Origin of the sequence: Nocardia niigatensis NBRC 100131 (assembly GCF_000308655.1) — a bacterium.
In the GTDB taxonomy this organism is placed as follows: domain Bacteria; phylum Actinomycetota; class Actinomycetes; order Mycobacteriales; family Mycobacteriaceae; genus Nocardia; species Nocardia niigatensis.
Window position 1 is genome coordinate 1 of sequence record NZ_BAGC01000019.1, and the last position, 113,617, is coordinate 113,617.

The following is a 113,617-nucleotide window of genomic DNA, read 5'->3' on the forward strand; positions in this document are numbered from 1 at the left end:
GGGGTCGACGCGTCGGCCGCCAATTTCACCACCCGATTGTTACTCGTGTCGGTGACGTATATGTTGCCCGCCGTGTCGACCGCGACGCCCTGGGGATTCTTCAGGCCGGTGAACGGCAACGGGCTCGGGGTCGACGCGTCGGCCGCCAATTTCACCACCCGATCGTTACCCATGTCGCTGACGTATACGTTGCCTGCCGCGTCGACCGCCACACCGGTGGGCAGGGTGACACCGGTGAACGGCAGTGAAGTCTGTGACGAGTAGGCCGGGGCGACAGCTGCGGGCGAGTTGCCACCGCCGCCTGATTCTCGTTGGACACTGATGACGACAGCTACGGCGGCCACCACCGTAACCGCGACTGCCGCCGCGAGCAGCCCGGCGGTCTTGGGCGACAATCTGATTCGCCGCCGATGGCGCGCAGCCACGTCCTCGGTGGTGCTGACCGCGGAATCGCCCAACGCGGCGCGGGCCGCTGCGGCCAGCTCGCGCACGGTCTGGTAACGATCGTCGGGATTTTTGGCCATTCCCTTGGCGATGACCGCATCGAACGCAGTCGGTACATCGGGTGTAGTGGTGCTGGGCCGCGGGGGTGGGGTGTGCAGGTGATGGGCGATCACACCCTGCATCCCCAACTCGCTCGCAAACGGCGGTCGGCCGGTCAGGCACTCATACAGCACGCACGTCAACGCGTACACATCCACTCGGGCATCGGCCTTGAGCTCCGCGCTGATCTCCTCCGGCGCCATGTAGGCAATGGTGCCGATGGTCTCGCCGATCGCGGTCAGCGTACGGTCGTCGGTGGCGTGGGCGATCCCGAAGTCGATCAGGGAGGCGAACTCATCGGCCCCTAGCAGGATGTTGGTGGGTTTGACATCGCGGTGGACCAGCCCGGCGTCGTGGGCCGCCTGCAGCGCGCCGGCCACCTGTGTGACGATCGCGACTGCCCGCTGCGGCGACAAGGCCCCTTCTCGCGTGATCACCTTGCGCAGGTCGGTGCCCTCGATCAACCGCATATTCAGATAGAGCCGACCGTCGATGTCGCCGAAGTCGTGGATGGGGATCACATGCGGCTCGGTCAACTGCGCCACCGCCAGGCACTCCCGGCGGAACCGCTCGCGCAGCCGCTCGTCATCGGCGAAGCGCTCGGGCAACACCTTGAGCGCCACGACCCGGTTGGTCAGCGAATCATGCGCCCGCCACACCTGGCCCATTCCGCCCTGACCCAGCAGCGACAGCAGCCTATAGCGTCCGAACGTCTCCTCTGGCCCCCAAGTGGCGTCCACGCCACCCACTGACTTGTCGTTCATTGCGCCGTCCCGTGACCACCCGACTGGCAAACGGTGTACCTGCTTGCACTCCAGCCCCGTCCGAGAGCGGGTAGCCCACACTAGTTGATTTAGCCAGGCCAGACAGTCGAGAGTCGGCGCTATCGTCGGCGCGCGAATTTCCCAGCCATGCTCGTGCCGGCAAGTACGCGGCCGGGCACTGGCCCGGTGCGAGTGCGCGGATCGTGCCCAGAAGTCCGCCAACAAACCTGTCGCAGGTTCAGCGTACCTCTGAGCCTTACAACCAACTTCGTGAATCCGGCAGTCCAGCACCACGTGCTTGCTCGGCTGCTGCCATTGCCGCGGCGAGCGGGGGTTATGGTCATAGCGGGCACGCAGAAAGATTTGGTGCTGAAGGTGCCGGGGGATGTGTCTGCCACCCGCTAGATATGAAGGCAGTGCGCCAGCGACTATCGACGAGCATGACAAACCGCAAGACTGACAGCACCCGGACGTTGTTTGTAGCGCCGTCGGCCACACCCGATGTCATTGCTGCTGCCCTCGCCGGAGGCTTTGATCTGCTCACGGACGATCCCGAACTGGTGATCGTCGGCGGGGAGGTCTTGCTGCAGTCGGCAGAACCGAGACGTCGTTCCGGCAGTGGCAGGCCTGCCTGGAGCCGAATTGCGGTCTTGCGGGTGTTGGCCTTCCGGCCACTGCAGCAGTCCGAACCTGCGGCGGCGATCAGTGTCAGTCAGCAGGCCGTTTCTCTTGCCCTGAGTCGGCTTTCATCCACGGTGGCTCGCAACGAGAATGGCTGGGTCACTCTTGATGGTGCGCTCGAGTCTTGGGTGCGTGACTATTCGGGACCTGGCGGGACTGTCAGCTGTATGGCCTGGACGATCCCGCAACGCAAGTAAGTACCGCTCTGCGGTTGCTGAATGACTTCGGGCTGAATGCTGTTGTGTCCGGCGATCTCGCCGCAGACGCCTACGCGCTGTGGCAGCTGCCTACCACCGTGCACATATATCGGCCCGAGATCATTGATCTCACCGTCGTCGGGTTCTCCCCGGTCGAGCCGACCGACGCGACGATGACCATCGTCGTCCCTGAAGATCCCACGGTCGCGCACGTTGCTTCAGCCTTCGGCGCCCGCCAAGGTAAATGGCGGAGCGCGTTCACCGGCTCCGCGAACTACGCCAGATTCACCGCCATCATTCGGCGTAACGTCGGAATCTGAGTTCACGTCGGTGACGCGATGCGGACGCCTCGCGGCGATCGGGATCGACTGTCGAAGTGGCTGCGCCGACTTCATACCAGATCGGAGAGCAGCTCCTCGAGAATCGACTCCTCATGCACAGCCAGTTCGAACTGTGCCATGTCAGAACGCAACTGGGGTCCCATGGCGTCGCAATCGGGCGTCCTGTGGGCGGGAGCCGCGGTACGCCGGACCGATGGCTCGCGCCTCGACCAGGGAGTCGAGGGCCGGACGATGCTGCTGGGGTGCCGGGGCCGCGATCGTCCGAACTCGGTCAGTTGTGACGGCGGATGATATCCGTTAATTGCGGCCTAGTGGATTCGTCGGATATTAGCCACTAATTGCATCTTCCGATTCTGATCCCGTCGAATCCTCGACTACCGGTACCAGACGCCGGAATCCCAGTCGCCATAGTCCCAGACATTGAAATCGTAGCGGTCGTGGGCGCCTGCGAAAACGTAGCCTGTCCAGCCGGCCGAGGTGTCGCAGATTTGGTCGTCGTGGTTGCAGATGGTGAGGACTGGGGTGTTGCCGAACCAGTCGTCGACGCCGGCGAGTGGGTAGCCTATGAGCCAATTCCAGGGGGTTGCGGAGAGGCCGGCTGAGCCGGGGCCGGGAGCGCGTTTGGGGTCCGATAGGAGGATGGCGTTCGTGTTGCCGGCGTTCTGGTGGGCGGTGATCCAGGCGTGGAGGATGCCTGCCCCCTCGCTGTGGCCGATCAGCCGGATGTGATCGCGCGGACATTCGTTGCGGTGCGACCGGAAGAGCTGGTCGAGTTGGTTGTAGGCCGACATGGGATCGGCGGAGTTGTATCCGACCGATTGGTCGACGTAGGGGGCGAACACCGATGGGGTGTTGTCGCCCGATCCGCCGATTCCGATGGCCCAGTCGGATGTGCAGTAGTCGGCCCGGGCCGCCGGACTCGTCGTGACGGTGAGGGAAAAGAGGGTGGCCGACAATAGTGCGGCGAAGAGCGCCATTGCTCTACGCATGATCGTGCTTTCTTTGTTCTTGACTCCGGGATCGGCCCGGCCCGTGCAGAATGCGACCGGAAACTACTGGCGTTCTCGTCCGCCGGCGAAACAATTACCTGGGCCCGGCTCAGCGGGGCCGTAGCGAAACATCGGAGGCCATGTTTCTTTCACCTCGATGCGAGTAGTTTTCGGTCGCCGCGTGACTATTGCGGCGCGTCCGATTTCAGCTTACGCGTTATCTGGTTTTCGGCCATGCGGCGATCGGCCGCATGGCACCGAAAAGTGCTAGGAGCGGAAATCTGGTGGGATGGCCCTGGAAAACGCTTCTATGCCAAGGATTTTCGTGGTGCAGCCGCACCGTCAATAGTCGAGGGCGTGTTCTGGTTGGCAGACGTCCAGGGGAGAGGGGAGGTAGCGGACGATGGCGTTCAGGAGGGCGGGGGTGCCGGCCGCCGGCGGGGTGGCGCTGCAGAGGATGGGGATGATGTCGCCGATGCGGGTGAGGGAGCGGATCCGGCGATGCAGGTGATCGGATGGGCCGTCGGTCGCCGCGGACGGCGTACGCGGGTGGGATGCGTCCTGCTCTGTCACCGCGGTCGCGAGTGCGTCGTACCACTGTTGCGCGGTTTTCCAATGGCTGCCGTAGGTTTCGGCGGCTATCGGCAGCAGGGACCAGGTCGAGAGCAGGTCGATGATGCCCTCGTATGCGGTGCCCGTGCTGAAGGGGAATTGCAGGGGGAGCGGGGTGGCGCCTCGGGTGGCGGCGATTGCGCGGATGCAGCGGTCGAAGTTCGCGGCGGGGTGGTCGAGGTTGGTGATGAGGCAGAGGCGGGCGACCTGGTGGTCGTCGGCTACCCGGAGCATCGTCTCCAAGCGGGGCGCCAGGGGGCCGGCGGCGTCGATTACCGCGATGACGCCGTTGGCTACCCGGATGTGGCGCTGGAGTTCCGCGATGGGGGTGTCGGTGGACAACTCGGTGAGGCGGATCGTGTGGTCGATGCCGTTGGTTGTCCAGTGCAGGGTGGTGGCCGAAACCGGGCGGGTGGAGTGCTGCAGGAGGCGGTGGGCCACTCGCGTGGTGCCGGCGGGGTCGCCCAGGAGGGTGATGTCGCGGATTGACTGGGGGTCAATGGCTTTGGTGCCCATCGGGTTGCGGTACTCCAGATCGCCTCGGGGTGGCGGTGCGTCCTCGATCTGGGGTCACCGTACCTCCGGGCGGGGATTCGCGGAGCGGAATTCGGCCCCAAAGTAGAACGTGTTCCTATACGGTCGGGGTTGTGCAGAAAGAACAACGCCCCGCTGTGGCTGACTGGTTCACTGCGGAGGACGGTGTGGCGCGGCTCAAGGGGAGCCGCTGCAAGGATTGCGGCACACCGTACTTCCCGAAGAACACGCTGGCCTGTCGAAACCCGCGCTGCGCCGGTCCCAAGGACGGCTCCGAGCTGCAGGACTACCTGTTTTCCACGCGTGGCCGGATCTGGTCGTACGCGGACGCCCGGTACAAGCCGCCCGCCCCGTACGTCTCGGCCGATCCGTTCGAGCCGTATGTCGTTGCGGCGGTGGAGCTCGAGGTCGAGCAGATGGTGATCCTCGGGCAGGTCGTGCGCGGGTTCACCGTGGACGATCTTGCCGTGGGCATGCCGGTCGAACTGGCCGTGGGCACGCTGTACGAGGACGACGAGGCAGAGCACACGGTGTGGATGTGGAGGCCGGTCAATGACTGACGCGAATCGGGACATCGCCGTCCTCGGTGCGGGCATGCACCCGTGGGGCAAGTGGGGGCGGAACTTCGTCGAGTACGGGCTGGTCGCGGCGCGTGCCGCACTCGCCGATGCCGGCGTGGACCACCTCGATGTCGGCTACATCGCCGGCGCGGACACCATCCGCAACGGCTACCCCGGGTTCGTGTCGGGCGCGACGTTCGCGCAGGCACTGGGCTGGTCGGGTGCGCGGATCTCGAGCAGCTACGCCGCGTGCGCCTCGGGCGCGCAGGCCATCGCCAACGCGCGCGCTCAGATCCTCGCCGGGCTGACCGATGTCGCGCTCGTGATCGGCGCGGACACCACGCCGAAGGGCTTCTTCCAGCCGGTCGGTGGTGAACGCCGTGATGACCCGGACTGGCTGCGCTTCCACCTGCTCGGCGCCACCAACCCGATCTACTTCGCGCTGTACGCCCGCCGCCGCATGGCGCTGCACGGCGCCACGCTCGAGGATTTCGCCGCGGTCAAGGTGAAGAACGCCCGGCACGGGCTGAACAACCCGTATGCCCGGTACCGCAAGGAGGTGTCGGCCGAGGAGGTCGCCGCCTCGGCGATCGTGTCGGATCCGTTGCGGCTGCTCGACATCTGCGCGACCAGTGACGGCGGCGCCGCGCTGGTGCTGACGTCGATGGAGTACGCGCGCAAGCACGGCATCGCCGATCCGGTGCGGATCCGGGCGCTGTCGACGGTGACGCCGACCTTCCCGAAGACCGTGATCGATCTGCCGGACTTCGCCACCGATTCCGCCGTGGCGGTGGAGCCGTCCTCGCGCGTATTCCGTTCCGCCATCGCGGATGCCGCGTACGAGGAGGCGGGCATCGGGCCCGCCGACCTGTCCTTCGCGGAGGTCTACGACCTGTCCACCGCGCTGGAGCTGGACTGGTACGAGGACATCGGGCTGTGCGAGACCGGTGGCGCCGAGGAGTTGCTGCGCAGCGGCGCAACCACATTGGGCGGCCGGGTGCCGGTGAACCCCAGTGGCGGTCTGGCCTGCTTCGGTGAGGCCATTCCCGCGCAGGCCATCGCCCAGATCTGCGAGCTCACCTGGCAGTTGCGCGGCCAGGCCGACGGACGTCAGGTGGAGGGCGCGCGGGCGGGTATCGCGGTGAACCAGGGCCTCTTCGGCCACGGCTCCGCGATTATCGCCACCCGCTGAGTCAGCGGCTCCGGCAATACTCCGAGAACCCGGGCAATGCCCGGGTTCTCGTATTTATGCCAGTGGTGAATGCTGTTGCGGCAGAACGGATCTCGACATGGCCGCCCGTCCAAGAGAATGGTTCCATCGGGAAATCTTCCAGGCGATATCAATTCGACGGCCTTGCTCATCTGCTGTTATATCGATCCACTTCCGAACTTACACCGGCGCGCAGACCACCAACCCGTCGGACTCGTTCCCGGGCATGGTCGCGCAGTTCACCGGTGCGACCGCGGGACAGTCGGGCGTCTACTACGACGACACCTTCAACTACGACCTGCTGCCGGCCGGCACCACCGACTGCGCCCACACCCCGAAGGGCGCCGAGGTCGCGATGACCGAGGCGATGGACAAGAACCAGAACTCCATCGACGCAGGTCAGGGCCTGCCGGGTCTGCCGGAGGGCATTCTCGCCATGACCGGTAGGCCGGCGACCCTGCTGAACCCGGCCGCCATGCCGGTCGACCCGGCCACCTGCAAGCCGGTCTACCCGAACCAGTACCTGCAGGTGAACTCGGTCTTCGACATCCTGCACGCCGCGGGCAAGGTGACCGCCTGGTCGGACAAGCACCCCGCCTACTCGATCCTCGAGGGCAAGGCCGGCAACTCCATCGACGACCTGTTCACCCCCGAGATCAACTCGGATTCGCCGGTGGCGGGCAAGGATTGGACCAAGGACGACAAGTACACCCAGCAGTACGACGGCTACAAGGTGCAGGCCGTCATCAACGAGATCGACGGCTTCGACCACAGCCACAGCAAGCAGGTCGGTGAGCCGTCGATCTTCGGCATGAACTTCCAGACGGTCTCGGTCGCGCAGAAGCTGCCGACCTCCGACGGCATGACCGGTGGCTACCAGGCCGACGGCGTGACCCCCGGCGCGCTGCTGTCGAGCGCCCTGGACTACGTCGACGGTCAGCTGGGCCGGATGGTCGGTGAGCTGAAGACCGAGGACGAGGACAAGAACACCACCGTCATCGTCTCCGCCAAGCACGGTCAGTCGCCCACCAAGCCGTGCGATCTGACCCGCATCGACGACGCCCCGATCATGACGGCCCTGAATGCCGCGTGGAAGGCCAAGCACCCCGACGCGAAGCAGGATCTGGTCGCGTTCAGCGTGAACGACGACGCCATGCTGTTGTGGCTGAACGACCGTTCACAGGGCGCCGCCGATTTCGCCGAGCAGTGGCTGCTGAGCAACAACGGCACCGGTAACGACATCAAAGGCGCCGCGAAGCCGTACACCAAGTCGGGCCTGACCGAGGTACACGCGGGCGCCGACGCCGCCTCGTACCTGGGCGCCCCGGCGAACGACCCGCGCCACCCCGACCTGGTCGGTGTCGCGCAGGTCGGCACGGTCTACACCGGTGGGAAGAGCAAGATCGCCGAGCACGGTGGCGCGAACCCGGCCGACCGCAATGTACCGCTGGTCGTCTCCGGTCCGGGCGCCAAGAAGGGTGTCGTCACCGAGGCCGTGCAGACCACCCAGATCGCTCCGACGATCTTGAAGCTGTTGGGTGAGAACCCGCAGAAGCTGGACGCCGCCAAGGGCAATGGCGTGAACGTGCTGCCGAACCTGGACTGATGTAGGACTGCTCGATCACGGACGGCTCGCCGGAGACGGCGGGCCGTTCCGCGTTCAGGGCAGGACGTTCGGGATCAGGCCCGGGGCCTGCTCCGCGACCCAGGAACCCGCGAAAGATCCCGCGTAGTAACCGATGTACGTGCCGGCGACGCCGCCGAGGATGCCCCCGCCGATGACGCCGACCGGCGCTCCGACCCCGGCCGTCAGCGCGGTGGCGAGCGCGCCACCGGCCGCGCCGCCCAGGACGGCTCCGGCGACGCCGCCGATGATCTGGCCCGCGGTCTGGCCGATGTACGTGGCGTTCTCGATGGGGCTGGCGATGGGGGCAGCCGCCGCGATCGGGGCGGCCTGCGAGACAGGTTGCGGCGCAGCGGGTTCGAACGTGTCGAGCACAGGGGCGGCGGTGGCCGCGTCGGGCGCGAAGCTGAGCGGCGCCTCCTGCTCGGTGACCGGCCCGGCGGCCGGATCAGTGACGGTGACCGCGGTCGCCTCGGCAATGGGCGCGGAGAGGGTGGTCGCGACGGGCAGCGCATCGGCGGGCTGGGCGGCGGCCGGTGCTGCGGTGGCCACGCCGAGGGCGGCGGGGACGACCACGGCAGCGGGCAGGCCGCGGAAGAACTTCGTGGGGGTGCTCGGTGCGCGGTGCCGTCCGGCCATGGGGGTTTGCCTCTCCAGGGTGGTGCGTGCTGTCACCCGACCATCGTCGGCGAACTGTGGGGCACAACACGAATGTGACCCGCTTCGCAGAATCGTTCGCCGGGCTATCAGGATTCGGAGAGGTGGGCAGAGTCCTCAGATCCGCGCGGGGGCGCCGCGCCGCCGCGGCCGCATCTGATGCAGGCGATACCAGGCCAGCATGAGGAAGATGGCCGCCAGGCCGGCGACGACTCCCATATCGAGCAGCCACGTGCCGAGGGTGTGCTTCCACAGCGGGTCGGGCCCACCGTCGTGCGGCGAGAGGGTGTCGAGGTCGAGACTGGCCGCTGCGGCGCCGTAGCCCCACCGGGACGGCGACAGGTAAGCCAGCTGTTGCAGCACCGGCGTGCCGGGCAGCCGCACCAGCCCGCCGGTGAGCACCAGTTGCGCCATCGACAGCACGATCAGCAGCGGCAGTGTCTTTTCCGAGCTGTTCACCGAGACCGACACCAGCAAGCCCAAGGCCAGCGACGCGATGCCCAGCAACGCCATCGCCAGGACCACCTCCAGCTGGACCGAGGTGAATATGCCTGTCGGCGGGAACTTTTCGCCGATGGTGCCGATGAAGAACAGCACCGCCGTCTGCAGGATGGTGATCACTCCCAGGACCAGCAGTTTCGACAGCAGATAGACCCCGGCCGACAGTCCTGCCGCGCGCTCTCGGCGGTAGATCGTCTGTTCCTTGACGATCTCGCGAATCGAGTTGCCGGTGCCGACGAAGCAGGCGCCGAAGACCAGGATCATGAGCTTGGTCCCGGCATCGGTGTTGGTTCCCGGCGCCCCGGTGAACCCCGCGCCCGAGGGCACCGCGGCGATCAAACCGCCCAGCAGCAGCGGCATCACGCCGAGCAACGCCAGATAGCTGCGGTCCGAGGCGATCACCGCCAGATACCGCCGGCACAGTGTGCTGAGCTGGCTGAGCTTGGACTGCCGCGGGGGCGGTGGCGCCGGTGTGTGTACTTCTTCCGTCGGTCCGACGTCGCCGGTCAGCCCTGCGGCGACGTAGTTCTCGAAGCGCGGGGAGTCCCGGAACTCGCCGGCCCAGTCGCGGTTCTCCTCCCGGTCGAAGGCCTGGAACACCTCGGCCCAGGTCCGCTGCCCGAACTCCTCCAACCCCTCGGCGGGCGGGCCGTAATAGGCCAGCTTGCCGCCGGGCACCAGCACCAGCAGGCGGTCGCAGAAATCGAGATTCGCCACGCTGTGGGTGACGACGATGACCGTCCGCCCGTCGTGGGCGAGTTCGGACAGCATTTCCATGACCGTCTTGTCCAGGCCGGGGTCCAGGCCGGAGGTCGGTTCGTCGAGGAACAGCAGAGACGGTTTGGTCAGCAGTTCCAATGCGACGCTCACCCGTTTGCGTTGCCCGCCGGAGAGCCGATCGATGCGGGTGTCGGCATGCCGCGTCAAGCCGAGTTCTTCGAGGACCTCATCGACCCGCTGCTCGCGCTCCTCTCTGCGGGTGTCACCGGGGAACCGCAGTTCGGCCGCGTAGAGCAGGGCGCGTCGCGTCGGGAGCTGGTTGTGCAGGATGTCCTCTTGCGGAACCAATCCGATCCGGTGTCTCAGCTCGTCGTAATCGGTGTACAGGTCGCGTCCGTCGTAGCGGACGGTCCCCTCGGTCGCGGGCTGCAGCCCGGTGACCGCGCCGAGCAGCGTCGACTTGCCCGCTCCGCTGGGCCCGATGACCCCGACGAGTGAGCGCTGCCCGATGGGGAAGCTCACCTCGTCGAGCAGTACCTTGCCTTCCGGTGTCCGCACGATGAGGTTCTGTACCGAGACCGAGATGTCACCGGTGTCGACCGACTCGCGCAGTTCGTCGCCGACGAGCCGGTAGGTGGTGTGCCCCATGCCGATCAAGTCGGATTCGGACAGGTCCGCGGCCTCGATCCGGTGGCCGTTGACGTAGGTGCCGTTGTGGCTGTCGAGGTCGACGACTCGATACTTGCCTTCACCGATCACCTGTAGTTCGGCGTGATGGCGAGAGACCATGAGGTCGGGCACAACGATGTCGTTGTCGGCGGCGCGTCCGATCCGGAGCGTGCCCGAGATGATCCGCACTATCGCGCTGGGGTGGGCCGACGGCGGCGACGAGCGCGACACTCGCCGGGGCAGGCCCGGCTCGAACTTGGTGACCGTGGCTTCATCGTCGACGTTGTAGCCGGGATTCGGGACGATCATCGTGTCCCCGCCGAACTCGTCGTCGGGGTCGGGGGCGGGCTTGGCTGATGTCTCCAGCGAGCAGGACAATCGGGCGCCATCTCGGGCATGCCCCAGCTTGAAGGTCTCGTCGTGGTCGATCAGCATCCGCTCGACGCGGCGGCCGTCGAAGAAGGTGCCGTTCAGGCTGTGCGCGTCTTCGATCTCCCAGCCGTTCGATCCCCGCTCGAGCACAGCATGCAAGCTCGAAACACGCGGATCGGTGACCACAATGTCGGCGGTCGGATCACGGCCGATGTTGTATGCACCGCCGGCGCGCAGCCGATAGACGTGTTCTCGCGTCTGCACCACAAGAACCGGCGATTCGGAGAATTCCGTGGATGACTGCTCATCCGCCATAACGAGAGTATACGACCGTGCCTATCTGCCGAGGCGATAATCGGCCACAACCATCCGTTCGTAATGTCCTTCTTGTTCAATTTGCACTGTGGCCTGCGCGGGGCTGACCAGCACGAATCCGACCAACCGTGCGGAGTGGTCATTCCATTCGATAACAATCGGATCCGTGGCCAGGTCGCTCGACGGCCGCTACCTGGTCCTCGCGAAATAATGCCGATGGGATTCGAAATACTAATCCGACTGAACCTGACGCAAGATCGAAGCCGAATATTTCCCAATTCGTTTCGTGGACTGAATTCCGTGACATGCCATATTCCAAATGTGCACACGCCCGCACCGACTCGGCATCGCGTCGGGGATGGTCTGACGGGTCGGTGAACCAGGTCGGACGTCCGGGATCGGTTGCGGGGACTGCTCGGCCACTCGGGATCCTCGCCGGTGGCCGAACCCGCTCCGGCGACGCCGACCGCGGCGGTGAGGGGCGTGGCTACGGAAAGCCCGCGGAGCAATCTGCCGCACCGCGAATATGACCGGCTTCCCGCAATGCGTCTACAGTGACGAGTATTCGCCGAGGGCAACGACCCCGCGTCCGGGGTGTGCCGCCGGAACCACGACCTTCACGGCCTGCGATCGCAGGGTGGGCGATTCGGCGATCTATTCGCAAATCGGTGGTATCCAGGCGGCCCGATCGGGATCGGACGCGGTCGGCGTACCAAACGGTCCAAAACGCTCATCTGAATTAGTTATGTTTCATATGCTCTGGCGCGCGGAGTGGGGGAAGACTGCACCTGCTCCGCCGACTGGATAAGAGGAACAGTTTTATGAAGCGAACCATCCTTGTGGGAGTTGCGGCCTGTGCGCTGCTCACGGCCGGGCTCGGAACGGCTGCGGCAGAGCCGCTGACCCTGTCGGACGTGGACATCACGCCAGGTTCGGCGGCGGATCTGGGGAACGCCGTAGGGAACGGCTCCGTGAACGTCGGCAGCGCGGCGGCCGGGCTCGGCAGCGCGTTCGGCGGCGGGTACGTAGGCGGCGTCCTCAGCGGGCTGTCCTCGCAGTAGCCGCGGACCGGGCGGGCGGTCGTCGTTCGCGCGGCGGCCGTCCGTCGGAGGGCGATCTGGATCTCACATGCGGGTAGCCGCGGCTTGTGATAACGCGGGGCTGGATAGCATCGGTGCACGTACGCATCGAGGCAACCCCGAGGACTTGTGTTGACTACCGACCATCTTGACCGCTGGAACGCTCACGAGGCTGCCGCGGAGGCGATGATTCCGATTATCGGCAGGCTTTATCGCGACAAGGGGGTGACGATCCTCCTGCACAGCCGGTCGCTGGTGAACAAGTCGGTGATCAGCATCCTGCGCACGCACCGCTTCGCCCGGCAGATCGAGGGTGAGGAACTGTCGATCGACGAGACCCTGCCCTTCCTCGAGGTGCTCAGCGGGCTGGATCTGGGTCCGAGCAAGATCGATCTCGGCCGCCTGGTCCACGCCTACCGCGCCGACGACCGCGGGCTGTCGATTCCCGATTTCACCGCGACGGTGCTGGCCGAGGTGCTCGACGGGAACAAGGCCGAGCCGCAGGGTCCGCGCGATGTCGTGCTGTACGGCTTCGGCCGCATCGGCCGCTTGGTCGCGCGCCTGCTCATCGAGAAGGTCGGCTCCGGAAACGGGCTGAACCTGCGGGCCGTGGTGGTGCGCAAGGGCGGCGAAGAAGATCTGGTCAAGCGCGCGTCGCTGCTGCGGCGGGACTCGGTGCACGGGCAGTTCAACGGCACCATCAAGGTCGACGCCGAGAACAACACGATCATCGCCAACGGCAACGTGATCCGGTTCATCTACAGCGACTCCCCGGCGGCGATCGACTACACCGAGTACGGGATCAACGACGCGATCCTGATCGACAACACCGGCAAGTGGCGTGACCGCGCGGGCCTCGAGCAGCATCTGCGTCCCGGCATCGCGAAGGTCGTGCTGACCGCGCCGGGCAAGGGCGATGTGCCGAACATCGTGCACGGCGTCAACCACCGCGACCAGGACGTGACGCAGCAGATCTTCTCCTGCGCGTCCTGCACCACGAACGCGATCGTGCCGCCGCTGAAGGCGATGGACGACGAGTTCGGCATCGTGCGCGGGCACGTGGAGACGGTGCACTCGTTCACCAATGACCAGAACCTGCTGGACAACTTCCACAAGTCCGATCGCCGTGGCCGGTCCGCGCCGTTCAACCTGGTGCTCACCGAGACCGGCGCGCAGTCCGCGGTGAAGAAGGCCATGCCGGACTTCCAGGCCAAGATCACCGGCAGCTCGATTCGCGTTCCCACGCCGGATGTTTCGGTCGCGATCCTGAATCTGCAGCTGAAGCGGGAGACCGATCGCACCGAGGTGCTGGAGTACCTGCGGCAGGTGTCGCTGTCGGGTCCGCTGAGCCGCAATCTCGATTTCACCGCGGCCACCGATGTGGTGTCGAGTGACTTCATCGGGTCGCGGGCGGCGTCGATCGTGGACGCCAATGCCGCCATCGTGGACGGCGACACCGCGATCCTCTACCTCTGGTACGACAACGAATTCGGCTACTCCTGCCAGGTGGTCCGGACCGTGCAGTACATCTCGGGTATCGAGTACCCGACGTACCCGCGGCTGGGGGAGCAGGATCCCGCCGAGGGAGTGCCCGCGGTGGCCGCGGTGGGATAATTCGCGGCAGACGATGTGAACGGGGCCCGGCAGTCACACTGCCGGGCCCCGTTCACATCTCGGGTCTAGCCCTGTTTGACCGGCTGCCAGCAGACCACGCGAGCGGGCTGCGGGGTAACGGTCGCCCCGGCGGGGATGGCGCACTGGTTCGGGTCGGTGGAGCCGTCGAAGCGGCCGCCGATCTGGACGGTGACGCCCGGCCCGGCCTTGCCGGCGCAGTCGATCGGGGTGATCTGGTTGACGTCGGGCTGCATCGAATAGCAGTCGCCCACCTTGACATTGGGGGCGAAGCACAGCGAGTGGTTGCCGTCGGTCAGCACGAAGTAGCCGGCGTCGCGCAGCTTGCCGTCGGGGCAGGTGGCGCCGTTGGTGACCGAGGCGGCGAGTTCGTAGACGGCCGCGTGGTCGTCACACGAGGTGGGGTGGATCTTGCCGATCTGGGCGCCGCGGTAGTCGGTGGCGGACACGCAGTTGCCCACGGCGAGTTCGGGATCGTGGGTGGTGGTCGTGCTGGTGCCCTTGGTGACGGTGGCGAGGATGCCGAGCGCCAGGATCAGGACGCCGGCGACGGCGACGACGGTGCCGGTGTGCTTGGGCATCCCGGTCGAGGCGGCCGCGTCGTCTGCGGGCTGCTTCGACCGATTGCGCAGAACGAGGCCCACCACCAGCAGGACCACACCGGCCGTCGGGATCAGCAGGGTGCCGGCGGAGACGCCGGAGGAGTCGGCCGAGTCTGCGGCCGCAAGGATCGCGGTCGACCCGATTTGCCCAATGAACACTGTCTTTCAATTCCTTCCGGGTCCGGTAACGGACACGGGCAGGAAGGTACCCCGAGACGGGGACCGGTCGGGCTGTTTTGAAATGAACTTGTTCCGGAAATTTGCGGACGCGCCGGTCGGGCGCCGGAACGCGGGCCCTTTCTGCGACGGGCCCGCGCGGTCCTGGTTACGAGTTGCAGCCGTGCTTGAAGGGCAGCCGGTCCGACCAGCGCTGCGAGTTCGGGTCGTAAGCCTGGATGTAGGCGTCGTTGCCGCCGGTGCAGGCGCGTGGAAACCCGAGTTCGGGTCCCACATGGTGGTCTCGTAGCCGAACGAGGCGCCCGCGTAGCCGTTGTGCACGCCGGCGGTCACGGCGTAGACGGCCAGCCGGGTGCCGTTGTCGCGGTTCACGATCAGCGTGATGGTGCCCTTGTCGAAGTGGTCGCCATTGATCTTGTACTGGCTGCCCGCGTCGGAAGTCTGGGTGCAGACGTCGCCGTTGCACTTGTCCCCGGCGGTGTAGGTGGTGAGCCAGATGTTCAGCGACGCCTTGCGCGAGGCCGCCGCGGCATTGTCGTCCTTGGCCTGTTGCCGCACCGCCGTGGTGACACAGACGACGTCCCCGTCGTCGGCCCCCGCGCCAGACGAAGCGGTTGACACAGGTGTTGGGCCCGTAGGCGCCGCCGGCCTTCCGGGACGCGACTGCGGCATTGTCCGCCCGCGCCTGATCCCGGGTGGCCGGGCTGACGCATACGTGGTCGGCCGCGTTGGCCTCCCGCCAGACGTAGCCTTCCTGGCAGGTGTCCGGCCCGTAGTCCCCGCCGGCGTTGGCGACGGTGAGGCTGCCGAACAGTCCGAAACCTACGGTCCCGACGACGGCCGCTGCGAGCGCGGCGCGGGCGGCGGTACGGGCGTAGGTGGCGATCATCGGTGCGAGTTCCTTCATTCAGTGGTGATCGGGTGCACCGAGAATGCGGCCCCCACTAACGAGCGCCAACGGTAACTCATCGTTCGCGCGGCAGTTCGCGTCCGCTCGCGAACAGCAGCAATGCCCGATCGTGGCCTCGACCACGCGGCCCGCGTCCCAGTCGGTGTCGGTAGCGACGAGGGAATGGCCGCCCGGCGTGTCGCGGATGCCGAACTGGCGGAATTGATGTGGCGGCGGGCCGCTGCCGCCCGCGATCTTCGACGAGTTCATCGCCATGAATGTGCCGGACCTGCGCACGGATCGGGATCCGGCGCAGCTCGTGGCGTTCGCCGAGCTGGCCAGGACGATCGCGGATCCGGTTCTGGGCGTAACGATTTCAACTGTGGCGGTCGGGCGGGGCGGGGATCCGGCTCCGGCGCGGGCTGCTGGAAGGTGTTGCCCAGGCTTGTGAAGCGGTGGGGCCGGCGCTGATCGCGCAGGAGCCACCCCGGCCGGGCCGCCCGGGGCTGGATCGATTCTCGGATGCGCGCGCCGCCGCGCGCGGTGCACGTGACACGATCCGGTTCCGTCGGGGATCGCTGTGCGGCGCGAGGGATTCCGATGATCGGGTGCGGCGGTACTGGATGTGCACCGAAGCGGTCCGGGGCACTCAGCACGGGGATCTCGCAGCAGTGGCTGCTCGAGGCGCTCGGCGGGTCGGTGGGTGCCGCGTCACCTCGATGGGGCGAGGTGACGCGGCCCGGCCGCGTGGAAAGTCGCCGGTATCAGGAGATTTCGCGGGCGGTGTCCGCCAGCCAGTTGCGGAGCCAGGTGGTGGCCGTGGTGCCGTTGGCGTCGACGACGTAGCGCGGGTAGGACTGGTGGACGCCGGAGGCCAGGAAGTCCTGGACCTGGCGGACCCACTGCTCGCTCGCCGGGTCGTCGGCCGGGGCGGACAGGATCGCGGCGGTGCCCTGCCACAGGGCCTCGTTCAGGATGGACTGAAAAGTCATGGCGTAACTCGGGATCTGGAGCGGATCCTGAGCGGACATCTGGGTGAGCAGCCCGGCCGAGCGGCCGGCCAGATCGTCGTTGGGGACCGAGCAGTAGAGATCGCCCGCGGCGCAGAAGGTGCGGACCCTCGGGCTGAGCCAGCCGAAGCCGCCCGCGCGCGCCCCGCCCGCGCCGGTGCCGGGCACCGGGGGGCCGATCAGCGCGTCGGTGGGGGAGCGGCGGGGGTCGGAGATCAGCCCGACCGCGGCCACGCGATCGGGTGGGACCACGCCCACGCCGGTGCCGATCTCCGCGGCCAGGTCGCCCGCGGCGTCGGCGCCCTGGCTGTAGCCGATCAGGGCGAAACGCGTTGCGCCGCACCGCGCCGCGGTCCCGGCGATGAGGGCGCGCGCGGCATTCACGGCGTCCCGTTTCGAGGTGCCGTACACCTCGCCGTCCCAGGGGAAGGCGGTGGCCGGATAGCTGACGTAGTCGCTGCGCACCGAGCCGGGCAGCCCGTGGGTGACCTGCCCGAGCATGCCCTGTTTCGGTTCGTCGACGGAGGTCTCCCAGGTGCCGGGGACGGCGATCACATTGAGACTCGGGCAGTCCGCGGGTGCGGCCTGGGCGCTGGGTGCGCCGGTGGCCGTGAGCATTCCGGCCGCGGCCGCCACGACGGCCGTCAGGGCGCCATATGCCACCCGGTAGGTTCGCGCTGTTCGAAAAGACAAGGTACACACCCCTTGTTCGGATCGTTCGGACGACTTCTCCACCGCAGGGTTGATGCTTTGCTCGCGCCCCACGCGGTGTCTCCGGGCAGACCACCGTGTATGCCCGAGAGGGGCGGCATAACGAGGCGAACATACCAAAGGAATTGGCTGGTCCCGCTGCTCATCGCGCGGGAAACGCCGAGAACCAGACAGATCGGATATGTGGGACCTGGGCAGGCGCGCACTCCCGGTTCGCCGATGTCCGGCTCGAATTCCCTTGCGCCGTAACTATTCGGATCGAGACAAATCGCGAATTCCGGAGACCGGCGTCACTTGTATCGACGCGCTGTCGCTGTGGCCCGCCCAATCCCCGGATGCCGCCGGTTCGCCGATTCGGCCCTGCTATCAGCGAATCAGCGGTATCGCCGCAGGGCGCGAGGGCTGGAATTTCGGCAGCATCCTGCCTCGGGAGTTGCCCCGGCCAATTATCGGTGTCGCCGAAGAAGGCGGGGGCTGGAGTTGCGGCGGCATCCCGTCTCGGGAGTTGCCCCGGCCGCGATCTCGGAGAATTGGTCGACGAGACGCGCGGCGGGAAAGGAGCTTACGGCTATGACAATCATCGGGACACGGTCGGACTATTGGCGTGAGACCGCACGGCGATGTCCTGTGCCGCACGATGGCTACTCGGCCGGCCGGAGGATCACGACCGGAATCTCCCGTTCGGTCCAGGCCTGGTAGGTGTCGAAGTCGGCGTATGCCTCGACGAGCCGGGGCCACAGCCGGGCCCGCTGTGCCGGGTCGGCGGTGACGGCGTGTACCGGGAACCGGTGGGCGCGGATCTGGATGTGAGTGTCCGGGTTGGCGCACAGATTGCGGTACCACTGCGGGTGTTTGGGGAGCCCGCCCTGTGAGGCCACCACGATGGTGTCCGGCCCGTCGGTGATGTAGAGCAGCGGCACGGTGTAGACGGTCGCCGTCTTGCGGCCGCGGTGTTCGAGCAGCAGGGTCGGCACCGGTTTGCGGAAACCCGCTCCGATGCGCCACTTTCCGCCGATGCGGCCGCCGGTGCGGCGGTAGATCCAGACCTGGGCCTTGCCGACGCGCTTGAAGATCTTGGGCAGCATCGGGGAGTCGAGCTGGCTGGGCCGGGGCGGGGTGGTGGTCATGGGCGTCCTTTCGCGTCCATCGACCATACAGTGATAGCCATGTGTATGGTCAAGGCCCGGCAGTAGCCTCGGACGGGACAATCGCGAGCGAAGGGATGGCGATCCGGTGCGCACGCATGGATGGTCGGGGTCGGCGCCGGCCGATGACGCCGAGGCCGTCGACCGCATCGTGGCCGCCGCCCGGCGGGCCATCGATCGATCCGGCGACGAGTTCAGCATTGCGGAGGTGGCCCGCGATCTCGGTGTCACGCGCCAGACCGTGTATCGCTACTTCCCCAGTGCCGAAGCGCTTTTGACGGCCACCGCGCTGGCGCAGACGGAACATTTCCTGAATGTGCTGGCGGAACGGCTCGGCGATATCCGCGATCCGGCGACCGCCGTGGTGGAGGGCATCGCCTACACGCTCGAGCGCCTGCCGGAGGAGAAATACCTCGGCCTGCTGTTGCGTTCAGGGCGGGCCGGTGCTTTCTCGGTGGGCGTAACTTCCGATACCGCACGGTCTTTCGGGCGTTCGATTCTGGAACGCTTCTCGGTGGATTGGGCCGCGGCCGGAATCTCCGGCGCCGATCTGGATGAACTCGTCGAGCACATGCTGCGCATCGTGCAGTCGTTCGTCATCGATCCGGGCCGGCCGCCGCGGCGGGGCAGCGAGATTCGCGGCTATCTGTCGAGATGGGTCGCGCCCGCACTGGTTTCGCGTGATATGTCCGTCCGCGAATAGCGGCGCGAACCCTGCCATCGGCGACCACGGGCAGCCGAAGGGGCAGCAGCCGGAGCCGCGGCACCGGCGGACGGGAAACCCCGGGGTCTAGCCTGCCCCGGGGTTTCGGTGTCCGCCCATTTGCGGCACGCCGACACGTTTAAGAACGGTGTGAGTCTGACGTTAACGTGACGCTCTACGATTGAGCTACGGCCCATCGGTGGCTGAGCCGGCGGGAGTTGAACCCGCAACCTTCACGCTGACAATCCGTTCTCTCGATTCGGCGTTCGGCGGAGAATGCTGAAACTGGAGCGATAGTGTGAGTTTGATGAGCGCGGTGCCTCTGCCATTTGGGCTATCCCGCCGTGGATGGCGGGAGGAGGACTCGAACCTCCACTGGGCCGCTGTGCCCGTCACAGGGAACTTCGGTTTCAGCTTGCGCTCCTTGCGCACTGTCGACTCTAGACGGCGCCGCGGCGATCAGCCAAACAAATATCCGAAGATCTCGCCGCCGAGCTTGCGCTGGGTGATCTCGGCATTGTTGGCCTCCTCGCGCGCGAATTTCACTGCGTGCTGGAGCTTTTCGACGCGTTCGGTGAGCTCGTTGACGCGCTTGGCGGGCAGCGCGCCGGAGAACCGGATGGTCCGCCAGTAGCCGACCACCACGTCCTCGTGATACACCTCGACCTGCGCCGGATGCTTCTCCGTCGCTTCGGCTTTCACGTGGTTGCGCGGAATCTTCTTGGTGCGCACCGTCTGTACCGGTTCGGTGGCGTAGCAGTCCGCGGCGGAGTCGTACTCCCAGGACTCGGCGGCGTCCAGCACCGGCAGTTTGCGCACGAAAGTGTGCAGGTCCACCAGCTGCTTCTCCAGGAACAGCAGGTAGGTGATGGGCGCGTCGGCGATCAGGGTGCGGCCGTCGACCACGACGTCGGCGGCGGCGGTGCAGTTGGCCCAATCCTTGGTCGCGACAACGTCGAACAGTTTGGTCAGGATCTCCGCCGTGGTCTGCAGGACCTCCTCGGATTTCACCTGGACGCGCGTCGACTCGGGCGGCAGCTGCTCGCCCTCCTCGTCCTTGGGGCGGTAGGTGCGCGAAATACCGCTCAGCAGCGGGTTTTTGGCCAGTTTGTGGTGGGCCTCGGTGAGGTCGGAGAAGGTCCGGGACTTGATCCCTTTCTCGACGGCGACAATCTGATTCAAACGTGTCATTCGGGCACTGTATCGGTGCTCGCACGGAAGCGACCACCGGTTTTCCGGCGGTCGCCGCCGTGGCTGCCCGGCCTGGCGCCGACCTGTTTCAGCTTGGCGGCCAAGGGGTTTCGGCTCGTTATCGCCGCGCGCTCTCCGGCCACGCCGTCTACCGGACCATGCTCATGCACCTGATGCCGGTGGGCGGCTGGGCTTTACGAGCCATCGTGGCGGCGCTCGGCCTCTAGCTGGTGACGGTCCGGATGGTCCAGAAGTCGGAGGCGTTGACCGAGAGCAGGTAGGCGTAGGGAATGGTGCCGTAGCCGTCGAGGCCCCAGGCGGGGCCCCACGAGTTGCGGATCTTGAAGAGCGATGTGGCGTCGTCGTATCCGACCGCGACCACGCAGTGTCCGCCCTCCACGCGGTCCATGGCGCCGGGCAGCGGGATCGCGCCGGTCTTGTCGACCTCCGGGGTGAAGAGGCTGTCGTAGACGGTGAAGCCGAAGACGAACGGATAGCCGTCGGCCAGGCAGCCGCGCATCTGGGAGAGCGTGCCCGCGACCCGGGAGTACTGGATGGCCCGATGCTTGGTGGCGTCGGTGAAGCACTGCCGGGGCGGTTCGGTCGCGAATTCCGAAATGTCGTAGGGCCATTCGGTTTCCGGGCAGGCGCCCAGGGTGGCGACGCTCTTGATGCCGTCGCGGATCATCGCGCCCGCGTCCTGATCGACGGTGCCCTCCATGACGCGTTCGTTGTAGTAGATGAACAGCCGGGACGGGGTGGACTCGTCGGCGATCCGCTGTTCGATGGCGTCGAACTGCAGCGCCCCGGCAATTCCGTTGCCGGTGCACGAGCTGAGCTTGCCCTGGTCGTAGACGGCGCCGAACTGGGAGGTCAGATCGACCGACGGCGGCAGCTGGGTGAGCACCTCGGCCGGCGCGGCATAGAGGTGGTCGCGCTGGTCGGGCAGGTCGGGAATCCAGCCGAGCTGTTTGTTCTGCTTGACGCTGATTGTTTTCATGACGGGCGGTCCTTCGGATGTCGACGGTGAATCGCCCGGCGGGGCGAGTTCTGATGTCCTCCAGTGCAGCCCGCGCGGCCGTAATCGGAAACGAGCGAAGTTCGAAAACGTCTTCACTCGAACTGATCGAGACGAGCCCCGGAAAATCGGGTAGCCCACCACTCGTTACCCCGGCGCCCGATCGCGGGATATTCGATGTGCACGCGAAGCAGAGAACTGCCGACGGCAGCCGGTCATCGACCACCGGTGTCGAACGGCGCTAGGGGGTCGGTCGTGGAGTTGCGGGCAACTGCGTTATTTCGTGACGCTGGCGGAAGAGCTGCATTTCGGGCGCGCCGCGGCGCGCGAGCACATCGTGCAGTCGGCATTGAGCCAGCAGATTCAACGGCTGGAACGCGAACTGAGCGTCCCGCTGGTGGAGCGCAGCACCCACTATGTGCGTCTCACCGCCGCGGGCACGCTGCTGCTGTCCGAGGCCCGGCTGATCCTCAGCCACGTCGACCGGGCCGCGGCCGCGACCCGCACCATGACCGGACCGGACGCCATCCTCCGGGTTGCGGTGGGGGACGCCAGTTTCGACACCATGCCGGTGGTGCTGGCCGCGGTCCGGCGGCACCATCCGAACCTGGTCGAGGTGCATCAGATCGAGGCCGGGGTGCCCGAGCAGTGCCGGCTGCTGGCCCAGGGCCGGCTCGATGTCGGTATCGGGCGCGCCGCGCAACTGCCGGCCGGGGTGGCGTCGGAGGTGATCCGCCTGGATCGGCTGGGCGTGCTGGTCGCCGCCGAGCACGCCTGGGCGCCCCGGCGCGCCGTACCGCTCGCCGAGCTGGCCGGCGAGACGCTGGTGTTCGCCGACGAATCCCGGGCGCCGGAGTTCAACGAGTACATCCGGGAGCTGTGCCGCACAGCGGGATTCGCGGCCACGCCGTATCCGGGCACCGTGCACAGCGTGCTGGGCGCGGGCCGGCTGGTCCGCGACGGTCACGCGGTGGTGTGCGTGCCCCGGTCCTGTGCGCCGTTGCCGGGCCTGCACTGGATTCCGATCGCCGAGCACTGCTACTACCCGTGGTCGCTGCTGTGGCGCGCGAACGGCGAGACCGAGGCCGTACGGTCCATTCGCTGCTGTGCCCGGGCGCTCGGCGCGCGGCTCGGCTGGACCGCCCGCCGCGAACCCGGCGGGACCGACGTCGCCTTCCGATCGCCCGCCCGGGAGGCCGCGACCGAAGTCGCGTGAGCCGGGGCGACGCCACGAGCGGCCACCGGACGTGTGGCGTGGGCTGCCCGCATCCCGGCTGGGGAGGGAATCCGGCGTGGGGTAGAAAAGGTATGGCGTCGTGGAGCGCATCCGTCGATGCCGCCGCCGAGGAGACTTCGTGCGGCCATCACATCTTCGAACGGAGAGGCTGTTTCATGGCGACCTCGGAAGCGCGCGCTCAGATCGGCGTGACCGGCCTGGCGGTCATGGGTAGCAATATCGCCCGCAACTTCGCACGGCACGGCTACACCGTCGCCCTGCACAACCGCAGCATCGGCAAGACCGACGCCCTGCTCGAGGCGCACGGCGCCGAGGGTGATTTCGTGCGCACCGAAACCGTCGAGGAGTTCGTGGCCGCGCTGGAGAAGCCGCGCCGGGTGCTCATCATGGTCAAGGCCGGTGACGCCACCGACGCGGTGATCGAGGAGCTGGCCGCGGCCATGGAGCCCGGCGACATCATCATCGACGGCGGCAACGCCCTCTACACCGACACTATCCGCCGCGAGGCCGCCATGAAGGCGCGCGGGCTGAACTTCGTCGGCGCGGGCATCTCCGGCGGCGAGGAGGGCGCGCTCAACGGCCCCGCCATCATGCCGGGCGGCCCGAAGGAGTCCTACGAGTCGCTGGGCCCGCTGCTGGAATCCATTGCGGCACAGGTCGACGGCACCCCCTGCTGCACCCACATCGGCCCCGACGGGTCCGGCCACTTCGTGAAGATGGTGCACAACGGCATCGAGTACGCCGACATGCAGCTCATCGGCGAGGCCTACAACCTGTTCCGGGACGCGCTGGGCTTCGACGCCAAGCAGATCGCGGACGTGTTCACCCAGTGGAACTCCGGTGAGCTGGAGAGCTACCTGGTGGAGATCACCGCCGAGGTGCTGAACCAGGTCGACGCCAAGACCGGCAAGCCGCTGGTCGACGTGATCGTGGACGCCGCCGAGCAGAAGGGCACCGGCCGCTGGACCGTCAAGTCCGCGCTCGACCTCGGCATCCCCGTCACCGGCATCGCGGAGGCGGTCTTCGCCCGCGCGCTGTCCGGCTCGCGCGCCCAGCGGGCCGCCGCCAAGGGCCTGGCCTCCGGCGTGCTCGGCGAAAAGCCCACGGACGTCGCGGAATTCACCGAGGCCATTCGCCAGGCCCTCTACGCCTCCAAGATCGTCGCCTACGCGCAGGGCTTCGACCAGATCGCCGCCGGCTCCGCCGAGTACAACTGGGATCTGCACCCGGGCGATCTGGCCACCATCTGGCGCGGCGGCTGCATCATCCGAGCCCGCTTCCTCAACCGCATCAAGGAGGCGTACGAAGCCGATCCGGCCCTGCCCAGCCTGATCCTCGCGCCGTACTTCCGGGAGGCCATCGAGACCGCCATCGACAGTTGGCGGCGCGTGGTCGTGGTGGCCACTCAGCTCGGCATCCCGGTCCCGGCCTTCGCCTCCTCTCTCTCCTACTACGACGGCCTCCGCGCGGAGCGCCTCCCGGCTGCCCTCACCCAGGGCCAGCGCGACTTCTTCGGCGCCCACACTTACGAGCGCGTCGACGCCGACGGCAAGTACCACACCCTGTGGAGCGGCGACCGCAGTGAAGTCCCCGCGTAATTCGCGGTAGGACAAGACGTTCCCCGAGCGGAGTTCGTGCCGATACGGCACGGACTCCGCTGCTGCGTTGTGCGGGGCCGAACCGAATCAGCGGGGCAGGCAGAGGAGAAGGATTATCCGGTTCGGATAGGTGTCGGTTTGGATGGGCCCGGCTTGGACGGTGTACTGGCGGATTTCCCCGGTGTCCGGGGCGCGGAGACTGAGGCTGCGGACGGGTGGAATGAAGTCGGTGGCGCCCTCGTCCCAGAAGCGCCGGAAGTCGGGGTAGTGGGCCAGATCGGCGACGAGAGTGGTGAAGACCGGGTCGTCGGGGGAGAGGCTCACGGTCATCTGGAGCCATTGGACATATTGGCGGGCTTCGGATTCCCAGTCGATCTCGACGGTTTTCGAGATGGGGTTGCCGAATATCCAGCGGAAGACATTGCCGTCCTCGCGGAGGCCGGGGAACGCGGCGTTCCAGGAGTCGTTGGTGTCCAGGATGTTTCCGCACGGGTCCAGGTAGGCGGCCAGGGCCGGTTCGAACAGGGTGAGAGCCTGTTGCTGGTCCGCGGTGATGGCGGCGTGCAGTTCCTCGGGGTCCACGGTTTCGGGCATGCGCAGGCCGGCGAGGTCGAGCAGGTGCCGGCGTTCGGTGGGGGTCAGAGGGGACATCAGGTTCAGGCAGCGCAGCAGCGAATCGACCACCGATCGGGTCGGCTTCTCGCGTTCGCCCTTCTCCAGGGCGGTGATGTAGCTGGCGCTCACGCCCGCCATATAGGCCAGGTGTTCCCGGGAGTAACCGCGTTCGTCACGCAGCCGCCGCAGCGCCTGGCCGAAGGTCGGCACCGCGATATCCTCAGCAAACCAACCGCTTTCCTCGTCTTCGGACACCGAAGACCCGCCTTCCCAACACCCGATCGCCGCCGTTCCCGCTCGCAGTCACCGACGAGCAACCCGATTAGGGATGCTGCCATACGGGCGCGAGGCCGAGGCACCAGTCGGAATATCCCAATTGTGTTGGTTCAAGGCATTGTGACCGCGGTGCGGCCGTGCTATCACCATGCAACGGCCGCCCGCGGGCTCGAAAACCCGGTGGTCCGGGTGTAGACGCCCAGCAACAAACTGGGAACCTCCACCGCGCCATGGTCTCCGATCGCCAGAGCGCGTCGCTTCGGCCCGGGGAAGCGGCCGAAGTAATCGAGCAGCTGATTCTGCGGGAAGATGGTCTCGTGCCATTGTGTGCCAAGCGATTTCGGATAACGCGGGATCGAGCCGGTCGCCGCCGTGCCCGGTGGTCACGCTCCGCCTACCACACCGCCACCGGATGGTGAACTGTGAAGCTCCTGCGCATCGTCATAGAATCCGCCCAGAGTTCGGATCCGGGTCTCGTCGAAAGGCGCTGCACGGCAGTACTTTTCGAGGCATCTTCGCAGTATTCAGTCGAAAGGTCTTGAAATGATCGCTCTGATCCTTGCCGCCGTCGGTCTCATCTCGGGCAGCGCCGTCGCCGCGGGCGCCGCGGGTAGCGCCGGCGCGTTCGCCGGGAATATCTAGGCACGCGGGGATATCCGGGCACGCAGAAACGGGCGGCCGGCCGGATACGGCCGCCGGAACCCCCTGACCCGGGTACGGGGCGGGGGGTTCGTCATCTCCGGGTTACTGATGCGGGTCGGCCGCCATGGCGTCGCGGACCGAGGTCTCCTGCCGGCCGCGGAATTTCGGCTCGGGGTGAAAGAGGATGGAGTAGACGGCCTTGGTGTCGGCGAGTTGATCCCGCAGCCAGATCTTCCGGTAGAGATCGTTGTGCAGCTGGGTGTCGTCGCCGATCGCGGTGGTCTCGATGCCGGCGGCCCGGCACAGCCCGATGGTGCGCGGCAGGCTGAAATCCTGGGTGACCGCGACGGCGGAGGTGACGCCGAAGATGTCGTGGGCGCGCACACAGGACTCGTAGGTGCTGAACCCGGCGTAGTCCAGCGCGATCTTGGCGGCCGGAACCCCGTGTGCGACGAGCCAGGCCCGCATGGCCGTCGGCTCGTCGTAGCTCGGGCGGCCATTATCGCCGGTGAGCAACAGCGCCTTCACCTTTCCCGACTCCAGCAGCCTGCGCCCCAGATCCAGCCGCGCGGCCAGATACGCCGACGGCGATCCGTCTGCCTTGACCTCGGCGCCGAACACGATCGCCACATCGGCGGCAGGCACGGTCTCCGCGCTGTACTGGTACTGCCGATTGGCCAGCCGCATCCACAGATCCGAGCCGACGAGCACGACCAGCACGAGCGCCACCAGCGCGAGAGCGAGCTTCACGACCCGGCGGATCGGAAACCGGGCGGCCACCCGGGCGCGGGTGGAGCGAAGAGCGGCGCGGTACTGCATGATCGCCAGTCTGCCGGAGCGGCCCGAATTGTCCGAACGAGTTTTCGGCGGCCCGCCCGACCGAGTTCCGGCGCCCGGACTTCCGGTCAGACCGGCTGCACGCCGATCATGGGCAGCACCGTGCGCCGGGCGAACTCCCGCGCGGCCGTGGCGTCCGACAGCGGGATCAGACCGTCCGGGGTCAGCACCAGCGACTGGCCCAGGCGAGCAAGCACTTCGGCGACCAGGTCGGCGTCGAAGGCGGGCACGTCCGCGGATGCCTGCAGCACGCGCAGCTTCTCGGCGAGGTAGGTGCGCCCGACCGCGAGAATGGGCCCGGCCTCGGTGGTCAGGCGCGGCAGGATCGTCTCGGGCTCGGTGCGCAGCAGGCGCTGCAGCAGTTTGTTGCTCGCCAGCTGGGTGATGAAGGCGACAAAGATCTCGGCCAGTTGATCGTTCCCGGAATCACCGGTGGCCGTGGCCTCCTGGACGCGCTTGTCGACCTCCGCGATGAACAGCTGCGCCTCGCGCACGCCCACCGCTTCGACCAGATCGTTCTTGGATTCGAAGCGCCGGTACAGGGTGGCCGGGCTGATGCCGGCGCGACGCGCGATCTCCCCCATGCTGGTTCGCTTGATCCCGAAGTCGAGGAAGGCCGACAGCGCGCTCTCCAGTAGCTGTTCGCCTTCGGTCCGTGGCTTCTCCAGGATGCGTTGCAGGATGGTGGGCACGGACGGCATCGAGTCTCCAGTCGGTCGGTTGGCGACCGCGACATTGCGGTGAACGGCCAAGGCGCACAGTGGCGCACGGGTCGAGCCGCATTATCGCATCGCCCGGCGGTTGCGGGTCACAACCCCGTCCGATCAGTGAACGCCGATACCGATCAGCGGACGTCGAGGGCGGCCATTTCGCTCTCTATCGCGTTGGCGGCGAAATCGATGCCGTTGGAACGCAGTTCGTGCACCCGGCGCTGGAGCGCCTCGATTCCCCCTGGCTGCGCGGCGATATCGGCCACGCTGATGCGCCGTCGGTGCATACCGTCGTGCTCGTACGACACCGTTGAAACCTCCTGCTAGCCCCGAACGCGCACCCGGCTCGCGGCGGCACAGCCCGGGCCGCCGGGAACGCTTCGGACGATGCTAACAGCGGCCTTTATGGTCGCTTGTTCAGTGTGGGGATTCTCACACGCCCCCTTCAGTCACTCCTCTTGACCCTGCCGGTGCAGCTCCGTGTTGTGCAGGTAGGCGGTCGCATTCATGCGAATGTGGTCACGCTCGGCCTCGCTCAGCTCCCGGCGCACCTTGCCCGGCACGCCCGCCACCAGCGAGCCCGGCGGAATCTGGGCGCCCTCCGGAACCAGGGCATTGGCCGCGATCAGGCTGCCCGCGCCGATCACCGCACCGTTCAGCACGGTCGCGCCCATCCCGATCAGCACATCGTCGCCGACCGTGCAGCCGTGCAGAATCGCGTTGTGCCCCACCGAGACTCCCTCGCCCACCGTGCAGGGGAAGCCCGGATCGGCGTGCAGCACGCAGCCGTCCTGAATATTGCTGCGCGCGCCCACGGTGATCTGATCCATGTCGCCGCGCAACACCGCCGAATACCAGACGCTCACTTCGGCTTCCAGGCGCACCCGCCCGGCCACGGTGGCATTCGGCGCGATCCACGCCTTGTCGTCGATCTGCGGCGCGTCCTCACCCAGCTTGATCCTCATAGCCCCGAACCTAGCGGCGGAACAGGGCGCGGTGCGCCGCAGGGGTGGTGCCGAGCAGCCGATGGAAATGGTGGCGCAGGTTGACGCCGGTGCCCAGACCGGAGTCGGCGGCGATGCGGTCCATGGTGTCGTCGGTCGACTCCAGCAGCAGCCGGGCATGATCCACACGCTGCTGCAGCAGCCACTGCTGCGGGCTGGTGCCGGTGCGATCGCGGAACCGGCGGGTGAAGGTGCGCCGCGACATGAGCGCCGTGCGGGCCCAGCCGTCCAAGTCCACCGGCTCGTCGAGATGCGTTCTGGCCCACACCATTGCGTGCTCGATCGGATCCCGGTCGGCCGCCTCGGGCACGGCGACCGGAATGTATTGCGCCTGTGAGCCGCTGCGGTGCGGGGCCAGCACCAGGCGGCGGGCCAGCTCCGCCGCGACCCGGCTGCCGTGATCGGTGCGCACCAGGTGCAGGCAGCAGTCCAGAGCTGCCGCGGTGCCGGCGGAGGTGATGAGATCGCCGTCGTCGGACCACAGGGTGTCCGCGCGCACCCGGACCGCCGGATGGGCCCGGGCCAGCTCGGCCGCCGCCGACCAGTGCGTGGTGATCTCGCGGCCGTCCGCCAGGCCGCTCGCCGCCACCGCCCAGGCGCCCAGGCACAGGCCCACGATGCGGGCGCCGCGGGCGTGCGCCCGGCGCAGGGCGTCCCGGAGTGGTTCGGGCAGTGGGCGATCGCGCTCCCAGCTGGGGATGACCACGGTGTCGGCGGTCTCGGTCGCCTCCAGGCCGTGGGCGACGACGATGTCGAAACCCGCTGGGGTGGTGATGGTTCCGGGCCGTTCGGCGCACACCACCACGCGGTAGGGGCTGCCGTCCGGACCGCCGGCGCCGATCCGGCCGAACACCAGGGTCGGGACCGCCAGGTGGAACGGGCTGATGCCGTCGTAGACCAGGACGGCCACGGTATGGCGGTCGTCGGACGCGGGAGAGGGGCCAGCGCTCATGGCCCGATCTTATCGATGCGCGGCCTTCGGGCCACTGTCGTGTACCGCGCTCCGGCGGCGAGACTTGTCGGCATGACGAACACGATCGACACCGCAGCTGCCGCCTCCACCCTCGAACTGCTCCACATCGGCGGCCCGACAGTGCGATTCGGCTATGGCGACCTGGTCTGGCTGACCGATCCGACCTTCGACGAACCCGGCGAATACCCGGGTGGCGTCACCCTCTTCAAGCTCGCCGGGCCCGCCGTGCCCGCCGCCGAGATCGGGCCCGTGGACGTGGTGCTGCTCTCGCACGACCAGCACGCCGACAATCTCGACCGGTCCGGGCGGGAATTCCTGGCCGGCGTCGAGACCGTGCTCTCGACTCCGGACGCGGCCGGGCGCATCGACGGCGTTCGGGGACTGGCCGAATGGGAGTCGGTGCGGGTCGGCGCGGTCACCGTCACCGCCGTGCCCGCACTGCACGGGCCGGAGGGTTGCGAGCCGTTCACCGGAGTGGTCACCGGGTTCGTGCTGCAGGCCGACGGGCTGCCGACCGTGTACGTCTCCGGGGACAACGCCTCGGTCGACCACGTGCGGCGGATCGCGGAACGCTTCGGGCGCATCGACATCGCCGTCCTCAATGTGGGCGCGGCCAATACCGACCGCTTCGGCGACCACGACCTGACCCTCAACGGCCGCACCGCGGTCCACGCCTCGGAGGCGCTGGGCACCGCGGTGATCGTGCCGGTCCACGCCGAGGGCTGGGCGCACTTCTCCGAGCACCTCGACTATCTGATCCACCGCTTCACCGTCGCCGGGCGCGCGGACCGCCTGCGCATCCCGACGGCCGGGGAAATCCTGGCCGTCACCGCGGTCGCCTCCTGATCGGCCGCGCGTCCCGGCTCGAATCCAGGTGGCGGCGGCCGCTTCCCGCGTGGCAGCGCTTCCCGTTCCCGCCCTCGCTGAAGGTTGCCAGTAGGTTGCGTTAGGTGAAATCGGGCCGTGGCGCTGATGGCGGCGCGGCCCCCGCGGGTGAACGATGGCGGTATGAGAATCGGCGTACCGCGGGAGGTCAAGGAGCAGGAGTATCGCGTCGCCCTCACCCCGGCCGGCGCCGGGGAACTGGTGCGGGGCGGGCACGAGGTGCTGGTCGAGGCCACGGCCGGGGTGGGGTCCGGGTTCGACGACGCCGACTACCTCGCGGCGGGCGCGCGGATCCTGCCCGGCCCCGACGAGGTGTGGGACGCCGCGGGCCTGGTGCTCAAGGTGAAAGAGCCCGTCGCCGAGGAGTATTCGCGCATGCGGGAGGGGCAGGTGCTGTTCACCTTCCTGCACCTCGCCGCCTCGCGCGAATGCACGGACGCGATCCTGAGTTCCGGCATCACCGCCATCGCGTACGAGACCGTCCGGGCCGCGGACGGGTCGCTGCCGCTGCTCGCGCCCATGAGCGAGGTGGCGGGCAAGCTCGCCGGCCAGGTCGGGGCGTATCACCTCATGTCGCCGCAGGGCGGGGAGGGCCTGCTGCTCGGCGGGGTGCCGGGGGTCCGGCCCGCGGACGTGGTGGTGCTCGGCGGCGGGGTGGCGGGCCGCAACGCGGCGGCCGTCGCGATCGGCATGGGAGCGCGAGTCACCGTGCTGGACACCAATATCGCGCGGCTGCGGGAGCTCGACGCCCGATTCGACGGGGGCGTCACCACGATCGGCTCCAACGTGGCCGAGGTCGAGCGGGCGGTGCTCGCCGCGGATCTGGTGATCGGCTCGGTGCTGGTGCCGGGCGCGCGGGCGCCGAAACTGGTGCCCGACAGCCTGGTCGCCGTGATGCGCCCGGGCTCGGTCCTCGTCGATATCGCCATCGACCAGGGCGGGTGCTTTCAGAGTTCGCATCCCACCACACACGCGGCGCCGACCTTCCGGGTGGCGGATTCGCTGTTCTACTGCGTGGCCAATATGCCGGGCGCGGTCCCGCACACCTCCACCGTGGCGCTCACCAATGTCACGCTGCCGTATGCCCGCGCCATCGCGGATCTCGGCTGGCCCGGCGCCTGCGCCGCGGATCCCGGTCTGGCACAGGGGCTCACGGCCGACGCCGGCCGGCTCTACTCGCCCGAGGTGGCCGCCGCCCACGGGCTGCGGCCGGTGACGCACGTCGCGTCCTGACCGACAATCGCCGCGGGCCCGCGACCGGGTGAATCCGGTTACGGGCCCGCGGTTTCCGCCGGTCAGGCCTCGGCGGCGCCGAGCGGCCAGTCGGGCTGCGCGCCGTCGGCCGGGATGCCCTGCAACTTGTCCGGGTTGCGGACCACGTCGATCTTGGTGATGCGGCCGTCGTCGATGGTGAACGAGAAGACACCGGTGTACTTGCCGTCGAACACCACCAGTCCCGGGCGGCCGTTGACCAGTACCGAACGACCCCACGCGCCACCGATCTTCGACGCGAAGTCCAGGAAGCCGAGCAGTGTCTTGGCGACCTTGTCCGCGCCGTGCATCGGGTGCAGGAACGCCTGCACCTTGCCGCCGCCGTCGGAGGTGAAGGTGACATTGGAGTCCAGCAGGCCGAGCAGTGCGCTCAGATCACCGGACCGCCAGGCCAGCGCGAATGCCGACACCACCTTCTCGTGCTCATCGGCGCTGGCCGGGAAGCGGGGCGTGCCGTCCTCCACGTGTTTGCGGGCGCGCGAAGCCAATTGGCGCACCGCGGCCGGGGTACGGCCCACCACCTCGGCGACCTCCGGGCCGGACATGCCGAACACGTCCTGCAGGACGAACGCGGTGCGCTCGGCGGGGGAAAGGGATTCCAGCACCACCAGCAGGGCGGTGGTGACGCGCTCGTCCTGGGAGACGCGGTCGGCGGGATCGTCCCAGGTGGTGATCTCCGGCTCCGGAAGCCATTCGCCCACATACTGTTCGCGCCGGGACCGCGCCGAACCCAGATGATCGAGGGCGAGGCGGCCGGTGACGGTGGTCAGCCAGGCGCGCAGGTTCTCGATATCCGCGCCCTCCGGGCTGGTCTCGTAGTAGCGGACCAGCCGCAGCCACGCCTCCTGCACCACATCGTCGGCATCGCTGAGACTGCCGAGCGTGCTGTACGCCACCCGCCGGAGATAGCCGCGATGCTCCTCGAACCGTCGCGCCAGCTCGGCCTGATCGGGACCGTCCGGCCGTCCGTCACCACTCATCGCACCCTCACCCTTCGCTCACGCCCGCCCGGTGGGGCGGACCGTTCACAGGACCGACGACGCAGGCCGGCGGACTGTGACATTCCCTTGCCGAATCTAGCGAAGGCGACCGAACGGTTCGTGAATTCGAGCGGCGGGCTCAGCGCCGGCGCGCGTAGGCGAAGGCCGCGGCGGCGACCGCGGCGGCCACCTGCACCGCCGCCGAGAGCCGCACCGCGCGGCGCAGATCCGGCACTCGGGGCACCGGACCGTCACCGAGCGTGGGACGCAGCTCGGTCCCGTGGCGGTATTCGGTGCGGCCGCCGAGCGTCACACCCAGCGCGCCCGCCATGGACGCCTCGGCCACACCGGCATTCGGGCTCGGATGCTTTCCGGCGTCCCGACGCCAGGCCCGCCACGCCTCGGCGGGGCGGCCACCGATCATTGGGGCGAGGGCGGTCGTCAAGAGGCCGCTCACCCGTGCCGGCGCGAGATTCGCGACATCATCGGTGCGGGCCGCGGCCCACCCGAAATTGCCGTAGCGGTCGTTGCGGTAGCCGACCATGGCGTCGAGGGTGTTGATGGCCCGATACGCCAGCAGTCCGGGCACCCCCGCGACCGCGCCCCAGAACAGCGGCGCCACAGTCGCATCGGAGGTGTTCTCCGCGATCGATTCGAGGGCCGCCCGCGCCAGCCCGTCCGCGTCCAGCGTCTCGGGATCGCGCCCGCACAGCGACGGCAGCAACGCCCGCGCCCCCTCGATATCGCCGGATTCGAGCCGATCCGCCATCTCTCGCCCGGTCTTCGCCAGGGTCGTCCCACCCAGCACGGTCCAGGTCGCGGCCGCGGTGACGGCCACCTCACCGGCCGCGCGGGCCCCGATCACCCTGCGCCGACCCGAGTTTCGCGGTCCTGCGACGGCTCGCCGCAGCCCGATCCCCAACGCGGTCACCACGCCGGCCAGCACGACCTCGTGCGCCACCCCGGCCGCGCGACTGTTCCGATAGGTGATCTGCTCCACCTTCACAGCGGCCGAACCGAACCCGGCCACCGGATGCCCGCGCCGTGGATCGCCGAAGGCCCGGTCCATGCCGAACCCGATCAGCAGTCCCGCGGCAGTCGCAATTCCCGTACGCACCCGGCGAGGTTATCGGAGACCACCGTCGCGATCGGCCCCGGTCGACTCACGGCTGCCGTGCCCGGAGGTCTCGCTATCGCCGGAAGTCGTCCGGTCGGATCGCGCGGCCGACCGATGAGCACGGGTTGCAGGCCGGTTCAGCGGCGGGTGCCGCCGTAGCGGTCGGCGAGGCGGGCTTCGTTCGTGGTGGGTTTCGGCTTCGACGGTGGGTCGTTGGGCTTCGCCGCGGTTGCGGGAGCGGGTGATTCGAGTGTGGTTGCGTCACCGGGCCGGTCGGTATCGGCCGGTGGGCCGGCGGCCTGAGTGGTGGCGGCAGGCTGGGTTGCGGCCTCGAATTTTTCGCGGCGGCGGGCGCGGATCTCGGCCCAGACGAAGTAGCCGAGGCCGAGCGGAGCCATCACCCCGAAGGCCAGCCACTGCAGGCCGTAGGAGAGGTACGGGCCCGAGTCCAGCTGGGGGAGCGGGTCGGGGGTGAAGGCGCCGGGTTGACCGGATTCCAGCTGGAGATAGCCCCCCAGACCGTCGGTCGGGATGGGCGTCAGGGGGATGCCGAGGACGGCGGCCTCCTGCTGGGTGTCGGTCGTATAGACCTGGCGGTAGCCGTCTTCCGTGGTCGGCGGCTTCTTCTCGATCACGCCCTCGGAGGCGCGGATGCGGGCCGCTACCTGCTGGGCGCCGGTGGGCGGCGCGGCCACCACCGGCGGATGGGTGCCGCCCTCGGCGGCCGCCACCTGGCCGCGGTCCACCAGCAGGGTGCGGCCGTCGTCGAGACGGAAGGCGGCCAGCACCGTGTAGGCGGGCTGGCCGTCGAGGTGACGCAACCGCACCAGCACGGTGGAATCCGGCACGTACGCACCGCTCGCGGTGACCCGCCGCCATTCGGTGTTCTTGCCGCTGCCCGACAGCAGGGTGCCGATGTCGACCGGGTCGGCGTGCACCGAGTTCGCGATGCGGTCATTGCGTTCGGAGGTGCGGGTGTTCTTGCCCAGCTGCCAGGGTGCCAGCACGGTGAAGCACAGGTAGGCGAAACCGGCCACCACCACCGCGAGAATCAGCCAGCTGGGCCGGAGCAGGAAGGTGAAGCGCCGCAGCAGCGAGGTCTTCGAATTCATGCCGCCTCACCCAGCTGTTCGCGCACCCACTCCAGCAGCCCCGGCATCGCCGCCTCGATCTGCTCGCGCACCAGCGCGAAATCGGTCTGGTCGCCGTAGTACGGATCCGGCACCGACCGCCCGTTCGCCCCCGCGTCGAAACTCCGCAGCAGCCGCCGCCGATCCGACGGCACCCCCAGCCGAGCCAGCTCCCGCTCGTGCCCGGTATCGAGCGCCACCAGCAGATCCGCCGCCCGATGATCCGGCCCGATCACGGCCGCCCGATGCCCCGTCGGATACCCGTGCCCCTCCAGCTCCCGGTTCGTCCGGTAGTCGGCCTCGTTCCCCACGTGCCAGCTCCCGGTCCCGGCACTGCTCACCCGCACCCGATCCGCCAGCCCCGCGCGCACCAGATGCGCGGCGAAGATCTTCTCGGCCATCGGGGACCGGCAGATGTTGCCGGTGCAGATGAAAGTCACGTGCAGCTCGCCCACGACAGCCATTCTGTCCGGTGGGCATGGGCGGCGGCCACGTAGGGTGGACGGCTGTGCCGGACGACACGGAGTTTCCCGATTTCGACCATGCCAGGCTGCGGCACCACGGGGACGTGGATGCGCGGCCGGGGATGGTCGACTTCGCGGTGAACGTCCAGGGGAGCGCGCCGCCGGACTGGTTGCGGGAACGGCTGGCGGGACGGCTGGGGGAGCTCGGGCGGTATCCGGGGGAGGCGGACGAGCGGGCGGCGCGGGCGGCGGTGGCCGCCCGGCACGGGCGGGCCGTCGACGAGGTGCTGCTGCTGGCCGGAGTGGCCGAGGGGTTCGCCATGCTGCCGCGGCTGGGGTCGCGGCTGGCGGCGGTGATCCATCCGTCGTTCACCGAACCGGAGCTGGCGCTGCGCGAGGCCGGGGTGCCGGTCGCCCGCGTGATGCTCGCGCCGCCGTACGCCCTCGAGAGCGCCGTGGCGCCGGCGGACGCGGATCTGGTGGTGGTGGGCAATCCCACCAATCCGACCTCGGTGCTGCACCCGGCGGACAGTATTCGTGCGCTGCGGCGGCCGGGGCGCGTCGTGGTGGTGGACGAGGCGTTCGCCGACGCGGTGCCGGGGGAGCCGGAATCGCTTGCCGGAGAGAGTCATCCGGATGTGCTGGTATTCCGGAGCCTCACCAAGACCTGGGCGCTGGCGGGGTTGCGCTGCGGCTATGTGCTGGGCGCGCCGCCGGTGCTGGCGCGGTTGAACCACGGCCGCCCGCACTGGCCGCTCGGCACCCTGCAGCTGGAGGCCATTGCCGCGGCGAGCGAACCGGCCGCGGTGGCCGAGGCGCAGCGCCGGGCCGAGACGATCGCGGTCGACCGGGCCGCCATGATTCCGCGCCTGCGGGAACTCGGCATCGAGGTGCACGAGCCCGCGCACGGGCCGTTCCTGCTGCTCCGCGTGCCGGATGCGGAATTGTTGCGAAAGAAGCTCGCGGACAAGGGAATCGCGGTACGTCGCGGTGATACCTTCCCGGGACTGGAAACGGGCTTCCTGCGCGTGGCGGTGCGGCCGGCCGCCGAGGTGGATCGGCTGGTCGCGGCCATCCGCGACGTGGGCCTGTGAGACACGGTGAGCTGGTGAGCGAAAAGGAGGTTCGGTTGTGGTGACGACGGTGCGGCTGGCGGATCTCATGGCGGCGCTGGATGCGGCGTACCCGCCGAGGCTGGCCGAATCCTGGGATTCGGTGGGGCTGGTGGCGGGTGACCCGGACGAGCCGGTGTCGCGCGTGCTGTTCGCGGTCGACGCCACCGGCGCGGTCGTGGACGAGGCCATCGAATGGGGTGCGCAGGCGCTGGTCGTGCACCATCCGCTGCTGCTGCGCGGTGTGGACACCGTCGCGGCCAACACGCCGAAAGGCGCTCTGCTGCACCGGCTCATCCGCTCCGGGTGCGCGCTGTTCACCGCCCACACCAATGCCGATTCCGCCGACCCCGGCGTCTCGGACGCGCTGGCGCACGCCCTCGGGCTCACCATCACCGGGCCGCTGGATCCGAAACCGCTGACCGCCATGGACAAGTGGGTGGTGGCGGTGCCCGTCACGCACCGCGACGAGGTGCTCGACGCCCTGTTCGCCGCGGGCGCGGGCGTCAGCGGAAACTACTCGGACGCGGCCTGGACGGTCGCGGGCACCGGGCAGTTCCGGCCCCTCGACGGCGCGAACCCCGCCCTGGGCGTGGTCGGTGAACTGCACGAGGTCAGCGAGGATCGGCTCGAGGTGGTCGCCCCGCCGTCCCGCCGCGCCGCCGTGCTGGCCGCCCTGCGGGCCGCGCATCCGTACGAGGAGCCCGCCTACCACGTCACCGAGCGCGCCCAGCTGCCCTCCGGCCTGGGCATCGGCCGCGTCGGCGAGCTGCCCGCCCCGGAAACGTTGCGCGAGTTCACCGCTCGCGTCCGCGCCGCCCTGCCCGCCACCACCTGGGGGGTGCGCGCCGCGGGCGACCCGGACCGCGTCATCCGCACCGTCGCGGTGTGCGGCGGCGCGGGAGACTCCTTCCTGGGCAAGGTCTCTCGCCTCGGCGTGGACGCCTACGTGACCTCCGACCTGCGCCACCATCCGGCCGACGAGCACCTGCGCGCGGGCGGTCCGGCCCTGGTCGACGCCGCCCACTGGGCCACCGAGTTCCCGTGGTGCGCCCAGGCGGAAGGGGTGGTGCGCGCTGCCCTGCCCGATCTGGAAACCCGGGTTTCCACCCTCCGCACCGACCCGTGGACAATCGGCGTGTCGGACTGCTGATGCAAGAGTGCTGAAGGTTCGCGGCCCGGCTCGATTCTGGACTGCGCTCCGCCTCCCCGCGCTTGGAGCGGGGGAGCGAAGGAGGGAAGAATCGAGCTTCCGGCTCCATGGACCTGCGCCGTGGCCGCGAACAGCCCGGAGCGGAGCGTAGGGCAAATGGGCACTGTACGGTGGGAGTCTTGAATTCGTCCATAGCGTCCAGGAGACCTTCGCGTTGAATGCCGAACCATCGATCCAGGCCAAGCTGCTCGACCTCGCCGCCGTCGACGCCGAGCTGACGCGGATCGAGCATCGCCGCAAGGTGCTGCCCGAGCAGCAGGAGGTGGCGCGGCTGGAGGGTGAGCGCACCACCCGCAAGGACGCGGCGGTGAAGGTCGAGATCCTCATCGACGACCTGGACCGCGACATCCGCAAGCTGGAGGGCGAGATCGAGGCCGTCCGCAAGCGCGAGGAACGCGATCGCGGCCTGCTCACCGCCGGTTCGGTCGGGGCCAAGCAGCTCTCCGAACTGCAGCACGAGCTGGGCAGCCTGGAACGCCGCCGCAAGGTCCTCGAGGACGACCTCATCGAGGTGATGGAGCGCCGCGAGGCGGCCGCCGCCGACCACGACCACGCCGGCGCCAACCTGGACCAGGCCGAGGCCGATCTGGTCGACGCCGAGCGCCGCCGCGATGAGGCGGTCGCCGACCTGAACGTCGCCCAGCAGCGCTGCGACTCCGACCGCGTCGCCCTCACCAAATCCTTCCCGGCCGAGCTGCTCACCGCCTACGACAAGCAGCGCACCACCTACGGTGTCGGCGCCGCCCTGCTGCAGGCCCGCCGCTGCGGCGCCTGCCGCATCGAACTCGACCGCGGCGAGATCTCCCGCATCACGCAGACCGCTCCCGACGTGGTGGTCCGCTGCCCGGAGTGCGGCGCGATCCTGGTGCGCACCAAGCAGTCCGGGCTCTGATCCGGCGGCCGCGCGCGAAGTGCGGCACGCTGCCCGACGAGCCGTGCTCGGAGCGGTCCGACGCGGAGTATCAGACCGGTACGGAAGGTGAACAGCGTTGGTGGACAAGGTGATCGTCGAAGCTGACGGCGGGTCGCGGGGCAACCCGGGGCCGGCCGGTTACGGCGCGGTGGTGTGGGATGCCGACCATGGGCGCGTGCTGGCCGAACGCAAGGAATTCCTCGGGGTCGCCTCCAACAATGTCGCCGAATACCGCGGGCTCGTCGCGGGTTTGGAGGCGTCGGCCGAGCTCGGTGCACGGGAGGTGGCCGTGCGCATGGACTCCAAGCTGGTCGTCGAGCAGATGTCCGGGCGGTGGAAGGTCAAGCACGAGGCCATGATTCCGCTCGCCGACCGGGCACGCCGGCTGATGGCCGGGTTCGACCGGGTGAGCTTCACCTGGATTCCGCGCAAGGAGAATTCGTACGCCGACCGGCTGGCCAACGAGGCCATGGACGACGCCGGAACCGTGGCCGAGGTCCGGGAGGCGCTCGCCGGCGAACGGGCCGCCGGTGCGGATTCGCGCTTGGCCGCGCCCGCGACGACGGAAACCCGTTCGGCGGTAGGGGAAATCGGTGCGGCCGTCGCGGGCGGCGTGGTGGATTCCCCCGCGGCCGGCCCCGCGCGGACGGCGACCATCGCGCCCGGCTGGACCGGAGCGATCGGGCGGCCCACGCGGCTGCTGCTGCTACGCCACGGGCAGACGGAATTGTCTGTGCAGCGCCGGTATTCGGGCCGGGGCAATCCGCCGCTGACCGAACTGGGCCGGCGGCAGGCGGCCGATGCCGCGGCCATGCTCGCGGGCAAGGGCGGGATCGAGGCCATCGTGTCCTCCCCGCTGGGACGTGCCCGGGAGACCGCCGAGGCCGCGGGAGAGGCGCTCGGACTGCCCGTACGGGTGCTGGACGGCCTGACCGAGACGGATTTCGGTGCGTGGGAAGGGCTGACCTTCCAGGAGGCCCGCGAGCAGGATCCGGAGCTGCACGGCCGCTGGCTCGGCGATCCGTCGTTCCCGGCGCCCGGCGGCGAGAGCTTCGACCAGGTGCGTGAGCGGGTCGAGACGGTGCGGCGGGATCTGGTGGCGCTGTATCCGGGCGCGAATGTGCTCGTGGTCAGCCATGTCACGCCGATCAAGACACTGCTGCAGCTGGCGCTCGGAGTCGGGCCGTCACTGCTGTACCGGCTGCACCTGGATCTGGGGTCGCTGTCCATCGCCGAGTTCTATCCGGACGGCGGCTCCGCGGTGCGCCTGGTCAACGACACCTCGTACCTCTGACACCGTCGCGCCCCACCTGGTTCGGGGACATGCCCCGGGCTCAGGGCCGCAGCGTGGCCATGAGGAATTCGGTCTGGTCGTAGACGGCCTTCTCGAACCAGTCGTCGAAGTAGATCTCGAAATGCCCGATGGGGTAACGCTTCACGGTGGCGTGCTTGGTGCGCTCCGCGGCCTTCAGGGTGGGGCCCACCGGCGCCACCGAGTCGTTGTCGCAGATCGCGTACAGCACCGGCGCTTTGATGTCCTTGACGTGCCGGGTGGGATTGTCGAACAGCGCCGACAGCCCGACCCGCGCGGCCACTTTCGGCCGGTATCGCGTGCTCTCCTCGGCCAGCCGCCCGAAACCGGCGGGCACGTCGGCGGCGCTCATCAGGGCCGCGGAGTGCTTCTTGCCGGCCAGCCGGGCATTGATCGGGCGCCGAATGATCGGTCCCACAACCTGATCCGTGACCGCCAGTGTGCCGATCTTGAGCAGACTGATCGGCCCCTTCGCCAGGGCCGAGGACCAGCCGCTGGTGAACGGGCACTGCGCCACCACGGCGGCGATGTAGTGATCGTCGGGCGCGACCGCCAGCACGTGCCCGCCACCGAAAGAACTGCCCCACAGCGCGATCCGGGTCGCGTCGATGCCCCGGATGGTGCGCGCGAACGCGATCGCCGCGTGCCAGTCCGCACGCTGCCGGGCGATATTGATCACCTGTCGCGGCTCGCCGCCGCTCGTCCCGAAATGCCGATAGTCGAAGGCCAGAACCGCGATTCCCACCGACGCGAAACGCCGGGCATAGCGGTCCAACCCCATTTCCCGGTCCGCCCCCAGCCCGTGACCCATGACCACCAGTGGGCGCGGCTTGGGCGGTCCGTCCGGGAGATACAGCCACCCCGCGCACTGTTCGCCACCCGAAGGGAACCCCACCTCGACACGCTCCATGGCCACCTACCGTACCCTGGTGGCCGCGGACGAGTCGGTCGGGCGGCCGCGGCGAGAGGAACGGGCACAGCGGTGCCGCTGCCCCTCGCCGAGGAAAGTCCGGACTCCGGAGAGCAGGGCGGTTGCTAACGGCAACCCGGGGCAACCCGCGGGACAGTGCCACAGAAAAGAGACCGCCGGTGGGCCGCACTTCGCGAGAAGTGCACCGCCGGTAAGGGTGAAACGGTGCGGTAAGAGCGCACCAGCGCGCCGGGTGACCGGCGCGGCTCGGTAAACCCCGCCCGGAGCAAGGTCGAAGGCCGCACTCGCGAGAGTGCGGCTGCGCAGGTGTTCGAGGGCTGCTCGCCCGAGCCTGCGGGTGGACCGCTCGAGGCACCCGGCAACGGTGTGTCCAGATGGATGGTCGCCACCTGGCGGGAAACCGCCGGGGACAGGATCCGGCTTACAGACCGACTCGTCCGCCTCAGCACCCCTGGCCCCAGGCCGGGGTGCCGTCCCCCCGAAACCCATGCGCTCGCGTGGATGTTGCGGGGTTGTTATCTCGTCACGGGGGCGATCTTCGGGTGCGATGATGGAGGTACCCCATCGGATTTCCGGTGGAGCAGAAATCTTTTCGCGGAGCGAACGATGGATGTTCTGTATCTGTTGGTGGGCTGGCTCGCCGCCTTTGCGGTCATCATCGGCATCGGCCTGGCGGCCGGGGTGCGGGTGGTCACGCAGTATGAAAAAGGCGTGGTTTTCCGGCTGGGACGGGTGCGGTCGGTGCGGGAGCCGGGAATGCGGCTGCTGATTCCGGGCGTGGACAAGATGCAGAAGATCTCCATGCAGGTGATCACCATGCCGGTGCCCGCGCAGGAGGGGATCACGCGTGACAATGTGACCGTCCGGGTGGACGCGGTCGTCTATTTCCGGGTCATCGATCCCTTGCGGGCGCTGATCGAGGTGCAGGACTACCTGTTCGCGGTCGCGCAGGTGGCGCAGACGTCACTGCGCTCCATCATCGGCAAGAGCGAACTCGATGATCTGCTGTCCAACCGCGAGCAGCTCAACAAGGGCCTGGAGATCATGATCGACAGCCCGGCCGTGAACTGGGGCGTGCACATCGACCGCGTCGAGATCAAGGATGTCGCGCTGCCGGATGCCTTGAAGCGCTCCATGTCTCGTCAGGCCGAGGCAGAACGCGAACGCCGCGCCCGCATCATCTCCGCCGAGGGCGAGCTGCAGGCGTCGGAGAAGCTGGCCGCGGCGGCCGCTAATATGGCCCATACCCCGGCCGCCCTGCAACTGCGCTTCCTGGAGACCGTGGTTCAGGTTGCGGCGGAAAAGAATTCGACTCTGGTCCTGCCCTTCCCGGTGGAACTCCTGCGCTTCTTCGAGCGCCGTACCCATCAGCAGGCCGCGGCGGCCGTACCGGGCCAGGAGACCGAGCGCCCGGCCCTGGGTCCCGCCGAACTCGGCGAGCTGATGGCTGCCCTCGCGCAGCCCAGTGTCCGGGAGGCTCTGGCGGCGCTGGAACAGGCCGATGCGCGAGAGAAGACGAACGCGGCCGGGGAGCCCGGCGGCGGAAAGGAGTCGGCGTAGCGCGGGCACCGGGTCCGGGCGCGTCCGGCGGCAAGAGGGTGAGGAAACAATCATGGCGGGTCTGATTCAGCCGGCGGCCGTCGTGGTGCTGTTCGGTATCGCGTACGGATTCAAGTTCTTCAGCGCCAAGTTCCCGAACGGGGTGCGTGGCCGGTAGGCCCCGCGGGCGCGGAAATACTCGACGGGAGGGCGGCGTGCGCGACGCCGCTCTCCCGTTCGCGTGCGCGGACCGACGGGTCGGATGAGAATCGCGACGCGCCACACGGTGTGTAGCGGCGCGGCTCGGCGTGTCGAGCGAGTTATCTGCTCCGAACTGGCACGGAACGTGATCGACGTCATAAAGTGTTGCGCGTTGGAAAGTTCCGTTGCGGTCCGCAACGGGCGAAGGGCTCAACAATCGTCGGAAAGCAGGTCTCGTCTCAATGCGAATTGCTCGCAAACTGGCAGTCGGTGCGCTTATCGCTGCTGCCGCTTCCATTGCGCTGGGTGCCGGTTCCGCCTCCGCGGCCACCGTGACCCCGCTGCCGGGTGGGGTGCAGGTCGACCTCACCCCCGCGGACACCCAGTGGGTGGCTCAGACCCACCTCGGGCAGGCGATAGCGGGCCTGCCGCACCCCTCGGCCGCTTCCTTCGGGGAGGCTCTGGACTCGGCGGCGCTGCTGTCGTCCCAGTACCCGGACGGGCGTGTGGTCTTCACCGTGTACGGTCCGTTCAACGAGCTGAACGGCACCATGCTGGCCCTGCAGTAGGGACAGCCTCCGCAGTGGAACTGCATCAACGGATCGTGTCGGCGCCGGTGGACTTCGGCGCCGTCCGGACCGAATTCGGATTGGCCTCGGACTACCCGTCCGGGGCCGTCTCGGAGGCCCGCGACGCGGTCGACGCGTTCGCGGGTGCCCGAGCCGATCGGCGGGAGATCCCGCTGGTCACCATCGATCCCCCGGGCGCCATGGATCTGGATCAGGCGCTGCATCTGGAACGCACCCCGACCGGCGGATTCCTCCTCCACTACGCCATCGCCGATGTGGCCGCGGTGGTCGTGCCCGGCGGGCAGTTGGCCCGCGAATCCCTGGCCCGCGGCCAGACCTTCTACTTTCCCGACGGCACCGTCCCGCTGCACCCGCCGGTGCTGTCCGAGGATCGCGCCAGCCTGCTGCCCGGCGTGGACCGCCCGGCCGCGCTGTGGACCATCGAATGCGACGCGCACGCCGAGCCCGTGCGCTGGTCCGTGACCCGCGCTCTGGTGCGCTCCCGCGCCCGCCTCGACTATCACGGCGTGCAGGCCGACGCCGACGCCGGCCGCCTGCACCCGTCGATCGCCGCGCTGCCCGCGTTCGGGCGGCTGCGCATCGACGCCGGTATCGCGCGCGGCGCGATCACCCTGCGGTTGCCCTCGCAGACAGTGATCCGCGACGGCGAGCAAACCGGAATCGACCACTGGCAGCTTGCCGTCGAACCGCGCACCGCCGCCGACGATTGGAACGAGCAGGTCTCGCTGCTGACCGGCATGTGCGCCGCCCGAATCATGCTCGATGGCAATAACTCGAACGGCTCCGGCAACCCCGATCACGTGGGTTTGCTGCGCACCATGCCACCGCCCATGCCGACCGCCATCGAGTCCATGCGCCGTACCGCCGCCGCGGTCGGGGTCACCTGGCCGCGGAACGAGTCCGCGGGCCGCATGCTGGCCGCGCTGGACTGCAACACGTCCGCCGCCCTGGTGCTCATGTCCGTGGCCATCAGCCTGCTGCGCGGCGCCTCCTACACCATCATGAACGGCCAGTCCCCGGAAGCCTTGCAGCACAGCGCGATCGGCGCACCCTACGCCCATGTCACCGCCCCGCTGCGCCGTCTGGGTGACCGCTACGCCACCGAGATCTGCCTGGCCCACTGCGCGAGAACCGAAGTCCCGCACTGGGTTCGCGATGACCTTGCCACCGTCGCCGACACCATGCGCCGCACCGACGCCGTCGCCGGCAAGGTGGAACGCGCCTGCGTCGACCTCACCGAGGCCACCGTCCTGTCTCCCCGTCTGGGCACCGACTTCGACGCCGTGGTTCTCCGCGAAGCCAACGGCACCCGCCCCGCCGAAATCTTCATCGCCGACCCACCGGTCCTCGCCAAATGCGCCGGCACACCCCCCGAGGGCGGAACGATCCAGGTCCGCCTCACCGAAGCCGACCCCATCACCCGCACCGTCAAGTTCAGCTACCCGGCCGGACCGGGCACTTCGGTGCCATACCCGAAGCCGTGACCGTCGAACCGTTTCCGCAGTGGTTGCGTCCGTTCGAGATGGACATCGACCTGATCGAGATCGACCTGCTCTGACCGCCGCGGCACGACGGCCGGATCACCCCAGCGGGCGGTCGTGGAGGAATTCGATGGCTTCGGGGTATTCCTCGAGGGCCTTGGCGGCGGCGGCTTCTTCCGCGTCGCAGAGGCGTTGATAGTCGGTTTCGGCGGATTCGGCGGCGTGGGTGCGGAGGACCTGGAGGGCTTCGATGGCGTCTCGGTGGTCGCCCAGGATGGTCTGGAGGCGTTTGGCCTTCTTGCCGAGGTCTTCGGCGTGTTTGCCGAGGACCTCGGTGGCCGCCTCGGCCGAGTAGCGCAATCGCTTGGCGGCCTTGCGGATTTCGTGCAGGTGGTCGACGCGTTCGGCTTCGGACAGGTCGGACTCTGCACGGACCAGGTGGCGTAGTTCGCGGAAGTCGTGGCGCAGGACGGCGGTGAAGACCGGCTCGGCGGGCTCGTCGGCGATCGAAGCGCGTAGTGGTGGGTCGGCGATCAAGCAGTGCAGGCGGTCGAGCAGATGGCGGTAGCGGCGGGTGTCGAAGGCCTCGACCACCGCGCGGTGCGCCCCGGCGTAGAACCCGCGCTCCTCGTCGACCAGTTGCTGACCGAAATCCCTTCGGGGAGTGGATTTCTCGCCCGTCGACTCGGTCTCCACGTCGAGCGGAACCCCGGTGTCGACGAGCAACGCGGCGAACCGTTCGGCCCGCACCTCGGCGTCGCGCGCCACTCCGAGCAGCCCGGCCAGCCAGCGTAGTTCGTCGGTGATCTCGCCGACCCGTTTGCGCCGCAGCATCCGCCGGTAGGACTTGAGGACGCTGCGCAGTCGCCGGGTGGCGACCCGCATCTTGTGGATCGAATCCGGAAGGTCCTGGCGCACATCGGGTTCGGCGGTACACAGCCGGTCCACATCGGCGGCCACGGCGTTGACCAATGCGAGTCCGGCTGTGGTACTCATCTACGTCCTGTACTTGTCCGTGGCCTCCACCAGGTGGTGGGTGATGCCGGGTTCGAGAGCGGCGTGGCCGGCGTCGGGCACCAGGTGCAATTCCGAAGCGGGCCAGGCCTGATGGAGGTCCCAGGCGCTGGTGGCCGGGCACACCACGTCGTAGCGGCCCTGCACGATGACACCGGGAATGTGGGCGATGCGCGCGATATCGCGGAGCAGTTGCCCTTCGTCCAGGAAGCCGTGGTTGATGAAGTAGTGGTTCTCGATGCGCGCGAAGGCCAGCGCGAAGCGCGGATCGGCGGTTTCGGCGACCCGATCCGGTTGGGGCAGCAGGGAACTCGTGGAACCCTCCCAGGTGGACCACGCGACGGGCGCGTCGGTGGCGAGGGTGGCGTCGGGGGAGTGCAGCAGCCGGTGGTAGACCTCTACCAGATCCTGCCCGCGTTCGGCTTCCGGCACCGGCGCCAGGAACTTCTCCCACTCGTCGGGGTACACGTACCCCGCGGAGCCATTGTAGTACCAATCGATTTCCTTGCGCCGCAACAGGAATATCCCGCGCAGCACCAGTTCGGTGACCCGGTCCGGGTGGGCCTGCGCGTAGCTCAGCGCCAGCGTCGAACCCCAGGAGCCGCCGAACACCAGCCACTGCTCGACGCCGAGATGCGTTCGCAGCCTTTCGATATCGGCGACCAGGTGCCAGGTGGTGTTGTGCTCGAGGCTTGCCCCGTCGGCGATATGCGGCGTCGACTGCCCGCAGCCGCGCTGATCGAAGAGCACGATCCGGTAGGCCGCCGGGTCGAAGAACTGCCGGTGATACGGCGAGGTGCCGCCGCCGGGCCCGCCGTGCAGGAAGACCGCGGGCTTGCCGTCCGGATTGCCGCTCACCTCGTAGTACAGCCGCTGGCCGTCGCCGACGTCCAGCATGCCGTGCTCGTGGGGCTCGAGCGGCGGGTACAGGGTGCGCATCACCCGGCTGCCAGACCCGAGGCCAGATCCGGGATTTCGATCGCGGAGAGCGCCTGATCCCGCACATCCGGGCAAGCCTTGGTGGTGACCTGATCGACCAGGCCGCGGTTGCCCGGCAGCTGCAGCAGGAAGCCGTTCTGGGTCGCCCACTGGATCACGGTCGCGTTCAGCGAGATCTTGTCCAGGGTCGGGGTCTGCACCCGCCAGTCCGACAGCTGCGGCCGCATCAGGTCGCACAGCTGCTTGGCCGCGTCGTCGGAGACGGTGATCCCCGAGCCGCCCGCCGAGGTGGTCGGCCCGCCCGAGGTGGTCGGTTTGCCCGGCGTCGAGGAGAGCGGTGAGGAGGAGCCCTGCGGCTGCGTCGATCCCGTCGAGCTGTTGCCCCCGCAGGCCGCGGTCAACGCGACGGCGGCGACCGCCGCGACCAGCAGCGGCGTCCGCCGAACCCAGCGACTCATTCCACGATCCATGAACTTCCCTTTGGTCGATCCAGCTCGTTGGCTTCCGAGTCTGCCACCAAAAGTTCGCTGTGGACGGAGATGGCGGCGGGCGAATATGCGGTAATAGCTGATCGCTATCGCCCCCGGTGTCGTCGTGGGCAAACGAAACGCCCCCGCGAACCTCGCGGGGGCGTCCTCGGTCACCGTGCGACCGGACGGCTCAGTAGCTGTGCTCCGGGCCCGGGAACACCCCGCGCCGCACCTCGTCGGCGTAAGTGGCTGCGGCGGTGCGCAATTGACCGCCCACATCCGCGAACTGCTTGACGAACCTGGCGGTCTTACCGCCGGTATAGCCGACCATGTCCTGCCAGACCAGCACCTGCGCATCGCATTCCACGCCGGCGCCGATGCCGATGGTCGGAATGGTCAGCTTGCGAGTGACCTGCCCGGCCAGCTCGGCGGGCACCATCTCCATGACCACCGAGAAGGCCCCGGCCTCCTGCACGGCGATGGCGTCTGCGATGAGCTGCTCGGCCCCGTCGCCGCGCCCCTGCACCCGGAACCCGCCGAGGGTGTTGACGCTCTGCGGGGTGAATCCGATGTGCGCCATCACCGGGATGCCGGCGGCGGTCAGCTTGTGGATGGTGTCGGCCACCCGCTCGCCGCCCTCCAGCTTCACCGCGTGCGCCCCGCCCTCCTTCATGAAGCGGACGGCCGTCGCGAGGGCCTGCTCGGGCGAGGACTCGTAGCTGCCGAACGGCAGGTCCGCCACCACCAGCGCGTGCGGCGCACCGCGCACCACACCGCGCACCAGCGGGATGAGCTCGTCGACGGTGATGGCGACCGTGGTGTCGTAGCCGTACACCACATTGGCGGCCGAATCACCGACCAGCAGCACCGGAATCTCGGCTTCCTCGAACAGCCGGGCGGTGGAGTAGTCGTACGCGGTGAGCATGGACCAGCGCTCCCCGGCCTGCTTCATCTGCTGCAGGTGCTGCACTCGCGTCTTCCGCCGGCGCTCCGCCTCCCCGCGCTTGGGAGTTGTCGGCGCCGCAGACCCGTACACAGGGGTTTCCGCATCGGATACGGACATCATCGTCCCTTTCGTCGTTCCTCGAGGCCCATGACCGGGTCCCCGGGTTGTTCTGACGATCCTCAGTCTGCCATTTCCCCCGCTCCCACCAGGGATGGAATTCCTCACACCGGGGACCGGGCAGACGCGCACAGAAAAGAGGCGAGGGGTGCGCCCTCGCCTCTTCTGCTCGCTGCTTGTTATCCGACCGGGCCCTTGGCCACCTGGACCCGGGCCGACCGGGACTGGCCGGTCTGGTCGGTCCACTTCAGGGTGACGGTGTCGCCCGGGTGGTGCTGGTCCATGGTGGAGATGAGGTCGTTGGCGGAGGCGATGGCGTGGTCGTCGACGGCGGTGATGACGTCGCGGGCCTCGAGGCCGAGCTGGTCGGCGGGGCCGTTCCGGACGACGCCGCGGATCTGCGCGCCGCCGCCGACCGAGCTGACCGAGACGCCGATGAAGGCGGTGTCGCCGATGTGGACGCGGTCCGAGGCCTGGCCGGCCTGGATCTGCTTGGCCACCGCGAGCGCCTTGTCGATCGGGATGGCGAAGCCCTCGCCGCCGCCGATGCTGAAGCGGAAGCCCTGGGAGGCGGCCGTGTCCATGCCGATGACCTGTCCGGCCGCATCGACCAGCGGCCCGCCCGAATCCCCGGGTTGGATATCGGCGGCGACCTGGATGAGACCGGTCAGTTGTTCCGAGCTGCCGGTGGAATCGTCGCTGGCGGTGATGGCCCGATCCAGGGCGGTCACCTTGCCGGTGGCCGCGGTGGGAGTGCCGCGTCCGCCCGCATTGCCGACGCCGACCACCGCGTCGCCGACCGCGACCTTGTCCGAATCGCCGAGCGGCGCGGTCTGCAGACCGGACGCACCGCTCAGTTTGATGACCGCCATGTCCTCACTACGGTCGAAGCCGAGCACGGTCGCGTCATAGGTCCGATTGTCGCCCAGATCGGTGACCGAGATCTTGGTCGCGCCCTCGACCACGTGATTGTTGGTGAGCACGATGCCGTCCGACCTGAGCACGATGCCGGTGCCCGCGCCCTCCCCGTTCTGCAGCCCGAGCTCGGTGTTCACATCCACGATGCCCGGCACCACGTGCTGCGCCGCGGAATCGAGATCGGCTGGGGGAGTGGTGAAGTCGATCGGCTGACTCTGGGTGACGCCACCCGGCGACTGCGCGATCGGCGCCCCTGGCAGCGTGGCCGGCCCGCAGGCCACCAGCCCCAGGGTGGCGGCCAGGGCCACCGCCGCGCCGGCCGCGGCCCGGATGGTGCGTGAACGCGATGAGCCGGAACCGGCCGCGGCGGACCGATTCGGCGAATGTGGTTGCACGGTCATGACATCCCTCATGAGTAGAGCCCCCCGGTCACCTCCCATTAAGCATGCCCTTTCTGAGAGCGGCCTGGGGACTTACCGTGTGAACGCCCACGTACTCGGTGGTGCCCGCTCCGAACCTCTACCGTTACCCAATCCGTGCCATGCGTGACGTTTCGCACAACGACGGCGGGCGCGATGTAAACGGAGAGATATATGGAGCGGACGAGGGGTGCGAGGGTGATTTCGGCGGGATGGCACGATCGTGGGATGGCGTTGATGCGAACCGGCCGGGTCGTGCTCCTGATGACGGCGTTGGCGATGACCGCGGCTGCGTGCACCAACACGGTGGACGGCAAGCCAACCTCGAGCACACCGGTGGGGATGGATTCCTTCTACAACCAGACCCTGTCCTGGGGCAGCTGTGCCGAGTACAGCGAAGACGACATGCCCAAGAACGCCGAGTGCACCCGGGTGACGGTGCCGGTCGACTACGCCGATCCCAATGGGGCGACCGCCAAGATCGCCATCTCGCGGGTCCGGGCCACCGGCAACAAGATCGGTTCGCTGCTGCTCAACCCCGGCGGACCGGGCGTGACCGGATTGAACATGGTCACCCTCGGTGACAGCACCAAGCTGGCCGACCGCTTCGATCGGATCGGCTTCGACCCGCGCGGTATCGGCGCGTCGCAGCCCGCCATCAAGTGCATGACCGCCGCCGAGGACGACGCCCAGCGCGCCGAACCCAACAAGGACAACTCGCCCGCGGGCATCACGGCCGCGGAAACCGAGAACAAGGACTTCGCGAACAAGTGCGTCCAGCGCACCGGCAAGGACTTTCTCGCCCACGTCGGCACCCGGGAGGTCGTGCAGGACATGGACGTGATCCGGGCGGCGCTCGGTGATGCGAAGCTGACCTACCTGGGCTACTCGTACGGCACCCGCCTCGGCTACGCCTACGCCGAGAAGTTCCCCGACCATGTGCGCGCCCTGGTCCTCGACGGCGCGCTGGATCCTGAGCAGGACCCGGTCAAGGAGTCGGTGGCGCAGGCCGCCAGCTTCCAGAAGGCCTTCGACGCCTACGCCGCGGACTGCGCGGCCAAGGAGAAAACCAACTGCCCGCTCGGCGATGATCCGGGTCAGGCCACCAAGAAGTTCCGCTCGCTGGTGGATCCGCTGTGGGACAAGCCGGTTCCCACCCAGGACCCGCGCGGTCTGCACTACGGCGATGCCATCACCGGTGTGCAGCAGACCCTCTACTCCAACCGCCTGTGGCCCGCGCTGACCAAGGGCCTGCGGGAGCTGGCCCAGGGCAGCGGCGACACGCTGCTCGCCCTGGCCGACATGTACGACGGCCGCCACGACGACGGCAGCTACGACAACAGCTCCGACGCGTTCAACGCCATCCGCTGTGTCGACGACCCCGCCATTACCGATCGGTCCATCGTCGCCCAGCAGGACGCCGACTACCGCCGCGTCGCACCTTTCCTCGACGACGGACACGGCAGCAATGCCGCGCCGCTGGAGCTGTGCGCGATCTGGCCCGTCCCGAATACGAGCGCGCCGCACAAGCTTTCGATCCAGGGCCTGCCCAAGACCGTGGTGATCTCCACGACCGAGGACCCGGCCACCCCGTATCAGGCCGGCGTCAATCTGGCGCAGCAGCTGGGCGCCTCGCTGATCACCTACAAGGGCACCCGGCACACCGTGTCGCTGTCCGGCGTTCAGTGTGTCGATGACCCGGTGATTTCGTATCTGATCGATCTGAAGGCCCCCGCGCCGGGCCTCACATGTTGAGCTGGCGCGACTCGCCGCGCCTGCTGACGTTTATGTAACACGGATTTAACTCCGGTTCCCTACGCTCGCGGTCATGGACCGTCAGAAGGAATTCGTGCTCCGGACGCTCGAAGAACGGGATATCCGATTCGTGCGACTGTGGTTCACCGATGTCCTGGGGTATCTCAAGTCCGTCGCGATCGCGCCCGCCGAACTGGAGGGCGCCTTCGAGGAGGGCATCGGGTTCGACGGTTCGGCCATCGAGGGGTTTGCCCGGGTCTCCGAGGCGGACATGGTGGCCAAGCCGGATCCGTCCACCTTCCAGGTGCTGCCGTGGTCCACGTCCAAGGGGCACCAGCACTCGGCGCGCATGTTCTGCGATATCGCCATGCCGGACGGTTCGCCGTCCTGGGCCGATCCCCGGCACGTGCTGCGCCGCCAGCTGAACAAGGCCGGCGACCTGGGCTTCAGCTGCTACGTGCACCCCGAGATCGAGTTCTTCCTGCTCAAGCCGGGCCCGCACGACGGCTCCTCGCCGGTCCCGGCCGACAATGGCGGCTTCTTCGACCAGGCCGTGCACGACGAGGCGCCGAACTTCCGCCGCCACGCCATCGACTCGCTGGAATCCATGGGCATCTCCGTGGAATTCAGCCACCACGAGGGCGCGCCGGGCCAGCAGGAGATCGACCTGCGCTACGCGGACGCGCTGTCCATGGCCGACAACGTCATGACCTTCCGCTACCTGATCAAGGAAGTGGCCATCGACGAGGGCGTGCGGGCCAGCTTCATGCCCAAGCCGTTCGCCGATCACCCGGGTTCGGCCATGCACACCCACATGTCGCTGTTCGAGGGTGAGCAGAACGCCTTCGCCGACCCGGACGACCCGGACAACCTGTCGGAGACCGCGCGCGCGTTCATCGCCGGCATTCTCGAGCACGCGCACGAGATCTCGGCGGTCACCAACCAGTGGGTGAACTCCTACAAGCGTCTGATCCACGGCGGCGAGGCGCCGACGGCCGCCTCCTGGGGCCGGTCGAATCGCTCTGCGCTGGTGCGGGTTCCGATGTACACGCCGAACAAGTCGGCCTCGCGCCGTGTCGAGATCCGCAGCCCTGACAGCGCCTGCAACCCGTATCTGGCCTTCGCGGTGCTGCTGGCCGCGGGCCTGCGCGGTATCGAGAAGGGCTACACGCTGCCGCCGGAGGCCGAGGACGATGTGTGGTCGCTGACCAGCGCCGAGCGTCGCGCCATGGGCTTCCGGGAGCTGCCGGCGTCGCTGGACGAGGCGCTCAAGGCGATGGAGAAGTCCGAGCTGGTCGCCGAGACGCTGGGCGAGCACGTCTTCGACTTCTTCCTGCGCAACAAGCGCCGTGAGTGGGCCGGCTACCGAGCCCAGGTGACGCCCTACGAGCTCAAGGAATACCTGGGGCTGTGACAATTTGCCTTCCGCTTCGCTCCGGGCGGTTCGCGGCCGAGGCGTAGGTCCTTGGAGCCGGAACCTCGGCCTTCCCTCCTCCGCATCGCTCCCCCCGCTCCAAGCGCGGGGAGGCGGAGCGCAGTCCAGGCCGAGGCGGGCCGCGAACAAAGGGTGAGTGCGTTCGGGAGTCGAAGCGGCTGCAAGCAGGCAACGAAGTCCCGTTTGCGAGGGATGGGCGGCATGTTGGTTTGGCCTGCCATGTAATTTGAAGGGCATGGTTCGGCCATCGACTGCTCGTTCCGCTGTGCCCGGTGTCGGACGGCTCGGTCTGCTCGAGCCGTCGGCCGCCGACTCTCTGCGAGAGTTGGCGTGGGACAACGTGGACAGCGTGCCACTGCTGTGGGCGCTGTCGCGGTCCCCCGACGCCGATCTGGCGCTGCTGACGCTCATCCGGTTGCGTGAGCAACTCGGGAGCGATTGGGCCGCTTTGGATTCCGAACTGCGCCGGGACACCGGGCTGCGCGGGCGGCTGCTGGCCCTCATCGGTTCGTCCAGCGCCTTCGCCGATCACCTGGTGGCGGATCCGGGCTCCTGGCAGCTGTTACAGCGGTCCAAGCTGCCCGATCGTGCGGAGCTGCTCGCGGATCTGCTGGACGCCGTCCACGCCACCCCCGAGACCGGGGAGAACGCCGGGCTCACGATGCACCGGGCGGGCATCGCGGGGCCGGAGGCGATCGCCTTGCTGCGCAAGCGGTATCGCGATCAGCTCATGCTGCTGGCCGCCATCGACCTGGCCGCCACCGTGGAGAACGAACCGGTCCTGCCCTACCAGCAGGTGGGTCAGCATCTCACCGATCTGGCCGACGCGGCCCTCACCGCGGCGCTGTCGGTGGCTGTCGCGCGGGTGTGCCCCGACCGCGAGACACCGGTCCGGCTGGCCGTCATCGCCATGGGTAAATGCGGTGCGCGGGAACTGAACTACGTCTCCGACGTGGATGTCATCTTTGTCGCCGAACCCGCCGATACCACCGCCACCCGGCTCGCCGCCGAGATGATGAGCGTGGGCAGCGCGGCGTTCTTCGAGATCGACGCGGCGCTGCGGCCGGAGGGCAAGGCCGGTGCGCTGGTGCGCACCCTGGAATCGCACATCGCCTACTACAAGCGGTGGGCGCGCACCTGGGAATTCCAGGCGCTGCTCAAGATGCGGCCCGCCACCGGCGATCTCGCGCTCGGCGCCGAATACCGCGACGCGCTCATGCCGATGGTGTGGGCGGCCAGCGAACGTCCCGACTTCGTGACGGACGTGCAGGCCATGCGGCGGCGCGTCGAGGATCTGGTGCCCGCGGACCTGCGCGAACGTGAGCTCAAGCTCGGCCACGGCAGTCTGCGTGATGTCGAATTCGCCGTCCAGCTGCTGCAATTGGTGCACGGCAAGGCCGACGAATCGCTGCACGTGCAGGGCACGGTCGAGGCACTGACCGCGCTCGCCACCGGCGGCTACGTCGGCCGCGACGACGCCGCCAACCTCACCGCCTCCTACGAATTCCTGCGGCTGCTCGAACACCGTTTGCAGCTGCAGAGACTCAAGCGCACGCACACCCTGCCCGCCCCCGAGGACGAGGAGGGCATGCGCTGGCTGGCGCGCGCCGCGCACATGCGGCCCGACGGACGCCAGGACGCGGTCGGGGTCCTCACCAGCGAGATCAAGCGCAATGCGGTGCGGGTGCGGCGGCTGCACGCCAAGCTGTTCTACCGGCCGCTGCTGGAATCGGTGGCGCGCCTGGACGCGGACAACCTGCGACTCAGCCCCGCGGCGGCGGTGCGGCAGCTGGCCGCGCTGGGCTATGTGGCGCCCGAGAACGCGCTCGGGCATCTGAAGGCGCTGACCGGCGAGGTCGGGCGCAAGGGGCGGATCCAGGCGCTGCTGCTGCCGACCCTGCTCGAATGGCTCGGTGAGACACCGAATCCCGACGCGGGCCTGCTGGCCTACCGGCGGGTGTCGGAGGGGCTCGACAACGAGATCTGGTTCCTGCGCGAACTGCGCGACGAGGGGGCCATCGCGCAGCGGCTGATGATTGTGCTCGGGTCCTCGGCGTACCTGCCGGATCTGCTGATCAACGCGCCCGAGACCATCCGCATGTACGCCGACGGGCCGGACGGGCCGCTGCTGCTGGCCACCAAGCCCTCGGATGTGGCGCGCGGAATCCTCTCCGGGGCAAGTCGTTACGACGATCCCAGGCGCGCGGTCGCGACCGCCCGCTCGCTGCGCCGGCATGAGCTGGCCCGCGTCGCCTCGGCGGACGTGCTGGGCATGCTGGACGTCCCGAAGGTGTGCGAGGCGCTGTCCTCGGTGTGGATCGCCACCCTGGAGGCGGCGCTGCAGGCCGTGATCCGGGCCGGCGAGGCCGAACTCGGCAAGCGTGCGCCCGCCGATCTCGCGGTCATCGGCATGGGCCGGCTGGGCGGCATGGAACTCGGGTACGGCTCCGACGCCGACGTGCTGTTCGTGTGCGATCCGCGGCCCGGCGAGGACGAGACCGTCGCGGTGAAGTGGGCGATCAGCGTCGCCGAACAGGTGCAGCGGCTGCTCGGCGCGCCGAGCACCGACCCGCCGCTCCAGGTCGACGCCGGGCTGCGGCCGGAGGGCCGCAACGGCGCGCTGGTCCGCACGCTCGCCGCCTACTCCGCCTACTACACCCAGTGGGCGCAGCCGTGGGAGGTACAGGCCCTGCTGCGCGCCCACCAGGTCGCCGGGGACCGCGAACTCGGAATCCGCTTCCTGCGCACCATGGATCCCATCCGCTACCCCGAGGGCGGCATGTCCCCGGAGGGCGTCCGCGAGATCCGCCGCATCAAGGCCCGCGTCGACTCCGAACGCCTCCCGCGCGGCGCCAACCCCGCCACCCACACCAAACTGGGCCGCGGCGGCCTCGCCGACATCGAATGGACCGTCCAGCTGATCCAGCTCCTGCACGCCCACGAGGTCCCCGAACTCCACAACACCTCCACCCTCGAATCCCTGGACGCCATAGAACGCGCCGAACTCATCGACACCGCCGACGCCGCCCTCCTCCGCGACGCCTGGCTCACCGCCACCAAGGCCCGCAACGCCCTCGTCCTGGTGCGCGGCAAACCCGCCGACCAACTCCCCGGCCCCGGCACCCTGCTCTCCGCCGTGGCCCGCGTGGCCGGCTGGCCCAACGACGACGGCAGCGAATTCCTCGACCACTACATGCGCGTCACCCGCCGCGCCAAGACAGTGGTCGAACGCGTCTTCGGCGGCGAGTAGCAGCTTGTCCGGCGGGGCGAAACCGCTTCTCGCCCTGCCGGTCTGAAACATCGCTGCCGAACGCGGGGACGAACGTGTGGCGTGGGAGGCTGCTGCCGCGGGTACAAGTAGAGCGGGCTCGCTGAAGGAGACCGCGGCGGACACTCGGTCGGAGAGGACCTCAGTCCCGGGAATCGCCGCTGGGCAGCATGAGATCGTTTCGGGCTGCTGGAAACTCGGCGCCGATCGTGGGTGGGACGTGGGGGAGGGGATTGCCGAGTAGTTCGTCCTGGCGGTCTCGGATGAGCCAGGGCGGGGTGCGGTGGCGTGAGTCGGGGTCCGCGGTGGGGCGGGCGCCGGGGGCGAACATGCCCGATGGTGCGGAGGCCGGTGGGCCGGAGCCGTTGGGGGAGTCGGGTTGTCGTGGCTGGGTGAGGGGTTCTGGGTTGACTGGGCCGGGGAAGCTCTGGCCGGGGTCGGGCGTGGCGGGCGATGGGCGGGGTGCGAGAGGGTTGGTCGGATGGCCGATGGGGGCGGGGGTGAGCGGGGAAGTGGGTGGGGTGGTGGCGGGTTCGGTTTCGATGTCGGCCGGCCGAGGGGATTTCGAGCGTTGGCCGTCCTGGGTTCGACTGTCCGAACCTCGGTAGGCCGGGTCATTCAGGTCGGCCTCGGTGCCGGATTCCGGAAAGTGCTGGGTATCGGCCGGATTGGTCGCGGCGGCCATGGTGCCAGGAGAGCCGGGCGCGGGCTCGGGAGTTCCGCCTCGTCCGTCCCAGGGATCCAGGATGGCGGGTTGGGATGAGATGCCCGGGGAGCCTGGGGCCGCTCCGGAACCGGTTGTGCCGCTGGAGTCTTCGGATGCGGAGTCGCCGGGGGAGCCGAGGGCGAAGAAGGCGGGGACGGCTGTGCCGGCGGGTGGGTAGATGGGGACGTAGTTGGCGTCGAGGGCCGCCAGGGCGAGGTGGTACTGCTCGTCCTTGGTGTGGGCGGGGCCATCGGGCACGGGTGGGGGCACGGTTTTCCGGACGGCTTCGGCGCCGTAGGCCGCGGCAATCATGCGATGGCCGGTGCCGTGGGCGATTTCGGCGACATCGGTGGCGTCGCGGACGAATTGGCGGGCGGCCTGCTCGGCGGCGTGGGCGATGTGGCCGGACAGGGCGTCGGCGAGTGTGGCCTGGACGGTGGCGTGCAGGGTGCACAGAGCGCCGAACAGGCTGTCGGCGATGCTCACCCAGACCTGGGCGGCGGTGTGCATGTCGCCAGGGTTCATGGCCTGGACCCGGGAGTAGATCTGCTCGTGCGAGAACCGTGGGAAGTGCTCCAGCTGCCGGATGTAATCCGGGTCGAGTCCGCGCATGGTGATGCGCGACTGCTCGTGCTCGGCCCCCGACTGACTCAATCGGGCCCTGCGCCGCAAGGCTTCCGGTTCCATCGGCGTCCTCCCCTCATCCGGTCTCTTCCACTTCGACGCCGGGGACTGGGCGTCGGTTCCGCCGCGGCGCGATTCGCCGATACGGACGAGGCCGGCCACGCGAACCGAATTCTTTCCTTGCTCCATCGGCTGTTTCGATGGCATGCCCAGTCGCAGATACAGGAATGCCTGAAGATAAGATAATTCGCCGGGTGATGCTGTTTCACGATGTTGCCGGGTGAGCCGTAAATTCGTTCACCTGGCGTCGCCGGCAACTTCGGAGCTGAATAGATGCACCAGCGGCTCGGGCGGCGTTCCGCCGCTGAGTGAACGCACGGCAAAATGCGTTTACCTACGCATAATGAGCTCCTGATGGGAGAAGTCTCGATCGTTCATGCGGTCGGCTTCGGGTCGGGCGAGCCGGTGGGCGCAATTTTCGGGAACCTGTTTCGCAATAGGGAATCGTGGGACTCGATAACCGCATGCAGTGAAGGCGTTGGATATAACACCAGGTCAGAGCTTGTATTTGATCAAATCTAGCCCGCTTTCGATCCTGTGATCGGAACCCTGATGGGCGGCATGGCGTCGGTCGGCTGGTGCCGAAGTCTTAGTGGAATTAACTTTCCAGGCTGAATATTTAATAGCGGATAAGGATTTGCCGGAACCGCCCTCCGGCGAGCCATCGATGCCAAAACGTTATTTTGGATCTCGATCGCGACCGGATGAGAACAGGTTATATTTTAGATCCCTTACGGTTACGGCGCGACATGTGGCTCGTGCTGTTGCTTCACCTTTTGGAGATAGTTATGAGATCGACCGCATCCATGCTGCTTCGCGCCGGAGTTGTTACGCCGGTGGCGCTGGCCACCGCCTTCTGTTTGGCCGCACCCGCAAATGCCGCCCCCGTGAGCGTGAACTGGAGTTGTCAGGGCACGATCTTCGGGATAGGCCAAACCTCGAGCATGACCACATCGGTCGACGGGGCCGCGCCGGGATCGGCGGCATCCGGCTCCGCGGTGGCCATTACCCTCACCCCCGGTGTATCCACGGTTCCCAGCTCGGCCTCGGGCTTCACGGTGACGAGCATCAGCAACCTGAAGATGATCTTCCCGACTCCGGCGAATTCCACGCTGGTCTCGGCCACCGCATCCGGTGGGAGCGTGGCCGGCACCGTCACCACCTCGGGTGGGAATGTCGTTCTCACCGTGCCGGGTCCGATCGCCGGCGGCACGAGCTTCACCCCGCCGGCGGTGACCATCAATGTGACCGCCGGGACTCCCGGAACGCCGATCACCAGCAAGTACGCCGGGACCAGCTATGCCAATCCCGGTATGACCATGACGACCAACGTGCAATGGGTCGGCGGTGTCGCGACCGCGTGCTACCCGAATCCGTCCCCGACCCTCACCACCACGACCGTCAGCTGATCGGAGGGTAGGCGGAGCAGCGTGACGCGCAGTATCCGCTCCGGCGAAATGTGGTGAATGTGCCTGGACTGGGCTGTTACCAGCAGCCCAGTCCAGGTTCCGTCCGATCGGATCGGACACTCGCCGCCCCGGATGGTTTTCGCGCGCTGCGGCTTTCGTGCGGCGAAAACCACTCTGGCCGGGGTGCAATACCGGCTATCGTATCGGCTTCGGTGTCGTCGTGCAGTACATGTCCGGCACGGCCTCGGTGAATTTGGTTGAGAGGTTTCGTGTTTCAAGTGTTCGAGGGTGGGAGCCTGTGCGTCCGATGTCAACCGAACCCGCTCGGATCGCAGTAGAGCTCAGAAAGGCCCTGGAGTTCTATCACGGAACCATCGAGGATCTGGCCCGCGAATCGATCAGATTGCTGGGCGTGAACGAGACCGATCGGCGTGCGCTGGAAATCGTTCTCGGGGAAGGGAAGTCCACGACACCTGGCATGCTCGCCGAACGACTGGGCCTTACTGCCGCAGGCGCGACGGTCATGCTCAACCGGCTGGAGAAGCAGGGCTATATCGCCCGCTCGCTGGATCCCACCGATCGTCGCCGGGTGATCGTGGTGGCCACGGATCTCGCCGCCCGTCGCATGCAGGAACTCATCTCACCATTGGTCGACGAGGGCTACCAGATGATGCTGAGCTGGTTCGATCCCGCGGAACTGGAGATGATCGCGCGCTTTCTCATCCGGGCGGGCGAACTGCAGCGAACCCACCGGCAACAGCTGCGCAATATGGACCCCTACCCGCGGCGCTGAGGGTTTCCGGGGTCGTATCCAGGGCGGAACCGGATGCGTACGAATGTTTTCGGGGTTTCAGAGCTTGCGGGCCTGCAGGGTGAAGCTGAGTGGCAGTCGTTCGGGGTGTTCGATGAGCCGCCATTCGGAGTCCTCGCCGCACACCATGCGGCCGGGCAGCGCCTCCCACGGCACACTGCGGTGCTCGACGAGCTGGGTGAGGGTGAGGTCGGCTTGCAGGACGGCTTCCACGATCTCGCCGAGGCCGTGATTCCATTCGTGGGTGGTGCTGTGCGCGACCGCCAAATCGGTGTCCACGTAGGTGGTTTCGTCGTCGAACACCATCGGGTCCGGCGTCTCGAAGTACGGGTAGCCGAGGGTCAGGGGGCCGGTGCGGGTCTCGTCGACGGCCATGCGGACGGGATGGTCGTCGCGGATGAACAGCCGCCCGCCCGGCCGCAGCAGCCCGGCCACCGTCTCGGCCCACCGGTGAATGTCCGGCAGCCAGCACAGGGCTCCGACACCGGTGTAGACGAGGTCGAATCGTGCCGCGCCGAGCGTGGGGACGGCGTCGTAGAGGTCGGCTTCGACGAAATCGATCGGGGTGGCGGTGGCTTCGGCGAGCTTGCGGGCCTCGGCCAGGGAGGCGGGGGAGAAGTCGAGGCCGGTCATGGTGGCGCCCAGCCGTGCCAGTGAGAGCGTGTCGGTGCCGATGTGGCATTGCAGGTGGACCGCGTCCAGGCCGCGGATGTCGCCGAGGCGCGGCAGGTCGAAGCGGACCACGTGGCTCAGGAAGGAGGGATCGGTGCGGAAATTGTCGAGGGCGTAGTCGCCGGAACCGGCATGCAGTGGAGCGCGATCGTCCCAGTTGGCCCGGTTCAGGCGGCGGTAGTCGCTCATGCTGCTCGACTGTGCCACGGATGCCGCTCGGGAGCGCGGTAATTTCGCCTGCCGCGGCACCGGGATGCGCCTGGTCGGTACCCGGCCGCGGGCCTGCCGATCTTGTTCTGGCCAGTTGTCGATAGTACAGTCCAGACCGATGTCCAACTGGGTGTCGGTGCTGAAGAGGGAGTGGATATGGCCATCGTGCGCGCCGTGTCGCACACAGACGGTGAACGACGTCGACTGGCCCTGGCCAGTCCGGTGACCGGCCTGCCCATCGACGAAATCGACGTTGACGGCGGCGCCGAGGTGCAGCTCGCGGTCGCCCGTGCCCGCGCGGCCCAACCCGGCTGGGCGGCAAGGAGTATCGGCGAGCGTGCGGCTCTGGTCCGGGGTGCGATCGACGTGATCAGTGCGCGCCGGGCCGAGATCGCCGAGACGATCCGGATAGAGACCGGAAAGCCCATGGCCGAGGCGCTCGGGGTGGAGATCGTGCCGGCGTGCGACTTCCTCAACTACTGGTCGGGCCGTGCCCGTCGTGATCTACGGCCGCATCGGCAGCGGCTGCACGGCTACCTGCGCCCGTTCAAGAAGCTGCATATCCAGTATCAGCCGTTGGGCGTGGTCGGGGTGATCACACCGTGGAACGCTCCGTTCGTCCTGACGCTCAATCCCGTCGTGCAGGCGTTGCTGGCCGGCAACACCGTGGTGTTCAAGCCCTCGGAAGTGACGCCGCGCGCGGGGGAGTGGGTGGCGAGAGTGCTGCACGAGGCCGGTGTACCCGAGGACGTGGTGCAGGTCCTGCACGGCGACGGCGAAACCGGTGCGGCTCTGGTCGATTCGGAGCTGGACAAGGTGTGCTTCACCGGCAGCGTCGCCACCGGCCGGAAGATCGCGAGCGCCTGTGCCGCGCGATTCGTGCCCTGCACACTGGAGCTCGGCGGCAAGGACGCCATGATCGTGTGCGCGGACGCCGATCTCGAACGCGCCGCGGCCGGTGCCGTGTACCTGTCGATGTTCAATACCGGTCAGGTGTGCATGAGCGTCGAGCGCATCTACGTTGTCGAGAGTGTGGCCGAGGAGTTCATCGGACTGGTCGCGCGCAAGGCCGCGGAGGTCCGTTACGGGCCGGGGGACACGGATATGGGGCCGCTGTTCTGGGATCGCCAGCTCGATCTGGTCGCCCGGCATGTCACCGAGGCCCGGGCAGCGGGCGCCGAGATCCTGGTCGGCGGATCGGCCGAGGCGGGAGAGGGCCTGTACTTCCAGCCGACCGTCATCGCCGGCGCGGATCACGGTATGCGGATCATGACCGAGGAGACCTTCGGTCCGATCGCGGCCATCGTGCGCGTCGCCGACGAGGACGAGGCGATCCGGCTGGCCAACGACTCTCGTTACGGGCTCAGCGGTTCGGTGTTCACCAAGGATCCGGCGCGCGCCCGGCGCATAGCGGCGCGGTTGACCACGGGCTCGGTGGTTCACAACGACGCCGCCGTCGTCTACGGAGTCCCCGAGGCTCCGTTCGGCGGGCGCAAGGACAGCGGGGTCGGCCAGGTCAACGGCGTGCACGCGTTGCGGGGGTTCACCCACGCCCAGCCCGTACTGATCGATCGCTGGCAGCCGAAGCGCGAAAGCATCTGGTACCCGTACACCGACAAGACAATTCGCGATCTCGACGGATTGATCCGGGCATTCGGCAATCGGCTGGTGCGGCGTCTGCTGTCGTGATGTCACGGCGGCCCGGTGCGGGGCGCCGGCCGGCCCGGGCCCCGCGGTCGCGACGTGATCTACGAGTAGCTGACCTGCCAGTGCTTGATGCCGTTGATCCAGCCGTTGCGCAGCCGCTCGGGTTCGGCCACCTGTGAGAGGTTGGGCATGGCATCGGCGATGGCGTTGAACATCAGGTCGATCTCCAACCGCGCCAGGTTGGCGCCCACGCAGAAATGCGCGCCGGTGCCGCCGAACGCCAAGTGTGGATTGGGATCTCGCACACGTCGAAGGCGAACGGATCGGTGAACGCGTCCTCGTCGAAATTGGCCGAGCTGTAGAACAATCCGACGCGCTGGCCTGCGCGGATCAGTTGTCCGCCGAGCTCGGTATCGGCGGTCGCGGTGCGTTGGAACGCGGTGACGGGAGTGGTCCACCGGATGATCTCATCCGCCGCGGTCCGGGGTCGTTGTTGTTTGAACAGCTCCCACTGGTCCGGATGGTCGATGAAGGCCTTCATGCCATGGGTGATGGCATTTCGGGTGGTCTCATTCCCCGCCACGGCGAGCAGGATGACGAAGAATCCGAATTCGTCGGATCCCAGCGCCTCTCCGCCCATGTCCGCGTTCACGAGCTGGGTCACGATGTCGTCGCCGGGGACGGAACGGCGTTGCTCGGCCATATTCCAGGCGTAGCCGAGGATCTCCGCGGAGGCATTTGTGGAGGTGTCGGTGGTCGCCGTATCGGCGTACTCGGGGTCGTCGTAGTTGAGCATCTGGTTGGACCAGTCGAAGAGTTTGCGCCGATCCTCCTGCGGCACACCGATGAGCTCGGCGATGGCCTGCAGCGGAAGTTCGCAGGCGACCTGCTCGACGAAGTCGCCGCGACCTTCTTGCTTGGCCGCGTGGACGATGCGCTCCGCGCGTTCGGTCAAGGCGGCCCGCAGCGACTCTACCGCCCGGGGGCTGAACCCTCTGGAAATGATGCGCCGGATCTTGGTGTGCTTGGGCGGGTCCATGTTGAGCAGCAGCGCGCTGGTGAGTTCGATCTGATCGATGGTTATCTGCCCGGGCAGCCGAATGACCGCGCCTTTGCGTTGCGATGAGAACAACTCGGACTTTCGGGAGACTTCCTTGATGTCCTCGTGCTTGCTGACCACCCAGTAGCCGCCGTCGCGGAATCCGCCGGAAGCCTCGTCCTGCTGCGCGTTCCACCACACCGGACTGGTGCGGCGCAGCTGCGCGAATTCCGCTACGGGGTTTCGGGTTTCCCACAGGGCGGGGTCGGTGAAGTCGAATCCGGTAGGCAGGGACGGCGCGGGCATGGGTTCCTCCTGATGGGCCGACAGCGCTGTGGTCCGGAAAAGGGGTGAGTTCATCGCCGGCGTCGGCGATAGCGGACGCGGCACGGCTGCTCCAGCTGAACGACCATCTTGGAATGGTCGTTGCGGTAGCTTTCGGAGGGCTGCGCCATCTCGAACTCCCAGTCCCGCAACAGGATCGAGAAGACCGGAAGAAGAACTCATTGGCTTCCGCGCCCGACAGCAGAATGACATCGCGACCAGCGAGTTCGAACGATCCGACAGCTCCGCATTCGGCGCGCACCCGTCGCATCAGCGCGATCGGGTCCGTTCGGAACTCGTCCAGGTGCCCGTGCTCGCCGTGACCGCCGGACACCCGCTGCGGCTTGACCAATGTCATTGGAAATCCTTCCGGAATATCTGTCCAGACAAACGGTGGACATGTGTCCGGACAGTACTACGAAAAGCAGTCTGCAACAAGCAGTGCATCCGACCTTCCAGATCAAGCTCGTGGTTGCAATTGTAGAAGTATCCGAACTATATTCCGAACAGTTGTCCAGACAAGTATCGGGAGTCGTGTAATGAATGGCCTCGTCCCCAGTGCAGGCACCTCCCTGCTGATCGGCGGCAAGCTGGTGCCCGGCCGAGCCGGCGTCTTCGCGACGGTGAATCCGGCCACCGAGGAAGTGCTCGGCCATGCCGCCAACGCCTCGCCCGACGATCTGGCCGCGGCGACGATCGCGGCCCGCACGGCCTTCGACGAGACCGAGTGGTCGCGCGACCACGAGTTTCGAGCGCACTGCATCCGGCAGCTGCGGGACGCTATGCGCGCACATGTGGAGGAACTCCGCGAGATCACCGTCGCCGAGGTGGGCGCCCCGGTCATGCTGACCAGTGGACCGCAGCTGGAAGGACCCATCTCCGACCTCGACTTTGCCGCGGATCTGGCCGAAACCTACGGTTGGACAACCGATCTCGGCGCGGCGACCCAGATGGGCATCGCGAGTCGTCGGGTGATTCGCCGGGAAGCGGTCGGCGTGGTCGGGGCGATCACGCCATGGAACTTCCCGCATCAGATCAATCTCGCGAAGCTCGGACCCGCGCTGGCCGCGGGAAACACCGTGGTGCTCAAGCCCGCCCCGGATACGCCCTGGGTGGCGGCGGTGCTCGGCCGACTCATCACCGAGCACACCGACATCCCCGCCGGCGTGGTGAACATCGTGACCTCGGACAACCATCACATCGGGGCCGCGCTGGTAGAGGATCCGCGGGTGGACATGGTCACGTTCACCGGATCCACCCGCACCGGCCGGTCCGTGATGGTCGGCGCGGCGGGCAATTTGAAGCGCACGTTCCTGGAATTGGGTGGCAAGTCGGCTGCCATCGTGCTCGATGACGCGGATATCGCGGCCGCCGTGAGCTATACGGCCTTCTCGGTGGCCGTGCACGCCGGCCAGGGCTGCGCGCTCACGACCCGGCTGCTGGTCCCGCGTGCAGCCTACGCCGACGCGGTGGCCGCGGCGGCCAAGACGATGACCGGAATGCGGGCGGGTGATCCGACCGATGCCGGAACCATCTGTGGCCCTTTGATTTCCGAGGCGCAACGCGACCGGGTGGAACGGTACATCGACATCGCGCGCGCGGAGGGCGGCCACGTTGTGGCCGGCGGTGGTCGCCCCGAGGGCCGCGACCGCGGCTACTTCATCGAGCCGACCGTCATCGCGAACGTACCCAACACGGCGACCGTCGCCCAGGAGGAGATCTTCGGTCCGGTGCTGGTGGTGATTCCACACGACGGCGACACCGACGCGGTGCGCATCGCCAACGAATCACCCTATGGGCTTTCGGGTTCGGTATGGGGCGCCGACCCGGAGCGGGTGGATCGAGTGGTCGCGAGGGTGCGCACCGGGACCCTGAGTGTCAATGGCGGGCTCTGGTACCACGCGGACGCGCCCTTCGGCGGCTACAAGCAGTCCGGCATCGGCCGTGAGATGGGTGTGGCGGGCTTCGAGGAGTATCTCGAAACCAAGCTCGTCGCGACCCCGGCCTGACCCGGCTTTCACTACGGCACAACCCTCTTCACCACAGCACAGGGAGCTGAACACACCATGGCACGTTTCACCGGGCGCACCGCGATCGTCACCGGCGCCGCACAGGGCATCGGCGCGGCCTATGCCAAGGCGCTGGGCGCCGAGGGCGCCAATGTCGTCGTCGCCGACCTGAACGCCGAGCGCGGCGAAGAAGTGGCCAAGCAGATCACCGCCGACGGCGGCACCGCCGCGTTCCGCCGGGTCGATGTCTCCGATCCCGAATCCGCCACCGCGCTGGCCGATTTCACCGTCGCCGAGTTCGGGGCGATCAATCATCTGGTGAACAACGCCGCCATCTACGGCGACATGAAGCTGGACCTGTTGCTGACCGTCCCGTGGGACTACTACAAGAAGTTCATGAGCGTGAACCTCGACGGTGCGCTCAACGTGACGCGCGCGGTGTGGCAGCCGATGATCACCGCCGGCGGTGGGTCGATCGTCAACCAGTCCTCCACTGCCGCATGGCTGTACTCCGGCTTCTACGGACTGGCCAAGGTCGGGATCAACGGACTCACGCAGCAGTTGGCGACCGAATTGGGCGGTTCGAAGATCCGAGTGAACGCCATCGCGCCCGGCCCGATCGACACCGAGGCCACCCAGACCGTAACCCCCGGCAGCATCGTCAAGGACATGGTCGCGCGAATCCCGATCAAGCGCATGGGCACCCCGGAGGACTTGGTCGGTGCCTGCCTGTACCTGCTCTCGGACGACGCGGGCTGGGTCACCGGCCAGATCCTCAACGTCGACGGCGGGCAGATCATCCGATGAACGACGAATCCGGCTTCGCCCGAGTCGGTTTCATCGGGCTGGGCAACATGGGCGCGCCGATGGCGAAGCGACTGCTGGACTGGCCCGGCGGACTGACCGTCTGCGACGTGCGCGCCGAAGCCGTGCAACCGTTCGTCGACGCGGGTGCCCGCTCGGCATCCACCCCCGCCGAGGTGGCCGAGCATTCGACCGTCATTTGTGTGACCGTGATCGACGACGCGCAGGTGCGTGAGGTCTTGACCGGCGCCGACGGGGTACTCCGCACCGCCGCCGCGGGCACCGTGGTCGCCGTGCATTCGACCATCAGCGACCGCACCGCCGCAGAGCTCGCGGCGGTCTGCGCCGACCACGATGTCGAATTCGTCGATGCGCCGGTGAGCGGCGGAGCCCCGGGCGCCACCCAGGGCGCGCTCGCGGTCATGGTCGGTGGATCGGAAGCCGCCCTGGACCGCATCCGCGCCCCTTCGGCAGCTTCTCGGACCTCATCGTCCATGCCGGCGAGGTCGGAGCGGGAACCCGGATGAAGCTGGCGCGCAACCTGCTTCATTTCGTCGCGTTCACCGCGGCGACCGAAGCGCAACGGCTGGCCGCGGCGGCCGGGCTCGACATCGCCGAACTCGGCAGAGTGGTGCGAGGATGGGATACCAGAAATCAGCGACGTCCACCGGCGCTGTCGTCTTGCGCAGCATGATCGCGCCCGGCCCCCCGGTGATCGCATCGGAGTGGGACGGCCCGGGGCGCCGAGGGTGGTCGCTCTCGACTTCACGCCCGACGCGGCCAAGCTGATGCGGTGGGCCGCCGACGGTGTGACCGACGTGCTGTACGGACTTCCCGATCGGTCCGAGGACGAGGCGCTGGGCTATCTCGACCGTCTCGTGGCGAAACTGTCCGAGCTGCCCGCATTTTGATCGCTGGAGTCGAGCGCGCCGCGACCCCGCGAACCGAGTGGTCGTGGGCCGTGGCGGTTGGGCCGCGGGTGCGTCGTCGTATGTCGGAGACGGATCCTTCTCGCTGCTCAGGCCCTGTCGGATAGCAGTACACGGTTCCTGAACCAGTTCCATTCAGTCATCCGGAATAATGTCTGGAATGTGTTCCAGCTCATATGGTAGTGTCGCCCGCATGGCGGCGGAGCCGGTCGATACGGGGTGGCGCAGGGTGCACTCACCGAACCTGGCCATCGATGTCGCCGAAACCGAATCCGTTCCCTCGGAACGGATTCGGTATTGCTCATTCGATCCGGTCGATGAGTGACTTCCTGAGAAGTGGAACGACGCGAGAATCTCATGACGAAGTGCAATGACGCTCTTTCCCGATTCGGAGTGGTCACCGAGTCGCCTGGTCGATGTCATTCGACCCCGGACCACCCCCGTGCAGGCATGGAATCGGCGGTTCGGTCGAACAGGGGATCTCGATGTCCACGAAAGAAATAGGCCCTCCTGTACCGGATCGGGCGACCGCGGCCGATGCACTGCGCCGGAATTTCGCCGACACCGTTCTGTCGAGCGTCGCAACTCTGGGGCGCGCGCTTCGAATCGGGGCCACCGCCATCCGGGTCGGAGTTGTCGATGTCGTCAATCGGCGTTTTCAACTGCGTGAAACCTTGAGCCAGGCATGGTTTCTCGTCCGGGTGACCGGAGTTCCCAGCATCTTGATGGCGGTACCGTTCGGCGTCATCGTTTCCGCGCAGGTCGGCAATATCGTCTCTCGTCTCGGCGCCGACTCGATGATCGGCGCGGCCGGTGGACTCGGTGTGATCAAGCAGGGTGCGCCCTTGGCCACCGCCATGCTGCTCGGCGGTGCCGGCGCGGCGGCGATCGCTGCCGACCTCGGTGCCCGGACCATCCGTGAGGAAGTCGACGCGATGCGAGTCATGGGCGTCGATCCGATTCAGCGGCTGGTGGTTCCCCGGATCGCCGCGATGATGCTGGTGGCACCGCTGCTCAATATCTTGATCATCTTCGTGGGCATCGCCTCGGGCTTCGCGGTCGCGGTCACCGCGCTCGATGTGACCCCGGGCAGCTACTGGCAATCGTTCGGATCCTTCACCACGCCCGTCGATGTCTGCGTGTCGCTGGTCAAATCCACCCTGTTCGGGTTCCTCGTCGTGGTGATCGCTTGTCAGCGTGGACTGGAAGCAAAGGGTGGACCGCGAGGCGTCGCCGATGGGGTGAACGCCGCGGTGGTGATGTCGATTGCCGCTGTGGTGGTGTTGAATACCGCGATCACCCAGGTGGTAACCATGTTCCTGCCCGTCAGGATGGCCTGATGGCGGCGGCGCCGTACCGCCCGGTCGGGTTGCGGTGGGCCGGCCGGATGCAGCGGCGGGTGCGGCCGTTGCAGGCGGTCGACTCCATGGGATTCGTGCTCGGATTCTGCTGGCAAGTGGTGTCTTCCGTGCCGTACACCGTCCTGCACTACCGGCGTCAGACCATCAACGCCATCACCGATATGACCTGGGGCCGTGGCTCGATCATCATCGGTGGCGGAGTGGTGCCGCTGATGTTGCTGCTCGGCGCGGCGATGGGCGCATCGATCGGAATCGAGGCGTTCAGCGCGTTGAACCTGCTGTCCCTGGGGCAGCTCAGCGGACTCATTTCGGCATTCGGCGTCACCCGGGAACTCGCGCCCATCGCGGCGGGGATCGGGTTCGCCGCGCAGGCGGGTTGCCGAATGACGGCAGAGATCGGGTCGATGCGCATTTCGGAGGAAATCGATGCCCTCGAGTCCTTGGGAATCCGTTCCGTACCGTTCGTCGTCACCACCCGGGTCCTCGCGGGCATCGTAGCCGTCGCGCCGGCATTCGTTGTCGCTCTGATATTGAGCTATTTCTCCTGCGAGGTAATAGTGACCGCAGTACATGGAACGCCATCCGGTACCTACAAGCACTATTTCGACCAATTCATCGTGCCATGGGATGTTTTCGCCGCGACGGCAAAAGTCGTGGTGTTCGCCATTGCTGTAGTGCTTATCCATTGCTATCAAGGGTTCTTCGCAATGGGTGGTCCGGAAGGTGTCGGCATCGGCTCGGGGCGTGCGATTCGCGCGAGTCTGGTTTCGATCATCGGACTCGACATGGTCACCACGATCGTGCTGTGGGGTTTCCAATCTCCGATCGTGTTCACGGGGTAGCCGCATGCCTGCATACGCACTCCCCGGAACCGAAGTCGGACCCCGTAAGGCGCGCATTCTCGGTGTGTGCGCCCTCGTATCGGCGATCGTGCTGGCAATGGTCTGGAGGTTCGTCCCTGATTCCCGCCCCGCGGACCGTATCGATATCGCACTCGTCGTCGGGTACGTCGGCGAAGGAATCGGGCCGGGCACCGAAATTCGGCTCGACGGTGTCCGGGTGGGAACCGTGGACACCATCGACTTCGCCGGCCGAGACCGGCGAAAGCTGAACCTGAGTCTGGACCGATCCCAATTATTCGGCCTCACAACGGGATTGAAGGTCGACTACGTGCCGGGCAACCTGTTCGGAGTAAGTGCGCTCGAGCTGTGTCCCGACACCGGAGGCGCCGCACTCGTCGATGGCGCGACTGTCGACTTGACCGGTGAGAACTCCGACCGCGTCCGCGACGCCACGCTCGCCTCGCTGTTGAACTCGACCGGAGATCTCACCGCGCAGGTGCTGACACCGCAACTCTCGCAACTGTTGAGCACGCTGTCCCGCGATCTGACCGCCTTCACACCGCTGCTGCAGGCCATCGGGACCACCGTCCGCGCCTACACCGAGACCCGGCAGCTACCGCCGTCGCAGTTGTTCGAGCGCTTCGGTGCCACCCTGACCGGTATCCCGCCGATGTTGACCGGCGCCCTGACCCTGCTCTACGCCAGCTACGACAACGGCTATCTGCGGGAAGACGCGCACATCCAGAAGTTCGCGGAAATGTGGCCCGGCGTGCAGAACCAGTTGTTGCCGGTCGTCACCCAACTGTTCGGCACCACCCAGCCGTACTTCTCCGGACTGCTGCCCATCGCGACCGTCGTGTTGGATCGGATCTCCGGATCGGTCAGCGACCCGGCCGGTTCCAACGGCCAGTTGCGCGACCTGCTCGATCGCCTCGACGCCTCGTTCCGCGATGGTCCCGACGGGCCGGTAGTGCAGACACACGTGGAACTCGACCTCGTTCCCGGATTGGCGAGCCCGCTGGCCGCGGTCCTGGGCGCCAATCCTGTTGCGGGAGGCGGCCGATGAAGACGAGGGCGCTGCTTGCGCGCGTCGTCACCGCGGTGGTGTTGATGCTGTTGATCCTGATCGGGATCTTTCGAGTGATCGAACGGCCGGTGACCGGGCCGACCGATACCTACACGGCGATCTTCACCGACGCGAACGGCCTGCGTCCCGGTGATGATGTGCGGCTGTACGGAGTGCAGGTCGGCAAGGTTCGCAGCGTCGAACTCGCAGGCGCGCAGGCGCGCGTGCGTTTCACCGTGCAGAGTGATCGACCGCTGTTCACCGACACCAAGGTCGCGGTGCGCTACCAGAACCTCACCGGGTTCCGGTTTCTCGAGATCCGCCAACCGGATTCACCGGGCCGGCGCCGTTCTGCCACAGCGGTTTTCGGCGTCGACCAGACGGTCTCGGCCTTCGACATCACCACCCTGTTCAATGGACTGCAGCCGGTGCTGCGGGAACTGTCGCCGGATGACCTCAATCAGTTCACCACCAGCTTGCTGGCCGTCATCGACGGCGATGGCACCGGCCTCGGCCCGGCGTTGGGGGCCATCGAGAGGCTGAGCCGCTATGTGTCCGACCGGCAGTCGGTGTTATCGACACTGGTGGGCAATCTGTCACGGATCTCCGACCACATCGGTGGCGATTCCGGGAACGCGATGAAACTTCTGGTCAGTCTGACCGACCTGTTCGTGGTCATCACCGAGAAACTGCCCGGCCTCATCGATTTCTCGAATCAGATTCCACCGGTGCTGCAGCCACTGCGCAGCATGCTGACCGTACTGGGCCTGACCGGTAAGCAGGACAGTGATCTCGACGCACTGCTCAAACAGGCGTTCCCGGACCCCTATGACGCCGTCGCGGTGTTCGGCCGCATGCCCGGCCTCATCCAGGCCGTTACCGCCGCCGTTCCGCAGACCGGATCGCAGGCGCTGCCGGCCTGTTCCCATGGCAACGCGGATGCGCCCGAGCCCCTTCGAATTCTGATCACCGGACAGAGGATCATCCTATGCAAGTCCTGAAGCGGCGGCCCGGTTCGCGGGCGCAAGCAGAGGTGGCACCTGCCCGAAATACCGATCTGCGCTGGGGCCTGGCCGGATTGGGTGCGGTGATCGTGCTGATCGCTGCCATCGGCGTCGTGTACGTGACCGGAACCGACCCTGAACAGCTCTACCGTGCGGAACTCGCGCAGGCCGGGTCGATCCGCCCCGGCGACGATGTTCGAATCGCCGGCATACCGGTCGGCAAGGTGAAATCGCTGACGCTGCTGTCCGATCGCGTGCGGATGGAGTTCACTGCCCAGTCCAGTGCCTTCCTCGGCGACCAGACCGTACTCGACATTCGCATGCTGACCGTGGTCGGCGGTTACTACGTCGCCGTGGAACCGGCCGGAACGAGTCCGCTCGGCAAAGGCGTGATCCCCATGCAGCGAGTGCTGTTGCCCTACAACCTCACTCAGGCGTTCCAGGACGCCGCACAGCCGGTTCGGCAGATCGACGGTGACGTGCTGCGGCAGAACCTGGCGGTGTTGTCCGCCTCGGTGGAGAAGAGCCCGGACTCGATCCGCGCTGTCGTGCGGGCAGCTTCGGATCTGGTCACGATGATGAACAAGCAGAATGCGGATATCTCCCGCACGCTCTCGTTCAGCGACGAATACCTCACGGCGATGCGCCGTAACTCCGATGTGCTGGCCACCTTGCTGGTCAACCTGGGCACTCTGGAGAATCTCATCCAGAACAACAAGGCCCAGGTGGCCCAGACGCTCAACGATCTGGCAGTCGTGCTGCAGGATCTCACGCCGCTGGGCCGCGCATGGGATCACGGGCTGAAAGACCGGGCACAGCCCCTGGCCGACGCGATTCCGCAACTGCAACAGCTGGATTCGCGTCTGGGTGACCTGCTCGATGCACTACGGGGTCTGGGACAGCGGCTGCTGCCGTTGATGCCCGTCGGCGGCGGAATCACCGTCGACCAGTCCGCTGTGACCCTGTCCGCGCCGTCGGTGTGCGTACCCGTACCCGGGGGAGGCTGCTGATGCTGACGAGAATTCTCGGCTCCCGCGCCGTGATGTCGGCCGCGGTGATCCTCACGCTCGTCGCGGGTGCGGCGGTCGGGCTGCGTGTCAGCCGGCCGCACCCGGCGACTCAGGGCTACTGCGCCGACATGCCCGATGCTGTAGGTCTTTTCACCGGCAGCGCGGTGACGATCATGGGTGTTCCGGTGGGCGAGGTGACCGGCATCCAACTCGAGGGCACGGCCACCCGAGTGCGGTTCACCGTGCGCGCCGATCGCAAACTCCCACTCGACGTCGGCGCCACGACCGTCAGTGACACCCTGGTCGCGGACCGGAAGCTCGCACTGATCGGGGCCGAGCCCTCGGGAGCGAGCTGGAATCCGGGCCAGTGCATCACCAAGACGGTGACACCCAAGAGCCTGACCGAAACATTCGACGCCCTGGCGCATCTCGCTGATCAGCTCGACTCCTCCGATGATCCCGCGCAACGCCATGCCCTGGGTGACGGAATGGCCGCGCTCGACAACGCAACCGGTGGCTCCGGTGATCAGATCAACGCCATCATCAATCAGCTCGGCAACGCGCTCGCCGCACCGGACGCGGCCATCGGCCACCTCGGGCAGCTGCTGGACGCGATCGGTGAACTGGCACACCGGGCCCATAGCGGCTGGGGGCAGGTGCACGACACCGTCACCGGACTGCCGCGGACGTTCACCGACATCAATGTCATCGCCTTTCCCCCGATCATCGATCTGGTCGACGCGCTGAGCAAACTGCTGCCCCAGATCAACGACGTGATCATCATGCTGGGCTCACCGGCGCTGCGCTCACTGAACTCGGTTCCGAACCTGTCGAGGCTGCTGACGGCCGGAGTCGGGTCGCTCGCCGAGATCATCGGCATGGTGCCGGCCATCGCGACCGGGTTCAGCAGTGCGATCGACCCCGCGTCGGGCCGGCTGAACATCGGCTACGCGGCGCCGGAAATCGCACTCGCGCAACCGGATACCGATCAGATCTGCGTCGCCGTGCAGGCGGTCACCGGGCAGCAGTGCCGGAAATCGGAGAACGGAGCGGTGGATGTGCCCGTACTACCCGTCCTGCTGTCGGCGGTGAGCGCTCGATGACTCGGTTCACCGCACGATGGCGCCGGGCCGGTGTGCACGCATCGCTGGCCTTGGCGCTGACAGTGGGCGCGGCCGGATGTGACTTCCAGCCCTCCGATCTCACCGTTCCCGGATCCGGGGTCGACGGGCCCACGTACCGCCTGAGAATCGAATTCGCCAATGTCCTCAATCTCCCGCCCGGAGCCAAGGTCTTCGCCGATGGGGTGCGGGTGGGGCAACTGAGTCACCTCACATTGGTCGATCCCGTCTCCGCCACGCAGAGCGGACCAGGACGCCAGGGGTACGTCGTCGCCGATGTCGTCATCCGCTCGTCGGTGCACCTGCCCGCCGAGACCACTGCCGCACTGCGGCAGGAAACGCCGCTGGGCGACGTCCACATCGCCCTGAGCGTGCCCGCCACGACGAGCGGGCGGACGCTCGACGCCGACGCGACCATACCGCTGGCTCAGACCCGGCAGTCCCAGCCGATCGAGGACATCTTCGCCGGCCTGTCCACCTTCGTCGGCAGCGGCGCGGTCAGCAATGTACAGAGCATCGTCGACAAGATGAACGCCATTCTGCCCAAGGATTCGCGTGACACCGCGCGCATCGCCGCCACGCTCGGCGCCGATATCTCCGATCTCGGTGACCACCTCCACTCCGTCGACGCGCTGCTCGACGGCGTCCAGGCCACGTTGGACCAGGGTGTCGGCGACAACCTGCCCAAGCTCGATGAACTGCTGACTCCCTATGGTGCACAGCACACCATCGACACCATCAATGCCGAGATCGGGGTCATCTTCGTGCTGACCGCGCTGGGACCGGTGGCGCCGAGCCTGCAATGGCTGGCGCCGGTGGTGCAGTCGCTCGACGGCACCGCGCGGGCCGTGGTGCCGATGCTGTTCGGCAGCCATCCGCTCGACACCGACTCACCGTCGAATCTGAAGAAGGCTGTGGATCTCATCCAGAACAAGATCATTCCCTTCGTCGACCACGGTCCCAAGGTGAATATCGCCGGAATATCGGCCGGTTCGGGACAGCCTGCGGTGATGTCGCCGGCCGAGCAGACCGCCCGCATTCTCGACACCTTGCGGATGATCGGAGTGGTCCGGTGAATGTGCGTGCGGCCGTGTCGCTTTCGTCGATCGTGGCGGTCCTGGTTTTCGGTGTCTCGTACATGACTTTCGGAGTGCTGCACTTGGATCCGCGGCGCACCTACATCACCGCCGAGATGCGGCTGGACAATTCCGGAGGTCTGGTCGCCCACTCGCCCGTGCTGCTGGCCGGTGTGCAGGTCGGTCGCACCGAGTCGGTTACCCGGCAGGCGACCGGTGTCCTGGTCCGGCTGCGCATCGAAAGCCGTTATCGCATACCGCTGTCCAGCGATATCCGGATCGAACAGCTTTCGGCGCTCGGCGAGCCCTACATACAATTCTCCCCGCAACAAGCCGGTGGACCGTTCCTGGAGGACGGGCAGGTGGTCCCGGCGAACCGGATCCGCAAGCCGATGACCATCACCGAACTGTCGGGCAAGGTGGTGGATCTGCTCGCGCAGATCAAACCCGAAGTCGTCGCCGACCTGGTGGGCACCTTCTCACGCGCGCTGGCGGGCACCGATCCGGCCATGCAGACCCTGCAGCGCTCGACCTCGCTACTGGCCGCCACCCTGCTCAGCCGGACCCAGACGATCCGTCAGCTCTTCAGCGATATGCAGGCCTTGGGCGGCGATATCGAATGGATGGGACCGTCGCTGGCCAGTGCCGGACCGCAGTTCGGCGCCTTCGGCACCACCCTCAACAAGATCGTCGAGTCCGGGTCCGCGCTCGCCGAAAGCCGCCCTGTCGCCAGCTATTTCACCGGCGACGGACTCGTCCCGTTTCTCCGCAACCTGACAGCCTTCTTCGAGCAGATCGGTCCGACGGCCGCGCAGCTGGGGCCGGTCCTGGAGCCGGTGGTGACCGATGCCGTCCGTCGCACACCGGCCATCGATATCAGTGCCCTCATCGCGCAGGGGCTGCAGGACGTCGACGCCGACGGCACCGTGCATCTTCGGATCGGCGTCAGATAGCCGGCCCGCACCGGGCGGCAACTCATCTCGAGGAAGGACAGAGGCATGGCGACGCAAATCGACGAAGCCGTCGAGGAAGTAACCGAGAGCGAGCCGCGGGAGCCCCGTGATTCGCGCGCCCGCACGGTATCGGTGCGGCTGTCGACGGTGCTGACCGCCGCCGCCGTGGCGGTGCCGCTGATCGTGAGTATCGTGCTCGGCGCCCTGTACTGGTCGGCGAAATCGGATCTCGCGGAACGTGATTCGAAGGCTGCCGACGATCGTCACGCGGAGCAGGTGGCGTCGGACTATGCGGTGGGCGCATCGACGATCGACTACAAGGACACCAAGGCGTGGCTGGGCCGCCTGCAGGCCGGCGCTACGCCCCAGCTCGCGGCGAAATTCGAGGCCACCGGACCACAGCTCGAACAGATTCTGCTGCCGCTGCAATGGACCTCGAAGGCGGTACCGCTGTCCTCGTCGGTCACCTCCGAGTCGGGCGGAATCTACAAGGTCAACGCATACGTGAATGTGACGTCCACCAGTGCGCAGTCTCCGGAGGGCGCCCAGACCACGGTCACCTACTCGCTGACCATCGATCGCAATGCGGGGTGGAAGATCACCGACGTCGGTGGGCTGCAAAATGCGCTGCCCACCAAATAGATTCGACCGGGCATGAGTAGGGAGGACCGCCACATGGCAACACTTGACGATCGCCCACAATGAATTGCGCGACACGGGGGGCTGTGAGCAGTTGCGACGGAACGCGGTGAAACGCTCACCACCTCTGTGGTTCTGCGAGCCGTCGGCTATCGGGGGCTGCCGCCGGCCGATGTGCCGTTCGATCCGGTTCTCGGGGTCATCCCGAATGTGCGTGGCCGGGTGGTAGATGCCGGAGGAGACTCCGTGCCGGGTGTGTACACCGCGGGCTGGATCAAGCGGGGGCCGCGGGGTGTCATCGGCACGAACAGGGGCGATGCCGAAGAAACGGTGAACGAGTTGATCGGCGACTTCCTCGACGGTGGCCTGGCGGATCCCCCGCGTGGCCCCGAATCGTTCTCGCGACTGCTGACTCGACGCTGTCCGCGTCGAGTCGATTATGGCGGCTGGATGGCGATAGACGCCGCTGAGCGTGCCGGTGGAGCCGAAATGCGGCGTCCGCGAGTCAAATTCGTCTCGGCTGCCGACATGCTCGCCCTCGCGGGCAATGGCGTGTGAAGGCCGGTCGGCCGTCGCCGGGGTCGCTTCTCGGCGCGGCCATTGTGATGGAAAGCCGTCGATGATACTGTCCAGACAGTTGTCCAGTCTAATGTCCTTCTGCGGCGGCCATCGGACCGCGGCCCGGAAGAGCGTTCAATCGAATTCGAGGTGCGCGTGATGACTTCGGCCTCTCTGGAGCCGTTCACGTTCGATCCGTACGACTACCAGTTCCACGAGGATCCGTATCCGATCTACGAGCGGCTGCGTCGGCACGCCCCGCTCTACCACAACCCGGAACAGGACTTCTGGGCGTTGTCCAGGCACGCCGACGTCATCGCCGGGTTCCGGGACAACGCACGCCTGTCCAGTGCCAATGGCGTCTCCCTCGACCCGGCCGCCTGGGGGCCGCACGCGCACCGGACCATGTCGTTCCTGGCGATGGACGATCCACGCCATATGCGCATGCGGCGCTTGGTGTTCAAGGGGTTCACGCCGCGCCGGGTCACCGAGATGGACCAGCGCATCCACGAGTTGACCCTCGAACACCTCGAGCCGGCTCTGGAACGTGGATCCTTCGACTGGATCGAGGATTTCGCGGGCAAGCTGCCCATGGACGTCATCTCCGAACTGATGGGTGTACCCGTTTCCGATCGCGCCGAGATTCGTCGCCTGGCCGATCTGGTCGTGCATCGCGAAGACGGTGTCCTCGACGTGCCCATGGGTGCCATCGAAGCTTCGCTGCAGTTGATCACGTACTACAGCGAGATGGTCACCGCCCGGCGGGCCGAACCCACCCAAGACCTCACCTCCGCTCTGCTGGACGCCGAGATCGACGGTGACCGGCTCAGCGACGAGGAGATCATCGGGTTCATGTTCCTGATGGTGGTCGCCGGCAATGAGACCACCACCAAACTCCTGGGGAACGCGCTGTATTGGGCTGCACGTACACCCGGTGAGTACGCCAAGGTGGTCGCGGACTCCGACTTGGTGCCCGACTGGGTCGAGGAGACCTTGCGGTTCGACACCTCGAGCCAGATCGTGGCGCGCAGCGCTGCCACGGACATCGAGATGTACGGCCGCACCATTCCGGCGGGTGCCAAGGTGCTGTTGCTCATGGGCTCGGCCAACCGGGACTCCGATGCCTTCCCCGACGGGGACGTATTCCGAATCGATCGTCCGGAGAAGGGCGCCATCGCCAGTTTCGGTGCGGGCGTGCACTTCTGCCTCGGCGCTCACCTGGCCCGTCTGGAAGCCACCATCGCACTGCGCGAATTCGCCTCCCGGGTCCGCGACTACGCGCTCGACGACACCGGAATCGTGCGTGTGCACTCGACCAATGTGCGCGGCTTCGCCGCGCTGCCGATCACGACGGAGATTGCCTGATGCCCCGCTTCGCACCCCATCCTGACCGCAGGCCGGTCCTGATCTCGGGCGCGTCCTCCGGAATCGGCGCCGCCACCGCCGAAGCGCTCGCGGAACTCGGCCATCCGGTGGTGCTGGGAGCGCGCCGCGTGGATCAGTGTGAGGTCTTGGCCGAGAAGATCCGCGCCAACGGCGGGGAGGCGCTCGCCGTTCGTCTCGATGTCACCGAGAGCGCCTCGGTCGATGAGTTCGTCACCGCCGCCGAAGCAGCGTTCGGGCCGACCGAGATTCTGGTTTCCGGTGCCGGCAGTCTGGTGTTCGGCCAGGTCCACCAGCTGACCCCGGAGCAGTTCCTGGGGCAGGTGCAAGTACACCTCCTCGGCGTGCAAAGGCTGGCGCACCGGGTAATTCCCGGCATGACCGAGCGTGCTCGCGGCGACTTCGTCATCATCAGCTCCGACACCGCTCCGGCCCCGCGGCCCCGCTCCGGCGCCTATTCCGCGGCCAAGGCCGGGCTCGAGGCCATGGCCAAACAGATGACCATGGAGCTCGAAGGCACCGGTGTGCGGGTCTCGGTGGTACGGCCCGGCCCGACCAGGACCGAGATCGGGATGGACACCACCGCCGAGATCATCGGCCCGGTGCTGGAGGACTGGACCACGTGGGGATTCATCCGGCACTCGGAAATGCTGCGGGCCGAGAATCTGGCGTCGGCGATCGTCGCGGTCGTCTCGGCCCCGCGGGGTGCGCACATCCAGTTGACCGAAGTTCAACCCGAGGCCCGCGTCCGGGCTGATGTTGTCAGGAGCAACTCATGAAAGTCGTCGCCGACCTGGACCTGTGCCAGGGCCACGCGGTGTGCGCCGCGGAGGCGCCCGGAGTCTTCACGGTGCCGCACCGCGGCAAGGTCGAGATTCTCGATACCGATCCCGGACCCGAAACCCGTGCGGCCGTCACCGCTGCCGTGCGCTACTGCCCCACCCAGGCCCTGTCGATCGTCGACAGCACCGGCCACTGACCACCTGTGTATTCACGAGAGGACAACCACCATGGCTGATTTCGATCGCGCCGAGCTCGACGAGATGGTGCGCCGCTGGCTGCAGGCCAACAAGGACTGCGAGGCCGCCGGCGATTGGCGGCCGCTCGCGGAGTTCTACACCCCGGACGCCACGTACGGCTGGAACTACGGACCGACTCAGGAATTCATGGCCGTCGGCCGCGACGAGATCCGGGATATCGCCATCGGTTTGGAGATGGATGGTCTCGAGGGCTGGACCTACCCCTATCAGGACTGGGTGATCGACGAGCGCAGCGGCAACCTGATCGGGCTGTGGAAGCAGGTCGCCGACACCTCCCGCGCCGACGGCACCCCGTACTCGCCCGCAGGCATCGGCGGCAGTTGGTTCCGCTACGGCGGGAACTACCAGTGGTCGTGGCAGCGTGACTTCTTCGACTTCGGCAATGTCAGCGCGTTGTTCCTGGAGATGATGACGGCCAATGCGTTGTCGCCGGGAATGAACCAGCGGATCGCGCGCGCGACCTCCGGCGAAGCGCTGCCCGGCTGGTACAAGATCGGCGAAGCGCCGGTGCCGCTGTGGTGAACTCCGGAGGCGACTGTCGCAGCGGTTTCGCCGATCTCACCCGCGAACAGCTTGCCGTGCTGGTGCCGGAGCTGTTGTTGAGCGGGCACCTCATCGATCGCTCCGGGATGGCGCACAGCATCGCCGCGTTCGGGCGGGACGGAATGGCGCAGATCGCGATCGAGGAGTGGCAGGTCGCCAGCCCCGTCTACACCCGCCGTATGCAGCGGGCGCTGAACTTCACCGGTGACACCGTCGAGACGATCTTCAAGGGACTGCAGCTCGATATCGGCGCCCCACCCCAGTTCATGGACTTCCGTTACCGTGTCGAGGACGACCGGCACGGCGAATTCTGGCTCGACCACTGCGGCGCCCTGGCCGATGTGGAGCCGATGGGGGAGGACTACGTCCGCGCCATGTGCCATGACATCGAGGATCCGACCTTCGATGCCACCGCTCTGGCGACCAACCCGCACGCCCAGGTGCGGCCGATTCATCGCCCGCCCCGGGTGCCGTCGGACCGCCACCCGGTCTGCGCGTGGACCGTCACCATCGATTCCGCGCATGTACCACCCCCGATTCCGCCGAACTACGAGACCGTCGCCGAGTCGTGGGCGGCCCGAACGATTCTCGATCCGATCGATCCGAGTGATCCGGGTCGTCCGGACTATGCCGGTCCGCTGCTCAGCGATCTGCGCTTCGCCGATTTCTCGCGTTCGGCGCTGATCCGTATGGCCGACGAGGTGTGTCTGCAGCACCATCTGCTCACGCTCGGATTCCTCATCGCGGTCGGTGTGCGCGCGGATTCGGACCTCTCCGCGCAGATCGGGCGCAAACAGTTCGCGGGCATCGCCGGGCTGACCGCCGAGCGGCTGCGTGACGCACTCGGGCTCGGCGCTGACGATGAAGCGCTGGCGCAGGTCCTGCGACTGCATCCAGCATGGAATCCGTTGCCCTACACCGGTGTACGGGTCGACCGCGAGGATATCGGGGTGCGATTGCGCATTCCGAAACGCAGCGGCGCCGTCGCCGATCGGGTCTGGCCGGCGCTGATCGACGGGATGAACCTGGCTCCCGTCGAGGCCATCGCCCGTGGGGTCAACCCGCGCTACGCGGTGTATGTCATCTCCGACACGGAAGAGGAATTGGCGGTCGGGTTCCTGCTGGCCGAGAAGCCGTTCGCCGAAGCCGGCGAGGTGGCCATTACCCGATTCAGCACCGGAGCCGACTTTCGCTTCACCGATCGCGGTATCCCACTGCCGCTCACCGTGATCTGACCGCCTCCTGAAGGATTGAACTGCCCATGGCGTGTAATTTCGCTGACCTGTTCGAGCACGCGGTCGACGCGATGCCAGAGCGCACCGCGCTGATCCAGCACGATCGAAGCCTCACCTACCGTGAGCTCGACACCCGCGCGAACCGTCTTGCCCACCACCTGATCTCGATCGGCGTAGGCCCCGGCACCCACGTCGGATTTCAGATGCACAACAGCATCGAAACCATGGAAACGCTGATCGCGTGCTACAAGGTTCGGGCAGTACCGATCAATATCAACTATCGCTACAGCGCCGAGGAATTGCGCTACCTCTACGACAACGCCGACGTCCATACACTGATCTTCCACCGGAGTTACGCGGCCGCCGTAGCGCAGGCACTCGCGCAAGCACCACATGTACGTCATGCCATCGCCGTCGACGACGATCTGGGCAGCGATCGGTACGACACGGATGCGGCGCCGTACGAATCGATACTGTCCGAGCAGACGACCAGGCCGGAGGCCGAACGCAGTGCCGACGATCTGTTCATGATGTACACCGGCGGCACCACCGGCCTTCCGAAGGGCGTCATGTGGCGGCAGGAGGACATGTGGCGGGTGCTCGGCGGCGGTATCGACTTCTACACCGGGGAGCCGGTAGCCGAGGAATACCAGCAATCCCGCGTCGGTGCCGGGAACGACCCGAGCGTGTGGCTCGTCCTGCCGCCGTTGATCCACGCCGCCGCCATGATGCCGACATTCAACGCGTTGTGGAGTGGCAACACGGTCGCCTACGAGTCCCGGTTCGATGCGACCGCGATCTGGCGAACCGTCGAGCGGATCCGGCCGGCCGTCATGGTGATCACCGGTGATGCGATGGCCCGTCCGCTACTCGACGCATACCGCGCGAAGCCCGCGGACGCCACCTCGCTCGTCGCCATTGCCTCCGGCGCGGCCCTGCTCTCGCAGCCGGTGAAAAACCAACTCCTCGAACAGTTCCCGAATGCCGTCGTCTCCGATTCCATCGGATCCTCCGAAACCGGTTTCGGCGGAATCGGATTCGCGACCAAGGACGACGACCCTGGCCGGGGACCCCGCGTGCAGACCGGCCGCGGTGCCGTGGTCGTCGATGAGAACGGCTGCCCGGTCGAACCGGGTGACGAAGGATGGCTGGCCAAGACGGGCGCCGTGCCGCTGGGGTATTACAAGGATCCGGAGAAGTCCCGGCGATTGTTCAAGTCCGTCGACGGCGCGCGCATGGTGGTCACCGACGATCGTGCACGCGTCGAGAGCGACGGCTCGATCACGCTGATCGGGCGCGGGAACATGGTGATCAATATCGGCGGCGAGAAGGTGTTCGTCGAAGAGGTCGAGAGCGTATTGAAAGCTCACACCACAGTTTTCGACGCGGTGGTGATCGGCCTACCCCATGAACGGTGGGGGCAGCAGGTCGCCGCGGTGATATCGGTGGCCACGGGAGCGGAACTCGATTTCCCGGCGCTCACGAGGCATGTGCGATCCCATCTTGCCGGGTACAAGGTTCCGCGAACGGTGTGGATCGCGGATTCGATAACCCGTTCCCCGAGTGGCAAGCCCGACTATCGGTGGGCGAAGGAGTTCGCCGACGGTCACGAGCCGGCGTTCCGTGCCGAGATGCCCGCACATCGGTGATGTAATCCAAACCAGTTGTTCGCCGTCTCGGTGCGTCAGCCTCGCCGAGACGGCGACCAGGCAGCGCGGGGCCCGGAATGTGGTCGGCGCCGCTGCTCTCACCAGCCCTTGGGTGTATGTCCGGACAATGGCCTGATCGTGCCGAATCCACCAGGCGTCACCTGACCGAGAATCAGGCGGACGCTGTCGAACGTATGACGATATCCGCTGTCGACGTCTTGTTGTCCAGCGGATACGGATCCACGACGATCCGGAGGATCGCCGCGGCGGCCGGAGTGGGAACCGCTACCGCGTATGTCTATTTCTCCTCCAAGGAGCACGTGTTCTCCGAGGTCTTCTGGCGTCGCCTGGTGGTGGCTCCGAGCCCGCGATTCGGTGAGCTCGGTCCCGTCGATCGCGTGGTGCTGACCCTGCGTCAGATCTCGAAGCCGGTCGCCGACGAGCCTGCGCTGGCCATCGCGGTGAGCAGCGCCTTGCTGGGGGACGACCCGGACGTTCGGCATCTTCGTGTCCACATCGCGGCCGAGATCCGCCGGCGGCTTGTGGAAGCGCTGGGCGGTGCGGACCCCCGCTACCTCGCTGTGCTCGAACTTCTGTTCACGGGAGCCATGTTGCAGGCCGGAATCCGGCGCCTGTCGTATACGCAGGTCGCGGATCTGCTCGAGGCCTGCACATTTCGACTGCTCTCCGATGTCGAGCCGCCGAAGTGAGTAGCGGCAGCGGGGGACCGGCGCGGACCATCCGTGCAATGAGCACTGTATCGGACATGAGTCTAGATATTATTCTGGACATAAGTACAGAACAATCGATTCGCGGTTCACGAGGGAGGTTCGATGAGAACTCGGCGGTCAGTGCGGCAGATGGTTCCGGGAATCGGGAGGTCGCCGGTGGCCGGGCGGGGTATCGCCGTCACAGGAGGCGCTCGCGGGATCGGGGGAGCCATTGCCCGCGAACTGGCATCGCGGGGCGCGAAGGTGGTCATCGGCGACATCGACATCGAGGCCGCGCGGAATACCGCCACCGCACTGGGTTTGGCGGGCGCCTGCCTGCTGGACGTGACCGATCCCGGTTCCTTCGAGCGCTTCCTCGGCGATGCCGAGAAGGCGGTCGGCGCTGTCGATGTCCTGGTCAACAATGCCGGCGTCATGCCGCTCGGGCGGTTCACCGAGGAACCTGATGCGATAACCCGTCGCATTCTCGAGACCAACCTTTACGGGGTCATGGTCGGTACGAAACACGCACTGCCCCGGATGCTTTCGCGCGAGCACGGCCATATCGTGAACATCTCGTCGCTCGCGGCCGAGAACCCGACGCCCGGAATGGCCACCTATTGCGCGAGCAAGCAGGCCGTGCTCGGTTTCACCGAAGCGATGCGCAGGGAGTATCGCGGCAGCGGAGTGAGCTTCTCGGTCGTGTTGCCCACCTTCACACGGACCGAGATGCTCGCCGGCACACGTGCCCCGTTCGGGCTGCTGGCCGAGCCCGAGGATGTCGCCCGTGCGGTGGCGGGTCTGGTGGAGCGGCCACGGCGGCGCGTCGCGGTGACACGGCGGGCGGGTTGGCTCGCGGCATCGAACAAACTGACGCCGCGACCGGTCGGCGAGTTCATGATGCGACGCCTGGGTATCGATCATGTCTTTCTCGAGGATGTCGATGGGATTGCGCGTCGTGCCTATGACCAGCGCGTGCGTGAGACCCCGCCGGCCTCTACCTGGCCGGCGCGCGAGCCGGCCGGTGCCGACGGTGAACGTCGCTGAAGAGTGGCCAGATTTGTCTGGACAGCTGTCGGTGCTACTATCTGGTCAAATGTCTACCTCCATGTCGGCCGACGTCGAATCCACGCGCCGTCACTTGTCCAAGAAGCAGGTCGAGACCGTCGAACGGCTGACCGCGGCGGTGATCACCGTGCTGGCCCGAGAGGGCTACGCGGGCACGACGATTCGGCTCATCGCCGCCGAGGCCGGGGTGGGCACGGCGACCGCGTACACCTACTTCTCCTCGAAGGAGCATCTGATCGCCGAGGTGTACTGGCGGCGGCTGGCTGCGGCGACATCGGAGATGCCTGATGACGCCGAGGCGCCGGCTCGCGCTGCCGCCGTGCTGAGACGGACCGCCATGCTGTTGGCCGATGAGCCGGCACTGGCGTCGGCGATCGGCCAGGCTCTGCTCGGCAGTGACCCTGATGTCGCACATCTGCGTGTGCTGATCGGCGCCGAGCTGCACTCGCGGCTGAGCGCCGCGTTGGGTCCGGGAAACGGTGAGGACCTCGAACATCTGGAGTTGCTGTACTACGGAGCCATGCTGCAGGCGGGGATGGGGCACCTGTCCTATGCGGAGGTCGCCGACCGCATGGCGCGCTGCACTCGGCGCATCCTGGCATGACGACCTCCGGCCGGACCACGTTCGGTACGCGATGAAGGGAATCTCGTCGTACGTGTAGTCGTGGTGATGTCAGAGCGTCATCGTCGATCGAGTATGCGTTGCACCAAATTCTCCGGCGACCGAAGTTGTTGGGAGAGGCCGGCGTATCCGACCCCGGCGTCGAACAGGGCCGCGGTGTAGATCGCCTCCAGGCGCTCGGCGATCGCGATGTCGTGCCGGCGACCCAGTGCGGCCCGTATCCTGCGCTGCACCTTGCCGGCTGTCCGGGCGCGCAGTCGCAGCAGGTCGAGTGCGTCGGCGCGCATTTCGTTCCTGTCCCTGGATGCCGTGTCGCCGGAGGCGGCGGGCGTGCCCGAGGGCGAAATGAGCTGGCGCCACAGCACTTCCGAGACGACTTGTGCATTCGACCCGAAGTACGCGTGCGCGTCGGTCATGCTGACACCCGCCTCGGCGGCGACGGCCTGAATGGTCAGTCTCTCGAATCCTTCGCGGGCGCCGATCGTCCGGGCCGCATCGAGCAGCCGTTCGAGCGTCTCAGGTCGATCCGCCCGGGGATTGGGCGGCGACCCCTCGGCGGACATTAGATCGGACATGTGTCCGTATGCTAGTCCGGTTCATTGGACGGGACAAGCCGATCTCGGATGGCCACTACATCCGCACCCGGGAGCGCGAAGCTCCCGGGTGCCGTGGCCAAGGGTAGGTCCAGGGTTGTGCGGATCCCTGGCGTCGCGGCGGTGACGGCTGGAATCGCGTTCACGATGCGGCCCGCGGCGGCGACGATCGCGGCATGGTTGTGGTCGCCCTTTCTGCTGGTCGGGCAGACATCCACGACATAAGACGGTTCACCGGTGATCTCGATGCGGTACGAGCCCCCCTCCTGTGCGGGGCGCGGCCACTCGGGGCACAGATCGTCGCGCAGGCGAGTGACGTGCTCGATGACGATGGCCCGATGTCCGCCGACGATTCCATGCAGTTCGAATCGCAGGGCTGCCACGCCACCCCGGGGCACGTGGCCTGCGGCGATATCGAAAGCCTCGGTGGCGGGTATCCGTTCGTAGTGTTCGGTGATCGAATCCACCGTGATCCCGAGTCCGGTGGCGAGCTGGCGGATGGCAGGTCCCCAGGCGATGCTCAGCACGCCGGGCTGCAGCAGCATGGGAATCTCGCTGAGCGGCTTGCCGAAACCCATGACATCGAACATGACCGTCGCGCCGTCATAGGTTGCGTAGTCGGCGATCTCCATGCACCGGACCTGTTCGACGGTCTGGCAGGTCCCGGTCAGTGCCAAGGGCAGCAGGTCGTTCGCGAATCCGGGGTCGACGCCGGTGATGAAGATGCTCGAATTGCCTGCCTGCGCAGCCTCTTCCACGGGATCGATGTACTTCGGGGGCAGTACTTGCCACGGATACTGCAGCAGCCCTGGAGCCGAACCGACCACGTTGACACCGGCGGCGAGAATGCGCCGGCAGTCCTCGATCGCCTCCAGCAGGCGGGTGTCGCCCATCGTGCAATACACGACGCAGTCGGGGCGGGTCGCCAGTAGCGCGTCGAGGTCGCCGACCGCGGCGATGCCGGTGGTGACATCCAGTCCGGCCAGTTCGCCCGCGTCGCGACCGGCCTTGCTCGGCGTCGACACGCACACGCCGGTCAGCTCGTAACGGGGACTCTCGATGAGGCCGGTCAGCGCCAACCGGCCGACGTTCCCGGTGCCGATATGGGCGACGCGGATGGGCATGGGTTCTCCTTGTGAACTGCGGAATCGGTCCCGCTCTCGACGGGCATACCATATTCCGGTCATATATCCGGACAGTAGTCTGGATTGGCTTCCAGTCGGCATGTTAGCGTGGCCGCCATGGGACGTGTAGACAGCAAGGTTGCACTCATCAGTGGCGGAGCCCGGGGGATGGGCGCCGCGCACGCGGAAATACTGGTCGCCGAAGGCGCCAAGGTCGTGATCGGCGACATACTCGATGACGAGGGCAAGGCGCTCGCCGAATCACTCGGTCCGGCAGCGCGTTACGTGCATCTCGATGTCATCGAACCGGCGCACTGGGAGGCGGCGGTGAACGAGGCCGTGGAGGCGTTCGGCAAGCTCGATGTCCTGGTGAACAACGCCGGCATCGTCAACGGCGGCCCGCTGGGGAAATTCGATCTCGGCAAGTGGCGTCACATCATCGATGTCAATCTGACCGGGACCTTCCTGGGGATGCGTGCGGTCGTCGAACCGATGACCGCAGCCGGCGGCGGGTCGATCATCAATGTCTCCTCGATCGAAGGGCTGCGTGGTGCGCCGTGGGCGCACGGGTATGTGGCCTCGAAGTGGGCCGTGCGTGGATTGGCGAAGTCGGCGGCCCTCGAGCTGGCGCCCCACAACATTCGTGTCAATTCCCTGCACCCCGGACTGATCCGGACGCCGATGACCGAGAACATTCCCGACGATCTGGTCACCATCCCGTTGGGGAGGCCCGCCCAGCCCGCAGAGGTCGCCACGTTCGTCCTCTTCCTGGCCAGTGACGAATCCGCCTACGCCACCGGTTCGGAGTTCGTCGTGGACGGCGGACTGGTGGCAGCCGTTCCGCATAAGACGGGGCGCTGACATGAGCGAGATCGTGCGCGGCGTCATCGCCCGGTCGGCGGGCCTGCCCGTCGAGACCGTGGAGATCACCATTCCGGACCCGGGGCCGCATGACGTCGTGGTGCGGGTGCTGGCGTGCGGGGTCTGCCACACCGACCTCACCTACCGCGAGGGCGCCATCAATGATGAGTTCCCGTTTCTGCTCGGGCACGAGGCCGCCGGGGTGGTCGATCGGATCGGTGAGTCCGTGAGCCATGTAGAGGTCGGCGACGTCGTCGTGCTGAACTGGCGGGCGGTGTGCGGGCGGTGCCGTGCGTGCCGGCGCGGGCGGCCCTGGTACTGCTTCGATACCTGCAACGCCGATCGGAAGATGACCCTCGGCGATGGCACTGTGCTGACGCCGGCGCTCGGCATCGGGGCGTTCGCCGAGAAGACCCTGGTCCACGAAGGCCAGTGCACCATCGTCGATTCCACGATCGACCCGGCGGTAGCCGGCTTGCTCGGTTGTGGCGTCATGGCGGGACTGGGAGCGGCGCTGCATACCGGGCACGTCGAACGCGGGGACAGCGTGGCGGTCATCGGCTGTGGTGGCGTCGGCGCCGCCGCTGTCGCCGGCGCCCGGCTGGCGGGCGCGACCACGATCATCGCCGTCGATCGTGACGCCGCCAAACTTCCGGCGGCCGTCGAGTTCGGGGCCACGCATACCGTCGATGCCTCGCTCGAGGACTCGGTCGCCCGGATTCAGCAGTACACGGGTGGTTTCGGCGCCGACGTCGTCATCGACGCGGTCGGACGACCCGAAACCTGGCTGCAAGCGTTCTACGCTCGGGACCTCGCGGGAACAGTGGTGCTGGTCGGCGTGCCGACTCCCGATATGCGGGTGGACCTGCCGTTGATCGACTTCTTCTCGCACGGTGGCGCTCTGAAATCCTCGTGGTACGGCGACTGCCTGCCCGAGCGGGATTTCCCGACCTTGATCGAGCTCTATCGGCAGGGCCGATTGCCGCTGGACCGTTTCGTCTCGGAGCGGATCGCGCTCGATGACATCGAGAAGTCCTTCCAGACCATGAAGTCGGGAACGGTGTTGCGATCGGTGGTCGTGCTGTGACCAGCGTCGCCGCGCGTACCGGCGAGCTGCTGGCACTGGCCGAGCAAGTGCCGGGTTTCATGCCGGCCGAGGAAGGCCGCGCGCTCTACGAGGCGGCCCGAGCCCACGCGGGCGACGGAACCATCCTCGAAATCGGCACCTACTGCGGCAAGTCGGCGATCTACCTCGGCGCCGCTGCGGTCGAGACCGGGGCAACCGTCTTCACCGTCGACCATCACCGCGGTTCGGAAGAGCATCAGCCCGGCTGGGAATACCACGACGCCACGTTGGTGGACGCGGAGACCGGTGTCTTCGATACTGTCGCCGCGTTCCGCCGCAGCATGGTGCGCGCCGGACTGACCGACACTGTCATCGGAATCGTCGGGTCTTCGGTGGCCGCCGCTCTCGTCTGGCGAGCACCGCTTCGCATGCTGTTCATCGACGGCGGCCACAGCGAGCATGCGGCGCAACGCGATTACGACGGCTGGGCCCGATGGGTGGAGATCGGGGGCCTGCTGGCCATCCACGATGTGTTCCCGAATCCGGCCGACGGTGGTCGAGCCCCGTACCACATCTATCGTCGCGCTCTGGATTCCGGGGAGTTCGTGGAGCTTTCGGTGACGGGCTCACTCCGGGTCCTGCAGCGTGCCGTCGTCGATGGACGGCACGCCACAGCTGGAACGACCTGACCCCCGAACCTGTTTCGATTCAGGTCATTTCGCGTGCGTCGACGAAGTCAGCGGAGCGCAGCGTCGCGAAAGATGCCATTGGCGGGCGTGGTTCGTGAGATCGCGTCCGCCGCCAGCACGACGGCGGCGGTGGTCCATGTGGTCCGCTCCTCGGGCCAGCGTTTGCCATCGGTGAACACGAGTCCGGTCCAATACGATCCGTCTGTTTCGCGCAGATGCTGGACCTCGGCGAACAGCTTCGCGGCAGTCGCGCTGTCGCCGTCCGCCTCCAGCGCCAGCACCAGTTCGCAGGTCTCGGCGCCGGTGACCCAGGGCGCATCGGAGACACATCGAATACCCAGACCGGGCACTACGAACTCGTCCCAGTGGCACCGGATCCGGTCACGGGCCCGCGCGCCGCGCACCGCGCCGCCGAGGATCGGGTAGTACCAGTCCATCGAATACCGGGCCTTGTCCAGGAAGACTTCTGGGTGCTCGCGCAGCGCGTGACCGAGCCGCCAACGGGCCGCCACCCAGTCCGGGCGCGGGTCGTCCAGGCGTTCCGCCAGGGCCACGGCGCAGCCGAGGCTGTGGAAAATGCTCGAGCAGCCGGTCAGCAGGGCCTCTCCGGAACTGCCGGATTCGTTTGCCGACCAATGGATCTCCCCGTGCTCGCCCAGCTGCAGGCTCAGCACGAAGTCGATCGCGGCCCGCACGGTGGGCCAGATGTCGGCCGTGAACTCGCGATCGCCGGTGACGGTCAGGAAATGCAGCAGGCCCGTGGCGAGATAAGCGCAGAAGTTGGTGTCGGCGTCGTGATTCTCGATGACGCCCAGGCGGTACTGCATGGGCCACGATCCGTCGTCGCGCTGGTTCTTGGCCGACCAGATGTAGGCTGCGCGCGCTTGGTCCCAGAGTCCGGCGACGGTGAGCGCCATGGCCGATTCGATGTGATCCCAGGGATCGGTGTGTCCGCCGGTGAACCAGGGCAGTGCCCCGTCGGGTTCCTGTGTGGCGGCAATGGATTCGGCACTGCGCAGGATGTCACGGCTGGAAAGGACACCGGAAACCGACGGTAGGTCAGTGACCGCCACGTGGCACCCCCGATTTGACGAAGTAGAGGGCAACCGATTTGCCGATGAAAGGGTCGAGAAGCCGCTCCGCGGTGCGGGTGAGCGCCGGCGCGGACATCATGTCCCACACCAGCATGCGGTGGTAGGCCCGTACTGCCGCATGGGAGTCGTTCGTGACTCCGACCGCGCACTTGAGCCACCAATACGGTGAGTGCAGCGCGTGCGCGAACTCCTGATGGAGGTAGCGCATCCCGGTAGCGACGATCCTGCCGCACAGCTCGTCGGCGCGGTAGATGCGAACATGGCCGCCTTCGTTCGCGTGATACTCGTCCGACAGCGCCCAGCAGATGCGTTCGGGCAGCCAGCGCGGAACTGTGACAGCCAGTACGCCACCGGGTTTGAGGACACGCGCGAGTTCAGCGATGGCCAGTCGGTCCTGCGGAATGTGCTCGAGGATCTCCGAGGCGATGACCACGTCGAATTCGCCGTCACCGTAGGGGAGGTCGAGCGCATCGCCGCAAACGGTTTCGGCCTTCGCGAAGGCGGGTGCTTCCTCGCCCACGGCCATGGCCTCGAACATGAGGTCGACGTCGGCGAGGTCATCGGCGTTCTGATCGAATGCCACGATGTCGGCGCCGCGTCGATACGCCTCGAACGAATGGCGTCCCGCGCCGCAGCCGACATCGATCACACGTACTCCCGGGCCTACGCCCAGATAATCGAAATCCACGGTCAGCATGGGATCTCCTTTCTGCTGATGCTGCTTGTCGAAGGATGAATCAGCGGGTCGCGGGATCCGTCTCGAGCGGCGCGCGGCGGCGATGTCGCTCGATCGCCTGCTCGTAGACCGCGACCGTCTGCGCGCCGACCGCCGGCCAGCTGAAGACGTCCAGTGCCCGCCGGCGCCCCGCGTTCCCCATGTGCCGCAGACGATCGGGATCGCGCAACAGTCGGTCCAGGGACTCGGTCAGCGCCGCCGCATCGCCGGGCTCGACCAGCTCTGCGCACGTGCCGGTCACCTCGGGCAGCGCGCCCGCTCTGCTCGCGACCAGGGGCGTGCCGCTGGCCATGGCCTCGACGGCCGGCAGCGAGAATCCCTCGTACAGGGAGGGAATGCAGGCGATCTGCGCTGAGGCGAGCAACTCCGCGAGTTGCTGGTCGCTCAGCCCGCTGACGGCGGTGACGATGTCGGCCAAGCCCAGCTCGGCGATGGCTTTCTCGGTCGGGCCGTTGGGTTCCAGCCTGGCCACCAGACGCAGCTCGACATCGTGCGAATGACGCAGTCGGGCAACGGCTTCGAGTAGGTGCCCGATGCCTTTGAGTGGCTTGTCCGCGCTGGCGACCGCGACGATGAGGTTGCGCCTCCGGGGCGTGTCGCGCGGCCGGAACAACTCGGTGTCCACGCCCAGCGGGACGGTGTTCAACTGCTGCGGCGACACCCCGAAGTCTTGGGCGATATCGGTCGCCGACGAGGAGGACACCGTGATCAGATCCGGGATCTGGCGTGCGACCTGCTTCTGCATTCCGAGGAACCCGTACCAGCGCCGTACGAAGGGCTTGCGCCGCCACGGCGCGGCTGCCAGGTCCACTTCGCGGTCGCGGGTGATGGGGTGATGAATGGTCGCCACCACCGGAAGGCGCCCGGCGATATCGAGCAGTCCGTAACCGAGGCACTGATTATCGTGCACAACATCGAAATCGGTGGCGCGCGAGCGCAACAGCCGTGCGGCACGCAGACTGAACGTTCGCGGCTCGGGAAATCCGGCGGTCCACATGGTGGCGAGTTCGAGCAGGTCGATGCGGTCGCGGAGCTCGCGCGGGTGGGGCGTGCGAAAAGGATTGTGGTCACGGTAGAGGTCCAGGCTGGGGACCTCGGTGAGCCGCACTCGCGGATCGAGGTTCTCCGGATAGGGCTGACCGGACAGGACCTCCACCTGATGGCCGAGTTCCGCCAGCCCCTGACTCAGGTATCGGATGTAAACACCTTGTCCTCCGCAGTGAGTCTTGGAGCGATAGGACAGTAGGGCAATACGCAGATGCCCGTTCTCGCTCCCGGGAGTTCGCTGCGGTCTTGCCAGAGTCATCGAAGATCCCTCTCGAGATTGCTGTCCGGACATATGATAGACAAGTGTCTGGACAGTACTATGGTTCCTTACGCACGACAAGACCGGCTGGGAGAACGGCGATGGCCGCCGACCGGTGCACGGTCGGCGGCCATCGAAGAGAAGGATCAGTATCGCGTCATATCGAGCAGGGCGTGGATCAGCTCCGCTTGTCGGGATCGGCCAGTATGCGCCGCGCGGAAACCTCGAGCAGATCGGCGACCTGCTGGTACGACAGCAAGCCCATGCCTGCCTGCAGCAGGGCGCCGGCGTAGAGCAACTCGAGCATCGAAAGACGTTCCGGGTCCCTGGATTCGAGCGCGGCGGCGAGCCGGTTGCGAATCTCCGTGCCGATGCGCACCCGAAGATGCCGGACATCGGGATCGTCGCCGAGGAGCGCGTTGCTCACGGCGATGGCCAGAGCGGGTTCGTCGGCCACCAGGAGTGAGACCTGCCTCAGGATCGCGACCACGCGGGTCGCGGGGTCGGCATCGCCGAGCTCCAATGGCGGGGTCGACATCAGGCGTCGCCAGAACACCTCTGAGATGAGATGTTCCTTCGATGAGAAGTAGGTGTACGCGGTGGCGGTGCCGACGCCAGCGGCGGCTGCGACGAGTCTGATGGTCGTGCCGGCGTAGCCTTCCCGCGACAACACTTCGACCGCGGCCGCGGTGAGACGGTCGACGGTGTCGGCCTGCTTTCCGGTGAGGCGCCGCCGAGTGGCTTCGATACCGGTCGATGCTGGTTCGGACATGTGTCTGAATCCTACTGACGTCTCTTGACCAGGGCAAATGGGCTGTGCGGATGCTTCGTTGTCCGGATCTGTTTCCCTGATCTCGCCGATGACTCGAGTGCGGTGGGCTGATGGATGGCGGCGAACGGCAGCGGCTCGATCATGAATACGGGATCCTTTGCCCATCTCGGCGACTACGGCGGAACCGGCTACCCTGCCGGCAAGGGCGCGGTGGTCAGCCTGACCCTGGCGATGGCGGCCGAACTGAAGGACTGCGGCGTTCGTGTCAACGTGATCTGCCCAGGCGCGAAGACTCGGCTCTCCCCGGGCCCTGACTATGAGGCCCATATTCGCGAGTTGCATCACCGAGGCCTGCTCGATGAGATGACCATGCGGGCGTCGCTGGACGCGCCTCCGCCGGAATACGTTGCCGCACTTTATGTCTACCTGGCATCGGACGCCGCTCGCGCGGTGTCGGGTGAGATCTTCATAGCCGCCGGTGGATTCATCGGCAGTTTCGCTCGTCCGGCGGTCGGAACGCCGGCCTACCGCGACCATTCCCAGCAGCCGCCATGGTCGGTGTCGGAACTGAGCGACCTGATCGGCGGCCACTGAGCGCGCGTCGCGCGGGCCGATTCGACTGCCTCGGAATCCACTGTGGCGCAGTGGATTCCGAGGCGGTGAGGCATCGCGTCCGGCGGCTCAGTTCTGCGACAGGTGCGCTTCGAGCCAGTTCACCAGGTCGGTGAGCACCTTGTCCTGCTCGGGCTCGTTGTAGATCTCGTGGTACAGCCCGTCGTAGCGGATGACCGTCTTGTCCTTCGACGCCGCGTTCCGTTCCAGCAGGTCGCTGCCGATCGGCGAGGCGAGCGCGTCGGAGGTGCCGTGCTGCACCAGCAGCGGGGCGGTCAGCCGGTCCAGGTGGTTCTTGACGAACTCGCCCGCGCGCAGCATCTCACCCGCGGTGCGAGCCGGGACCCCGCCGTGGTGCACCAGTGGATCCTCGTCGTAGGCCCGCACCACGTCCGGGTCGCGGCTGACCAGCTTCGAATCCAGCTTCACCACCGGCAGATTCGGCAGATACTTCGACACCAGCGGCGCGGCCACGCGCTGTACCGCATTGCCCGCCTCGATCTCGATGGCCGGGCCCGAGAGCACGATGCCGGTCACCTCCGGCTGATCGCGGGTGGCCAGATAGGCGGTGGTGAGGCCGCCCATGCTGTGGCCGATGAGGAAGCTCGGCAGTCCCGGATAGCGTCCGGTGGCGGTGGCGAGCATGGTGCGCGCATTGTCGGCCGCGGTGTCCAGCGAGCCGATATTCGCCCGCGACCCCTCCGACTTACCGTGCCCGGTGTGATCGAGCGCGTAGACCGCGAACCCGGACTCGGTGAGCCGCTGCGCGACATGCGCGTACCGGCCCGAGTGCTCGGCGTACCCGTGCACGATCACGGCGACGGCACGGGGTTCGCCGTCGGGCAGCCACGACTGCCAGAACACGCGGCCCCCCGCTCCCTGGAATTCACCGGTCTCAGTGCGGGTCATCCGCCGCTCCCTTCGGTTCGAGGTCGTCACGCTGCCGGCGGGTGCGCCCCGTGCGGGGTGCGCCTGAAATGTCGCCCTACCGGCGGTGCCATTCTCGCGCATTCGGCGCGCGGCGGGGCCGGACGGGCGGATCCGCGCGGTGAGATCGGCAATTGTGGTCAGACCAGCCTGTCGAGGAGCAGGCGATTGAACCGGATCAGCCTGGCGTAGTCGGCGCGGGAGATCCGTTCGTCCGTGCCGTGGATGCGCTCCAGATCCGCGGCGGTCAGGATGAGCGGCGCGAAATTGCAGCGGGTGACGGCCAGATCGTCGTAGTAGCGGGAGTCGGTGGCGCCCGGCACCACGCCGACCGTGACGGCGATGCCCGGCGCCACCTCACGCGCGACGGCGGCGACGAGATCGAAGTCCGGGCCCGCGCACGGATCGGGTGACGGCTCGGAGGTGACGCCGTCGAGTTCGATGGTCACGCCCTTGTCGCGCACCACCTTCCGGCAGTGGGTCAGCACATCGGCCACCGAATCACCCGGCAGGATGCGGAAGTTCACGAACGCCTCGGCCCGCTGCGGCAGCACATTGGGTTTCACCCCGCCGCTGATCATGGTCGGCGCGGTGGTGGTCCGCACCAGTGCCTCGGTCTGCGGCCGGGCCGCCAGTACCCGCGCCGCGACGGCCCCGGCGATCTTCACCAGCCCGAGCAGGGTCCGGCGCGGCTCGGACATGAATTCCCGCACCCGCGTGAGCATGTCGACCGCGACCGGCGTCAGCCGCAGTGGGAACGGGTGATCCTGAATCCGCGCCACCGCCCGCGCCAGCCGCCCGACCGCGGTCTGCCGCCCCGGCATGGACGAGTGCCCGCCCACATCGGTCACCGAGAGCCGCACGGTCGCGAATCCCTTCTCGCCCACCATGATCGTGGCCACCGGCACGTCGATCCCGTCGGCCACCCCGGTGGTGATCACGCCACCCTCGTCGACCAGCAAACGGGCCCGTACACCGGCGTCACGCAACCGCCGCGCCATCCGCCCCGCGCCCTCGGCCCCGAAGATCTCCTCGTCGTGCCCGAACGCGAGATACACGGTCTCCCTGGGCCGCACCCCCGCGTTCAGCGCCTGCTCGACGGCCTCCAGAATCGCGAGCACCCGGCTCTTGTCGTCAATAGCCCCACGCCCCCAGATGAATTCGTCATCCACCACCCCGTCGAACGGCGGATGCGTCCACCCCGCCACATCGTCCACCGGCACCACATCCAGATGCGCCAGCAGAATCGCCGCCACCGCCTCGGCGCCGGCCCCGTCGCTCCGGTCTGCTGAACGGGACGCGGCGCCGAGCGGCCCGGTAGTAACGCTCGAACCGTTGGCACCCGGCTCGCGCTCCGAGGTGTCCGGCGCCGATTCCCTGCGGGGAGAGCCCGGGGACAGGCTCGTACGGCCTTCGGAGACCGCCGCTTTCGGGGTTGGCAGCTCGGACGCGGCGACTGCCCCGTCTCGGCCTGCCCAGCGGTAGAGGCGACTGTGGCCGAAGGCTTCCCAGGTGAGGTGGGTGTGGACCAGGGGGAAGCAGGCCTCGAGGTGGGCGATGAGCCGGTCGAACTCGGTCGGGTCGACGCGGTCGCGGTCCTCGTAGGAGACGGTTCGGCAGCGTAGCGCCGCGGCCAGCCGCTCGGCGGTGGCATCGTCGACGGTGGTGGCGTCGGTCGGCGCGGTGCTGGTCATGGGCCTAGCCGCCGGTCCTGGGTGGGAAGTTCACGGTCACAGTCGCATTGTTCACCACATCGGGGGCGAGTGAGACGGTCTTCTCGTTCCGCCACTTCGGAATGGCCTCGCTGGTGTCGCCGGCCAGGTCCGGGGTGCGGATCGTGGTGAGCAGGGGCAGATGGATCCGGGCGGCGGCGACGGTGACCGGTGCGAAGGCCGGCGGGTGCGCCCAGACGTCGTCGACCACATCGGTGACCCGGACGCCGATCCGGTGACCGGCGGCAATGGGCCAGTCCTGGGCGAGCAGCCGGACCTCCACGGTCGGAGCGACCGGTGCGATGCCCCGGGTGATGACGGTCGCCCGATTGCCCGGGTCGATGTCGTAGACCTCGACGGTCACCGCCGCCGTGGCGGGCCCGTCCAGGCTGAGGGTTGCGGTCGGCGCGCCGGACAGGTGCTGGTCCCGGTCGAGCGGCTGGCTGACGGTCCAGATCTCGCGGTCCGCGCCCGGCAGCAGCCCGCGATCGTTGTAGCGTCCGGTGCGCAGATCGATGTCGAGGGCGCGGCTGTCGGCGGGCGGCCACGCGGTCTCCGACCGCCACCGGCCGTCGAACTGGCCGACGGTGATCCGGGGCCCGGGCACCGTCACGTCCTTGCCCGCCACCTGCCGATCGAAGAACGCCAGCAGTTCGTCGGCGAAGCCGGGCGCACCGCATTTCTCGGTGCAGTCGCGGTGACCCCACTGCCCGAACCAGGCCTTGTGCTCGCCCGGCCCGAGTTCGTTCCACAGCTGGAAGACCCGGTCGGGCCGGGTGTTGTAGTCCACGAAGCCCTGCCCGAGGAACAGGGGAATGGTGTTGCCGCGCAACTTCTCCACCAGATCCCGGTCCCGCCAGAACGCGGAGGTGGCGTCGTGGTTGGTGGTTTCGGCGAGGTAGTGCTGATAGCAGGCCGGATCGATGCTCGACGCGTTCGCCCTGTACTCCGCCGAATCGGTCGGATACCCGGGTGTGGACGCGATCAGCAGATGTTCGAAGCCCGCGAGATCGCCGGGCCGGAAGCCGTTCTCACTGATCGGTTTGAGCGAGAACTTCCAGGCGATGCCCTGCATGTACAGGTAGGCGTTGGGGTCCACGACCGGTTCGAAGGAGGCCACCGCCGCCAGCCCCGCGGGCTGCTCGGACAGACCCATGAGCCCGGTCCAGCCCTCGTAGGAGATGCCGGCCAACCCGACCCGGCCGGTCGACCACGACTGTCCCGCAGCCCATTCCACCGCGGTCTTCACATCCGACCGCTCGCCCGGCCCGCCGAAATCGGGGCAGCCGTTGGAGCCGCCGAATCCGCGCAGATCGACGATCACGTAGGTGTATCCGGCCCGCAGGAACATCGACACCGGCAGATCCTCGGTGGACGGCCCGCCCTTGATCCGCGGTTCGCTCAATCGCATGAGATGCGCCCGGTAGGGGCTGACGGTCATGATCACCGGTGTGCGCACGTCGTCGGCGATCCCGGCGGGCCGCAGCACATCCGCGTGCAGTCGCGTCCCGTCCGGCGCGGTGATGAACTCCTCGTGCCACTGATACCGCGGGTCGGCCCCCGCGCGCCCCGGCACCGCCACAACCCCCACCACCAGCAGCAGCACGCCGATCAACGCGCGCCACAACACCATCCGCATGCTCACCATAGTGACCTTGGCGGTTGCGGCGGCCGTGATCCAGCCCCAGGAACCGGGGTGCGCGGTCCGCTTACCGCTCGCCACACCGCGCCGGGTTCGACCCTCCCGCCACGGGAGACCGCATCCTCGAATCGACCCCGAGAAAGGAGCCGCCATGAAACTGAACCTGGCCAAGACCGACAAGCATTACTACGACGCCCCGGCCGACCCCGTCCTCCGTACCTTCCCCACCTGCAATTACGCCATGGTCAGTGGCGTCGGCGCACCCCTCGGCGACGCCTACACCGAGGCCGTCTCGACCCTGTACCGAGCCGCCTACGGCGCCAAGAAGATCGCCAAGGCGGACGGCAACGACTTCGTGGTTCCCAAGCTGGAGGGCCTGTGGTGGGTCGAGTCGGATCGCCCAGCCCTGGAGGTGCCGCGTGACGAATGGCACTGGACCATGATGATCCGCATGCCCGACCCGGTGACCCCGGACATGGTCTCCGGAGCCGGCTTCGGCCAGCTGACCGAGGGCGACGCGATCCAGGTCATGCACCGCGGCCCGTACTCGGCCGAGCCCGAGACCCTCGCTCGCATGCAGACTTTCATGGCCGACCACGGCCTCGCCATGAACGGCCGCCACCACGAGATCTACCTCTCCGATCCCCGCCGCACCGAGGACGCCGCCATGCGCACCCTGCTCCGCCACCCCGTCCGCCCGCTGACGTGACGAGGGAGCTCTCACCGTGGAGTTTCGCCTGATTCCCACGCCGAGAGCTCCCGGATTCCGGTGGTCACACCGGACGCAGGTTGATCATCTTGCGCAGGCGGGCGCGGTCGCGTTCGAGGCGGCGGGCCTCGTAGGCGATGGGGAAGTAGCGGACGCGCTCGGGCAGCAGGGGGACGGTGCGGCCGATGACGCGGCCCAGAAGACGCAAGATGCGTTCGTCTTTCGCGGTCCACTCCAGGCCGAGCCGGTCGCGGATCAGCTCGGGGGTGGTGCCGACGGTGACGAAGTACTGGAGACGGCCGACCGGGTTGGTCACCGCGCGCCAGACCGGGTGCAGGGGAGCGGGAATCTGCTTGGGCGGGTTGATCTTCCGGATCACCTTCAGATAGTCATAGGCGACATTCGTTGCGACGAGGTGGCTCTCGACCTGATTCCAGAACCACGGCTCCCACTCCGCGTAGGTCGCGGGAATCTCCTTGGGGGCCACCGAGAAATTGCGCATGAGCTGCACGGTTTCCTGGTAGTAGGACTCCTTGTCGGCGTCGGTGAGCTTCTCGCGGGAGAAGTACTTGCTGCCCTCGGTGAAGGCGAACACGCCGGTGTGCAGCACCCACGCCCAGGGCGCGGACGCGAGCGCCTGGTGTTTGACGCCCTGGGCGTCGGTGGAATTCAGGGTCGCGTGCATGCGCCGCAGCCGATCGGCCTCGGCGAGCGCCTCGTCGCCGCCGTAGATCCACATCATGACCGAGGCGATACTGCGCGTGGCCCGGCCCATGGGATCGGTGCGGAAGCTCGAGTGCTCGTCGACCACCGCGGCGATGGTCGGTTCCATGGTCTGCAGCAGGAACGCGGACCCGGCGGTGAGAGAGAACGTGAGCAGCCCGACGTCCTCCCACATCCGGCTGCCGGGTTCGAACGGCCGGCGTTCGGGCCGGCCACCCTTGGTCTCCTGGTCCAGCGCGACAGCGGCGGTCATGGTGATCTCCTTTGATCACTCCCGCCGAAGCGACACACTCCGACAGGATGAGAGAGTTACCAATAAATCTTCTCATCATGTCGCGAGCGTGGCAACAGTCAGGTTGGCGACGGAATCCGCCGAATGCGTGGATCATGATGCGAGACGACCGCGCTGTCGAAGGGTTACCGGCACCAACCCCTGAACCGAAAGAGCTGGGTGCACAATGGCGGAGGCAGAACAGACGGTTCCGGCGCGTACCCCGCGCCAGCGGGTGCGGGTGTGGCTGGCTCCGGCAGTGGTGGTCTCGCTGCTCATGGCGTTGCTGGCAACGATGTATCTGGCGTATGTGGTCGATCCGGCGAAGCATCTGCACGGATTCCCGATCGCCCTGGTCGATCAGGACGCCGGGGATGTAATCGGCGGGCAGCCCACCAATGTGGGCAAGCAGATCGGCGACGCTCTGGTGCAGCAGATTCCGGCCGACAAATTCGACCTGCGGGTGCTCGGCATCAACGAGGCTCAGCAGCAGCTGAACTCGGGGAAGGTGTACGGGGCGATCGTCATCCCGAGCGACTTCACCAAGCGGCTGGGCATTTTCGCCGCCGCCGGCGTGCTGCCCGGGGACGTCACGCAACCGCAGATCACGGTGTACACCAATCCGCGCGCCGGAACCTTCAGCACCACGATCGTGCAGAACGTCGCCGGGACGGCCTTGAAACAGGCCAACGAGACTGTCGGCCAACGCCTCACCACGACCGTGAACACCCAGCTTCAGGGCGGCGGTGGTGCACCCCCGCCACAGCTGTCGGGGCTCAGCAAACTCATGCTGGCCGCGCCGATCGATGTGACCATCACGCCGTTCCATCCGCTGCCCGCCGGTACGGGTGGTGGTCTGACCGCCTTCTTCTACACGGTGATGATCCTGCTGGCCGGGTTCACCGGCGCGATGGTGATCAATGGAATGGTCGATTCCGCACTGGGTTTCGCGCCCACCGAATTCGGTCCCTGGTATGTCCACTATCCGCCGGTACCGATCTCCCGGCTGCGGACGCTGTTCCTCAAATGGGGCCTCATCACCGGCGTCGCACCCGTGGTAGCGGCCATCTTCATGGGGATCGGGCACTGGCTGGGCATGCCCATCGACCGTCCGCCACTGCTGTTCCTCTACAGCACGTTCGCCATCATCGCGGTCGGTGTCACCGCACTGTCGATCGTGTCCGCGCTGGGGACCCTGGGCATGCTGGTGAACCTGGTGCTGTTCATCGTACTGGGCCTGCCGTCCTCCGGCGGCACCGTCCCGGTCGAGGCGATCCCGAAACCCGTTGCGTGGCTTGCGGATTTCGAGCCGATGCATCAGGTGTATCTCGGGGTGCGCGCGATTCTCTACTTCAACGGTGACGGCTCGGCGGGGCTGAGTCACGCGTTCTGGATGACCCTGCTGGGTCTGGTGATCGGTCTCCTGGTGGGCTTGGTGGTGACGGGTTACTACGACCGCAAGGAACTGCACCGCGCACCCGCCACACCATCGCCCGTTCCGGCGTAGGAACGTGAAGAGCCGGATGGCGGGACCGGACGGGTAAACCCGGTCCACGCCATCCGGCGTTCACTACCCCGCCAGCCGGGTGAGTTCGGCTTCCGGTCGCGCGGTACGGCATGGGTAACCGCGCACCGGGTGGCGGGCGACGTCCGATCCTGGATCGAAAATCGGACGGCGATCAGGGCGTGACTAGGTCACGATGCGGAGCGGATGCTCGATGAGCTCCTTCAGTTGCTGCAGGAAGCGGGCCGCGACGGCGCCGTCGATGGAACGGTGATCGGCCGACAGGGTGACGCGAAGGATCTTGCGCGCCACCACCTTCTCGCCGTCCAGCTTCAGCTCGTCCTGGGCCGCGCCGACCGCGAGGATCGCGGACTCCGGCGGGTTGATGACCGCGGTGAACTGCTCGATGCCGAACATGCCCAGGTTGGAGATGGTGAAGGTGCCGCCGGACATGTCCTCGCCCTTCAGCTTCCGGTCGCGGGCCCGGGCGGCCTTCTCGCGGCCCTCGGCGGCGATGGCGGACACGCTCTTGCGGTCGGCGTCGTGGATGACCGGGACGAACAGGCCCGCGTCGGTGGCCACGGCGATGCCGATATTGATCGCCCTGTGCCGCAACAGCTTGTCGCCCGCGAAGGAGACGTTCACCGCCGGATCCAGGCGCAGGGCGGTGGCGACCGCCTTCACCAGCAGGTCGTTCACGCTGACCTTGCCGGAGCCGGTCTCCGCCAGGGTCTGGTTGACCTGCGCGCGGAAGGCGAGCAGCTCGGTCACATCGATCGCACTGGTGAGATAGATGTGCGGGGCCTGCTGCTTGGACTCGGTGAGGCGCTGGGCGGAGACGCGCTGGATGGTGGTCAGCGGGATCTCGTCGTAGTCGCCGGTCGCCGGAGCGACAGCGGCCGCGGCGGCCGGAGCCGGAGCGGCGGCGGCCGGGGCTGCCGGAACGACTGCGCTGCCGGCGTTCTCGACATCCTGCTTGGTGACGCGGCCGCCGGGGCCGGTGCCGGTCACCGCGTTGATGTCGACGCCGATCTCCTTGGCGACCTTGCGGGCCAGCGGAGATGACTTCTTGCGCTCACCGAGGCCGGCGGAAACTGCGGGAGCGCTGGCATTTCCGGCCACAGAAGCCGAATCGGCCTGCGCGCCAATGGTTATAGGGGCCGGGGTGGGCTGCGGAGCGGGAGCAGCGGCCGGAGCCGCGGTTGACGCGCCACTGCCGTCGCCCAGCAGGGCGATCGGCTCGCCGATCGCGACGGTGGTGCCCGGCGCGGCGATGATCTGCTCGAGCACGCCGTCCTCGTACGCCTCGAGCTCCATGAGCGCCTTGTCGGTCTCGATCTCGGCGAGGATCTCGCCGGCCTTGACCTGGTCGCCGACCTGCTTGAGCCAGGCCGAGACGACGCCCTCCTCCATGGTGTCGGAGAGCCGGGGCATGGTTACCTCAGACATGATTCCTTCCGGTTCTCAGCGGCGCTTGCCCACGGCGGCAAGGGTTTCGAGGGCGGCCTGGTAGAGGGATTCCGGCGACGGGAGCGCCAGCTTCTCGAGCGGCTTGGCGTAGGGCAGCGGCACCTCGGCCATGGCGACGCGGCGGACGGGGGCGTCCAGATAGTCGAACGCGCCGTCGGAGATGGTGGCCGCGACCTCCGCGCCGATGCCGTAGGTCAGCCAGTCGTCCTCGCCGATGACGGCGCAGCCGGTCTTCTTGACCGAGGCGACAATGGTGTCGCGGTCCAGCGGACGCAGGCTGCGCAGATCGACGACCTCTGCCGAGATGCCCTCGGCGGCAAGCTTTTCGGCGACCTGAGTGCACACGGTGGCCATGCGCGAGTAGCCGATGAGCGTGATGTCGGTGCCCTCGCGGGTGACCGCGGCCTTGCCGATCTCGGCGGCCGGAAGATCCTCCGGCACTTCGCCCTTGGTGTTGTAGAGCGACAGGTTCTCCAGGAACAGCACCGGATCGTCGTCCGCGATGGCGGCCTTCAGCAGTGCCTTCGCGTCGGCGGGGGTGCTGGGCGCGACGACCTTCAGGCCGGGCACGAACGCGTAGTACAGCTCGATGTTCTGCGAGTGCGTCGCGCCGAGCTGCTGGCCGCCGCCACCGGGGGTGCGGATGACCATCGGCACCGACGTCTGTCCGCCGAACATGCCGTAGATCTTGGCGGCGTGATTGACGATCTGATCCAGCGCCAGCAGCGAGAAGTTGATCGTCATGATCTCGACGACCGGGCGCAGGCCCAGCATGGCGGCGCCGATGGCCGCGCCGACGAAACCCTCTTCGGCGATCGGGGTGTCGCGCACCCGCTTCTCGCCGAATTCGGTCAGCAGGCCGGCGGTGATCTTGTAGGAGCCTTCGAAGACGCCGATCTCCTCGCCGATCAGGAAGACGTCGTCGTCGCGCCGCATCTCCTCGCGGAGGGTCTCGCGCAGCGCTTCACGGTAGGTCATGACAGCCACGGTGATGTCCTTAGGCGGTGAAGAGCGGATCGCCGGGCAGACGATGGGAATCGCCCGCGACCGGGGTCGCGTAGTTGTAGTCGAACAGGGTGGCCGGGTCCGGGTGCGGGGATCGGTCGGCGAAATCGACCGCGGCGCGCACGCGTTCCCTGACATCGGCCTCGATGGCGGCGGCGGAGTCCTCGCTCAGTACGCCCGCGTCCAGAAGCCGGTTGTGCCACAGCACGATCGGGTCGTGCTCGGCCGCGGTGGAGACGGCGTCCTCGGTGCGGTACTTGGCCGGGTCGACCACCGAGTGGCCCTTCAGCCGGTAGGAGACGGCCTCGAGCAGCGCGGGTTTGCCCTCGCGGCGGGCGGTCTCGATGAGATCGCCCGCGACCTCGCGCACGGCCAGCACATCGGTGCCGTCCACGCGCTCACCGCGCATGCGGTAGGAGGAGGCGCGCCTCCACAGATCCGGTTCGGCGGAGGACTTCTCGACGGTGGTGCCCATGCCGGTCTGGTTGTTGATCACCAGGAACACGATGGGCAGATTCCACAGCGCCGCGATGTTCAGCGACTCGTGGAAGGCGCCGATATTGGTGGTGCCCTCACCCATCTGGCACACTACGACGTCGTCGCCGCCGCGGTAGTCGATGGCCAGCGCCGCGCCGATGGCGAGCGGAACCTGGCCGCCGACAATGGCGTAACCGCCGAGCAGTCGGGTGGCGGTGTCGTACATGTGCATGGATCCGCCCCAGCCCTTGGAGGTGCCGGTGGAGCGTCCGTACAGCTCGGCCATGACGCGGCCGGGCTCGATGCCCTTGGCCAGCGCGTAACCGTGCTCGCGGTAGTTGGTGAACAGGTAGTCGGTGGGGCGCATGGCCTTTCCCACACCGACGACGGTCGCCTCCTCACCGAGGTTGAGGTGGCAGTAGCCGCCGATCTTGGCCTGCTGGTACGCCTGCGCGGTGCGCTCCTCGAAGCGGCGGATGAACAGCATGTCGGTGTACAGCTCGCGCAGCGTGTTCGCATCCGCGCCGCCGAAATCGGCTCCGCCGAGCAGGTTTTCGGCTGCGCCCTTTTCGAACGTGGCTGCGTCGGCGGCCTGGTCGGCCGGGCGGGTGGCCTTGCGCGCCGTCTTGCGCGGCGCGGCGGTGGTCGTGGTCATGACGGGACTCCTCAACGCTTCCGGGGCGGCGCGACGTGAACCGGCAGGCCCAGCCCGACCAGGGCGGCCTCCATGCCGATCTCGCCGAGGGTGGGGTGGGCGTGAATGGTGTCGGCGAGCTCGTCGAGGGTCGCCTCCAGCGAGATCGCCAGGGCCCCTTCGGTAATGAGATCGCTGGCCGACGGGCCGATGATGTGCACGCCCAGCACCTCCTGGTGCCGCTTGCCGGCGACGATCTTCATGAAGCCCTCCTGATCGCCGAAGGACTTGGCCCGGCCCAGCGCCGCGAACGGGAACTTGGCGGTGATGACGTCGTGGCCCGCGGCCTTGGCGGCGTCCTCGGTGAGGCCGACGCTGGCGATCTCCGGATGGGTGAAGGTCGCGGCGGGGATGACGTTGTAGTCGATGTGGGCGTCGCGGCCGGCGATGGTGTCCGACGCGACCAGGCCCTGATGCGAGGCGACATGCGCGAGCAGCGCCTTACCGGTGACGTCGCCGATGGCGTAGACGTGCTCCACGGCGGTGCGCAGTTGCGCGTCGACGGGAATGAAACCCCTTGCGTCGGTGTCGATTCCGGCGACGTCGAGGCCCAGCCCGGCGGTATTGGGGCGGCGGCCGACGCCGACCAGCACCACGTCCGCGGCGAGCTCCTGCGCCTGCGGGCCGCCGACGGTGACCGTCAGGCCGTTGTCGCCCTGGGCGAGGGCGGTGACGGTGGCGCCGGTCAGCACCTTGATACCGCGCTTGCTGAACGAGCGCACCAGGGCGGTGCCGATCTCCTTGTCCTCCAAGGGAACCAGGCGATCCTGCATCTCCACCACGGTGACATCGGCGCCGAACTCGTGGAACAGGTTGGCCCACTCGGCGCCCACCGCGCTGCCGCCGATGACGACCAGCCGCCTCGGCACCTCGGTGAGGCCGAACGCGCCGTCGGAGGTGATCACGCCGGGCAGGTCCGCGCCCGGGATCGGGAGGACGGCCGGGATCGAACCGGTCGCGACGATGACGTCCTTGGCGGTGACCGTGCGGACCGCGTTGGCGGTCGGGGCGGCGGCGTAGCGCGGGCCGCCTTCATAGATCGGCGACGGACCGGCCTCGACGATCTCGACAGCGGTCGGGCCCGTGAAGCGGGCGTGGCCCTCGATGACGGTCACGCCATTGGCCTTCAGCAGGCCCGCGACGCCGTCGGTCAGCTCCTTGACGATGCCGTCCTTGCGCTGCCGCACCGCGGCGTAGTCGAAGCGCAGGTTGTCGGCGTAGATGCCGAAGTCGGCGGCGTGCGCGACGGTGTGGAAGACCTCGGCGGACCGCAGCATCGCCTTGGTCGGGATGCAGCCCCAGTTCAGGCAGACGCCGCCCGGGCGTTCCTTCTCGGCCAGGGCCACTTTCAGGCCCCGCTGCGCGGCGCGGATGGCGGCCACGTAACCGCCCGGACCGCCGCCGATCACCAGAAGATCGAATTCCGGCACTCGTGGTGCTCCTCGTTCTCGATTGCTCGACCCGCCATCGGTTGTGATACGAGTCATCCCGATCGAGTCTGTCGGTCACCAAATGCACAATCAATGCACTCGAAGCCCATATATGACAGGGCGCGATTGGGCGGAGAGCACAATCAGTACCCGTCAGTAGCGGGCATTCGACGGCTCAGTCGCGGGCGGTGCCGGTCAGTTCCAAGGCGGCCAGGGCGAGGGAAAGTTCCAGGTAGACGCGCTGCCCCTCGAGCGGGCGGCCGAGCAGCGTGGTGATGCGCTGCAGCCGGTTGATGACCGTGTTCCGATGGCAGTGCAGCTTCGGCGCGGCGTTCGCGGCCGAGCAGTTCTCGGCCAGCCAGACGGCCAAGGTGCGCAGCAGGATGTCGCGTTCCTTGGGCTGCAGATCCAGCACCGGGCCGAGGGTGTGCGTGAGGAGTAGATCGGTCAGATCGGGAGAGCGCAGCAGCAGCGCCTCCGGGTAGCGCTCGTCCAGCGACACCAGCAGTCCCCGCTTGTCGCCGGGCACCGTGTCCAGGGCGAGCACCGCCAGCCCGTGCGCGGTGTCGATCGCCGCCAGGCCCGCGACCACAGGGGAAACACCTGCCCGAACCCGGATCAACGGCCGAATCTGTTGCAGCACAGCGGAAGCCTCGCGATGCTCCAGCGACACCAGGCCGACCGTGGAATCCACCCGCTCATGCCAGACGGACCGGATACCCGACACCCCCAGCGCCGCCTCGGTGCCCATGTGCAGCCGCGGCCCGCCCTCACCGCGCGCCACCACCACGAGATACGCCCCGTTCGCGGGCAGATTCAACTCGCGCCCGGCTCGCGCCGCGAAGGTCGCGTCGTGCGCCCGGCCCGCCAGCAGATCCTCGATCAGCGAATGCCGGCGCCGCTCGTCACTGCGCACGCGATCGAGTTCGGTGTTCCGGTACGAGGTCACCAGCGCCGACGACATGCCGTCGACCACGGCCCACATCGCCGAACCGACCTGTCGGGTCTCCGCCGAACCGATGTCATCGGCCTTGTCCAGCAACGCTTCCCACACGATCTGGCCGCCCAGCCGGAAAGTTCGCAGCATGGCTTCCAACGGCACGCCCTGCTCGGCCCGTCGCCTGCCGATGGCCGCGGCCACATCGTCCCCATCCGGATCCGGCGGCTGCCCGCCCAGCAGATCCAGAATCCGCGTCAGATACCGCCGGCACCCGTCCCGCAGATCCGCGCGCGGCACCGCCGTGTAGTCCGTCCATCCCGGGTTGTCGGTGAAAATGGCCCCGATCAGCTGCTTCGTGAGCTCCGGCACCTCCGCCTGGCATGCGGCGGCCAACCGTTGGGTACCAACGGTCGGAACCGGATGCCTGGGAGCCGCCACGATCCTCAACCTACGCCGCGGCACCGGACGCCCGAGCGAGCCCGGCCCGCCCGCCGGTCAGCGACTCTCGATCGAGCCGAGGACCGGCTTGATGTCCAGGATCGGGGTGCCGTCCATCGCTTCCAGGCCGGCCACCCCCAGCACCTCCGGGCCGACCGCGGTCAGGGTGACCTCGTGCAGGCCGATCGGGTTGGGGCGGTCGGGGGAGCGGGTGGCGAAGACGCCGGTGGGCGGGCGGGTGCGGTCGCCGCGCGGGTAGACGGCGAGGGTGTCACGGCTGCCCGCGTGCAGCCAGGTGAGCAGGATGACGCGCATGCCCGGATGGAGATCGGCTGCGGCCGCCGCGAATTCGGGGGCGAGGATGATGTCGGCGGGCGGGGCGTCCTCGTCGGCCTGGCGTGGGGCGCCCGCCCGGTCGGTGAGCGGGGAGCGGACCCGGCCCACCGGGCGCACCTCGAAATGATCGGGGCTGCTGGGGGATTCCGAGGACACGATCGTCTGCTCCTTCCGTCGAGGGGCCGAACCGTTGGCCCGGCCATTGCCGTTATAGCCGACGGGGTAGCCGGCGTCCATGATCGATTCCCGGCCGAGCGTGACGAACTGCGATGTCCGACGTCCGCCGCGGCGTCCTCGCGCGGGGCATCGATCTTGTGACATGGGGATTGCCGGCTGCTGTCACATTCTGCGGGGTTGGTCGGTCATGAAGGTGTGGGCGGGCAACGGACGTGACGAACTGGACCTGGTGGCACGGGAATTCGCCAGCCGAACCGGCGGCGCCCCGCGCGTCGTGTTCGATTTCACCGTCGCCGACGGCCGGATCACCGCCATCGAAATGCTCGCCGATCCTGATCTGCTCAGTGACCTGAACCTCGAAATGCGCTGAGCCAATTCGCCATCCGGCGAACACACACCGGCATTCACAATCGCGATCGGGCCGTTTCCGAACGGCCTGATCGCCGTATCCGAGATCATTTCGGAGATTTGCCGGAGACGGTGTTGAACCGATTCCGCCATGATTTCCGCTGATCAGACTGGGCGCCACGGTTTTTCGCCGACCTGGTGTTTGGACGGCGTATGATCGGCCGCGATGGGCACCCGGAGCCAGCGCCTGCGAGTTATGACTACCGACTGGGACGTGTTCGTGCACGGCCTGGCCGGCTTTCTCGCGAAACTACCCTCGCGCGCGACCGTCATCCTCGCCGCCACCGGCAATCGCTACGTGCAATTCCAGCAGTTCGATATCAAACTCTCCGCCGAGCTGACCGGCAATTACTATCTCGCCGAACCGATTTCCGAAACAGCGGACCGGCTACTACGCGATCTCGGCTGGACCGCCCCCGCTCTCCAGCACGAAATCGAGAACTGGCGCCGCACCCTTTTCTGGCCCATCGGCCGCACCGGCTTCGAGGATCTCGCTTGCTCCGCCGCGCGCGGCCTGCACGAAGCCCTCGGCGTCCCGACACCCGACGATCTGCGCGCCACCGGCTGGACCGCGACCACCGCCCTGGATCTTTCCGCCCTGGCCGCGCCGTCCCGGCCCCGGTCGGACCAGCAGGACGATACGTAGTGCGCCCGCGATCGTGCCTTCAATTCCGCACAGCAGTGGGGAATTTCGGGCAGCCCCAGCTCGCCGGGCAGCCCCGGGTCACGCGGGCCAGTGCGAGCGACCCCAGTTGATCAGGGCAACCATGTCGTCGCCTGCGACGGCAGTGTCGAACTCCCCGTCGAAGCTCTCCTCACCCGAGACGACGCCGCACAGCCGGACCTGGCTGTCGTCGAACCTGGCGGTCGACCGCGTTGTTCACAGGCGAGAGCCCCGTCGCGGGTGAGGCGACGGAGCTCGGCGGGGGAGCGGGTCAGCCCACCAGGTTGTGGTGCAGGCGCAGGATGGTGCCGGCGTCCAGACCCAGGCCCTTGGTGAGGAAGTGGTCGAAATCGCCGTACCGCTGGTTCATCTGGTTCACCGCGGTGTCCAGATACTCGTCACTGACCACCTGGAGCGGGATCAGCAGATCGGGGTTCTGCATGATCCCGGCCGCCTTCAGCTGCGCCCGCTGCGCGGCGTCCGCGGCGGCCCGGTACTGGTTGGACAGCAGGTAGTCCTGGCGCGCGATGGTCTCCGGTACACCTACCGCCCGCAGCAGCACATACGTCATCCAGCCGGTCCGGTCCTTGCCCGCCGTGCAGTGGTAGAGCGTCGCCCCGCCGGCGGCCGCGATGTCCTTGACGGTCTGACCGAACTTGGACACCGAATCCGCGCTCAGGAAGCTGACATACGCGTCCTTCATCATCTGCTCGGCCTTGCCGTCCCCGAGCGCCGCCTGCTGCTGCACCGGGTCCTTGGACCCGATCGCCTGCGCCATTCTGATGTACATGCCGCCGTCGTCGATCGGCCGCGTTGATGCACATGCCGCCGTCGTCGATCGGCCGCGCCACCGCGGTCAATCCGCTCGGCAGCCGATCCGCCCCCTGCGCCTGCACCTCGGCCTGCGTCCGGAAGTCGATCACCTTCTGAATACCCAGCGTCCCCAGCTTCTGGACATCCGCATCGGTCAGCTTGTTCAGTGCATCGGACCGAATCACCTTGCCGGACCGCGTCGGATCCCCGGTATAGGTGATGTACCCACCCATATCCCGGACATTCACCGCCCCCTGCAAGGTGATCTGCGTGGCATCCGCCCGCATGATCGGCGCACCCACCGCAGCCGGCACGCCGCCTCCCACCCCGAGCGCCGCGGTAGCAACAGCAGTCAAAGTGAACACTGAAACACGAAGTCGTGCAAAACGTTTGGTCTTCACAGCCCGCGACGCTATGGCGGCTTACGCCTCCCCCGCAGACCTACCCACCAACCATCCGACCCACCGAACCTGCCACCCCGCCCACCGGGACAACGCCTGGGCCCCCGCCAATGTCATTGCACCCCAGTAAATCTCGCGCAACCATTCTACCGCGCCCACTCGCCGGCTTCAGCCCTGGATCGACCCCCGAGCGGGGGCTTGAACAGTGGAAGCGCACCGCTATCGCCCTGTGGCTGCGCATGTCCGGCTTCGAGGGGCGGGGCCCCAACCACCCTGCGGTCGAGGCCCCGGAGATCGGATGCGGCCCGATGTCGTAGCGATTCCCATGGCCCAATCTCGATTTCTGATAAACGAGCTGGGGATTCCACATCGACTGTGATTCCGAGATCGTGTGCCCAGCAGGCGAGGCCGAGAAGCGGAATCGAGAGCCGCCGTCTGGTTCGACTGGCGGTGTGGACGCGCAAGGGGGCGCAAAGCGTTGCGGTGGAAGGGGATCGAGAGTGTCGGCGCGGTGCCGAATCGGCGCGACCAGTTACTTGGCTAGGGGAGAGCGTGAATGTGGAAGAGCAGATGGAAGTCGACATGGCGATCGGGCAGTGCGTGCTCGCGGAGATGTACGAGGAGGACGCCGCGGCGGAACTGTCGATCGACATCGCAGGCGGGCAGTAGAGCGTCGCGGTGTCCTCGGATACCCGATCGGCGATCATGCCTTCCGACAACCTGCTGCAGACCGTCGGCGCACTGGTCGATCTGCACAGCCGAGCGGGAACCGGGCCGGCAGGCATGGTCTACCGGTACTCGAAGAACGAGGATGGGCGGTGGGCCATGGCGAGCAGCTTCGAATACGGGGAGCCCGCACCGCATTTCGGGCAGCCGCAGGAGCGGCGTGGGTGGCGACGCTGGCTCGGGCGCTGACGTTCTCGGGGTGAAAAGGGCGGAGCCCCGACCGCTCGGCGGTCAGGGCTCCTGAGATCGGTTGCGATCCTTCGACTTACACGTCGAAGTACAGCTCGAACTCGTAGGGGTGCGGCCGCAGGTTCACGGGCGCGATCTCCTGGGTGCGCTTGATGTCGATCCAGGTCTCGATCAGGTCCTCGGTGAACACGCCACCCGCGGTGAGGTAGTCGTGGTCCTCCTCGAGGCGGTCGATGACCGACGCCAGCGAGGTGGGGGCCTGCGGGATGTTCTTGGCCTCCTCCGGCGGGAGCTCGTAGAGGTCCTTGTCGACGGGGGCGAGCGGCTCGAGCTTGCGCTGGATGCCGTCGATGCCGGCCATCAGCATGGCGGCGAAGGCCAGGTACGGGTTACCCGAGGAGTCCGGCGCGCGGAACTCGATGCGCTTGGCCTTCGGGTTGGAACCGGTCACCGGGATACGCACGGCAGCCGAGCGGTTGCGCTGCGAGTACACCAGGTTGATGGGGGCCTCGTAGCCCGGCACCAGACGGTGGTACGAGTTGACGGTCGGGTTGGTGAACGCCAGCAGCGACGGGGCGTGGTGCAGGATGCCGCCGATGTAGTGACGCGCCAGGTCCGACAGGCCCGCGTAGCCGGCCTCGTCGTGGAACAGCGGCTTGCCGTCCTTCCACAGCGACTGGTGGGCGTGCATGCCCGAGCCGTTGTCGCCGAACAGCGGCTTCGGCATGAAGGTAACGGTCTTACCCTCCTGCCACGCGGTGTTCTTCACGATGTACTTGAACAGCTGCAGGTCGTCAGCGGCGCCCAGCAGGGTGTTGAAGCGGTAGTTGATCTCGGCCTGACCGGCGGTGCCGACCTCGTGGTGGCCGCGCTCCAGCTCGAAGCCCGCGTTCTGCAGGTTGGTCGAGATCTTGTCGCGCAGGTCGACGTAGTGGTCGTACGGGGCGACCGGGAAGTAACCACCCTTGTTGCGAACCTTGTAGCCACGGTTCGGGGTGCCGTCCAGGTTGTACTCCGCACCGGTGTTCCAGGAGCCCGAGATCGAGTCGATCTCGTAGAAGGCGCCGTTCATCGCCGAGTCGTAGCGGATCGAGTCGAAGATGTAGAACTCCGCCTCGGCGCCGAAGTACGCGGTGTCCGCGATACCGGTCGAGCGCAGGTACTCCTCCGCCTTCCGGGCGATGTTGCGCGGGTCGCGGGAGTAGGCCTCGCGGGTGAACGGGTCGTGCACGAAGAAGTTCAGGTTCAGGGTCTTCGCGGCACGGAAGGGGTCGATCCGCGCGGTGCTGAAGTCGGGGAGCAGCAGCATGTCCGACTCGTCGATCGACTGGAAGCCGCGGACGGACGAACCGTCGAACGCCAGGCCCTCGTCGGCGAGATCAGCGGTGAACGCCTTCGCCGGGATCGAGAAGTGCTGCTGCACACCGGGGAGGTCGGTGAAACGAATGTCGACGTATTCGACCTCCTCCTCCTTGATGTACTTGATGACCTCGTCGGCCGTGCTGAACGCCACTTGTACTCCTTACGGATCGGTTCCCAGCCAGTGGTGACTGCATGGGTTCGTCGCGACCACACGGTATGGACGCGGTGTTTCCCTGCAATCAAGGCTGTGTTTCGCCAGTGTTACACGCACAGCTGGCCGGGGGTTCGGCGGTGCCCCCGGGTTCGCGAAGACGCCACAGCGGTCGCCGAGCAATGCTCGACCAGCAGGAACATCCTGCCACCGACCTGCCCGAAGCGGCTGTTAAGACTCTGAAAAGTTAGGGTCCTTACCAGGTGAAGCCCGGCCATCGTGACAATCCTCACCGTCGGGCATCCACCTGGCAATCTCGGATGCTGAACGATTGCGCAGTACCCCGGAATCGGGTGAACAGCTAGGACGCGCCCATATATGGTTCCCGTCCTCGCGCCCCGACCGGCAGGGGTGCGAAACCGGTCCGCCGACGCCGCCTAAGCTGGGCCCATGGCTCGTATCACCGGCTCCTGGCTGTCCGGACCGAACGCCGAATCCGGAGGCAACCCGCCCGGTGAATATCAGGGCAAGGAACTCGGCCTGCCGCAATCCGGACCCGGCGCGCTCGCCCCCTTCACCCGCCGGGTGCTGGCCCTGGTCGTCGACTGGTTCATCTCGATGGGCCTGGCCGCGATCATCGTGCGGCCCGACGCCGAGCGCATCATCTCGAAGATGACCATTCCCAAGGGGCAGCAGCCGCCCTCGCACTTCG

The 113,617-nt window shown here is 67.5% G+C and carries 103 protein-coding genes, 1 other RNA gene and 8 pseudogenes (1 of these 112 cut by a window edge); 60 read left to right on the forward strand and 52 right to left on the reverse strand.

Annotated elements, in window-relative coordinates; translation table 11 throughout:
* Positions 1-1,529, reverse strand: a 1,529-nt coding sequence (locus ON33_RS05945; RefSeq protein ID WP_245550317.1) for a serine/threonine-protein kinase, incomplete at its 3' end; no start/stop codon positions are given.
* 218 nt (positions 1,530-1,747) lie between these two features.
* Here ON33_RS05945 and ON33_RS40970 point away from each other — a divergent pair.
* Entirely contained in the window at positions 1,748-2,185 is a 438-nt protein-coding gene (locus ON33_RS40970; RefSeq protein ID WP_157184425.1) for a hypothetical protein, read from the forward strand.
* Positions 2,186-2,199: 14 nt separating this feature from the next.
* Positions 2,200-2,505: a hypothetical protein gene (locus tag ON33_RS05950; protein WP_040856168.1), complete on the forward strand. Its 306-nt coding sequence runs from the start codon at positions 2,200-2,202 to the stop codon at positions 2,503-2,505.
* A gap of 395 nt (positions 2,506-2,900) precedes the next feature.
* On the opposite strand, the gene ON33_RS05955 is transcribed toward ON33_RS05950, so the two are convergent.
* Complete coding sequence (locus ON33_RS05955) at positions 2,901-3,503, reverse strand: cutinase family protein (protein ID WP_051151691.1); 603 nt, start codon at positions 3,501-3,503, stop codon at positions 2,901-2,903.
* Positions 3,504-3,857: 354 nt separating this feature from the next.
* Positions 3,858-4,643, reverse strand: coding sequence for a GTP-binding protein (locus tag ON33_RS05960; RefSeq protein ID WP_040856176.1), 786 nt, complete (start codon positions 4,641-4,643; stop codon positions 3,858-3,860).
* A gap of 155 nt (positions 4,644-4,798) precedes the next feature.
* Here ON33_RS05960 and ON33_RS05965 point away from each other — a divergent pair, with 155 nt between their 5' ends.
* From ON33_RS05965 to ON33_RS05975, 3 genes are all read left to right on the forward strand, one after another.
* Entirely contained in the window at positions 4,799-5,221 is a 423-nt protein-coding gene (locus ON33_RS05965; protein ID WP_040856182.1) for a Zn-ribbon domain-containing OB-fold protein, read from the forward strand.
* The gene (locus tag ON33_RS05970; RefSeq protein WP_040856184.1) at positions 5,214-6,413 is read left to right on the forward strand and encodes a lipid-transfer protein; all 1,200 of its coding nucleotides are present in this window, start codon (positions 5,214-5,216) and stop codon (positions 6,411-6,413) included. The genes ON33_RS05965 and ON33_RS05970 overlap by 8 nt, the downstream gene beginning before the upstream one ends.
* Positions 6,414-6,510: 97 nt before the next feature.
* A complete protein-coding gene (locus ON33_RS05975; RefSeq protein WP_083868629.1) occupies positions 6,511-8,037 on the forward strand; it encodes an alkaline phosphatase family protein in 1,527 nt (508 codons plus the stop codon).
* A 54-nt stretch (positions 8,038-8,091) separates the two neighbouring features.
* On the opposite strand, the gene ON33_RS05980 is transcribed toward ON33_RS05975, so the two are convergent.
* The gene (locus ON33_RS05980; RefSeq protein ID WP_157184426.1) at positions 8,092-8,730 is read right to left on the reverse strand and encodes a hypothetical protein; all 639 of its coding nucleotides are present in this window, start codon (positions 8,728-8,730) and stop codon (positions 8,092-8,094) included.
* Between the two features lie 99 nt (positions 8,731-8,829).
* On the reverse strand, positions 8,830-11,289 hold the full coding sequence (locus ON33_RS05985; RefSeq protein WP_051151693.1) for an FHA domain-containing protein: 2,460 nt from the start codon (positions 11,287-11,289) through the stop codon (positions 8,830-8,832).
* 821 nt (positions 11,290-12,110) lie between these two features.
* On the opposite strand from ON33_RS05985, the gene ON33_RS05990 reads away from it, so the two are divergent.
* Both ON33_RS05990 and ON33_RS05995 read left to right on the forward strand, forming a co-directional pair.
* Positions 12,111-12,350, forward strand: a complete 240-nt coding sequence (locus ON33_RS05990) for a hypothetical protein (protein WP_040856191.1) — start codon at positions 12,111-12,113, stop codon at positions 12,348-12,350.
* A gap of 150 nt (positions 12,351-12,500) precedes the next feature.
* The gene (locus ON33_RS05995) at positions 12,501-13,982 is read left to right on the forward strand and encodes a glyceraldehyde-3-phosphate dehydrogenase (RefSeq protein ID WP_040856381.1); all 1,482 of its coding nucleotides are present in this window, start codon (positions 12,501-12,503) and stop codon (positions 13,980-13,982) included.
* 65 nt (positions 13,983-14,047) lie between these two features.
* On the opposite strand, the gene ON33_RS06000 is transcribed toward ON33_RS05995, so the two are convergent.
* The 5 genes from ON33_RS06000 to ON33_RS06020 all read right to left on the reverse strand — a co-directional run bounded on the left by ON33_RS06000 (position 14,048) and on the right by ON33_RS06020 (position 18,516).
* Positions 14,048-14,761 (reverse strand): hypothetical protein, encoded by a 714-nt coding sequence (locus ON33_RS06000; RefSeq protein WP_040856194.1) that lies wholly within the window; start codon positions 14,759-14,761, stop codon positions 14,048-14,050.
* A 6-nt stretch (positions 14,762-14,767) separates the two neighbouring features.
* Complete coding sequence (locus tag ON33_RS42500) at positions 14,768-15,400, reverse strand: hypothetical protein (protein ID WP_174391488.1); 633 nt, start codon at positions 15,398-15,400, stop codon at positions 14,768-14,770.
* A 286-nt stretch (positions 15,401-15,686) separates the two neighbouring features.
* Complete coding sequence (locus ON33_RS06010) at positions 15,687-15,938, reverse strand: hypothetical protein (RefSeq protein WP_157184427.1); 252 nt, start codon at positions 15,936-15,938, stop codon at positions 15,687-15,689.
* 494 nt (positions 15,939-16,432) lie between these two features.
* Positions 16,433-17,371: a cutinase family protein gene (locus ON33_RS06015; protein ID WP_306307505.1), complete on the reverse strand. Its 939-nt coding sequence runs from the start codon at positions 17,369-17,371 to the stop codon at positions 16,433-16,435.
* Positions 17,372-18,030: 659 nt separating this feature from the next.
* A complete protein-coding gene (locus ON33_RS06020; protein ID WP_040856206.1) occupies positions 18,031-18,516 on the reverse strand; it encodes a nitroreductase family deazaflavin-dependent oxidoreductase in 486 nt (161 codons plus the stop codon).
* A 106-nt stretch (positions 18,517-18,622) separates the two neighbouring features.
* On the opposite strand from ON33_RS06020, the gene ON33_RS06025 reads away from it, so the two are divergent.
* A complete protein-coding gene (locus ON33_RS06025; RefSeq protein ID WP_040856210.1) occupies positions 18,623-19,237 on the forward strand; it encodes a TetR/AcrR family transcriptional regulator in 615 nt (204 codons plus the stop codon).
* Positions 19,238-19,696: 459 nt separating this feature from the next.
* Here ON33_RS06025 and ON33_RS06030 read toward each other — a convergent pair whose 3' ends face one another.
* A complete protein-coding gene (locus ON33_RS06030) occupies positions 19,697-20,428 on the reverse strand; it encodes a DUF7873 family protein (protein WP_040856212.1) in 732 nt (243 codons plus the stop codon).
* A 128-nt stretch (positions 20,429-20,556) separates the two neighbouring features.
* On the opposite strand from ON33_RS06030, the pseudogene ON33_RS43080 reads away from it, so the two are divergent.
* Positions 20,557-20,646: pseudogene (locus ON33_RS43080) on the forward strand (hypothetical protein); the annotation flags it as partial.
* Between the two features lie 5 nt (positions 20,647-20,651).
* On the opposite strand, the gene ON33_RS06040 reads toward ON33_RS43080, so the two are convergent.
* Positions 20,652-21,428 (reverse strand): C1 family peptidase, encoded by a 777-nt coding sequence (locus ON33_RS06040; protein WP_040856217.1) that lies wholly within the window; start codon positions 21,426-21,428, stop codon positions 20,652-20,654.
* A gap of 289 nt (positions 21,429-21,717) precedes the next feature.
* On the opposite strand from ON33_RS06040, the gene ON33_RS37970 reads away from it, so the two are divergent.
* On the forward strand, positions 21,718-22,662 hold the full coding sequence (locus tag ON33_RS37970; protein ID WP_281033188.1) for a LysR family transcriptional regulator: 945 nt from the start codon (positions 21,718-21,720) through the stop codon (positions 22,660-22,662).
* Between the two features lie 176 nt (positions 22,663-22,838).
* Positions 22,839-24,281 carry an NADP-dependent phosphogluconate dehydrogenase gene (gene gnd, locus ON33_RS06050; RefSeq protein ID WP_040856221.1) on the forward strand — a complete coding sequence of 481 codons (1,443 nt, stop codon included), beginning with the start codon at positions 22,839-22,841 and terminating at the stop codon, positions 24,279-24,281.
* An 87-nt stretch (positions 24,282-24,368) separates the two neighbouring features.
* Here gnd and ON33_RS06055 read toward each other — a convergent pair whose 3' ends face one another.
* The 6 genes from ON33_RS06055 to ON33_RS06075 all read right to left on the reverse strand — a co-directional run bounded on the left by ON33_RS06055 (position 24,369) and on the right by ON33_RS06075 (position 29,317).
* Complete coding sequence (locus tag ON33_RS06055; RefSeq protein ID WP_157184428.1) at positions 24,369-25,106, reverse strand: helix-turn-helix domain-containing protein; 738 nt, start codon at positions 25,104-25,106, stop codon at positions 24,369-24,371.
* An 810-nt stretch (positions 25,107-25,916) separates the two neighbouring features.
* Positions 25,917-26,633, reverse strand: a complete 717-nt coding sequence (locus tag ON33_RS06060) for a SanA/YdcF family protein (protein ID WP_051151696.1) — start codon at positions 26,631-26,633, stop codon at positions 25,917-25,919.
* 86 nt (positions 26,634-26,719) lie between these two features.
* A complete protein-coding gene (locus tag ON33_RS06065) occupies positions 26,720-27,352 on the reverse strand; it encodes a TetR/AcrR family transcriptional regulator (protein WP_040856224.1) in 633 nt (210 codons plus the stop codon).
* 143 nt (positions 27,353-27,495) lie between these two features.
* On the reverse strand, positions 27,496-27,669 hold the full coding sequence (locus ON33_RS42200) for a hypothetical protein (RefSeq protein WP_169336781.1): 174 nt from the start codon (positions 27,667-27,669) through the stop codon (positions 27,496-27,498).
* A gap of 141 nt (positions 27,670-27,810) precedes the next feature.
* Positions 27,811-28,326, reverse strand: coding sequence for a gamma carbonic anhydrase family protein (locus tag ON33_RS06070; RefSeq protein WP_040856227.1), 516 nt, complete (start codon positions 28,324-28,326; stop codon positions 27,811-27,813).
* Between the two features lie 10 nt (positions 28,327-28,336).
* Positions 28,337-29,317 (reverse strand): GlxA family transcriptional regulator, encoded by a 981-nt coding sequence (locus ON33_RS06075; RefSeq protein ID WP_051151697.1) that lies wholly within the window; start codon positions 29,315-29,317, stop codon positions 28,337-28,339.
* A gap of 72 nt (positions 29,318-29,389) precedes the next feature.
* Between ON33_RS06075 and ON33_RS06080 the strand changes: the two genes are divergently transcribed.
* Positions 29,390-30,184: an MBL fold metallo-hydrolase gene (locus ON33_RS06080; protein ID WP_040856393.1), complete on the forward strand. Its 795-nt coding sequence runs from the start codon at positions 29,390-29,392 to the stop codon at positions 30,182-30,184.
* Between the two features lie 162 nt (positions 30,185-30,346).
* Positions 30,347-31,456, forward strand: a complete 1,110-nt coding sequence (gene ald / locus ON33_RS06085; protein ID WP_040856395.1) for an alanine dehydrogenase — start codon at positions 30,347-30,349, stop codon at positions 31,454-31,456.
* 62 nt (positions 31,457-31,518) lie between these two features.
* Here ald and sigJ read toward each other — a convergent pair whose 3' ends face one another.
* From sigJ to ON33_RS06105, 4 genes are all read right to left on the reverse strand, one after another.
* Complete coding sequence (gene sigJ, locus ON33_RS06090; RefSeq protein ID WP_040856228.1) at positions 31,519-32,475, reverse strand: RNA polymerase sigma factor SigJ; 957 nt, start codon at positions 32,473-32,475, stop codon at positions 31,519-31,521.
* A 139-nt stretch (positions 32,476-32,614) separates the two neighbouring features.
* Entirely contained in the window at positions 32,615-33,592 is a 978-nt protein-coding gene (locus tag ON33_RS06095) for a cobalamin biosynthesis protein (RefSeq protein WP_040856231.1), read from the reverse strand.
* A 137-nt stretch (positions 33,593-33,729) separates the two neighbouring features.
* Positions 33,730-34,683, reverse strand: a complete 954-nt coding sequence (locus ON33_RS06100; RefSeq protein WP_040856398.1) for an SURF1 family cytochrome oxidase biogenesis protein — start codon at positions 34,681-34,683, stop codon at positions 33,730-33,732.
* A 17-nt stretch (positions 34,684-34,700) separates the two neighbouring features.
* Positions 34,701-35,186, reverse strand: coding sequence for a low molecular weight protein-tyrosine-phosphatase (locus tag ON33_RS06105; RefSeq protein WP_040856234.1), 486 nt, complete (start codon positions 35,184-35,186; stop codon positions 34,701-34,703).
* Between the two features lie 44 nt (positions 35,187-35,230).
* Between ON33_RS06105 and cobC the strand changes: the two genes are divergently transcribed.
* The 4 genes from cobC (at position 35,231) to ON33_RS06125 (ending at position 39,718) form a co-directional block, all read left to right on the forward strand.
* On the forward strand, positions 35,231-36,280 hold the full coding sequence (gene cobC / locus ON33_RS06110) for an Rv2231c family histidinol phosphate aminotransferase CobC (protein WP_051151698.1): 1,050 nt from the start codon (positions 35,231-35,233) through the stop codon (positions 36,278-36,280).
* Between the two features lie 40 nt (positions 36,281-36,320).
* Positions 36,321-37,451 (forward strand): Nif3-like dinuclear metal center hexameric protein, encoded by a 1,131-nt coding sequence (locus ON33_RS06115; protein WP_040856404.1) that lies wholly within the window; start codon positions 36,321-36,323, stop codon positions 37,449-37,451.
* A 214-nt stretch (positions 37,452-37,665) separates the two neighbouring features.
* Positions 37,666-38,403: a zinc ribbon domain-containing protein gene (locus ON33_RS06120; RefSeq protein WP_040856237.1), complete on the forward strand. Its 738-nt coding sequence runs from the start codon at positions 37,666-37,668 to the stop codon at positions 38,401-38,403.
* A gap of 100 nt (positions 38,404-38,503) precedes the next feature.
* A complete protein-coding gene (locus ON33_RS06125) occupies positions 38,504-39,718 on the forward strand; it encodes a bifunctional RNase H/acid phosphatase (RefSeq protein ID WP_040856407.1) in 1,215 nt (404 codons plus the stop codon).
* 40 nt (positions 39,719-39,758) lie between these two features.
* Here the strand turns inward: ON33_RS06125 and ON33_RS06130 are convergent, their stop codons facing one another.
* Complete coding sequence (locus ON33_RS06130) at positions 39,759-40,646, reverse strand: alpha/beta hydrolase (RefSeq protein WP_040856240.1); 888 nt, start codon at positions 40,644-40,646, stop codon at positions 39,759-39,761.
* 30 nt (positions 40,647-40,676) lie between these two features.
* Here ON33_RS06130 and rnpB point away from each other — a divergent pair.
* From rnpB to ON33_RS06145, 4 genes are all read left to right on the forward strand, one after another.
* Positions 40,677-41,107, forward strand: an RNA gene (rnpB, locus tag ON33_RS37995) — RNase P RNA component class A.
* Between the two features lie 166 nt (positions 41,108-41,273).
* Complete coding sequence (locus ON33_RS06135) at positions 41,274-42,227, forward strand: SPFH domain-containing protein (RefSeq protein WP_051151699.1); 954 nt, start codon at positions 41,274-41,276, stop codon at positions 42,225-42,227.
* Positions 42,228-42,649: 422 nt separating this feature from the next.
* On the forward strand, positions 42,650-42,976 hold the full coding sequence (locus ON33_RS06140; RefSeq protein WP_040856243.1) for a hypothetical protein: 327 nt from the start codon (positions 42,650-42,652) through the stop codon (positions 42,974-42,976).
* A gap of 14 nt (positions 42,977-42,990) precedes the next feature.
* Complete coding sequence (locus tag ON33_RS06145) at positions 42,991-44,481, forward strand: RNB domain-containing ribonuclease (protein WP_040856246.1); 1,491 nt, start codon at positions 42,991-42,993, stop codon at positions 44,479-44,481.
* A gap of 96 nt (positions 44,482-44,577) precedes the next feature.
* Here the strand turns inward: ON33_RS06145 and ON33_RS06150 are convergent, their stop codons facing one another.
* The 5 genes from ON33_RS06150 to ON33_RS06170 all read right to left on the reverse strand — a co-directional run bounded on the left by ON33_RS06150 (position 44,578) and on the right by ON33_RS06170 (position 49,283).
* Positions 44,578-45,474: a CHAD domain-containing protein gene (locus ON33_RS06150; RefSeq protein WP_040856249.1), complete on the reverse strand. Its 897-nt coding sequence runs from the start codon at positions 45,472-45,474 to the stop codon at positions 44,578-44,580.
* Complete coding sequence (gene pip, locus ON33_RS06155) at positions 45,475-46,431, reverse strand: prolyl aminopeptidase (protein WP_040856413.1); 957 nt, start codon at positions 46,429-46,431, stop codon at positions 45,475-45,477.
* Complete coding sequence (locus tag ON33_RS39005) at positions 46,431-46,889, reverse strand: hypothetical protein (protein WP_083868632.1); 459 nt, start codon at positions 46,887-46,889, stop codon at positions 46,431-46,433. The genes pip and ON33_RS39005 overlap by 1 nt, the downstream gene beginning before the upstream one ends.
* Positions 46,890-47,091: 202 nt before the next feature.
* Complete coding sequence (panB, locus tag ON33_RS06165) at positions 47,092-47,964, reverse strand: 3-methyl-2-oxobutanoate hydroxymethyltransferase (RefSeq protein ID WP_040856415.1); 873 nt, start codon at positions 47,962-47,964, stop codon at positions 47,092-47,094.
* A 179-nt stretch (positions 47,965-48,143) separates the two neighbouring features.
* A complete protein-coding gene (locus tag ON33_RS06170) occupies positions 48,144-49,283 on the reverse strand; it encodes a S1C family serine protease (protein ID WP_051151701.1) in 1,140 nt (379 codons plus the stop codon).
* A gap of 246 nt (positions 49,284-49,529) precedes the next feature.
* Between ON33_RS06170 and ON33_RS06175 the strand changes: the two genes are divergently transcribed.
* The 3 genes from ON33_RS06175 (at position 49,530) to ON33_RS06185 (ending at position 55,741) form a co-directional block, all read left to right on the forward strand.
* Positions 49,530-51,056, forward strand: a complete 1,527-nt coding sequence (locus ON33_RS06175) for an alpha/beta hydrolase (protein WP_085996681.1) — start codon at positions 49,530-49,532, stop codon at positions 51,054-51,056.
* 73 nt (positions 51,057-51,129) lie between these two features.
* Positions 51,130-52,470, forward strand: a complete 1,341-nt coding sequence (gene glnA / locus ON33_RS06180; protein WP_040856254.1) for a type I glutamate--ammonia ligase — start codon at positions 51,130-51,132, stop codon at positions 52,468-52,470.
* A gap of 256 nt (positions 52,471-52,726) precedes the next feature.
* A complete protein-coding gene (locus tag ON33_RS06185; protein ID WP_040856260.1) occupies positions 52,727-55,741 on the forward strand; it encodes a bifunctional [glutamine synthetase] adenylyltransferase/[glutamine synthetase]-adenylyl-L-tyrosine phosphorylase in 3,015 nt (1,004 codons plus the stop codon).
* Between the two features lie 160 nt (positions 55,742-55,901).
* Here the strand turns inward: ON33_RS06185 and ON33_RS43920 are convergent, their stop codons facing one another.
* On the reverse strand, positions 55,902-57,152 hold the full coding sequence (locus tag ON33_RS43920) for a WXG100 family type VII secretion target (RefSeq protein WP_157184429.1): 1,251 nt from the start codon (positions 57,150-57,152) through the stop codon (positions 55,902-55,904).
* Positions 57,153-58,093: 941 nt separating this feature from the next.
* Here ON33_RS43920 and ON33_RS43090 point away from each other — a divergent pair.
* Together ON33_RS43090 and ON33_RS06200 are read left to right on the forward strand one after the other, a co-directional pair.
* A complete protein-coding gene (locus ON33_RS43090; protein WP_245550319.1) occupies positions 58,094-58,558 on the forward strand; it encodes a hypothetical protein in 465 nt (154 codons plus the stop codon).
* 307 nt (positions 58,559-58,865) lie between these two features.
* The gene (locus ON33_RS06200) at positions 58,866-59,351 is read left to right on the forward strand and encodes a MarR family winged helix-turn-helix transcriptional regulator (RefSeq protein ID WP_040856269.1); all 486 of its coding nucleotides are present in this window, start codon (positions 58,866-58,868) and stop codon (positions 59,349-59,351) included.
* A 57-nt stretch (positions 59,352-59,408) separates the two neighbouring features.
* Here the strand turns inward: ON33_RS06200 and ON33_RS06205 are convergent, their stop codons facing one another.
* Entirely contained in the window at positions 59,409-60,230 is an 822-nt protein-coding gene (locus tag ON33_RS06205) for a class I SAM-dependent methyltransferase (RefSeq protein ID WP_040856274.1), read from the reverse strand.
* A 102-nt stretch (positions 60,231-60,332) separates the two neighbouring features.
* Here ON33_RS06205 and ON33_RS06210 point away from each other — a divergent pair, with 102 nt between their 5' ends.
* Positions 60,333-61,940, forward strand: coding sequence for an aldehyde dehydrogenase family protein (locus tag ON33_RS06210; protein ID WP_245550320.1), 1,608 nt, complete (start codon positions 60,333-60,335; stop codon positions 61,938-61,940).
* 59 nt (positions 61,941-61,999) lie between these two features.
* Here the strand turns inward: ON33_RS06210 and ON33_RS06215 are convergent.
* A pseudogene (locus tag ON33_RS06215) lies at positions 62,000-63,243 on the reverse strand (cytochrome P450).
* A 178-nt stretch (positions 63,244-63,421) separates the two neighbouring features.
* Positions 63,422-63,619: pseudogene (locus ON33_RS39385) on the reverse strand (cytochrome P450); the annotation flags it as partial.
* A gap of 181 nt (positions 63,620-63,800) precedes the next feature.
* Between ON33_RS39385 and ON33_RS06220 the strand changes: the two are divergent.
* The 3 genes and pseudogenes from ON33_RS06220 to ON33_RS06230 form a co-directional block, all read left to right on the forward strand.
* Entirely contained in the window at positions 63,801-65,270 is a 1,470-nt protein-coding gene (locus tag ON33_RS06220) for an aldehyde dehydrogenase (protein ID WP_040856278.1), read from the forward strand.
* Between the two features lie 57 nt (positions 65,271-65,327).
* Positions 65,328-66,077: an SDR family oxidoreductase gene (locus ON33_RS06225; protein WP_040856281.1), complete on the forward strand. Its 750-nt coding sequence runs from the start codon at positions 65,328-65,330 to the stop codon at positions 66,075-66,077.
* Positions 66,074-66,720: pseudogene (locus tag ON33_RS06230) on the forward strand (NAD(P)-dependent oxidoreductase); the annotation flags it as partial. The gene ON33_RS06225 and the pseudogene ON33_RS06230, both read left to right, overlap by 4 nt.
* Here ON33_RS06230 and ON33_RS43095 read toward each other — a convergent pair.
* Positions 66,713-66,802: pseudogene (locus ON33_RS43095) on the reverse strand (NAD(P)-dependent oxidoreductase); the annotation flags it as partial. The pseudogenes ON33_RS06230 and ON33_RS43095 sit on opposite strands and share 8 nt — an antisense overlap.
* Between ON33_RS43095 and ON33_RS40975 the strand changes: the two are divergent.
* From ON33_RS40975 to ON33_RS06325, 20 genes and pseudogenes are all read left to right on the forward strand, one after another.
* A pseudogene (locus ON33_RS40975) lies at positions 66,803-66,985 on the forward strand (LLM class F420-dependent oxidoreductase); the annotation flags it as partial. It lies immediately after the preceding pseudogene.
* A 503-nt stretch (positions 66,986-67,488) separates the two neighbouring features.
* Entirely contained in the window at positions 67,489-68,343 is an 855-nt protein-coding gene (locus ON33_RS06235; RefSeq protein WP_040856284.1) for an MlaE family ABC transporter permease, read from the forward strand.
* Complete coding sequence (locus tag ON33_RS06240) at positions 68,343-69,206, forward strand: ABC transporter permease (RefSeq protein WP_040856287.1); 864 nt, start codon at positions 68,343-68,345, stop codon at positions 69,204-69,206. Before ON33_RS06235 ends, ON33_RS06240 begins: the two co-directional genes overlap by 1 nt.
* A 4-nt stretch (positions 69,207-69,210) precedes the next feature.
* Positions 69,211-70,272, forward strand: coding sequence for an MlaD family protein (locus ON33_RS06245; protein ID WP_169336782.1), 1,062 nt, complete (start codon positions 69,211-69,213; stop codon positions 70,270-70,272).
* On the forward strand, positions 70,269-71,273 hold the full coding sequence (locus tag ON33_RS06250) for an MlaD family protein (RefSeq protein WP_040856293.1): 1,005 nt from the start codon (positions 70,269-70,271) through the stop codon (positions 71,271-71,273). The genes ON33_RS06245 and ON33_RS06250 overlap by 4 nt, the downstream gene beginning before the upstream one ends.
* Positions 71,261-72,286 (forward strand): MlaD family protein, encoded by a 1,026-nt coding sequence (locus ON33_RS06255; RefSeq protein WP_040856296.1) that lies wholly within the window; start codon positions 71,261-71,263, stop codon positions 72,284-72,286. The genes ON33_RS06250 and ON33_RS06255 overlap by 13 nt, the downstream gene beginning before the upstream one ends.
* A complete protein-coding gene (locus ON33_RS06260; RefSeq protein WP_040856298.1) occupies positions 72,286-73,389 on the forward strand; it encodes an MlaD family protein in 1,104 nt (367 codons plus the stop codon). Before ON33_RS06255 ends, ON33_RS06260 begins: the two co-directional genes overlap by 1 nt.
* Complete coding sequence (locus ON33_RS06265; protein WP_083868635.1) at positions 73,386-74,483, forward strand: MlaD family protein; 1,098 nt, start codon at positions 73,386-73,388, stop codon at positions 74,481-74,483. Before ON33_RS06260 ends, ON33_RS06265 begins: the two co-directional genes overlap by 4 nt.
* On the forward strand, positions 74,480-75,436 hold the full coding sequence (locus ON33_RS06270; protein ID WP_040856300.1) for an MlaD family protein: 957 nt from the start codon (positions 74,480-74,482) through the stop codon (positions 75,434-75,436). The genes ON33_RS06265 and ON33_RS06270 overlap by 4 nt, the downstream gene beginning before the upstream one ends.
* Positions 75,437-75,481: 45 nt before the next feature.
* Entirely contained in the window at positions 75,482-76,078 is a 597-nt protein-coding gene (locus tag ON33_RS06275; RefSeq protein WP_040856302.1) for a hypothetical protein, read from the forward strand.
* A 252-nt stretch (positions 76,079-76,330) separates the two neighbouring features.
* A complete protein-coding gene (locus tag ON33_RS06280; RefSeq protein ID WP_157184432.1) occupies positions 76,331-76,633 on the forward strand; it encodes a hypothetical protein in 303 nt (100 codons plus the stop codon).
* A gap of 159 nt (positions 76,634-76,792) precedes the next feature.
* Positions 76,793-77,998: a cytochrome P450 gene (locus tag ON33_RS06285; RefSeq protein WP_040856306.1), complete on the forward strand. Its 1,206-nt coding sequence runs from the start codon at positions 76,793-76,795 to the stop codon at positions 77,996-77,998.
* Positions 77,998-78,795, forward strand: a complete 798-nt coding sequence (locus ON33_RS06290; RefSeq protein ID WP_040856308.1) for an SDR family oxidoreductase — start codon at positions 77,998-78,000, stop codon at positions 78,793-78,795. The genes ON33_RS06285 and ON33_RS06290 overlap by 1 nt, the downstream gene beginning before the upstream one ends.
* The gene (locus ON33_RS06295; RefSeq protein WP_040856309.1) at positions 78,792-78,995 is read left to right on the forward strand and encodes a ferredoxin; all 204 of its coding nucleotides are present in this window, start codon (positions 78,792-78,794) and stop codon (positions 78,993-78,995) included. The genes ON33_RS06290 and ON33_RS06295 overlap by 4 nt, the downstream gene beginning before the upstream one ends.
* Positions 78,996-79,026: 31 nt before the next feature.
* Complete coding sequence (locus tag ON33_RS06300) at positions 79,027-79,578, forward strand: nuclear transport factor 2 family protein (protein WP_040856311.1); 552 nt, start codon at positions 79,027-79,029, stop codon at positions 79,576-79,578.
* Positions 79,575-80,834, forward strand: coding sequence for a hypothetical protein (locus tag ON33_RS06305; protein ID WP_040856428.1), 1,260 nt, complete (start codon positions 79,575-79,577; stop codon positions 80,832-80,834). Before ON33_RS06300 ends, ON33_RS06305 begins: the two co-directional genes overlap by 4 nt.
* A gap of 26 nt (positions 80,835-80,860) precedes the next feature.
* A complete protein-coding gene (locus tag ON33_RS06310; protein ID WP_040856314.1) occupies positions 80,861-82,483 on the forward strand; it encodes an acyl-CoA synthetase in 1,623 nt (540 codons plus the stop codon).
* A gap of 194 nt (positions 82,484-82,677) precedes the next feature.
* The gene (locus ON33_RS06315) at positions 82,678-83,193 is read left to right on the forward strand and encodes a TetR family transcriptional regulator (protein ID WP_245550321.1); all 516 of its coding nucleotides are present in this window, start codon (positions 82,678-82,680) and stop codon (positions 83,191-83,193) included.
* A 150-nt stretch (positions 83,194-83,343) separates the two neighbouring features.
* Positions 83,344-84,240: an SDR family oxidoreductase gene (locus ON33_RS06320; RefSeq protein WP_051151704.1), complete on the forward strand. Its 897-nt coding sequence runs from the start codon at positions 83,344-83,346 to the stop codon at positions 84,238-84,240.
* A gap of 49 nt (positions 84,241-84,289) precedes the next feature.
* The gene (locus ON33_RS06325; RefSeq protein ID WP_040856316.1) at positions 84,290-84,865 is read left to right on the forward strand and encodes a TetR/AcrR family transcriptional regulator; all 576 of its coding nucleotides are present in this window, start codon (positions 84,290-84,292) and stop codon (positions 84,863-84,865) included.
* A gap of 77 nt (positions 84,866-84,942) precedes the next feature.
* Here the strand turns inward: ON33_RS06325 and ON33_RS06330 are convergent, their stop codons facing one another.
* Both ON33_RS06330 and ON33_RS06335 read right to left on the reverse strand, forming a co-directional pair.
* The gene (locus ON33_RS06330; protein WP_040856317.1) at positions 84,943-85,446 is read right to left on the reverse strand and encodes a TetR family transcriptional regulator; all 504 of its coding nucleotides are present in this window, start codon (positions 85,444-85,446) and stop codon (positions 84,943-84,945) included.
* A 23-nt stretch (positions 85,447-85,469) separates the two neighbouring features.
* Positions 85,470-86,600, reverse strand: coding sequence for an NAD(P)H-dependent amine dehydrogenase family protein (locus tag ON33_RS06335; protein ID WP_051151705.1), 1,131 nt, complete (start codon positions 86,598-86,600; stop codon positions 85,470-85,472).
* Between the two features lie 117 nt (positions 86,601-86,717).
* Here ON33_RS06335 and ON33_RS06340 point away from each other — a divergent pair, with 117 nt between their 5' ends.
* From ON33_RS06340 to ON33_RS06350, 3 genes are read left to right on the forward strand one after another with little or no spacing between them, the layout of a single operon-like run.
* On the forward strand, positions 86,718-87,461 hold the full coding sequence (locus ON33_RS06340; RefSeq protein WP_040856318.1) for a glucose 1-dehydrogenase: 744 nt from the start codon (positions 86,718-86,720) through the stop codon (positions 87,459-87,461).
* Between the two features lies 1 nt (position 87,462).
* Positions 87,463-88,548: an S-(hydroxymethyl)mycothiol dehydrogenase gene (locus ON33_RS06345; protein WP_040856319.1), complete on the forward strand. Its 1,086-nt coding sequence runs from the start codon at positions 87,463-87,465 to the stop codon at positions 88,546-88,548.
* A gap of 59 nt (positions 88,549-88,607) precedes the next feature.
* On the forward strand, positions 88,608-89,216 hold the full coding sequence (locus ON33_RS06350) for a class I SAM-dependent methyltransferase (RefSeq protein WP_051151715.1): 609 nt from the start codon (positions 88,608-88,610) through the stop codon (positions 89,214-89,216).
* Between the two features lie 47 nt (positions 89,217-89,263).
* On the opposite strand, the gene ON33_RS06355 is transcribed toward ON33_RS06350, so the two are convergent.
* From ON33_RS06355 to ON33_RS06370, 4 genes are all read right to left on the reverse strand, one after another.
* Positions 89,264-90,289 carry a prenyltransferase/squalene oxidase repeat-containing protein gene (locus ON33_RS06355; protein WP_040856323.1) on the reverse strand — a complete coding sequence of 342 codons (1,026 nt, stop codon included), beginning with the start codon at positions 90,287-90,289 and terminating at the stop codon, positions 89,264-89,266.
* The gene (locus ON33_RS06360; protein ID WP_040856325.1) at positions 90,276-91,007 is read right to left on the reverse strand and encodes a class I SAM-dependent methyltransferase; all 732 of its coding nucleotides are present in this window, start codon (positions 91,005-91,007) and stop codon (positions 90,276-90,278) included. Before ON33_RS06360 ends, ON33_RS06355 begins: the two co-directional genes overlap by 14 nt.
* Positions 91,008-91,047: 40 nt before the next feature.
* Positions 91,048-92,304, reverse strand: coding sequence for a glycosyltransferase family 4 protein (locus ON33_RS06365; RefSeq protein ID WP_040856436.1), 1,257 nt, complete (start codon positions 92,302-92,304; stop codon positions 91,048-91,050).
* Between the two features lie 226 nt (positions 92,305-92,530).
* Entirely contained in the window at positions 92,531-93,124 is a 594-nt protein-coding gene (locus ON33_RS06370; RefSeq protein WP_040856326.1) for a TetR/AcrR family transcriptional regulator, read from the reverse strand.
* 114 nt (positions 93,125-93,238) lie between these two features.
* Here ON33_RS06370 and ON33_RS06375 point away from each other — a divergent pair.
* Positions 93,239-93,718 (forward strand): annotated as a pseudogene (locus tag ON33_RS06375) (SDR family NAD(P)-dependent oxidoreductase); the annotation flags it as partial.
* An 87-nt stretch (positions 93,719-93,805) separates the two neighbouring features.
* On the opposite strand, the gene ON33_RS06380 reads toward ON33_RS06375, so the two are convergent.
* The 3 genes from ON33_RS06380 to ON33_RS06390 form a co-directional block, all read right to left on the reverse strand.
* The gene (locus ON33_RS06380) at positions 93,806-94,645 is read right to left on the reverse strand and encodes an alpha/beta hydrolase (protein WP_040856331.1); all 840 of its coding nucleotides are present in this window, start codon (positions 94,643-94,645) and stop codon (positions 93,806-93,808) included.
* 158 nt (positions 94,646-94,803) lie between these two features.
* Positions 94,804-96,357, reverse strand: coding sequence for a M20/M25/M40 family metallo-hydrolase (locus tag ON33_RS06385; protein WP_085996682.1), 1,554 nt, complete (start codon positions 96,355-96,357; stop codon positions 94,804-94,806).
* A gap of 4 nt (positions 96,358-96,361) precedes the next feature.
* Positions 96,362-98,014: a CocE/NonD family hydrolase gene (locus ON33_RS06390; RefSeq protein WP_245550322.1), complete on the reverse strand. Its 1,653-nt coding sequence runs from the start codon at positions 98,012-98,014 to the stop codon at positions 96,362-96,364.
* Between the two features lie 154 nt (positions 98,015-98,168).
* On the opposite strand from ON33_RS06390, the gene ON33_RS06395 reads away from it, so the two are divergent.
* The gene (locus tag ON33_RS06395) at positions 98,169-98,726 is read left to right on the forward strand and encodes a GyrI-like domain-containing protein (protein WP_040856334.1); all 558 of its coding nucleotides are present in this window, start codon (positions 98,169-98,171) and stop codon (positions 98,724-98,726) included.
* Positions 98,727-98,790: 64 nt separating this feature from the next.
* On the opposite strand, the gene ON33_RS06400 is transcribed toward ON33_RS06395, so the two are convergent.
* Positions 98,791-99,702 (reverse strand): oxygenase MpaB family protein, encoded by a 912-nt coding sequence (locus ON33_RS06400; RefSeq protein WP_040856337.1) that lies wholly within the window; start codon positions 99,700-99,702, stop codon positions 98,791-98,793.
* A 205-nt stretch (positions 99,703-99,907) separates the two neighbouring features.
* On the opposite strand from ON33_RS06400, the gene ON33_RS06405 reads away from it, so the two are divergent.
* Positions 99,908-101,227, forward strand: a complete 1,320-nt coding sequence (locus ON33_RS06405) for a YhgE/Pip domain-containing protein (protein WP_051151706.1) — start codon at positions 99,908-99,910, stop codon at positions 101,225-101,227.
* Positions 101,228-101,410: 183 nt separating this feature from the next.
* Here ON33_RS06405 and ON33_RS06410 read toward each other — a convergent pair whose 3' ends face one another.
* The 6 genes from ON33_RS06410 to tsaA all read right to left on the reverse strand — a co-directional run bounded on the left by ON33_RS06410 (position 101,411) and on the right by tsaA (position 108,251).
* A complete protein-coding gene (locus tag ON33_RS06410) occupies positions 101,411-102,673 on the reverse strand; it encodes a dihydrolipoamide acetyltransferase family protein (protein WP_174391491.1) in 1,263 nt (420 codons plus the stop codon).
* 15 nt (positions 102,674-102,688) lie between these two features.
* Positions 102,689-103,672 carry an alpha-ketoacid dehydrogenase subunit beta gene (locus ON33_RS06415; RefSeq protein ID WP_218001376.1) on the reverse strand — a complete coding sequence of 328 codons (984 nt, stop codon included), beginning with the start codon at positions 103,670-103,672 and terminating at the stop codon, positions 102,689-102,691.
* A 19-nt stretch (positions 103,673-103,691) separates the two neighbouring features.
* Positions 103,692-104,831 carry a pyruvate dehydrogenase (acetyl-transferring) E1 component subunit alpha gene (gene pdhA / locus ON33_RS06420; RefSeq protein ID WP_083868637.1) on the reverse strand — a complete coding sequence of 380 codons (1,140 nt, stop codon included), beginning with the start codon at positions 104,829-104,831 and terminating at the stop codon, positions 103,692-103,694.
* Positions 104,832-104,842: 11 nt separating this feature from the next.
* Positions 104,843-106,300 (reverse strand): dihydrolipoyl dehydrogenase, encoded by a 1,458-nt coding sequence (gene lpdA / locus ON33_RS06425; RefSeq protein ID WP_040856347.1) that lies wholly within the window; start codon positions 106,298-106,300, stop codon positions 104,843-104,845.
* Between the two features lie 175 nt (positions 106,301-106,475).
* A complete protein-coding gene (locus tag ON33_RS06430) occupies positions 106,476-107,702 on the reverse strand; it encodes a PucR family transcriptional regulator (protein ID WP_505790909.1) in 1,227 nt (408 codons plus the stop codon).
* 33 nt (positions 107,703-107,735) lie between these two features.
* On the reverse strand, positions 107,736-108,251 hold the full coding sequence (gene tsaA, locus ON33_RS06435) for a tRNA (N6-threonylcarbamoyladenosine(37)-N6)-methyltransferase TrmO (protein WP_085996683.1): 516 nt from the start codon (positions 108,249-108,251) through the stop codon (positions 107,736-107,738).
* A gap of 127 nt (positions 108,252-108,378) precedes the next feature.
* Between tsaA and ON33_RS06440 the strand changes: the two genes are divergently transcribed.
* Entirely contained in the window at positions 108,379-108,561 is a 183-nt protein-coding gene (locus ON33_RS06440) for a hypothetical protein (RefSeq protein ID WP_157184433.1), read from the forward strand.
* A 204-nt stretch (positions 108,562-108,765) separates the two neighbouring features.
* Entirely contained in the window at positions 108,766-109,245 is a 480-nt protein-coding gene (locus tag ON33_RS06445) for a TY-Chap domain-containing protein (protein ID WP_157184434.1), read from the forward strand.
* Positions 109,246-109,534: 289 nt separating this feature from the next.
* On the opposite strand, the gene ON33_RS43100 is transcribed toward ON33_RS06445, so the two are convergent.
* Complete coding sequence (locus tag ON33_RS43100; protein WP_051151707.1) at positions 109,535-110,053, reverse strand: tyrosine-protein phosphatase; 519 nt, start codon at positions 110,051-110,053, stop codon at positions 109,535-109,537.
* Positions 110,054-110,135: 82 nt separating this feature from the next.
* Positions 110,136-110,363, reverse strand: a pseudogene (locus tag ON33_RS43105) (tyrosine-protein phosphatase); the annotation flags it as partial.
* An 819-nt stretch (positions 110,364-111,182) separates the two neighbouring features.
* On the opposite strand from ON33_RS43105, the gene ON33_RS06455 reads away from it, so the two are divergent.
* A complete protein-coding gene (locus ON33_RS06455) occupies positions 111,183-111,392 on the forward strand; it encodes a hypothetical protein (protein ID WP_157184435.1) in 210 nt (69 codons plus the stop codon).
* Positions 111,393-111,468: 76 nt separating this feature from the next.
* On the opposite strand, the gene glnA (ON33_RS06460) is transcribed toward ON33_RS06455, so the two are convergent.
* Positions 111,469-112,905, reverse strand: coding sequence for a type I glutamate--ammonia ligase (gene glnA, locus ON33_RS06460; RefSeq protein WP_040856361.1), 1,437 nt, complete (start codon positions 112,903-112,905; stop codon positions 111,469-111,471).
* A gap of 450 nt (positions 112,906-113,355) precedes the next feature.
* Here glnA (ON33_RS06460) and ON33_RS06470 point away from each other — a divergent pair, with 450 nt between their 5' ends.
* On the forward strand, positions 113,356-113,617 hold the 5' portion of the coding sequence (locus ON33_RS06470; RefSeq protein ID WP_040856365.1) for an RDD family protein. It continues 269 nt past the right edge of the window; the window shows 262 of its 531 coding nt (coding positions 1-262); the start codon lies at positions 113,356-113,358; the stop codon falls past the right edge of the window.

What these genes read in the sequence shown, in the direction of transcription:
- ON33_RS40970 (WP_157184425.1), top strand. Translation starts at nt 1,748, where the DNA reads ATGACAAACCGCAAGACTGACAGCACCCGGACGTTGTTTGTAGCGCCG.
- ON33_RS05955 (WP_051151691.1), bottom strand. Translation starts at nt 3,503, where the DNA reads ATGGCGCTCTTCGCCGCACTATTGTCGGCCACCCTCTTTTCCCTCACC.
- ON33_RS05960 (WP_040856176.1), bottom strand. Translation starts at nt 4,643, where the DNA reads ATGGGCACCAAAGCCATTGACCCCCAGTCAATCCGCGACATCACCCTC.
- ON33_RS05970 (WP_040856184.1), top strand. Translation starts at nt 5,214, where the DNA reads ATGACTGACGCGAATCGGGACATCGCCGTCCTCGGTGCGGGCATGCAC.
- ON33_RS05975 (WP_083868629.1), top strand. Translation starts at nt 6,511, where the DNA reads ATGGCCGCCCGTCCAAGAGAATGGTTCCATCGGGAAATCTTCCAGGCG.
- ON33_RS05985 (WP_051151693.1), bottom strand. Translation starts at nt 11,289, where the DNA reads ATGGCGGATGAGCAGTCATCCACGGAATTCTCCGAATCGCCGGTTCTT.
- ON33_RS05990 (WP_040856191.1), top strand. Translation starts at nt 12,111, where the DNA reads ATGAAGCGAACCATCCTTGTGGGAGTTGCGGCCTGTGCGCTGCTCACG.
- ON33_RS06010 (WP_157184427.1), bottom strand. Translation starts at nt 15,938, where the DNA reads ATGAACTCGTCGAAGATCGCGGGCGGCAGCGGCCCGCCGCCACATCAA.
- ON33_RS06020 (WP_040856206.1), bottom strand. Translation starts at nt 18,516, where the DNA reads ATGACCACCACCCCGCCCCGGCCCAGCCAGCTCGACTCCCCGATGCTG.
- ON33_RS06030 (WP_040856212.1), bottom strand. Translation starts at nt 20,428, where the DNA reads ATGACACGTTTGAATCAGATTGTCGCCGTCGAGAAAGGGATCAAGTCC.
- ON33_RS06040 (WP_040856217.1), bottom strand. Translation starts at nt 21,428, where the DNA reads ATGAAAACAATCAGCGTCAAGCAGAACAAACAGCTCGGCTGGATTCCC.
- gnd (WP_040856221.1), top strand. Translation starts at nt 22,839, where the DNA reads ATGGCGACCTCGGAAGCGCGCGCTCAGATCGGCGTGACCGGCCTGGCG.
- ON33_RS06060 (WP_051151696.1), bottom strand. Translation starts at nt 26,633, where the DNA reads ATGCAGTACCGCGCCGCTCTTCGCTCCACCCGCGCCCGGGTGGCCGCC.
- ON33_RS06065 (WP_040856224.1), bottom strand. Translation starts at nt 27,352, where the DNA reads ATGCCGTCCGTGCCCACCATCCTGCAACGCATCCTGGAGAAGCCACGG.
- ON33_RS06070 (WP_040856227.1), bottom strand. Translation starts at nt 28,326, where the DNA reads ATGAGGATCAAGCTGGGTGAGGACGCGCCGCAGATCGACGACAAGGCG.
- ON33_RS06075 (WP_051151697.1), bottom strand. Translation starts at nt 29,317, where the DNA reads ATGAGCGCTGGCCCCTCTCCCGCGTCCGACGACCGCCATACCGTGGCC.
- ON33_RS06080 (WP_040856393.1), top strand. Translation starts at nt 29,390, where the DNA reads ATGACGAACACGATCGACACCGCAGCTGCCGCCTCCACCCTCGAACTG.
- ald (WP_040856395.1), top strand. Translation starts at nt 30,347, where the DNA reads ATGAGAATCGGCGTACCGCGGGAGGTCAAGGAGCAGGAGTATCGCGTC.
- sigJ (WP_040856228.1), bottom strand. Translation starts at nt 32,475, where the DNA reads ATGAGTGGTGACGGACGGCCGGACGGTCCCGATCAGGCCGAGCTGGCG.
- ON33_RS06105 (WP_040856234.1), bottom strand. Translation starts at nt 35,186, where the DNA reads ATGGCTGTCGTGGGCGAGCTGCACGTGACTTTCATCTGCACCGGCAAC.
- ON33_RS06130 (WP_040856240.1), bottom strand. Translation starts at nt 40,646, where the DNA reads ATGGAGCGTGTCGAGGTGGGGTTCCCTTCGGGTGGCGAACAGTGCGCG.
- ON33_RS06135 (WP_051151699.1), top strand. Translation starts at nt 41,274, where the DNA reads ATGGATGTTCTGTATCTGTTGGTGGGCTGGCTCGCCGCCTTTGCGGTC.
- ON33_RS06140 (WP_040856243.1), top strand. Translation starts at nt 42,650, where the DNA reads ATGCGAATTGCTCGCAAACTGGCAGTCGGTGCGCTTATCGCTGCTGCC.
- ON33_RS06150 (WP_040856249.1), bottom strand. Translation starts at nt 45,474, where the DNA reads ATGAGTACCACAGCCGGACTCGCATTGGTCAACGCCGTGGCCGCCGAT.
- pip (WP_040856413.1), bottom strand. Translation starts at nt 46,431, where the DNA reads ATGCGCACCCTGTACCCGCCGCTCGAGCCCCACGAGCACGGCATGCTG.
- ON33_RS39005 (WP_083868632.1), bottom strand. Translation starts at nt 46,889, where the DNA reads ATGAGTCGCTGGGTTCGGCGGACGCCGCTGCTGGTCGCGGCGGTCGCC.
- panB (WP_040856415.1), bottom strand. Translation starts at nt 47,964, where the DNA reads ATGTCCGTATCCGATGCGGAAACCCCTGTGTACGGGTCTGCGGCGCCG.
- ON33_RS06170 (WP_051151701.1), bottom strand. Translation starts at nt 49,283, where the DNA reads ATGACCGTGCAACCACATTCGCCGAATCGGTCCGCCGCGGCCGGTTCC.
- ON33_RS06175 (WP_085996681.1), top strand. Translation starts at nt 49,530, where the DNA reads ATGGCGTTGATGCGAACCGGCCGGGTCGTGCTCCTGATGACGGCGTTG.
- glnA (WP_040856254.1), top strand. Translation starts at nt 51,130, where the DNA reads ATGGACCGTCAGAAGGAATTCGTGCTCCGGACGCTCGAAGAACGGGAT.
- ON33_RS06185 (WP_040856260.1), top strand. Translation starts at nt 52,727, where the DNA reads ATGGTTCGGCCATCGACTGCTCGTTCCGCTGTGCCCGGTGTCGGACGG.
- ON33_RS43920 (WP_157184429.1), bottom strand. Translation starts at nt 57,152, where the DNA reads ATGGAACCGGAAGCCTTGCGGCGCAGGGCCCGATTGAGTCAGTCGGGG.
- ON33_RS43090 (WP_245550319.1), top strand. Translation starts at nt 58,094, where the DNA reads ATGACCACATCGGTCGACGGGGCCGCGCCGGGATCGGCGGCATCCGGC.
- ON33_RS06200 (WP_040856269.1), top strand. Translation starts at nt 58,866, where the DNA reads ATGTCAACCGAACCCGCTCGGATCGCAGTAGAGCTCAGAAAGGCCCTG.
- ON33_RS06205 (WP_040856274.1), bottom strand. Translation starts at nt 60,230, where the DNA reads ATGAGCGACTACCGCCGCCTGAACCGGGCCAACTGGGACGATCGCGCT.
- ON33_RS06220 (WP_040856278.1), top strand. Translation starts at nt 63,801, where the DNA reads ATGAATGGCCTCGTCCCCAGTGCAGGCACCTCCCTGCTGATCGGCGGC.
- ON33_RS06225 (WP_040856281.1), top strand. Translation starts at nt 65,328, where the DNA reads ATGGCACGTTTCACCGGGCGCACCGCGATCGTCACCGGCGCCGCACAG.
- ON33_RS06235 (WP_040856284.1), top strand. Translation starts at nt 67,489, where the DNA reads ATGTCCACGAAAGAAATAGGCCCTCCTGTACCGGATCGGGCGACCGCG.
- ON33_RS06240 (WP_040856287.1), top strand. Translation starts at nt 68,343, where the DNA reads ATGGCGGCGGCGCCGTACCGCCCGGTCGGGTTGCGGTGGGCCGGCCGG.
- ON33_RS06245 (WP_169336782.1), top strand. Translation starts at nt 69,211, where the DNA reads ATGCCTGCATACGCACTCCCCGGAACCGAAGTCGGACCCCGTAAGGCG.
- ON33_RS06250 (WP_040856293.1), top strand. Translation starts at nt 70,269, where the DNA reads ATGAAGACGAGGGCGCTGCTTGCGCGCGTCGTCACCGCGGTGGTGTTG.
- ON33_RS06255 (WP_040856296.1), top strand. Translation starts at nt 71,261, where the DNA reads ATGCAAGTCCTGAAGCGGCGGCCCGGTTCGCGGGCGCAAGCAGAGGTG.
- ON33_RS06260 (WP_040856298.1), top strand. Translation starts at nt 72,286, where the DNA reads ATGCTGACGAGAATTCTCGGCTCCCGCGCCGTGATGTCGGCCGCGGTG.
- ON33_RS06265 (WP_083868635.1), top strand. Translation starts at nt 73,386, where the DNA reads ATGACTCGGTTCACCGCACGATGGCGCCGGGCCGGTGTGCACGCATCG.
- ON33_RS06275 (WP_040856302.1), top strand. Translation starts at nt 75,482, where the DNA reads ATGGCGACGCAAATCGACGAAGCCGTCGAGGAAGTAACCGAGAGCGAG.
- ON33_RS06285 (WP_040856306.1), top strand. Translation starts at nt 76,793, where the DNA reads ATGACTTCGGCCTCTCTGGAGCCGTTCACGTTCGATCCGTACGACTAC.
- ON33_RS06290 (WP_040856308.1), top strand. Translation starts at nt 77,998, where the DNA reads ATGCCCCGCTTCGCACCCCATCCTGACCGCAGGCCGGTCCTGATCTCG.
- ON33_RS06295 (WP_040856309.1), top strand. Translation starts at nt 78,792, where the DNA reads ATGAAAGTCGTCGCCGACCTGGACCTGTGCCAGGGCCACGCGGTGTGC.
- ON33_RS06300 (WP_040856311.1), top strand. Translation starts at nt 79,027, where the DNA reads ATGGCTGATTTCGATCGCGCCGAGCTCGACGAGATGGTGCGCCGCTGG.
- ON33_RS06310 (WP_040856314.1), top strand. Translation starts at nt 80,861, where the DNA reads ATGGCGTGTAATTTCGCTGACCTGTTCGAGCACGCGGTCGACGCGATG.
- ON33_RS06315 (WP_245550321.1), top strand. Translation starts at nt 82,678, where the DNA reads ATGACGATATCCGCTGTCGACGTCTTGTTGTCCAGCGGATACGGATCC.
- ON33_RS06320 (WP_051151704.1), top strand. Translation starts at nt 83,344, where the DNA reads ATGGTTCCGGGAATCGGGAGGTCGCCGGTGGCCGGGCGGGGTATCGCC.
- ON33_RS06325 (WP_040856316.1), top strand. Translation starts at nt 84,290, where the DNA reads ATGTCTACCTCCATGTCGGCCGACGTCGAATCCACGCGCCGTCACTTG.
- ON33_RS06330 (WP_040856317.1), bottom strand. Translation starts at nt 85,446, where the DNA reads ATGTCCGCCGAGGGGTCGCCGCCCAATCCCCGGGCGGATCGACCTGAG.
- ON33_RS06335 (WP_051151705.1), bottom strand. Translation starts at nt 86,600, where the DNA reads ATGCCCATCCGCGTCGCCCATATCGGCACCGGGAACGTCGGCCGGTTG.
- ON33_RS06340 (WP_040856318.1), top strand. Translation starts at nt 86,718, where the DNA reads ATGGGACGTGTAGACAGCAAGGTTGCACTCATCAGTGGCGGAGCCCGG.
- ON33_RS06345 (WP_040856319.1), top strand. Translation starts at nt 87,463, where the DNA reads ATGAGCGAGATCGTGCGCGGCGTCATCGCCCGGTCGGCGGGCCTGCCC.
- ON33_RS06350 (WP_051151715.1), top strand. Translation starts at nt 88,608, where the DNA reads ATGCCGGCCGAGGAAGGCCGCGCGCTCTACGAGGCGGCCCGAGCCCAC.
- ON33_RS06360 (WP_040856325.1), bottom strand. Translation starts at nt 91,007, where the DNA reads ATGCTGACCGTGGATTTCGATTATCTGGGCGTAGGCCCGGGAGTACGT.
- ON33_RS06370 (WP_040856326.1), bottom strand. Translation starts at nt 93,124, where the DNA reads ATGTCCGAACCAGCATCGACCGGTATCGAAGCCACTCGGCGGCGCCTC.
- ON33_RS06380 (WP_040856331.1), bottom strand. Translation starts at nt 94,645, where the DNA reads ATGACCCGCACTGAGACCGGTGAATTCCAGGGAGCGGGGGGCCGCGTG.
- ON33_RS06385 (WP_085996682.1), bottom strand. Translation starts at nt 96,357, where the DNA reads ATGACCAGCACCGCGCCGACCGACGCCACCACCGTCGACGATGCCACC.
- ON33_RS06390 (WP_245550322.1), bottom strand. Translation starts at nt 98,014, where the DNA reads ATGCGGATGGTGTTGTGGCGCGCGTTGATCGGCGTGCTGCTGCTGGTG.
- ON33_RS06395 (WP_040856334.1), top strand. Translation starts at nt 98,169, where the DNA reads ATGAAACTGAACCTGGCCAAGACCGACAAGCATTACTACGACGCCCCG.
- ON33_RS06400 (WP_040856337.1), bottom strand. Translation starts at nt 99,702, where the DNA reads ATGACCGCCGCTGTCGCGCTGGACCAGGAGACCAAGGGTGGCCGGCCC.
- ON33_RS06405 (WP_051151706.1), top strand. Translation starts at nt 99,908, where the DNA reads ATGGCGGAGGCAGAACAGACGGTTCCGGCGCGTACCCCGCGCCAGCGG.
- ON33_RS06410 (WP_174391491.1), bottom strand. Translation starts at nt 102,673, where the DNA reads ATGTCTGAGGTAACCATGCCCCGGCTCTCCGACACCATGGAGGAGGGC.
- ON33_RS06415 (WP_218001376.1), bottom strand. Translation starts at nt 103,672, where the DNA reads ATGACCTACCGTGAAGCGCTGCGCGAGACCCTCCGCGAGGAGATGCGG.
- pdhA (WP_083868637.1), bottom strand. Translation starts at nt 104,831, where the DNA reads ATGACCACGACCACCGCCGCGCCGCGCAAGACGGCGCGCAAGGCCACC.
- tsaA (WP_085996683.1), bottom strand. Translation starts at nt 108,251, where the DNA reads ATGGACGCCGGCTACCCCGTCGGCTATAACGGCAATGGCCGGGCCAAC.
- ON33_RS06440 (WP_157184433.1), top strand. Translation starts at nt 108,379, where the DNA reads ATGAAGGTGTGGGCGGGCAACGGACGTGACGAACTGGACCTGGTGGCA.
- ON33_RS06445 (WP_157184434.1), top strand. Translation starts at nt 108,766, where the DNA reads ATGGGCACCCGGAGCCAGCGCCTGCGAGTTATGACTACCGACTGGGAC.
- ON33_RS43100 (WP_051151707.1), bottom strand. Translation starts at nt 110,053, where the DNA reads ATGTACATCAGAATGGCGCAGGCGATCGGGTCCAAGGACCCGGTGCAG.
- ON33_RS06455 (WP_157184435.1), top strand. Translation starts at nt 111,183, where the DNA reads ATGCCTTCCGACAACCTGCTGCAGACCGTCGGCGCACTGGTCGATCTG.